Raw genomic sequence first — 115343 nt, forward strand, 5'->3', positions numbered from 1 at the left:
GCCGTACAGCTGGCCAAGCAGCTGGGGGCGCACGTGGCCGCCACCGCGAGCACGGCCAAGGTCGAACTGGTCGAGGAGCTCGGCGCGGACGTCGTCGTCGACTACCGGCGGCAGGACTTCGAGACCGTCCTGGACGACTACGACGTCGTCCTCGACACGCTCGGCGGCAAGACGCTCGAGAAGTCCCTGCGGGTACTCAAGCCAGGCGGGAAGGCCGTCAGCGTCGCAGGCCCTCCCGACGCGGCCTTCGCCCGCGAGCTGGGCCTGAACCCGGTACTCCGCCTCGTGATGAGCGCGCTGAGCTTCCGCACCCGCCGTCGCGCCGGGCGACGTCACGTGACGTACTCGTTCCTCTTCATGAAGGCGAGCGGCGACCAGCTGCGCGAACTCACCCCACTCTTCGAGGCCGGAACGATCCGCCCCGTCCTCGACCGCGTCTTCCCGTTCGATCAGACCCGGGAGGCCCTGGAGTACGTCGAGAAGGGCCGCGCGAAGGCCGGCAAGGTGGTCATCACGATGATGTGAGGCCCGACCCCGGCCAGGGGCCACGGGGTCGAGGAAGCATCCCGTCGCCCCGCCCCCGTCACTTCCCCGTCGGCTTCGCCCGTACGTGCATCCGCTCCCCCTGCGGCCCGAACAGGCTGAGGAACTCCACCGGTTCCGGCCCGGCCGCCCCCCACCAGTGCGGGGTGTGCGTGTCGAACTCGGCCACCTCGCCCGCCGTCAGCACCAGGTCGTGGTCCCCCAGCAGGAGCCGCAGCCGCCCCGAGAGCACGTACAGCCACTCGTACCCCTCGTGCACCCGCTGCTCGGCCGGGCCCTCCTTGCCCGTCGCACCGGGCATGACCTGCTTGTACGCGTTCACCCCGCTGAGGTGCCGGGTCAGCGGCACGAACGTCATGCCGTGCCGCTTGAAGGGCCGGAAGGTGACCCGAGGGTCACCGGTCTCCGGAGCCCCGACCAGCTCGTCCAGCTGCACCCCGTACGCCTTGGCCAGCGGGAGCAGCAGCTCAAGCGTCGGCTTGCGGCCACCCGACTCCAGCCGGGACAGCGTGCTGAGCGAGATCCCCGTCGTCTCGCTCAGCTGCGCCAGCGTCGTCCCACGCTCGGTCCGCAGCGCGCGCAGCCGCGGTCCGACGCCGGTCAGGACGGACGACAGCTCGTCGTCCCGCATCGCACTGCCATCCGCGCCTGTCTCGTGTGCTGCCATGGTTCCATTTGCCGACCCGGCAAGGGGGGTTGTCAACCGGAGGCGCCCGCAGGCCCGACGGCCGGTCCGATCATGGCCATGGACAACCGGGTGAACTCGCTGGTCAGCCAGCATGGCGGCACCTGCCGCGGGCGGCGGCCGTGATGCGCGAGGAGCTCGTCGACGGACCGGGTCAGCACCTTCACCACCACCGCGAGGTTGCTGTCGACCGCGTGACCGCGCCGCCTGGCGCGCTCGGCCTCCTGCGTCAGGAACTCCGTCCACACCGACCGCCACATCGTGAGGTGGTCCTCCATCTCCCTGCTCACCCCGAGCACCTCGACGAAAGCCACCCTCGCCTCCCGCGGGTCCCGCGTGACGGCCTGCACGTACGCGTCGAAGAGCCTGCGGACCCGTTCCTCGGTGGGGCAGGTCTCCATGCCCTCGGCGGACAACTCCGCCTCGGAGGCCCGCATGCCGCGCGTCGCCACCTCGTCGTACAGGTCGACGAGCAGGGCCTCACGGGATTCGAACTCGCGGTGGAAGTCCCGGACTTCCACATGCGCGGCCGCACACAGGTCCTCGACCGACGTACGGGCATAGCCGTACACGGCGAACAGGGTCCGCCCGGCCGACAAGAGTTGCGCACGGACCCACGCAGGGTCACGCGCCGCCCGCACTCCGCTCCACAGCTCCAACACGGCATCCGTCATCGGTCCTCCTCGGTCCGTCCAGGCCCCCGGCCTACTTTCCTCGCTCCACCGCACGGACGGCACTACCGCCACACGGCGAACAGCCGTACGCCTCAACCCGCCCCGGGGTCCGAGGCCTGGAGAGCGGCGACCCGTTCCCGCCAGGGCAACGGCTCCGGCGCCGCGTAGCCGTCGTCCAGGGGCGGCGGGTCCCACTTGACCCTGTGCGCCTCCCAGGCGGCCTCCTGCCTGCACGCCCGGCACACGGTCTCGTCGCCCACGGGCCGGAATACGTGCTCGGCCACCGCCCCCTTCCCCTCGCACGGGATGGGCGGCACGGCCGCCGGGGCCGGGTCGGCAGGCACCTCGACCGGCAGATGCGCCGGCATCTGCTGCACGAGGCGGTACCGCAGGAACCCGACGGCTGACCGCACTCCTTCGACGGGCAACTCGCTGACGAGCGCGAACCGCAGCTCGGCGGCCTTCACGCCGCGCCGCAGCCACTCGGCGGCCGTCTCGGCGAGGCCACGTGCGTCACGGGCACCGAGGCGCAGGCGGGGGTGAGTCCGGCGGAGCGAGAGCAGAACGCCCTCGGCCTCCACGACGTGGGGGTCGGCCGCTGCCGGCTCCGCGGACCCGCCCGCCTGAACGGCTTCTTCCTGGACGACCTGTTCGGTCGGTGGGTGGGGTGAGTTCTTCTCCGGTTCTTCATCCACCGGTAGTTGACCACCGACGGACCGAGCACCCGGATGACCGACCGTCGGAGAGTGATCACTCGGTCCCACCTGCGGTGTTCCCGCTCGGTCCCCCCGGATCCTCCGGGCCTCGTCGTCCGAGAGCGGAACAGTGGACAACAGCTGATCGGTCACCCAGAGTCCGCCGTCGCCCTGGTGTCGCCACTCGTGGACGAACCCGTGCTCCTTGAGCTGCCCCTTCGCCTTCTGGTAGGCGCGCCCTTTGATGCCCAGCCTTCCGGCGTGCTCGCTGAGGGGCCTTCCGGCCCACTTCTCGGGCAGTCCCTGGACGTAGGTGATCAGGATCTTCGCGTCACTGGCGAGGCTCGGATGCCGCACGACGGCGTGCGCGGCCTTCACGTAGCCGTAGGACGGCGAGATAGCATGACAAAGCATTCTCGGTGGACCTCTCTTGTCCATCGTGGGGTGAAGGCCCTCGGTCAGGTGTTGGTAGCACCCCCGGGGGCCGCCCCGTGCGCTGAAGCGCACGGAGCGTAACGACGCGATCACCGTACAGCACGTTTCTCCTGCTCGACCACCTCCGGCAGCAGCTCGAACAGCAGTCCCGCGTGCACGAACGGGACTTGAGGCGTGGGCAGGGAACGCGGAAGACTCCCGCCGGCCTGCACGGGCCGTTGGTCCTGCCGGAGAACCGGGAGCGACTCATGACGGAGATCGGGTGGGATCCGGCTCGCCCGGTGCCTGCCGTCCAGCCCCTAAGGGCTGTTCCTCCGGGTGTCATGGGGGCCCGTCCCGATAGCCCGTAGGCCGCTCGTCCGCGACGGTGGTCCCATGACCGAGACGACACGTACAACTCGCCTGTTCGCCCTGCTCGTTCCGCTGTGCCTGCTTCTCTACGGCGTCCTCCGCCTCATCGACGGCAGGGACGGCAGCCACGGGCCCGGGCTTGCCTGGAACATCGGCCACACCTTCTTCTTCGTGGCCTTCCTCCTGCTCGGCGGGCTCGTCGTGGAGCTGCGCACCCTGGTCCCCGTCGGCACGGCGCGACGAGCGGCGGCCGCCGGTTCGGCCATGATCGCCGGGGTGTTCGGCGCCGGATGCTTCCTGTGGGTGATCCTCGGGGACCTGTTCCCCTCCTTCGACGACTCCGCTCCGCTGCCCGAACCACTGGAGCTCGTGGGCCCCCTGGCCTTCGAACTCGGCATCCTGGCCCTGCTGGTCATGTTGGCCGTCTCGCGGCCCCGGCGGCTTCCCGTGTGGAGTCCCGTGCTCGTCTTCGTCACCTTCCTCCTCATCGCCGTGAACCTCGACCTGCTCCCGCTCGCCGCCCTCACCCTCATGGCGGGTCTCGTGCCCCTGGCCCGTACCCGGGCACGCACCTCCTGAACTGCCTCAGCGCCGCACCAGCGCCAGCAGGCTCAGACCGAACATCAGCACGCCCAGGGGGAGATGGACCGAGGGAACATGCGCGATGCCCAGCACGACCTGGACCGAGGCGAGGGCCAGGAAGCCGGACGCGTGCCAGATGGGCCGGGGCGAGCCGCCGCCCGGCTTCCAGGCCAGGACCGCCGCGAGCACGTACAGCATCGACGCCCCGTACATGACGCGGGCTCCGGCGCTGTGCAGCGTCTCCCCGTAGGACGAGGTCAGCAGCAGTCCGGCGGAGACCGCCTGGAGGAAGATGGTCAGGGTCTGCAGGGCGATCGTGATCCGCAGGAACGAGAAGCGGCGCTGCCGCGCCGTCGTCGCCCAGGGTGTCCGGGTTGCCTGAGTTGCCATGCCGCGGTCCCCTTTTCCGCCCGGGAGGCAGTAGATCGATAGGGTCTTACCAGCCCGACGACGCGGGCCCGCGAAAGGTAAGGCGAGGGGGCGTTCGGGGCATGGGGACAGCGGGGACCAGCACCGACGGCATAGCCGGTGAGCGGCGCCAACTCCTCAACGTCGCCTATCGGCTGCTGGGTTCGCTGGCCGAGGCGGAGGACGCCGTGCAGGAGGCCTACGTACGCTGGTACGGGCTGCCGCGAAGCCGACGTGACGAGATCGTGGCGCCCGGCGCCTGGCTGTCGACGGTGACCGGCCGGATCTGCCTGGACGTGCTCGGCTCGGCGCGGGCCCGGCGCGAGCGGTATGTCGGCGCGTGGCTCCCCGAGCCACTGCCCGACCGTTGCGAGTGGGGTACCGGCCGGGGCATCGACCACTCCGATCCCGCCGACCAGATGGTCCTCGACGAATCGGTGACCATGGCCTTCCTCGTCGTACTGGAGTCGATGACGCCCGCCGAGCGGGTGGCGTTCGTCCTGCACGACGTCTTCCGGTACCCCTTCGCCGAGATCGCCGATGTCCTCGGCAGGACCTCCGCCGCCTGCAAGCAGCTCGCGGCCTCCGCCCGGCGGCGCGTGCGCGACACGCAGGCGCCGGTGACGGCTGCCGGGCAGGCCGAGGCGGTGCGGCACGTCAAGGAGGCGTGGGAGAGCAAGAACATCGCGGCCCTCGTCGACATCCTCGACCCGGCCGCCGTGATGACCGCCGACGGCGGCGGTCTGGTCGGCACCGCGCTGCGCCCGGTCGAGGGCGGTGCGCTCATCGCCCAGTACATGGTCGCCATCGCCGACAAGGCACCCGGACTCGAACTCCTGGAGCGGTCGGTCAACGGGATGCCGGGCCTGGTGGCTCTGCGGGCCGGCGCCGTCATGACCGTGGCCTCGTTCGAGGTCGTCGACGGCCGTGTCACCCGGATCTGGGTGGTCCGCAATCCGGAGAAGCTGCGGCCGTGGGCGGGAGACGGTGACGGGCCGGCGGTGCGGCCGGCGTGACGGTGCCGACCGGACTCAGATGTAGGTGAGGGGGCAGCCCCGTCGCACGGAGTGCTGGGCGGCGCGCAGAAACAGCGCGACGTAGAAGGCCGCACCCAGGTCTTCGCTCCAGGGCCCGGGGCGGGCAGCGGCGAGTTCCTGCGCCGGTCCGTCCCTGAACCACGCGGTCAGATCGAGGTTCTCGCGCGGGGACGGAGTCTCGCCCGGCAACTCGATGGCTCGCGCCAGCCGTTCCGCTGTCGCCTCTACCTGCGGAGCACCGGCGACCATGGTCGACGACTCCGTATAGGCCGAGCCGACCGGCAACCGGATCACCTCGTCGAGCGAGAACGGCACCAGCACCGTCCATCCGCAGAAAGTCTCCACGTCCTCTTCTGACAGATGCCTCCGGCACAGCGCCTCGAACCCGTCCATCGGGTAGGTCAGCTTCTCCTCGAAAGCCTGCCCTGACCCGTGTACGACAGCCGTCGCCTCGGACCCGGAGTCATAGGGCGGCAGCCCTCGTTGCCGCAGTTCGTGGTTGAGCGGCGTGGCGAGCTCTGCCCACCCGTCCTCCTCGCCGAACCACTCGTCGGCCGCCACACTGACCAGGTATACGCCCATGGCCCGCAACGTACAGCGCACCACTGACACCTCGGCCGGGGGCGGAGTGCGCGGGGCGAGGCGCCGGACCGGCAGGGCCGTGATCGCAACGGCGTTCGCGTGCCTCGAGCCGGCCCACGAAGGACTTCCCGAGCCGGCCACCAAGTCCAGTGCCGTACAGGGGCGTTCGCCGCCCTCCGCTCACGGATGCAGGGTGGGCCGGTAGGTGAGCTCCTGGATGTGGCCGTCGAGCGTCCGGTGCTCGATCAGTTCGAGGTCGAAGTCGGCAGCGCCCTTGAAGATCGGGCTCTCCCCCGTCCGGCCGGTGATCACGGGGAACAAGGTCACCTGGACCCGGTCCACCAGGCCGGCGGCCATCAACGCCCGGTTCATCGACAGGCTGCCGTGGGAACGCAACGGGACATCGGACTCCTTCTTGAGCCGGGCGACGACATCGACGGCGTCGCCGGTTGCGATGTTCGCGTCCGGCCAGTCCAGGGGGCCTTCGAGCGTGCTCGACACCACCGTCGCCGGCAGGTTCCTCATCCGTGTCACCCAGGGGTCACGTACGTCGGAATTCTCGCTGCTCGCGGCCAGCATCTGCGCGAACAGCCGATACGTGTTCGCCCCGAGAATCATCCGCTGCTCGTCCCGGTACAGGTCGAGGCGGTGGTCGAGCAGCTCGGGACCCTGCTTGCCCCAGTAGCCGGTCCAGTCCCCGCCCGCGCCGCCGAATCCGTCGAGGCTGGAGAAGACGTCGAATGTGTAGGTGGCGGTCATGATGCTCTCCTCGTTCTCGGTTCGCTTGCGTACCCGACATGCAGACCGGGAGCCGCGCCAGAACTCATCGCTCGCGAGTCCGCCCCACGAAGTCCGTCGCGTACTCGGACCGCGGTCCGGGCGGGCTGTCGACGGCGGCGGGGCACCGGCGCCGAGCCCGTGTCCCGACCGGGGCCCTGGCTCGGCCCTCGCGTGCTCCGGCATCCCGGCCCCGGGGGTTCTCGCTTCGAAGGACTGGCAGACCACCGGTAACTCTGATTGCTTCCGCGTTCTCACCGAGCCCTCCATCGACCGTTCGGGTGGAAGGCGCAAGAGGCCTCCGGAGTCGCATCACCGGCACTCCGGCCCGCCGCCGTTCGCCCTGCACGTGCCGAGGGGGACACCGGGGACCGCGGTCGCCCCGAGTCCGCGATCCGTGCCCCCGCTCACAGACGGGTGGCGGCTCCGCACTCGGCTTCGCCGGCCTCCGCCATGCGGGTGTCCATCGACGTGCTGCGGTCGTACGGGTCGACGCCGGGGCCGCGCGTACCGTCGGAAGCGGCACGGTCGGCGGCGAACTCGGGGACGAAGTAGCCGGTGTGGTTGTCGCAACCGCCGTTCGTGGTGTCCGACCGGTAGGACACCATGGAGAACGTCCCGGGCTCAGTGATGATCTTCGACGGATCGTCCCAGCCCATCACGATCTCGCGGCGCACGATCGTGCGCGTGACCTCCTCGCTGCCGGCGGCAGCGCGTACGACCGGGTACACGTACGTGACATCGGCCGTCACCTCGACCGCGCCACGCTTTCCCTCGCCGTACGTGATCCGGCCCCGGGTCTTCACGACATCCCCGACGACTCGCACCTTCGACGGCGCGAAGCGGCTGAACAGCCGCAAGGGATCGTGCTCCGCACTCGGGGCACGGAACGCGGCACTCACGTACTCCTGCATGTCCTTCTGCCGCGGGTTGATCAACGCGATCGCCTCCTTCGGCCGCTCCCCGCGCAGCACTTCGGGGTCGAGGCCGGACGCGGCGAGGAAGTCACGCGACCGTTCGAGCGCCCGGGCGACCTCCGCCTTGCTCATCCAGCCCGTGGCACGCGCCCGGGGAAGGGGGAGCGAGGCCACTCCGTCGCCCCACGCGGCCGCGGGGGAACCTCTGAACGGGTCATCGAGAGTGGGGCGTTCCGCCGCTGCCTCCGTCGCCGGTGGCCGGGTCGGACGCGCCGACTCGGCGGCGAGGGGTGCGGGGTCACCGCCTCCTCCGAACCAGCCTGTGACCCGTCCGGGGTCCAGAGCCACGACGAGCAGGGCGACCAGCACGAAGAACGCGACGAAGTACCAGGCCTTGCCCTTCGACCGCACGGGCGGGGCGTGCGTGCGCCACCCCTCCCTCGGAGGGGGCTCCTCGGCCATCCGGCGCGCCACCATCCGGGCCCGCGCCGACGGTTCCTCGGGCGCTCCCGGGGCCCCGGCCTCGGCATCCCGGAGGAAGCGCTCCCACTCCTCGTCCGGTATGGACGTCCCGTCCCTGCCCACGTCGCACTCCCCCCGCTGCGCGCCCGGCCCTCCCCGGAACAGGCCGAATAGCCCAGGCATCATCACACAGGCGGGGGGCGTCGGACGGTCGGCTGTCAGCTCAGCCCAGCGCGACCCGGGCGGTGATCGGCAGATGGTCGCTGCCCGTCGCGGGCAGGGTGCGAATGCGGCCGACCGTCGCCGAGCGGGCCAGGACCTGGTCGATCCGGGCCAGCGGGAAGGACGCGGGGAAGCTGAAAGCGAATCCGCGCTCCGACGCGTTCAGCTGCGAGGTCAGCGGCGACAGACCGCGGTCGTCGACCGTGCCGTTGAGGTCGCCCAGCACGATCACCTTGCCGACCGTCTCCGCGGCGACGGCCCTGCCCAGCAGGTGGGCGCTCTCGTCCCGCCGGGCCGAGGCGAACCCGCTCGCGCCGACGCGGATCGAGGGCAGATGGGCGACGTAGGCGGCGACTTCGCCCTGCGGGGTGTGGACCACGGTACGCAGACCGCGGCTCCAGTCCTCGTCGATCTCCCTGGGTTTGATGTCCACCGCTCGTGTGTCGGAGAGCGGGTGCTTCGACCAGATCCCGACCGTGCCGCGGACCTCGTGGAACCGGAAGTCCGGGGCAAGGGCCTTCTCGTACGCCGGCAGGGCGGCCGGGACCAGCTCCTCCAGCGCGATCAGGTCCGGCCGGGCCGAGGCCAGGGTGCGCGCCGTGCCCGCCGGGTCCTGGTTCACGTCGCTCACGTTGTGCTGCACCACGACCAGGTCGCGCTCTCCGGGCTGCGGGGCGGCGAGAAACAACCCGCCGAAGGCGTGCGCCCACGCCGCGAGCGGCAGGAGGAGGGAGAGCAGTGCCGTGACCGAGCGACGCAGCAGGGCGCCGGCGAGCAGGGGGACGACCGCGAGACCGAGCCACGGCAGGAACGCCTCCAGCAGGCTTCCCACGTGGCCCGGCCGGTTGGGCAGCAGCCGGGGGAACGCGAGCAGGAGCGCCGTGAGCAGGGAGAGCGCGGCGATCACCCGGCCGCGCGACCACCGCCCCGGCCGCTCCCATGACCACCAGGTGACGTCAGCCTTCACCGACGAGGCCGTACCGCTGTCCGCCCGTTCCGCCATGATGTCCCGTGATTCCCGTCTGCTTGGCCTTGTTGTCCATGACGGGCTGCGGGGTCCTGCAGTTCCAGGGCGCCCACGGGCCGGGGCGGCCAGGAACGCGGTCGGGGCACCTTCGGCGGGCTCCGTCCGGACGTGATGCGCAGCACTTGATGCCGAGCACTTGAGGCAAGGCACTTGATGCAAGGCGGAACGGGCGGCACGTCAACCCGGCTGGACTGCGCGCCCGAGCGGCACGCAGAACCGGCGGCGGCCGATGGAGGGAGTACCGCGTCCGCGCGGGTGACTCTTCGGCCTCGCCCCTCCGTACAGCCCGACCATCACACTTACGGTCCCCGGCATGAATCGCACCCATCTCGTCGCCGCCTCGACCGTCTGCGTCCTCTGCCTGGCCACCGCGGCCCCTGCCGCTGCCGACTACTCGGGAAATCCGCTGGCCGGGGACCTCGGTTTCGGTGTGCTCGTCCAGGACGACGCCACCCTGGGCAGCACCGAGACCGAGGGCTCGGTGGCCATCGGCGGAGACCTGATCTACGGCCCCGGTTACAACGTCGCGCTGCACACTCCCGGCACGTTCACCGCACCCGGTGACGACCGGCCGACGGCACTGCTCGTGGGCGGCAGGGCCGACCACGCGAACAGCTCTCCGCAGGGCGTGCTGAAGGTCCTCAGCGACGGCTACGTCAAGATCGGCGACGGGAGGGGGTCGTCCGTCCTGGACAAGGACGTCAACAACGCCGACGTCAACACCCAGGTCGTCGCGGCCGGAGCCACGCACGACTCCACTCCGCGGATCGAGACGACCGTCCGCCAGCCGGTCGAGTCCGTCACCGACCCCACGGGGCTGCCCGACCTCGACGCCCTCTTCGCGACCTACCGGGACCGCTCCGACGCGATCGACACCTGCGACACGAACGTCATCCTGCGCGATGCCGCCGGAAATCCGCTTCCCGACCAGACCGGGTTCCCGGCCGGGACCAGCGCCCATGTCACCCTCACCGCCGGGGAGACGAACGTGCTCCGGCTGACCGGGGAGCAGCTGAACAACCTCTCCGAGATCACGTTCGACACACCCCCGACGGCGACGACGCCGTTCGTGGTCGACGTCGACACGACCGGCACGGACGGCAGGTACGTCTGGCACCTGCCGAACCTCGCGGGGGCCTCCGGCGAACAGGCCCCGTACATGCTGTGGAACTTCCCCGACGCCACCGACATCACCATGGCGGACGGCGACTCGCTGGAGGGCACCGTGTTCGCACCCCGGGCCCACCTCACGGACATGGCCGCGTCCAACATCGAAGGCACGATCGTGGTGAAGGAACTGACGGCCGGACCGCTGACGAACGACGGTGCCTCATCCGTGGACGCGGGCGAGATCCACCAGTTCCCGTTCGCCGCCGAGCTCGACTGCACCGGGGGCGGGTCCCCCGCGCCGACCCCCACCCCCACGGACCCCACACCGACGCCCATCGAGCCGACCCCCACCCCCACCGAGCCCACACCGGCGCCCACCGGGCCTACCCCCGAGCCCATCCCGACCCCGGATCACACGGATGACCGCCCCACCCCGCCGCCGGGCCAGGGCGGACACGACCACCACGGGCCGGGTGGCGGGCTGGCCGACACCGGCGCGTCCACCACCCTCTTCGCGGCGAGCGGAGGCCTCCTCCTCGTCGCCGCCGGGCTCTTCCTCCTGGGACGCCGTCGACCGCAGCACTGACTCCCGGCACCCGGCAGCCCGGGCGGGGCCGGGTCATTCCCCGGCATGTCGAGATGCGGACAGTGCGTGCAACACCCCGGACCGGAGCTGCCGCCACCGAAGCCCCGCCCGGCCGACCGGGCGGGGCTCGCGACCGGGGGGTGCCGGAACAGCGGTAACTCCCGCACCACCGTGGCCGGTCAGGCCTTTCGCCGGACCGGACCGGGCCGGATCAGGGGCCGGGGCAGCGCCCCGGGAAGCGCTCCCCGCACTCGCCGCAGTACTTGGGTGCGGACTCCTGCGACATACGGCCGCACTCGGGGCAGACCCGGTCCAGCGCACAGGGCGCCTCGCCCCCTTCGTACGACACCGCGGCAGTCGGCGCGCTCTTGATCGCGAGGCCCGGCCGGCGGCGGTGCACCGTGACGTAGGCCAGGCCGTCCGGGCCCGCCGCCAGGGACCGGCGCGAGGTGCGCGGGAGCCACATGACCGTGGTCGGGGTCAGGTCGAGCGGCTCGCCGCTGTCGCCCGGAGTGAGGCGGCCGTTGCCTTCGAGGACCACCAGGAGGACGTCCAGTACGTCCTCCTGGTGCTCCCCCACCTCGGCGCCCGGCGGCAGGCGGACCAGGTTGGCGTCCAACTCCCTGCCCTGCCTGTCCAGCTGCCAGAGAGCTCCGCGGTCGTCGGGAGCTGCGGCGGCGAGCAGGTCGCCGAGTACGGCCAGTACCTCGGGAGTGGAGTTCACGGTTGCCAGGCTACGCCGCAGGGCGGTACCTCCTGCGGCGCCCGCGCCCCGGCCTCCCGATGCCGCGCTCGGCGCGCCGCCGACCACCGCATGGGAGCCGGCCAGGGCGTGGCCGGACGCGCGACCGACGGTGTCCGAGGACGCGGGCCACCCTGGCGGAGCGGCGACGGGCCCGGCGGTACGGGCGGCGCCGGACGGGGTGGGCTGCGGCACGGGGCATCAGGCCGGCCCGGCGGTACGGGCGGCGCCGGACGGGGTGGGCTGCGGCACGGGGCATCAGGCCGGCCCGGCGGTACGGGCGGCGCCGGACGGGGTGGGCTGCGGCACGGGGCATCAGGCCGGCCCGGCGGCCCGCCGCCAGATCGTGCTCCGCAGATCGGAGCCCCGCACCAGCTGGATCCGCCGAGGTTCGATGCGGATCACGTGGTAGTCGGGGTCCTCGGGACCACCCCGCCAGTAGTGGACCGGGTCGTACCCCACCCCGGGCGGCCCGCCTTCGCGGTAGAGATCCCAGGCGTGGCGCTTGGTGTCCTCGTCGTGGGCCCAGGTGGAGAGGGCGTCGACATGGACGGTGTTCTGGCGGGGGTTCCAGTAGGAGTACGTGGTGTGGGGGCTGTGGGCCAGGTGGGCCGTCTTGACGGGGGTCCGGTACGCCGCCAGCCAGCCGACGGGCAGGCCGTCGACCACCTCCCAGACGGGGAGCAGGATCCGGGCACGGGGACGGTTCTCCAGGTCGACGGTGACCATGGTGGCGTATCTGATGTCGCGGACGTACTGGAAGAAGGTGTCCTGGAGGTCGGTGAAGGCGGCGACCCGGGTGGCGGGCACGGTGGGTGCTCCTCTCGGGGGAAGGGTCAGCGGGAGACGGGGAGTTCGACGGGCGTACGGTCACCGGCGGCCGGCTCGCCCGAGGCGGTCACCGTGCCGCCGGTCCGGACACGCACCCCGAAGGCACTGACGAGGACGGCGAGCAGGGCCGCTGCGAGCGGCACCCACAGGGCAGCCCGGTAGCCGTCGAGGAGCGCGGCCGGTGCGCTCGACGCGGTCGCCGCGACGTTGACGGCCGTGGTCGCCGAGAGGCCCAGTGCCGCACCGAACTGGAACGACGTGTAGAGGAGCCCGCCGGCCAGGCCCTGTTCCTCCTCCTTGACCCCCTCGGTCGCGACGATCGTGAGCGGGCCGTAGGCGAGTGCGAAGGCGATGCCGAGGAGCAGCAGGCTGGGGAGCATCGCCAGGTAGGTCCAGTCGGCCCCGACCGGCAGGAAGAGGGCGTACGCCAGGGACGCGATGAGCAGACCGCCGAGGATCAGGCGTCCGTTGCCGAAGCGGGCCACCAGTCTGGGGACGAGAAGCGGCGACAGGACCGCGTCGACGCCGATGACGATCATCGCGAAGCTGGTCTGCAGAGTGGACCAGCCGCGCAGTTCCTGGAGGTAGAGGACGACCAGGAACTGGAAACCGAAGAAGCCCGCGGCGAAGAGGAGTCCGACGAGGTTGGCGCGGACCAGGGCGCCGCTGCGGAGGATGCCGAGGCGCACCAGTGGGTTGGCCGAGCGGCGTTCGATGACGAGGAAGGCCAGCAGTGATGCGAGGCCCGCACCCAGGGTGAGCGCGGTCGCGGCGAGGCCGGTGTGGGAGGCGCGCTCCACTCCCAGGACGATCAGCACGATCCCGGCGGTGATGGTGAAGCCGCCCGCCAGATCGACGCTCCGGCCGCTGCGGCCGGGGCTCGGCGACTTGGGTACGAAGGCGAGCGCGGCGAGCAGGATCAGAGCGGAGAGCGCCACCGGGGCGAAGAAGACCCAGCGCCAGCCGACCGCGGCGAGGAGACCGCCGACCACCAGGCCGATCGAGAACCCGCCGGCCGCGGTACCCGAGTAGATGAGCAGCGCTCTGTTGCGCTGCGGCCCCTCTTCGAAGCTCGTGGTGATGATGGACAGACCCGCCGGGGTCATGAAGGCGGCCGCGACGCCGGTGACGAACCGGGCCGCGATCAACATCCAGCCCTCGGTGGCGAATCCGCCCAGTCCGGAGAAGAGCAGGAAGGCCGAGAGCCAGAAGACGAACATCTGGCGGCGCCCGAAGAGGTCGGCGGCGCGTCCACCGACCAGCATGAAACCGCCGTACCCGAGGACGTACGCGCTCATCACCCACTGCAGCGAGCCGGTGGACAGGCCGAGGTCGGCACGGATGGACGGCAGGGCCACATTGAGCATGGCCACGTCGATGCCCTCCAGGAAGATCGCGCCGCACAGCACGAACAGGACACCCCACTCCCGAGCGCTCATCGCTCCTGCCGGTTTCCGTGGACTCGTACGCTCTGCGTTCATGGCGATTCCTTGAGTGGAGAAGGGATGAGGGCTGCCTTCCGGCTGCTCCTCCACCTTCGGCCCAGGCGATCCGGTGGAACAACGGCGATGATCGCAACGTTGGTTCAACCACGCTTACCGATCCGCTCTGCGTGGGGGACCTGGATGGAACGCGACGAACTGGAATGCTTTCTCCTGCTGGCCGAGGAGTTGCACTTCGGTCGCACCGCCGAGAAGATGCGGCTGTCCCGGGCCCGCGTGAGCCAACTGGTGCAGCGGCTCGAACGCCGGGTCGGCGCCCCGTTGTTCATCCGCACCAGCCGTCGGGTCGCTCTCACCTCACTGGGCCGGCAACTGAGCGCGGACCTCGCACCGCACCACCGGGCCATCGAGGACGCCCTCAGCCGGGCCGCCGCCACCGCGCGCGGGATCGACTCGGTGCTGCACGTCGGATTCGCCAACCCGCTGACCGGCGAGATCGTCATGAAGGCGACGGAGGCGTTGCGGATCAGCCATCCCGGCCTCTCCGTGGAGATCTGCGAGGTGCCGCTCACCGATCCCTACGGGATGCTGCGCAGCGGGGACTTCGACGTCCAGCTTCAGGAGTTCCCGGTGAGCGAGGGCGATCTGCGCGGCGGGCCCGCGTTGCTCGCCGAAGAGCGGGTCCTCGTGATCGGCTCGGCACACCCGCTCGCCGGGCGCGATTCCGTGTCCCTGGAGGACCTGGCGGACGTTTCCCTGCTCACCCCGGCGGGCGACCTTCCGGACTACTGGCTGGAGTACCACGTCCCCGCCCGCACACCGGCCGGCCGGCCGATCGCCCGTGGCCCCGGTGTGACCAACATGCAGGAGGCCCTGACGCTGGTCGCCGGCGGCAGGGGCGCGCTGCTCGCACCCGCGCACACGGCGACGTACTACGCGCGCCCCGGTGTCGCGTACATCCCCTGCACGGACGCGGAACCGGCCGGCTACGGCCTGGTCTGGCGGACCGGGCAGCGCACCGGCCCGGTCGAGGCGTTCGCCAGGACCGCCCGCGAGGTGGCACGGGAGATGGTGCGGGGGGATCCGCGCACCGCGCTGCCGTCCTGATCACCCGTCCTGATCACTCCGCCCCGGGGCGGAGTGATGAGGACGACGTTGATCGGCACGCCCGGCCGCTTCCTGGCTCCCGCGCCGCGGCGGACGGGGTGAACCGCTCCGCGCGACCGGAAGCCACCCTTGCTTCGAGCGGACTCGAAGGCGTTGGCTTGTCCTCATGAAGTACACGCAGCTCGGACGCACAGGACTCAAGGTCAGCCGCCTCGTCCTGGGGACGATGAACTTCGGCCCCCAGACCAACGAGAGCGACAGCCACGCGCTCATGGACGCCGCCCTCGACGCGGGCGTCAACTTCTTCGACACGGCGAACGTCTACGGGTGGGGCGAGAACAAGGGCCGCACCGAGGAGATCCTCGGCACCTGGTTCGCGCAGGGCGGCGACCGCCGCGACAAGGTCGTGCTCGCCACCAAGGTCTACGGCAACATGGGCGCCGACGGTGAGGCGTGGCCCAACCACGACAAGCTGTCCGCCCTCAACATCCGCCGGGCCGTCGACGCCAGCCTGAAGCGGCTGCAGACGGACCACATCGACCTGTACCAGTTCCACCACGTCGACCGGTCCACCCCGATCGACGAGATCTGGCAGGCCATCGACGTACTGATCCAGCAGGGCAAGATCCTCTACGCCGGCTCGTCGAACTTCTCCGGCTACAAGATCGCCCAGGCCAACGAGAGGGCCCGGCAGCGGGGCAGCTACGGGCTGGTCAGCGAGCAGTGCATCTACAACCTGATGGAGCGCGGGGCCGAGATGGAGGTCATCCCGGCCTCCCAGGAGTACGGCCTCGGGGTCATCCCCTGGTCCCCGCTGCACGGCGGGCTGCTCGGTGGCGCGATCCGCAAGGAGCGCGAGGGCGGCGGCGCCCGGTCCGTCTCGGGCCGATCCGCCGAGGCACTGGCCGACCCGAAGGTGCGGGCGCAGGTGCAGTCGTACGAGGACCTGCTGGACAAGCACGGGCTGGCGCCCGGCGAGGTGGGTCTGGCGTGGCTGCTGACCCGGCCCGGCGTGACCGGCCCGATCTCCGGCCCGCGCACCCGGGAACAGCTCGACTCCGCACTGCGCGCGGTGGAGCTGGAGCTCTCGGACGAGGTGCTGGGTGCGCTGGAGGAGATCTTCCCCGGCCCGGGCCCGTCACCGGAGAACTTCGCCTGGTAGAGCGGTCCGGCCTCAAGGCCGTCCTCGGTGCGGGCTCAGCTCCCGAGGGCGGCCGCCGCCGCTACGACGACGAACATCAGCACGAGCACGGCCGCCATAATGCGGTTTCTGGTCTTCGGGTCCACCCGACGAGCGTAACCGCCCGGCTCACGTCCGAGCGGCCAGGGCCCCCGGCTGAGCCGGCCCGGGGAAGAGGGAGCGGCGTCCGGTGCGTGCGGTCGGCATGCCTGACGAACGCCCTCGTGGCGGAGCTCTCGGGCATGTGGCCGGTGCGGCGGGCGTGCGTGCCGGGCGTCGTGACGCCCCGGGCCGGCTCAGCCCAGGCCCCAGGCCCTCACCACCTCGTACCGCGGCTGCTCCCCCGGCACTCCGTCCACCGGCAGATGGCTGCGTACGAGGCTGAGCTCACCGGCCTCCCAGTGCAGGCCCTCGAACCCGCCCAGGGCCGTGGTGAACGGGGTCAGGTCCGCCGGGACGCGGCTTCGGGCGAGCGTGAGGTGCGGGGTGTAGCGGCGGTGCTCCTCCATCGGCACCCCGGCCCGGCGGGCGGCGGCGTGGGAGCGCTCGGCCAGCAGCCGCAGCGGGTCCAGCGCGCCGGCGGCCCCCGCCCACAGGGCCCGCCCGTCGAAGCGGCCGGCCCCGTGGATCCGCAGGGCGAGCGCCTCGGTGCGGTGCGCGGCCCGCTCCAGCCGGCTGTACAGGTCCGGCAGCAGCTCCTCGTCGACGTCCCCGAGGAAGGCCAGCGTGTAGTGCCAGCCCTCGGGTGCGGTCCAGCGCAGGGTGTCGGCACCGGGCAGCGCGTGCAGGGGGGCCACCGCACGGTGCAGCTCCTCGACGGCGGGGGCCGGTGGCAGGACGGCGGCGAAGAGTCTCATGCGGCGAGTCTGGCAGCCCCGGACGCCGTCCGGCTCACCCCTGGTCGGCGGCCTCCCCCGCCGGCCGCGGCCCCCGCCTCACGCGTACGGCCCCGCCCGAATCCCGGGCGGGGCCGTATCGCGTCCTTGGCAGCGGCTCTCAGGCCGCCGTCGCCAGTTGCTCGCGCGGGACGAACCGCACGTGCGGGCGGCCCGGCCGCAGGTCGACCCGCAGGCGCAGACCGCCGACGCGGGCCAGCATGAAGCCGACCCCGAGCGCGGCCACCAGGGAGAACGCCCCGCCGACCGCCATGCCGGTCCGGACGCCGTACGCGTCGCTGATCCAGCCGACGATCGGGGCGCCCACCGGCGTACCCCCGGCGAAGACCATCATGTACAGGCTCATCACCCGGCCGCGCATGGCCGGGTCGGAGGCCATCTGGACGCTGGTGTTCGCGCTGATGTTGGTCGTCAGGCCGATCATGCCGATCGGGACGAGCAGGATCGCGAAGATCCAGACGGACGGCGCCATGGAGGCGATGATCTCCAGCACGCCGAACGCCGTACCGGCGGCCACCAGCATCCTCAGCCGCGAGGAGCGGCGGCGGGCGGCGAGAAGCGCTCCGACGAGGGAGCCGGCCGCCATGAGGATGTTGAAGAACGAGTACATCCCCGCGCCGCCGTGGAAGACCTCGTCCGCGAAGGCCGTCAGCCAGATCGGGAAGTTGAAACCGAAGGTGCCGACGAAGCCGACGAGGACGATCGGCCAGATCAGCTCGGGACGCCCGGAGACGTAGCGCAGCCCCTCACGGAGCTGCCCCTTGGCGCGCGGTATGACGACGGCCTTGTGCAGTTCGCTCGCACGCATCATCAGCAGGCCGACGAGCGGCGCGAGGAACGACAGGCCGTTGAACATGAAGGCCCAGCCGCTGCCGACCGAGGTGATCAGCACGCCCGCGACGGCGGGACCGACGAGCCGGGCGGACTGGAAGTTCGCCGAGTTCAGACTGACCGCGTTCCGCAGCTGGGCGGGGCCGACCATCTCGGAGACGAACGCCTGTCGTGCCGGGTTGTCCACGACGGTGACCATGCCGAGCAGGAAGGCGATCAGGTAGACGTGCCACACCTGGACCACGCCGGAGAGCGTGAGGACGGCGAGCGCGATACCGCACAGGCCGAGGGCCGCCTGGCTGATGAGCAGGAGCTTGCGCTTCGGGAGGCGGTCGGCGATGACGCCGCCGTACAGGCCGAAGAGCAGCATGGGGAGGAACTGGAGTGCCGTGGTGATGCCGACGGCGGCGGCGGACCCGGTGAGGCTCAGGACGAGCCAGTCCTGCGTGATGCGGGACATCCAGGTACCGGTGTTGGAGATCACGGCGCCCGTGGCGAACAGGCGGTAGTTGCGGATCTTCAGCGACGAGAAGGTCCCGCCGGGCTTGCTCTCGTGGGTGGAAGTCGGTGCGGGGGCGGAGTCTGCTCCGGATCCCGAACTCAAAAGGGTTCGCCTCCTCGGGCGTGGACATTGCGTTGACTGACGGGGATGCGGCGGTGGGGCGGTGCGCCGGTTTCTGTCCGGCGCGGCCCGCTCCGCTACAGGTGGGCGAGCTTCTCCAGCACGGGCGCCGCGTTGCGCAGCGTCTCCCACTCGTCCTCGTCCAGGCCTTCGGCGAGGGTGGTCAGCCAGGCGTTCCGCTTGGAGCGGCTCTCGGCGAGCATGGCTTCGGCCTGCTCTGTCTGGCTGACCATCTTCTGACGACGGTCATCGGGGTGCGGTTCCAGCCTGACCAGTCCCTTGGCTTCCAGCAGCGCGACGATGCGGGTCATCGACGGCGGCTGCACATGCTCCTTGCGGGCCAGCTCACCGGGGGTGGCCGAACCGCAACGCGCGAGTGTGCCGAGCACCGACATCTCGGTGGGGCTCAGCGACTCGTCGACGCGCTGGTGCTTGAGGCGCCGGCCGAGCAGCATGACGGCGGAACGAAGGGAGCTCACGGCGGCGGCACTGTCGCTGTCGTGGATCAGGTCAGGCATGTTTGTTAGCGTAACTCATTACCTATTCTAAAGACCACTCGGTGGTACACGCGCGAGGCCCAGATCACCAATCGATCACCCAAACGAGTGAGTCGATTCCGGAAAGTCACGCGCGTCGGGCCTGGGGGACGTAACCCTGCTTGCCATGGGATCGACAGTGCTCAGCCTGCGGATAGACGGTGAGCTGCTCGACCGGCTCAAGCAGCACGCCGCCAAACGCGGAATGAGCGTCCAGGACTATGTGGTCCGGACGCTCATTCGCGACGACTTCGACGAGCGCTTCCAGGCGGCCGTCGACGAGACGGAGAAGTTCTACGGGGCGGAGGGGGTCGCGGCCGAGGAGGTCACCTGACGGAGACCCCCCGGGCGTGAGCCCACCCCCGCACCCCCGCCCCTGCCGGGATCACGTGAGGCCGAGCGCCGGCATCGCGTAGTAGAAGACGAAGACCGCCGAGACCACGTACATGGCCACCGGCACCTCGCGACCACGGCCGGCGGCCAGCCGCAGCACGCAGAACGTGATGAAGCCGATCCCGATGCCGTTGGTGATCGAGTACGTGAACGGCATCATCACCATGGCGAGGAAGGCCGGGATCGCGAGCGTGTAGTCGCTCCAGTCGATGTCCCGTACCGAGCCGGCGATGATCAGGAAGCCGACCGCCAGCAGCGCCGGTGTGGCCGCCTGCGAGGGGACCATGGTCGCCAGCGGTGTGAGGAACAGCGCCGCCGTGAACAGCAGACCCGTGACGATGCTCGCGAAGCCGGTGCGGGCCCCCTCGCCGACGCCCGCCGTGGACTCCACGAAGCAGGTGCCCGCCGAGGCGGAGCTCGCACCGCCCGCGGCGACCGCGATGCCGTCGACGAACAGCACCTTGTTGATGCCCGGGAAGTTGCCGTCCTTGTCGGTCAGCCTGGCCTCGTCGCCGACGCCGAGGATGGTGCCCATCGCGTCGAAGAAGCAGGACAGCAGCACGGTGAAGACGAACAGGATGCCGGTGAGGACACCGACCTTGTCGAAACCGCCGAACAGGCTGACGTCACCGATGAGCCCGAAGTCGGGCGAGGCGACCGGGTTGCCCGGCCACTGGGGCACGGTCAGGCCCCAGGCCTCGCCCGGCAGGTCGGCGGCCGCGTCGATGATCAGCGCGACACCCGTCATCGTCACGATGGAGATCAGGATCGCGCCCGGCACCTTGCGGACGATCAGCGCGAGGGTGAGCAGCGCGCCGAGGATGAAGACGAGGACCGGCCAGCCGTTGAGGTGACCGTCGTTGCCCAGCTGGAGCGGCACGGTGGTGTGCGCGAGGTCCGGGATGCGGGAGACGAAGCCCGAGTCGACCAGACCGATCAGCAGGATGAAGAGGCCGATGCCGATCGCGATGCCCTTGCGGAGCGAGGTCGGTACGGCGTTCATCACGCGTTCCCGCAGCCCGGTCGCGACCAGCAGCATGACCACGATGCCCGCGAGGACGACCATGCCCATCGCGTCGGGCCAGCTCATCCGGGGGGCGAGCTGGAGGGCGACGACGGTGTTGACGCCGAGACCGGCGGCCAGCGCGATCGGCACGTTGCCGATGACGCCCATGAGCAGGGTGGAGAACGCCGCGGTCAGCACCGTCGCGGTGACCAGCTGGCCACTGTCGAGCTGGTGGCCGTACATGTCCTTCGCGCTGCCCAGGATGATCGGGTTCAGCACGATGATGTACGCCATTGCGAAGAACGTGGCGAAGCCACCGCGGATCTCACGCGCGACCGACGACCCCCGCTCGGAGATCTTGAAGAAACCGTCCAGGCCGCCGGTGGGCGACGGGGGCGGTGTGGAGTCGACCGGAGCGGTGGCCGAGGGGGACATGTATGACCTCAGTCGTGCGTAGTGGGGAGGTTAAATATGGTCAGCTTTGGACTTTCATACGAATATATTGAGACAGTCGTAAGCAGATTCAGTATGAATACATAAGGCGAAGATCGCTATCTCCGCGCGTAGACCCTTGCGCCGACTGGCTCGAACGCCTTTATGTGCGGGCCGCATACACTGGCCGCATGGCGAAGTGGACACCGAAGCACGAGGCACCCGAGCCCCTGGAGGGGCCGGTCGTCGCGACCATCACCGGCGGCACGATCCTCTGGTTCGTCCTCTTCCTGGTCCAGCTGCCCTTCTACGGCTGGTTCGACGACCACGGACACCTGTGGTGGGTGTGGACCTGCCTCGCCGGCGCCGGGCTCGGACTGATCGGCATCTGGTACGTACGGGGACGCGACGCGGCACTCAAGCGGGCCGCCGCCGCCCCGCAGCCCGATTCCGGGGACACTCCCGGCGCCACGGCCTGAGGACACCGGCCACGACCTGAGGGCACCGCCCACGGGCGCCCCGGGCGCCGCCGCCCGGGCGCCGCCGTCCGAGCGCGGGCGTCCGATGCCGGACCCGTACGACCGCGGGACCATTCCCCTCCTCCCCCGGTCTGATCTTCAGACCCCCGGTGGGTGAACCGGACGTTCCGCCCGTACCGTCGGAACCATGACTCAGCGGGCACTCGACCCCTCCGGGGAACAGCCGACCGGTTCCTCCGGACCCGGCGGCGCCGGCCGGCCGGCGAAGATCGACGCCGGTTCCGAACTCGACCCCGTCCACCCGGTGGACCTGCCCGCCTCGGCCGCCGCCGGGCGCGGGCTGACCGCGGCCGAGGTCGCCGAGCGCATCGCCCGCGGCGAGGTCAACGACGTACCGGTGCGCTCCTCCCGGTCCGTGACCGAGATCGTCCGCGCCAACGTCTTGACCCGGTTCAACCTGATCATCGGCGTGCTCTGGGTGATCATGCTGTTCGTCGCGCCGATCCAGGACAGCCTCTTCGGCTTCGTGATCATCGCCAACACCGGCATCGGCATCGTGCAGGAGTGGCGGGCCAAGAAGACCCTGGACAGCCTCGCGGTCATCGGAGAGGCGAAACCCACGGTGCGACGGGACGGAGTGGCGGCCGAGGTCTCCGTCTCCGAGATCGTCCTCGGCGACCTCGTCGAACTCGGCCCCGGCGACAAGGTCATCGTGGACGGCACGGTCACCGAGGCCGACAGCCTGGAGATCGACGAGTCCCTGCTCACCGGCGAGGCCGACCCGGTGCTGAAACGAGCCGACGACCCCGTCATGTCCGGCAGCTTCGTGGTCGCCGGCGGAGGGGCCTTCGCCGCCACCAAGGTCGGCCGCGAGGCCTACGCCGCGCAGCTCGCCGAGGAGGCGTCCCGCTTCACGCTGGTCCAGTCGGAGCTGCGCAGCGGCATCTCCACCATCCTCAAGTACGTCACCTGGATGATGATCCCGACCGCGATCGGGCTGATCATCAGCCAGCTCGTCGTCAAGGACAACAACTTCAAGGACTCGGTCGCCCGGACCGTCGGCGGCATCGTCCCGATGATCCCGGAGGGCCTGGTCCTGCTCACGTCGGTCGCCTTCGCGATCGGGGTCGTACGGCTGGGGCGCAAGCAGTGCCTGGTGCAGGAGCTCCCCGCCATCGAGGGGCTGGCCCGGGTCGACGTCGTCTGCCTGGACAAGACCGGCACCCTCACCGAGGGCGGCATGGACGTCACCGAGGTCCGCGCGCTGAACGGGACGGACGAGCCGTACCTGCACCGCGTCCTCGGAGCCTTCGGCAACTCCGACCCGCACCCCAACGCCAGCCTCCAGGCCATCATCGACACCTACCCGGCCCCTGACGGACAGGGCTGGCGCGTGACGCAGGCGCTGCCGTTCTCCTCGGCCCGCAAGTACAGCGGTGCCGCGTTCGACGAGGGATCGGAGCGCGAGTCGGCCTGGTTGCTCGGTGCCCCCGACGTGCTGCTGCCCGAAGCCGACCCGGCCCTCGCCGAGATCGAGCAGCTCAACGAGCAGGGCCTGCGGGTGCTGCTGCTGGCCCGGGCGAGGGGTGAGCTGGACCGCCCGGACCTCGCCGACGGAGCCGTACCGAGCGCCCTGATCGTCCTGGAGCAGCGGCTGCGGCCCGACGCCGGGGAGACACTCGCCTACTTCGCCGACCAGCGGGTCGCCACGAAGGTGATCTCCGGGGACAACGCCGTCTCGGTCGGCGCCGTCGCGGCGAAGCTCGGGCTGCCGGGCGCCGAGCACACCCTGGACGCGCGCAGGCTGCCGACCGACCCGGACGCGATGGCCACCGCCATGGAGGAGAACGCGGTCTTCGGCCGCGTCACCCCGCAGCAGAAGCGGAACATGGTCGCGGCGCTCCAGTCCCGCGGCCACACCGTCGCGATGACGGGCGACGGCGTCAACGACGTCCTCGCCCTCAAGGACGCCGACATCGGTGTCTCGATGGGCTCGGGCTCGGAGGCGACCCGGGCGGTCGCCCAGATCGTGCTGCTGAACAACAGCTTCGCGACGCTGCCGTCCGTCGTCGCCGAGGGCCGCCGGGTCATCGGCAACATCACCCGGGTCGCCACCCTGTTCCTGACGAAGACCGTGTACTCGGTGCTGCTGGCCGTCCTGGTGGTCTGCTTCCAGGTCGAGTACCCGTTCCTGCCCCGCCATCTGACCCTGCTGTCGACGCTGACGATCGGCGTCCCGGCGTTCTTCCTGGCCCTGGCGCCCAACAAGGAGCGGGCACATCCGCACTTCGTGCGCCGCGTCATGAGGTACGCGATCCCATCGGGCACCATCGCGGCCGCCGCCACGTTCGCGACCTACCTGATCGCCCGGAGCCACTACTCCGGTACGGGGGCGCTGGACGCCGAGACGAGCGCGGCGACGCTCACGCTGTTCCTGGTCTCGATGTGGGTCCTGGCGATCATCGCTCGCCCCTACACCTGGTGGCGGATCTGCCTGGTGGCGGCGATGGGCCTGGCGTTCCTGATCGTGCTCGCGGTGCCGTGGCTCCAGGACTTCTTCGCCCTGAAGCTCGTGGGGGCACCGATGCCGTGGATGGCGGTCGGCATCGCCGTGGTGGCCTCGGCCGCCCTGGAGTACGCCTGGCGCCTGGTGGGCCGCCGCTTCCCGGTGTAGGGGGAGCGCCGGCCCACCGCGCGAGGGTTACTGCACGTCGACGAAGTCACCCGTGGAGTTGACGGCCGGAGTGGAGGCCGTGCCGGCGAAGCTGTAGCGCCAGTAGCCGTCGACCGAGGCCGTGACCGTGGACTTCAGGGTGCCGATGCTGCTCGTCTTGGCGGTCTTCACCGTGGTCCAGGCCGTGCCGCCCTTCTTGAGGAACTGCAGCTTGACCGGCTGGTTGGTGTAGCCGTGGTACTTGAAGTCGTCCCAGTTGGCCCGCGCCAGCTTGCCGGTGACCGTGATGGTCTTGCCCTTCTTCACCGGCTCGGGGGCGGCGTTGACGGTCTGCGAGGCCGCCCGCTGGAACTTGAAGGACGCGGCCTTCTCCTTCCAGACGTAGTCGCCGTCCTTGGCGTCCACCCAGGCGTCGACGTACCAGGTGCCGGCGATGTCGTTGGAGTACGGCAGGTCGACCTTGGGGTCGACGGCGAACGACGCGGTGCAGGTGCTCCCGGAGCAGTGGGCCGTGCTCGTGAACATGCCGAACGCCGGTCCGTACAGGGTTATGTCGGCGCCCTCGATACCGGAGTCGTCCTTGGCGGTCACCGAGACGGTGAACTTCTTGACCAGGCTCGTTCCGACCACCACGTTCTTGCCACCGTTGACCGTGACCTTGGTGATGGCCGTGTCGCCGCCGTGACCGTCGGCCTGGGCGGCCGGCACGGCGAGGGCGGTGAGGGCGAGGGCGCCGATAGCGACGGCCGCAGAGCTGCGCATGCGCATGTGTGTTTCCCCGTGGGAAAGGGCCCTCCGGTCCGCGAGCGCACCGGTTGGGGCCGATCTGTCGATGGAGTCCGTTGACTCAACAGACCAGACACCTGATCAGCACGAAGGGTTGTACGAGATTCGAAGATTCGGTGAAGATCCCCGATGCGGGGCGGCCGGCCCGGACAGAAGCCGCTGACCACCCCGCACCGAAGGTGTCCTGTTTACTGCACGTCGACGAAGTCACCCGTGGAGTTGGTGGCCGGGGTGGAGGCCGTACCGGCGAAGCTGTAGCGCCAGTAACCGTCGACCGAGGCCGTCACCGTGGCCTTCAGGGTGCCGAGGCTGCTCGTCGTGGCGGTCTTCACCGTCGACCAGGCCGTGCCGCCCTTCTTGAGGAACTGCAGCTTGACCGGCTGTGCGGTGTAGCCGTGGTACTGGTAGTCCTCCCAGTTGGCCCGCGACAGCTTGCCGGTGACCGTGATGGTCTTGCCCTTCTTCACCGGCTCCGGGGCGGCGTTGACCGTCACCTTCGAGGCGCGCTGGAGGCTGGAGGACCCCACGTTCCCCTGCAGGGCAAAGCCGATCTTGGTCAGGTCGGGGTCGGCCGGGTCCTCGCCGTTGTAGTCGACGGCGAAACCGCCCGCCGCCCACTTCGTCGCGTCGCTGTTGCCGAGCAGGTCGATCTGGGGCCAGACGGAGATTTGGCCCTTGCAGGTGGCGACCGTGGCGGACACGGCCTTGCACACGGGCGGCTCGTCGCCGTACAGCTCGTTCGTCGGGGTGTCGAACGACCCGCGGTAGAGCGAGACGTCGACCGCGAAGTCCGGGGCGAAGATGTCCACGTCGGCGGCGTGCGTCACGGTGAACGTGGTCGTCACGGTCTTCGTCAGCGTGGTGCCCACCACGATCGGCTTGCCGCCGTTGACGACGACCTTGGAGAAGGTGAGGTCGAGCTCGCCCGGTTCCGAAGCGGGCGAGACCGAGCGGGCGCCGAACTTCGCCGCGGAGTCCGTCGCGGGGGCGGACTGCGCCGCGCGCGCGACGTCGGCGATGCTCCCGGTCGAGCCCTGCGCGCCGTCGGCCTGGGCGGCCGTCGGGAGAGCGAGGGCGGAAAGGGCCAGGGCACCGCTGACAGCGGCGACGGTGGCACGAATGCGCATATGCGTTCCCCAAGTGGAGATGGAGTCCGCAGGCGGTTGCCCGCTCGCGGACCACACGTATCTGTGGAGCCTGATGGCTCCGCAGACAAGACCACCGCTACATGGGAACGGTTGTACGGGCTTTGGAAAAGATTGGTGAATTCTCCCCGCGATCCGCCCGCCGCCGTCCCGGCTCTCAGTCGAACCAGCGGTCCCGGGCCAACTCCTCGGTGCGGGACGGGTCCTCCAGCAGGGCCGCGACCTCGAAACGGCGGGGCCACTGACCCGCCGCCCAGGCCAGACCCGCGGCGACGCCCTCCAGGGTCGAAGCGTGAACGACGCCGTCCGGGGCGCGGCGCCAGTCCAGTTCGACGCCCCCCGCACGGAGTTCGCCGTGCTCGACGTACGAGTCCGGGGTACCGGGGCCGAGCAGGATCCGGACCGGCTCCGGGACCTGGTGCTCCTCGCCCTCGGACGTCACCTCCGCCTCGACGCTCTCGCCGAGCCGCCGCACCTGGAACAGCTCGGCCAGCTCCGCCGCGCTCGCCGGGGCGACGGGCAGGAGTGCGACCCCCTCGGTCAGCGGCAGCAGATCGGGGGCGTCCGCGATCACCGCGTCCGCCGCGTCGACCACCCGCACCTCGCCGTCGACCACGGCCCGCAGCTCGTCCGGCAGGGTGACCTGCTCCGGGTCGAGGTCGGCCAGCGCGGTGTACAGGGAGTGCAGCTGTACGGGACCGACCGGGCGGTCCTCGTCCGCGAGCCGGCCGAGGAGTTCGGCCGCACCGCCGGGCTCGTCCAGCAGGGCGGCGACCGAGGTACGCACACCGAGGGCGCGCAGCACCTGCGCGTCGTCGAAGCCGGACGCGTCGGCGGCGTCGTACAGCCCCGCCAGCCGGGGATCGCCGCCATGGGCGCGCAGACCGGCCGGGCGGCGGCCGTCCAGCACGGGGTGGTCGCGCAGCCACCAGGCGGTGTACGGGCGTACGGACTGCGTCGTGCCGTCCGGGAGGAGCACGCGCACCGGCTGGGTCAGCGCGTCCCGCAGCGGCGGCTTGGCCAGGAGGGCGAGCGCCTGGGGCCAGGCGTCGTCGTCGACGAGGTCCAGGTCGCGGACGGCGACGATCTCGGTGGCGACCGGCGGTACGGGGGTGTCCGGGAGCTGGTCCAGGATGTCCTCGCACCACACGTCGACGGCGTCGAGCAGCCCGGCGTCGTCGGGTTCGGCGAAGTCGCTGTCGCGGGGCTCCAGTTCGTCCGGGTCCAGCACCACGTCGGTGGCCCGGACGAGGGCGAACGTGGCGAGCACCCCGCAGGCGGTGAGTGGCTGTTCGCCCCAGCGGGCGGCCAGGTCCGCGTCGCAGTGCGCGAGTTCACCCTCACGCATGACGGCGGCGAACGGACTGCCGGGCAGCACCAGTTCGCCGGCCGGTGCGAGCTCGCCGTCCTCGTCGGGCAGGGCGAGCGCTCCCAGCCAGGGCTCCTCGCCGGGCATCAGGTCGGCGTCCCGGACCAGGGTGAGGACGGTCTCCACGAGCTCGTCGCCGTCCAGCGCGTCCTCGTCCCAGATCTCGCCCGCCTCCAGCGAACCGGCGACGGCGGCCCGCACCTGCGGGGTCGTCAGCACGGCTCGCGGGGTGGCGGGCAGGGCGCCCAGCTTCTCCAGGAGCGGATGCGCGGCATCCGGATGTGCGACCTTCAGCCCGAGCCGGCCGAGCCGGTCCAGCACCGGGCCGGTCAGCGCGTCGGGCAGCGGGAGCAGGATCTGCCGGGGGCCGATCGTCGTACGCGGCACGGCCGGGGCGTCGGGATCCGGCCCCTGGGACGCCGTCCCGGCCAGCGGCACCGGAAGCCCGGACAGCCGGTCCGGATCGACACCGGCCAGGCTGTCGTAGAGCCGCCGCCACCAGCCGGGGTCGCGCTCCAGGCCCGCGAGCCGGTCGATCGCCTCCGTCAGCGGTACGCGGGCGACGCCCAGCGTCCGCAGTTCGCTGCGGCGCTCAAGACCGGCGGGCAGCAGGCACGGCAACACCTCGGCCAACACCGCGACCGTCTCGGCGCCGACCCCCTCCAGTACCTCGGCCTCGATGGGCCGCAGCGCGGTGGTGGCCTTGCGGGCGCTCTCCGTCCCCGCGTCCCAGTCGTCCCACCGGTCGGGCTCGGCGGCGGGATCGCGCGGCGCGGCCGGCTCCAGGAACGCGACCCGCGGCAGCCGCTCCAGCACGGCGCCCCGCAACGCGCCGTCCAGCTCGCCCTTGCCCAGCGGTCCGGGCACGAGCCCGATGGTGGCGACGGTCACCGGCTGCCAGTCGGCGAGCAGTTCCGTGTACGCGTCGGCCGCGCGCTGCACCAGGAAGTCGGTGAGGGGTCCGGGCGCGGGGTGCCGGCGGGTGGTGTCCAGGGGCAGCGAGGCGATGAGCAGCGCGGGAATGCCGAGCGGTTCGTCGGTGGGCGTCGGGGCGTGCACGACGGGTGAGGTACGGGGGTGGACGGGGGCGCCCTCCGCGTCCACAGGGACGGCCCAGGTCACCGACCAGTGCGGGCGCAGCCGTTCCTCCAGCGGGCGGTCGGCGAGCAGGGCGGGCTCGACGGGGCCGTGGCGGTAGACGGTGCGCCAGCGGTTCGTGCCGTGCGCGGAGTCCTCGATGTGCGTGTACGGGCCGTGCTGCGAACGGCGCAACGTCCTTACGGAGTCCGGGGTTTCGATGACGATCTCGTCGAGGCCGGCCAGCGTGAGGAGCAGGGCGTCGTCCACGGCGTCGAGCAGCCGGCCGACCAGGTCCTCCGCGACGCCGTCGCGCAGCGGCAGGACGACGACCGTGTCGTACCCGTCGGGGGCGGAGCCCTCGGCGGGCAGCGGGAGCCGCAGCAGCGGTACGTGGCCGTCGCGGCGGCGCAGCTCGTCCCCGAGGCCGGGGCTGCCGACAGCCGCCTCCCGGGCGAGGTCGCGGGCCTCGGCGAGGGACCAGCGCACGCCGCCGTGCCGCCCGACCACGGCCGGTTCGTCGCTCACCGCGAGTACGGCGGCGAACCCGACGCCGAACCTGCCGACGGCCCCCTCGTGGCCCTCTCGCTTCGCGGAGGCCCGCAGGGTGGACAGCGACTCCACGCCGGTGGCGTCCAGGGGTGCGCCGGTGTTCGCGGCGGCGAGGACGGCGGGGGCGACCTCGGTCGCCGGGTGCAGGGTCAGCCGGAGCCGGCCGGGCACGTGGGCGCGGGCTGCGGCGTCGGCGGCGTTCTGGGCCAGCTCGACGACGAGGCGGTCGCGGTAGCCCCCGAGGGCGAGGTCCTCCTCGGCGTTGGCATCCTCACGGAAGCGGGCCGGGCCGGCGCCCCAGGCGTCGAGCACTCCGCGCCGCAGCCGCGCGGTTCCGAATGGGTCGGCCCCCTCGGTCGCCATGATGCTCACGCTGTGACTCCCTCGTCCGTTGTCCGTGCTCCAGTTGCGCGTTCTCCGCGCTGCCCAGTGTGCGCCCCATCCGGGGCGCGGGGTTCCGTCCTCAATCGCCGGACGGGCTTGAGTGCGGGTGCGGGTCGCTCCGCGGGGTGCGCCACGTCGGGTGGGTGGGGGTGGTGCCCCTCCGGGCAGACTCCTCAAAAATGGCGTGTGCACCCGACGACGCGGAGGACCCGGGTCGTACGCCATTTCTTGCGGGGACTGCCCTGCACGGCCCCACCCTGCATCACTCGCGAGTGCACACCAGCCGTACGACTGCCGCAGACGCACGACGGCCGGTCCAGGACCGTGCGTCTGCACACACGCCATACGACTGCCGCAGACGCACGGCGGCCGGGTCCGGGGCCGTGCAGGGGAGTCCCCGCAGGACGACGAACATCGACCCGGGTCCGCTGCGTACCCGCCGAACGTTCGTCGTCTGAGGAGACGCCCCGGAGGGGCCACGGACCCCCACCACCAGGCCAAAGCGCCCCTACGGGGCACCCGCACCCCACCAAGCCCGTCCGGCGATTGAGGACGGAACCCCCCACCCCGGGACCCCGGAACCCCACGCGCCCGCCCGGCCGAGGGCCCCGCGGCCCAAGCGTCAGGAGTGGCCGAGGTCCTCCGACTGCCCGTCCGTCTCCACCGGTACGGAGCCGGAATCCCGCGCCGGACGCAGCGGGTACTCGTCCACCTGCATCGTGTCCAGTGCGTGCGGCGCCGGCTTCGGCGGCTTCGGCATCACCGCGGCCTCCGAATGGCCACCGCATCCGTACGACAGGGACACCACGTGCCCGTCCGCCGGGCCGAACTCGTTCGCGCACACCCCGAAGGCCTGCTTCAGCGAACCCGCGAGCGGCACCAGGAAGGCACACGACACACACGTCGCCGGGGCCGCCTGCGCCATCGGCGTCTTCGCGCCGAATCCCTCGTCCCAGCGGTCGGCCGCCGCGTGCAGCCCGTACCGGGACAGCACCCGCGCACGCCGCATGCCCAGCTCGTCCGCGACCGCCGCGATCGACCCACGGCGCGGCGGCTCCGGGCGCGTCGTCAGTTCCGCGTCCTCCGACTCGACGAGATCGGCCAGCTCGCCCGAGACGGCGGAGTTCGGCGGCAGCTCGTCCTCGCCGCTGTAGCCCGGCTCCAGGCGCAGGTCGTCCGCCTCGGTGGGCAGCAGATCGCCCGGCCCCATGTCACCCGGCCGCAGCCGCTCGCTCCACGGCACCCACTCCGGCGCGAGGAGCGCGTCGGTGCCCGGCAGCAGGACCGTCTCGTCGAGGGTGACGTTCTTCGCGCGGGAGGCCCTGGCGACCGTCACCGCCCAGCGCCAGCCCCGGTAGGCCGGGTCCGTGCACTCGAAGTAGTGCGTGACGACCCGGTCCCCCTCGGGGACCACGGCCACATGCTCACCCACAACCCCTGGCGCGGCCGCTTCCTCGGCCGCCGCGCGGGCGAGGTCTACGGCCTCGGCGCACAGGCGGTCGGGAACGGGGGTACGGGCCGTACGGCTTCGCGTCGTCGCAGCACTCACAGGTCTCGCTTCTCTCCTACGCCAGTCTCACGAGCGCGCCAGCACATCCATCGATTTCGGCCATACGGTTGCGGGCGGAGCGGACCTGGGGGCCGCGTCGACGTCCACACCCGTTGTGCCTGCCTCGGGCGCACCTTCTTCGATCCATTCTGCGGGATCGCCGAGAGGCGCGCGGCCAAGAACAACCGCCGGTGGCGCGCTAGGCACGCTACCCTCTCCGCCGCTCCCCGCCCACCTGCCCGTCCCAAACGACGTCGTATCCGACGTCGTGTTCCGTGGGAAGAGCGCACTCCGGCCACCCCGATCCGCCCCACCGCACCCCCTGCGACCTGGCCGATCACTGACCCGACGGGGCGGTACGCACCGCGCCCCGCCCCGATCTCGGTTCGTGATGCCGGGGACTGGGGCACTATGACCAAGTGGCTTCTGCCAGGTCCCACGACGAAGTCGGCCCGCTCCGGAGGACGGGCCGGTCGATCGGTCATGCCCTCCACTCCCCGTTCACCGGAACCGCACGAGGCATTCGGAAGGCGACACACGCCCACGGGGCCGGTGAGTCGGGCCTCGGCAAGCTGATCGAACTGCACGCGGTGAACGGCGCGGGCGATGTGATGATCACCGTCGCACTCGCGTCGACCGTGTTCTTCTCCGTACCGACGGACCAGGCCCGCGGCCGGGTCGCGCTGTACCTCGCCGTCACCATGGCGCCGTTCATCCTCCTCGCCCCGGTCATCGGACCGCTTCTGGACCACCTTCCGCACGGGCGCCGCGCGGCGATGGCCGGCTCCATGCTGGCCCGGGCCGTGCTGGCGCTCACCATGTCGGGGGCGGTCGCCACCGGCGGGCTGGAGCTGTATCCGGCCGCTCTGGGCGTGCTCGTGTGCTCTAAGGCGTACGGAGTGGTGCGCAGCGCCGTCGTACCCCGGCTGCTGCCACCCCGTTTCTCGCTCGTGAAGGCCAATTCGCGGGTCACTCTCGCCGGCCTCCTGGCGACCGGCGCCGCCGCTCCCATCGGGGCGGGGCTCCAGACCATCGGGCCGCCGTGGCCGCTCTACGGCGCGTGCGCGATCTTCGTCGGCGGCGCCGTCCTCGCCTTCACGCTGCCGCCCAAGGTGGACTCGGCGAAGGGCGAGCGTAAGGCGCATCTGGTGCCGCCGCACGGCGAGGGGGCCGCCCGGCCCGAACCGCTGCGGAAGACCGCCCCGCCCAAGGACGGGAAGAAGCCGGCGAAGGCGAAGGAGAAGAACGGCGAGAAGCGGCCCGGGTTGCGCTCCGTCGGCCCGTCCGTCCTGCACGGCCTCCAGGCCAACGCCTCGCACCGGGCCCTCTCCGGCTTCCTGATCTTCTTCCTGGCGTTCCTGCTGCGCGAGCACCCACTGGCCGGGCAGAGCGCCGCGATCTCGCTCGGCATCGTCGGCGTGGCGGCCGGTGTCGGCAACGCGCTGGGGACCGCGGTCGGCTCCTGGCTCAGGGCCCGCGGCCCCGAGATCATCATCGCCTCGGTACTGGGCCTGGCCCTGGGTGTCGCGGTGCTGGCCGCCGCCTTCTTCAGCACGGTCATGGTCGCCGCGCTCGCGGCCACGGCGGGCTTCACCCAGGCGCTGTCGAAGCTGTCGCTGGACGCGATGATCCAGCGGGACGTACCGGAGGAGGTGCGGACGTCCGCCTTCGCCCGCTCGGAGACGCTGCTCCAGATGGCCTGGGTGGCCGGAGGGGCGATCGGGATCGCCCTCCCCCTCAACGGAGTACTGGGCATGTCCGTCGCCGCGGGTCTTCTCGCGCTGGGCGCCGCCGCGTCCGTACGGGGCCTGCTGGGCGCCGCGCGGCGCGGCTCGCCGCACCCCCGCGTGGCGTGAGCCGGAGCGACCGATAGCCTTCGGCCCATGACCGTTGCGTTCTTCTCCGGTAAGGGCCGTCGAATCGGCGTCGCTCTTGGTGCCGTGTCCGCGGGACTCCTTGTCCTCTCCGCCTGCGACAAGCCGACTCCGCTCGCCACCGTGACGGTCGGCGACAACTCGGTGAGTACCGAGGCGTCCTGCTACAACGACGGCAAGGCCCTCAAGGAATCCGAGATCCAGGGCTGCCTCAACAAGAAGGCGGAGAAGACCGTCAAGGTCGCGATGGACGACAAGGTCCGCTTCGGCGTCGACCCCGAAGTCGCGGACAACGGCTGGACCCTCTTCATCAACGGCCAGCAGGCCGAGCAGGAGCCGTACAAGAAGACCTACCGGTCCATCCCGGGCAGCGCCTTCTTCTCCAGCCAGACCGGCGAGACCACGAAGCAGACCCAGATCAGCATCGTGGAGACCAAGGGCAAGCAGCTGACCGGCATCTGGCACTTCGAGCTCAAGAAGACCGACTGATCCCCTCCTGACCTCGGAGGACTCCCCCCGTGCGTGTGCTTGTCGTGACCGCTGTCCCGGTGGAACGGGACGCGGTCACGCGTGCGTCCGGGGCCGATGGCGAGGTCTCCGTGCGCCGGGTGCCGGGCGCGGAGATCCACCGCGCGGGCCCCTACGACGTCCTCGCGGGCGGCGTGGGACCGGCCGCCGCGGCCGCCTCCACCGCGTTCGCCCTCGCCTCGGACCGCTACGACCTGGTGATCTCGGCCGGCATCGGCGGCGGGTTCGCCGGAACCGCGCCGGTCGGCTCCCTCGTCGTGGCCGGCCGCCTCGGCGCGGCCGACCTGGGCGCCGAGACCCCCGCCGGCTTCGTGCCCGTCACCGAACTGGGCTTCGGCCGGATCTGGCACGTCCCGCCCCGCTCGCTGGTGAAGGCCGCGGCCGCCGCGACCCGTGCCGTGACCGGCGACGTCCTCACCGTCTCCACCGTGACCGGCAGCGCCGAACGCGCCGCCGCCCTCCTCGCCGCACACCCCGGTGCCGTGGCCGAGGCCATGGAGGGCTTCGGGGTGGCGGAGGCGGCCACCCTGACCGGCCTCCCCGTCCTGGAGATCAGGGCCGTCTCGAACGCCGTCGGTCCGCGCGACCGCGACGCCTGGCGCATCGGCGACGCGCTGGCCGCGCTCACCGGGGCGTTCGGGAAGCTCACCCCCGTACTGGAAGGCTGGATCCACCATGACCGACATGACTCCTGACCCGCTGTCGACTCCCGACCCGCTGCGGATCGCCTTCTCGCCGTGCCCGAACGACACGTTCGTCTTCGACGCCTGGGCGCACGGACGGGTCCCCGACGCGCCCGCCCTCGACGTCACCTTCGCCGACATCGACATCACCAACGGCATGGCCGAGCGCGGTGAACTGGACGTGCTCAAGGTGTCGTACGCGGTGCTGCCCTGGGTCCTTCAGGAGTACGCGCTGCTGCCGTGCGGCGGCGCGCTGGGCCGGGGCTGCGGGCCGCTCGTCCTCACGAAGGAGCCGGGCACGGATCTGACGGGCAAGACCGTCGCCGTCCCGAGCGAGCGCTCCACCGCGTACCTGCTGTTCCGCCTCTGGGCGGCAGAGGTCGTGCCCGGCGGGGTCGGCGAGATCGCCGTCATGCCGTTCGACGAGATCATGCCGGCGGTGCGGGACGGCAAGGTCGATGCCGGTCTCGTCATCCACGAGGCGCGCTTCACGTACCAGAACTACGGCCTGCACAACCTCGCCGACATGGGCCGCCACTGGGAGGAGACGACCGGGCTGCCGATCCCGCTCGGGGCGATCATCGCCAAGCGCTCCCTGGGCGCGGACACGCTGAAGCTGCTCGCCGATTCGGTGCGCACGTCGGTCCGGATGGCGTGGGACGACCCGGAGACCTCACGCCCCTACGTCCTGGAGCACGCGCAGGAGATGGACCCGTCCGTCGCCGACCAGCACATCGGTCTGTACGTGAACGAGTTCACCGCCGACCTGGGCGAGGACGGCTACGCGGCGATCCGCGGCCTGCTGACGCGCGCCGCGGCCGAGGGACTGGTTCCGCCCCTCGGCCCGGACGCGCTGTCGTTCGCCTGAGCTCGTTGCCCGGAGGCCCTACACGTCGAGCTGGTCCGCGACCGCGCGCAGCAGGCCGGCGATCTTCGCGCCGGACGCCTTGTCGGGGTAGCGGCCGCGCTCCAGCATCGGCGTGATGTTCTCCAGAACGGTCGTCAGATCCTGCACGATCGACGCCAGCTCGTCCGGCTTGCGGCGCTGGGCGGCCGCGACGGACGGGGTGGGGTCGAGGATCACCACGGAAAGTGCCTGGTCACCGCGTTGTCCGGCGACGACGCCGAACTCGACGCGCTGGCCGGGCTTGAGTGCGTCGACTCCGTCGGGGAGCACGGACGAGTGCACGAAGACGTCACTGCCGTCGTCGCGGGAGAGGAAGCCGAAGCCCTTCTCACTGTTGAACCACTTGACCTTGCCAGTCGGCAAAGCACGCACCCCATCTCAACCCGTATGCCGGAACCAAGCCCTCAGCAGGTCAGGCCGTCCAGTGGTCGTGCTTCCCCTGCTGGCAGAAGCCTCCACAGGGGAAGTACCCCTCGTCAAGCCTGGTCATCCGGACTCTGTCCGGAAACGGCACCTGCCCCGGCCCGCGGGCGCCCGGGGGCGGTTCGCCGCCATCGGGAACTACCCTGACGGGGTGAGCACTCCTTCTTCCGGCGCAGGCGACCGACTGGTCCGCATCGGCGCGATCGTCTTCTTCGTCGGCGCCCTCTCGACCCTCGCCACGATGGCCCCCCTCTTTCTGGGCACCCATCCGCTGCCGTCCATCGCCTGGTCCCTCTGCATGCTGATGGGCGTCGGCTTCCTGATCGCCGCGGCAGGCGTGGTCCGCTCCGTGCGGGCAGGGTCGCCGAAGCCGTAGCGCGCCGCACCCGGGGCCGCACCCGGGACGGTCCGCGCGACGGTCAGCCGAGCCGGAAGGTGTCGGCGAGGGTGTTCATCTCCGCCTCCAGCAGCGTCTGCGGCTGGTGGCCCATGCCGGTGTACAGCCCTTCGACTTCCAGGCTCACCACGCCGTGGATGCGGGTCCACGCCATGACGGCCCCGGCCAGGGCGCGGCCCACTTCGTCCGTGCCGCGCGACGTGCCGAGGTACTGCGCAACCCACTCGGCCACCGTCTGGTCCTGGCCTGCCCAGGTATCCATCTGCTGGACGACGGACAGCACTGCGGGGTCGGGCTGCGCTTCCGCGAAGAGCGGCAGGAACGGCCCGAGCGCCGCGCGTGCCTGTGCGAGCGTCTCGGGCGGGGCGCTGTAGCCGGGCAGCGGGGTTCCGGCGATCAGCAGGTAGCGGTGGGGCTGCGCCACGGCCCACGCCCGATGGGCGCCGGCCAGGGACAGCAGCCGATGACGCGGGGTGAACTTCGCGGACCCCTGCGCGGCCTGCCCGATGGCCGCGGCGAGATCCTGGTACGCGTCGCCGATCAGGGAGCCGAGCAGGTCGTCCCGGTTGGCGAAGTAGCGGTACAGGGCGGGGCCGGAGAGCTCGAGCTCCTTGGCAATGCGGGTGAGGGCGACCGCCGCGATGCCCCCCTGCGCCAGCTGCCGCAGAGCGATCTCCTTGATCTCCGCGCGGGTCTGCTCCCGGTACCTGGCCCTCGGTCCACCGGTCGTCATCGCCGTTCCTCCATGCGTGCCGCGCATACCATCTCACCTGTGCGAGTCATCGTAACTTCCGTTCCTCTGCCTCACCGCCTCGGCCTGAGGCCAACACAGGGCGGGCATCGCTGACTACGACGCACGGCAGCCAACACCTCCACCAGAGATGCTCACCCGTAACCACAGCTACCACCTCTCGTAGAAGTAAGGGCTTGCCGGGAAACAAGTCGTGGCTTCCAGCTGTGGGGCTCGTTGGTCTGGTATGGGGAGACCGGAGGGGATCGAGGCCGTTCTGGCGGCGAAGTTCCAGGTGTTGTTGCCGCATCTGGACGAGCGTCAGCGTCGGCTGGCCATAGGGGCGGAAGCACTGTCGCTGGGGCATGGCGGCATCAGGATCGTCGCCGCTGCAGCCGGGGTCCGGGAGGCCACGGTCTCGCGTGGGGCGGCTGAACTGGACTCCGGTCAGGCCCCGTTGGGGCGGGTGCGCCATCCCGGCGGAGGGCGGAAGAAGGCGGCCGAGCTGGACTCTGGGCTGCGGCCGGCACTGCTGGCGCTGGTCGAGCCCGACGAGCGGGGCGACCCGATGTCGCCGCTGCGTTGGACGACGAAGTCGACCCGGAAACTGGCGGCAGAGCTCACCCGCCAGGGGCACCGGGTCTCCGCCGACACCGTCGCCGGCCTGCTGCGGGAGGAAGGCTTCAGCCTGCAGGCCAACGCCAAGACCATTGAAGGTGCCCAGCACCCCGACAGAGATGCCCAGTTCCGCTACCTCAACGAGCAGGCACGAGATCACAGGGACGCCGGTGACCCGGTGATCAGCGTGGACAGCAAGAAGAAGGAGCTGATCGGCGACTACAAGAACGCCGGGCACGAATGGCAGCCCGCAGGACAGCCCGTGAGGGTCAAGACGCACGACTTCCCCGGCCAGGCCGAGAAGGCAATTCCATACGGAATCTACGACATGACGGCGAACACCGGCTGGGTCAGCATCGGCACCGATCACGACACTGCGGCATTCGCCGTCGCCTCGATCCGCCGCTGGTGGCAGGCGGTCGGCCGGCACGACTACCCCGGCGCCCGCCGACTGCTGATCACCGCAGACGGTGGCGGCTCCAACGGCTACCGCACCCGGGGCTGGAAGACCCAGCTCGCCGATCTCGCCGCCGAGACCGGCCTTGAGATCACGGTGTGCCACCTGCCGCCCGGCACCTCGAAGTGGAACAAGATCGAGCACCGGCTGTTCTCCCACATCACCATGAACTGGCGAGGCAGGCCCCTGACCAGCCACGAAGTCATGCTCCAGACCATCGCCGCGACCACCAGCCGCACCGGCCTCACCGTCCAGGCCGAACTCGACAGCGGTGAGTACCCCACCGGCATCCGCGTCAGCGACGACGAGATCGCCGCCCTGCCCATCACCCGCCACCGCTTCCACGGCGACTGGAACTACACCCTCCACCCCCAGCGCCCGACGGACACGGCGACCACCACCAGCACACAGGACGAGGCCCTGGCGGACGGACCGGCCCGCCTCACGCAGCGTTCGCTACAGGACCCGGAACTGACCGGGATGACCCGCCGGCAGCTCAACGAACTCATCGACGTGCTGACTCCAGCGATGGAGATTCAACGCGAGCAAGTGCTCCGCACCCGCAGAGGCCACCAACGCCTGGTGGCCCCTGGCACAGGAGCCAAACCCAAGCTCACCCCAGCCGACCGAGTCCTGGCCACCGTGCTCCACCTGCGAAAACTCGCGACCATGGACCTCCTGGGCCAGCTCTTCAACACCACCGCCATGACCATCAGCCGCGCGGCGAAAGAAGTCCGCCCGCTCCTGGAAGCCCACGGAGTTCACATCCCTGCCTCGACCGCCCGCTTCCGCACGCCGACTGACATCGCGAGATTCCTCGACCTCGACAAAAACAAGATCAAACCGACGTGTTGATTCCCGGCAAGCCCTAAGCAGCTGTAACGACTCCCGACGGCATCCGGACTCCGCGGGGAACCGGCCGGCCGGCACGATGCGGGCGTGCTACGCCGTGTACGTCTCCAGCCACGCCGGGAACTCCGTGAGGGACGCCAGGACGACATCCGCCCCCGCCGCGCGCAGCTCCGCCTCGTCGCACGGGCCCGTCGACACACCCACCGAGAAGGCGTTCGCCGCCTGCGCGCCACGTACGTCGCCCGTGTGGTCGCCGACGTACACCGACGCCCCGTGCTCGCGCAGCGCCTCCGCCTTCGCCTCGGCCCAGAGGCCGCCGACGATCACGTCGGGTTCGATGCCCAGGTGGGTCAGGTGGAGTTTCGCGTTCGGTTCGTACTTGGCGGTGACGACCATCGTCCGGCCGCCCAGGGCACGTATCGCGGCAACCGACTCCCTCGCTCCGGGCAGGGCGAGCGAGGGACCGATCGCGTACGTGGGATAGATCTCGCGGTAGCGGTCGGCGACCGCGGCCACATCGGCGGCCGGGAACCAGTGCGCGATCTCCTGCTCCAGCGGCGGCCCCAGTCGGCTCACCACCAGATCGGTGTCGATGAACGCCCCCGTCTCGGCGGCGAGCTCCAGGAAGGCGGCCTTGATGCCGGGCCGGGAGTCGATGAGCGTCATGTCGAGGTCGAAGCCGACCGTCAGTGTGTGCGTAGCCATGGCGCCCATTGTGCCGAGCCCGCCACCGGCCCCGGTACTCCGCCGAACAGCGCCCCACGGACGGCCCTTAGACTTAGCCAAGCCTTACTTTGCTTCGCTTTGTCTCGCTTGTCGATGGGGTCCGATGCCAGCCGCCGCACCACGCCGCTCCAGACGCGCTCTCGCGACGGCGGCGGCCGTTGTGGCGCTGCTGATAGCCGTACTGCTCAGCCTCGCCGTCGGGGCGCGCTCCATACCCCCGACCGAGGTGATCGACGCCCTCCTGCACGGCGGGCACTCCGACGCCGCCGAGGTCATCCGGAACATGCGGGTGCCCCGCACCCTGATCGGCCTGATGGTCGGCGCCTCACTCGCCCTCGCCGGCACGGTGCTCCAGGGCATCACGCGCAACCCCATCGCCGACCCCGGCATCCTCGGCATCAGCCAGGGCGCTTCCGTCGGGGTGGTGCTCGCCATCGCGTACGCGGGGATCCACACGCTCACCGGATACGTCTGGTTCGCCTTCGTGGGGGCGGCTGTCGCGTCCGTCGCCGTGTACGCCGTCGCCTCCAGCGGGCGCGGCGGCGCCACCCCGGTGAAGCTCGCGCTCGGTGGCGCCGCGATCAACGCGCTGCTGGTGTCCGTGATGACGGCCGTACTGACCACGAAGGCATCCGCGCTGGACGAGTTCCGGTTCTGGCAGGTCGGCTCGATCGCCGGCCGCGAGGCCGACGTGGCCCAGCAGATCTGGCCGTTCCTGCTGCTGGGCACGATCCTCGTGCTCTGCGTCGCCCGGGGCCTCGACGCGCTCGCGCTCGGCGAGGACATGGCGAAGGGCCTCGGACAGAAGATCGCGACCGTACGGATCGTCGGCGGCATCGGTGCCACCGTCCTCACCGGGGCCGGCGTCGCCGCCGCCGGGCCGATCGCGTTCATCGGTCTCGCCGTGCCGCACATCGCCCGCGCCGTCGTCGGCACCGACCACCGCTGGGTGCTCCCGATGGCCGCCCTGATCGGACCCGTGATGCTGCTCGTCTCCGATGTCGTCGGCCGGATCCTCTTCCCGCCGAGCGAGGTGCCCGCCGGGGTCATGACGGCCCTGATCGGGGTGCCGTTCCTGGTCACTCTGGTGCGCCGGAAGGCGGTGCCCGCATGAGCGCGCCGACGGCCGCCGTGCGGCCCGCCGGGTACAGCCTCGTGACGACAGGGGCGCGCGGACGCTTCCTGCTGCACCGCCGGGCCGCGCTCGTAGCCGCGTCACTCGTCGTGCTGCTCGCCGTCGTCTGCGTCGCGTACCTCTGCGTCGGCGAGAGCTTCGTCGCCCCGTCCGAGGTCCTGAACGTGATCATGGGGCGGCCCTCCGCCGACGAACTCGTCGTGGGCACACTGCGGCTGCCGCGCATGGTCGTCGGGCTGCTCGTCGGCCTCGCCTTCGGGATCGCCGGCGCGCTGATCCAGACCGTGGCCCGCAACCCCCTCGCGAGCCCCGACATCATCGGCATCAGCCAGGGCGCGAGCGCGCTCACGGTCGGCGCGATGACGTTCGGCATCACCTCGTACACCGTGCTGCCGTACCTGTCGGTGATCGGCGGGGTCGCGGCCGCGGCACTCGTCCACGCCTTCGCGTGGCGCGGCGGGCTGCACGCCACCCGCTTCGTCCTCATCGGCATCGGCTTCGCGATCGCCCTGCGCTCGCTCACCACCCTGTTCCTGACCAAGGGCGACTACCTCGTCGCCCAGCAGGCCCAGATCTGGATGACCGGTTCGCTCAACGGCCGCGGCTACGACGAGGCCGCACCCATCGGCTGGACCCTCCTGATCCTGCTGCCCGCCGTCCTGTGGGCCGCCCGCGCCCAGCGGACGGTGTCCATGGACGACGACACGGCCACCGCGCTCGGGGTCAGGCTCGGGCGGGTGCGGCTGGGGCTCGTCGCACTCGGCGTGATCCTGGCTTCCGTGGCCACGGGCACGGCAGGTCCGGTCGACTTCGTCGCGCTGCTCGCCCCGCAGATCGCCCGCCGCATGACCCGGACCGCACAGATCCCCCTGCTCTGTTCGGCACTGCTCGGCGCGGTGATCGTCGTCTTCGCGGACCTGCTGGCGCGCAAGCTCTTCTCCCCCACCGAACTACCGGTGGGCGTCCTGACGGCGGCGGTCGGCGCCCCGTATCTGATCTGGCTGATCATCCGCGGTCACGGTGGCCGCTCGGGAGGAAACGCATGACCACGACCCGGCAGCAGGACACCGCGACCAGCCGGCTGACGGTGCGCGAGCTGACCCTCGCGTACGAGGACCGCACCGTCGTCCACGAGCTGGACCTCGCCGTCCCCGACGGGAAGGTCACCGTCATCGTCGGGCCGAACGCCTGCGGCAAGTCGACGACCCTGCGCGCCCTCGGCCGGCTCCTCAAGCCGCGCGGCGGGGCGGTGCTCCTGGACGGCACCGAGCTGTCGAAGATCCCCACGAAGAAGATCGCCCAGTCGATCGGGCTGCTCCCGCAGACCCCGGTGGCCCCCGAGGCGATCACCGTCACCGACCTCGTCGCCCGCGGCCGCCAGCCCCACCAGCACTGGTGGCAGCAGTGGTCCCAGGAGGACGAACGGGCAGTGACCGAGGCGATGGAGCGCACCGACATCACCGCGCTCGGCTCCCGTTCGGTGGACGAGCTCTCCGGCGGACAGCGCCAGCGCGTCTGGATCGCGATGGCCCTCGCCCAGGACACCGATCTGCTGCTGCTCGACGAGCCGACGACGTACCTCGACATCGCCCACCAGGTGGAGGTCCTCGACCTGGTCCGCCGGCTCGCCGCCCCCGCCGCCGACGGCACCCGCGGCCGGACCGTGGTGACGGTGCTGCACGACCTCAACCAGGCCGCGCGGTACGCCGACCACCTGGTCGCCATGAAGGCGGGCCGGATCGTCGCCGAGGGCCACCCGGAGGACGTCGTCACCGCCGAGCTCGTACGCGAGGTCTTCGGCCTCGAAGCCGTGATCGTCCCCGACCCGGTGACGGGCTCACCGCTCGTCGTACCGGGCGCGCCGTGGAGGCCGTAGCCGGGGGACCCGGCGGGTCCCTGCGGGGTGCGGGTTCCCTGCGGGGTGCGGGTTCCCTGCGGGGTGCGCCGTTGTCCGGGTGCGGGGTTCCGTCCTCAATCGCCGGACGGGCTTGAGTGGTGCGGGTCGCTCCGCGGGGTGCGCCGTTGTCCGGGTGCGGGGGTCCGTCCTCAATCGCCGGACGGGCTTGAGTGGTGCGGGTTGCTCCGCGGGGTGCGCCACGTCGGGTGGGTGGGGGTGGTGCCCCTCCGGGCAGACTCCTCAAAAATGGCGTGTGCACCCGGTCACGCGGGGGACCCGGGTCGTACGCCATTTTCTGCGGGGACTGCCCTGCACGGCCCCACCCTGCATCACTCGCGTGTGCACACCGGCCGTACGACTGTCGCAGACGCACGGCGGCCGGGTCCGGGGCCGTGCAGGGGAGTCCCCGCAGGACGACGAACATCGACCCGGGTCCGCTGCGTACCCGCCGAACGTTCGTCGTCTGCGGAGACGCCCCGGAGGGGCCACGGACCCCCACCACCAGGCCAAAGCGCCCCTGCGGGGTACCCGCACCCCACCAAGCCCGTCCGGCGATTGAGGACGGAACCCCCCACCCCGGGACCCCGGAACCCCACGCGCCCGCCCGGCCGAGGGCCCCGCCCCGCAGGGGCACCCGCACGGACCCCTCAGCGCCCGCCCGGCCGAGGGCCCCGCGCGCGCCATGCCAGGTAGAGCGCCGAGGCCAGGGCAGCGCCCCGCACCACCCACGGCCAGGTGTCGCCGATCGCGGGGCTCATCTGCCCCTCCGCGATGGGCGCGCCCCACCGGCCGTCCATCCGGCCCCACAACCAGACCAGGGCACCCGCCGCGACGACCCCCGGCAGCCACATCGCCACCCACTTCGCCTCCGTACGCGACAACTTGCGGGAGTTGTACGCGAGCAGCCAGCCACCTGCGAGGGGCAGCAGGGCCTGCGGGGGGTCCATCACCGCTCCGGCCACCAGCAGTGCCGCGGGAAGCAGCAGTCCGGGGTGCGCGAATCCGCGGCGAGCGACGTCCTCACGGTCGCGTGCGCGGCGCAGCCGCGGCAGCCTTCGTCGCCGGCGCGGAGTCTCGGCCTCCTCCTCGTGCTCCTCGTCCTGCTCGGCTTCCTCGTCGTCCTCGTACGCGTCGTCATCCCCCGCCGGGGGCCTCAGGACCGCCGGGATCTCCACCCCGCCCCGGAAGCCCGGTACGTCGGTCCCTGCGCCGAACTCACCGGAGTCGCCGAACCGGCCCGGCGCGACACTCCACCAGTCCGTGTCGTCCCCGGACGGGCCGAGTTCGTCCGAACCCGCCCGGTGCGGCGGGGACGGTGCCGGCCGTGGCGGGGTCCGCGAGGCCTCCCGCGCTTCCGACGCGCCCTTGCGTGAACTGTCTTTCCGGAGCCTCGCCCGGCGCGGGCGCGGGATGCCCGCATCCTGCGTGCCGACCCGCTCGGGCTCCTGCGGCAACGGGGGCGTCCCGTCGGCCGACAGGGCCGCCGCAGCGACGAGTTCGTCCGGGGTCCCGAGCTTGCCGATGATGCGGCGCACCGCCCCGGGAGTGTCCGCGGCCTGCGCCACGCGCTGCCGGTCGATCTCGCCCCGCAGCGCCGACACGAGCCTCATCCGGGTGCCCGAGGACAGCTGTTGCTGCTGCGCCAGGTCTCCGACCCGGCTCAGGTAGTCGTAGACCAGCTGGTCGCTCTCGATCCCCACGCGATGGTTCCCCTCTACGGCCCTGCACCGACGGTAGCGCCCTCGGGCCTGTCCGGAGCGACTACCGTGGGACGGATGGGGATGACCACACCACCGCGGACGCTCGCCGAGGCTCTGCGCGCCCGGGACGACGAGTCACTGGCCGGGCTGCTGCGTGCCCGGCCCGATCTCCTCACCCCCGTGCCCGGCGACATCACCCAGCTCGCGACACGCGCCGGCACCCGTGCCTCCGTCGTCCGCGCCCTGGAACACCTCGACCGCTTCGCCCTGCAGACCGCCGAGGCGCTGGCGGTCGCACCCGACCCCGCCCCGTACGACATCCTGCTCGGCCTGCTCACCGGCGACGGGCGGGACGACGGGGAGCACCGCGACGACGCGGGCGCCGCGATCGTGTCCGCGCTGCCCGATGCCCTCGCCACCCTGCGCGAACAGGCTCTCGTCTGGGGCGAGAACGACCGGCTGCGCCTGGTGCGCACTGCCCGAGAACTGCTGTCGCCGTCCCCGCAGCACCCCTCCCCCACCGGTCTGGGGCCGACCGTCGCCGAGGCCACCGCCGGCATGTCGCCGGGCCGGCTCCAGGAGATCCTGACGGCGGCGGGGCTGCCCGCCACCCATGACCCGGTCTCCGCGGTGGGCGCGCTGTCCGCGCTGTTCACCGACCGCACCCGGATGGGCGAACTCCTCGACACCGCACCGGTGGAGGCGCTGTCGGTGCTGGACCGGCTGGTCTGGGGCCCGCCGTACGGCGAGGTGACCCCGAACCCCACCCCGCCCGTGAAATGGCTGCGCGACCGCGGGCTGCTGCTGCCCGTGTCGACCCGCACCGTCGTCCTGCCGCGTGAGGCCGCGCTGCACCTGCGCGCCGGTCGCGCCCACCGCGTGCCCGAACCGCAGCCGCCCGCCGTCGTCGCCGTGGCCGAACGTGATCCACAGGCTGTGGACAGCGCCGCCGCCGGTCAGGCGTTCCTCGCGGTCTCGACCGTCGAGGAGTTGCTCAAGAGCTGGAACGGCGGCGGCCCCGCCATACTGCGGGCCGGCGGTCTCAGCGTCCGCGAGCTGAAGAAGACCGCCGCGGTGCTGGACGTGCCGGAACCCGTCGCGGCGTTCTGGATCGAACTCGCCTACGCGGCCGGACTGCTGGCCTCCGACGGCGAGGCGGACGAACGCTACGCGCCGACTCCCGCGTACGACGACTGGACGGAACTGTCCGCCCAGGACCGCTGGGTGGAGCTCGCCTCGGCCTGGCTCGCCGCCACCCGCACCTCCGGCCTGGTCGGCGGCCAGGACGCGAAGGGCCGCGCCCTGTCCACGCTCGGCCCCGAACTGGACCGCTCCGCCGCACCCGAGGTCCGCCACCGGGTCCTGGCCCTGCTCGCCGCGCTGCCGCCCGGCACCGCCCCGGACCCGGAGTCCCTGCTCTCCCGGCTCCGCTGGGAGCGCCCCCTGCGGGGCGCCTCCACCTCGGCCGGGGACACCACCGACCTGCGGTCCCGGATCGCCCTGTGGACGCTGAACGAGTCGGAGCTCCTCGGCATCACCGGCCGTGGCGCCCTCGCCTCGCAGACCCGCGCCCTGCTCTCCGTCGGGCCCGTCGAGGCCGCCGCCCGGCTCGCCCCGCTCATCCCGGAGCCGCTCGACCACGTCCTGCTGCAGGCCGACCTGACAGCCGTGGCCCCCGGCCCGCTGGAACGCCCCCTCGCGGACATGCTCGCCGCCCTCGCGGACATCGAATCCAAGGGCGGCGCGACGGTCTACCGCTTCACCCCCGGCTCGGTGCGCCGCGCCCTGGACGCCGGGCAGTCCGCCGCCGACCTGCACGCCTTCCTCGCCGCGCACAGCCGTACACCGGTGCCGCAGCCCCTCAGCTACCTCATCGACGACGTGGCCCGCCGCCACGGTCATCTGCGGATCGGGGCCGCCTCCTCGTACGTCCGCTGCGACGACGAGGCCGTCCTCAACGAGATCCTCGCCGACAAGCGCTCGGCCACGCTGCGGCTGCGCCGGCTCGCCCCGACGGCCCTCGCCGCCCACGTCGACCCGGCGTCCCTCCTCGACGGCCTCCGCGAGATGGGATACGCGCCTGCCGCGGAGTCCGCCGACGGCGACGTCCTGATCACCCGCGCGGGTGCCGTCCGTACGCCGCCCCGCACGGCCCCCGTCCCCGTACCCGAGGGCCCTCCGGTCCCCGACCCCACGCTCCTCGGTGCGGCGGTCCGGGCGATCCGGGCCGGGGACACGGCGGCGACGGTCGTCCACAAGGACACCGGCCCCGCGTCCTCCGCGGCAGGCACCCTGCCCCGTACGACCTCCGCCGAGACCCTGGTCACCGTCCAGGCCGCGGCGATGACGGGCTCCGCAATCTGGATCGGCTACGTCAACGCGGAGGGCGCGGCCAGCCAGCGGGTGATCGCCCCGGTCCGCGTCGAGGGCGGCTACGTGACGGCCTACGACCACACGGCGGACGAGGTCCGCACGTATCCGTTGCACCGGATCACGGGCGTGGCGGAACTCGCGGACGACCAGACCTGACGCTGCGCCGCCGCCGTGCTCCGGGGTTCCGTCCTCAATCGCCGGACGGGCGGGTGCGCCTGCGGGGCGGGGCCCTCGGCCGGGCGGGCGCGCGGGGTCCCGGGGTGCGGGGTTCCGTCCTCAATCGCCGGACGGGCTTGGTGGGGTGCGGGTGCCCCGTAGGGGCGCTTCGGCCCGGTGGTGGGGGTCCGTGGCCCCTCCGGGGCGTCTCCTCGAACGACGAACGTTCCGCGGGTACGCAGCGGACCCGGGTCGATGTTCGTCGTCCTGCGGGGACTCCCCTGCACGGCCCCGGACCCGGCCGCCCTGCGTCTGCGACAGTCGTACGGCCGGTGTGCACACGCGAGTGATGCAGGGTGGGGCCGTGCAGGGCAGTCCCCGCAAAAAATGGCGTACGACCCGGGTCCTCCGCGTCGTCGGGTGCACACGCCATTTTTGAGGAGTCTGCCCGGAGGGGCACCACCCCCACCCACCCGACGTGGCGCACCCCGCGGAGCAACCCGCACCACTCAAGCCCGTCCGGCGATTGAGGACGGAACCCCGCACCCCGGACGGGGCGCACCCCGCAGGGAACCCGCACCCCGGACAACGGCGCACCCCGCAGGGAACCCGCACCCAGGAAAGGGCCGCACAGAACCACCCCACCCCCACATGCGGCACACTGGACGTTTGGCCGGTACACGGCCACCCCGCCGTAGAAAGGGCCGAAGCGCGTGACCGGACCCCTCATCGTCCAGAGCGACAAGACGCTGCTCCTCGAAGTCGATCACGAGCAGGCCGATGCCTGCCGCCGGGTGATCGCCCCCTTCGCGGAGCTGGAACGTGCGCCCGAGCACATCCACACCTACCGGCTGACCCCGCTCGGGTTGTGGAACGCCCGCGCCGCAGGGCACGACGCCGAGCAGGTCGTCGACGCGCTCGTGAAGTACTCGCGCTACCCCGTGCCGCACGCGCTGCTCGTCGACATCGCCGAGACGATGGACCGGTACGGCCGCCTCACGCTCTCCAAGCACCCGGTCCACGGGCTGGTGCTGACCTCCACGGACCGGCCGGTCCTGGAGGAGATCCTCCGGTCGAAGAAGGTCCAGCCGCTGGTGGGGGCCAGGATCGACCCGGACACCGTGGCCGTGCACCCGTCCGAGCGCGGGCAGGTCAAGCAGACGCTGCTGAAGCTGGGCTGGCCCGCCGAGGACCTCGCGGGGTACGTGGACGGCGAGGCGCACCCGATCGAGCTGGACGAGAGCGGCTGGGCGCTGCGGCCCTACCAGCAGCAGGCCGTCGAGGGGTTCTGGCACGGCGGGTCCGGGGTCGTCGTGCTGCCCTGTGGCGCGGGCAAGACGCTGGTCGGGGCGGGCGCGATGGCGCAGGCCAAGGCGACCACACTGATCCTCGTCACGAACACCGTCTCGGCCCGGCAGTGGAAGCACGAGCTGGTGAAGCGGACCTCGCTGACCGAGGACGAGATCGGCGAGTACAGCGGTACGCGCAAGGAGATCCGGCCGGTCACCATCGCCACCTACCAGGTGCTGACGACCCGCCGCAAGGGCGTCTACGCGCACCTGGAGCTGTTCGACTCCCGCGACTGGGGGCTGGTGATCTACGACGAGGTGCATCTGCTGCCCGCACCGGTCTTCAAGTTCACCGCCGATCTCCAGGCGCGCCGCCGGCTCGGCCTCACCGCGACGCTGGTGCGGGAGGACGGGCGTGAGTCGGACGTCTTCTCGCTGATCGGGCCCAAGCGGTTCGACGCCCCGTGGAAGGAGATCGAGGCGCAGGGCTACATCGCGCCCGCCGACTGCGTGGAGGTACGGGTCAATCTGACGGACTCCGAGCGGCTCGCGTACGCGACCGCCGAGGCCGAGGAGAAGTACCGGTTCTGCGCGACGACGGCGACGAAGCGGAAGGTCACAGAGGCCCTGGTGCGCAAGCACAAGGGTGAGCAGACGCTGGTCATCGGGCAGTACATCGACCAGCTCGACGAGCTGGGTGAGCACCTGGACGCCCCGGTGATCAAGGGCGAGACGAGCAATGCGCAGCGCGAGAAGCTCTTCGACGCCTTCCGGCAGGGCGAGCTGAGCGTGCTGGTCGTCTCGAAGGTGGCGAACTTCTCCATCGACCTGCCGGAGGCGACCGTCGCCATTCAGGTGTCGGGCACGTTCGGCTCGCGTCAGGAGGAGGCCCAGCGGCTGGGCCGGGTGCTGCGGCCGAAGGCCGACGGGCACGAGGCGCGGTTCTACTCGGTGGTCGCGCGCGACACGATCGACCAGGATTTCGCGGCGCACCGCCAGCGCTTCCTGGCGGAGCAGGGCTACGCGTACCGGATCGTGGACGCGGACGAGCTGCTTTCGGACAGCTGAGGGGCCGTGGAGGGGGCGGCGCGCCGTGCTCAGCGCGTGCGGCGGACGCCCGCCTCCTCCGCGTACTCGCCGAGGACGACGACGCCGAACGCGGCGCGTACGTAGACCTTGACGGCGCGCAGCGCGTCTCCGGCGCGGTGGCTGTGGGCGTGGCCGGTGGCCGCGGTCGCGCCGTGCGCGGGGCCGGTCTTTCGCGGGTTCAGGGTGACGGTGCTCATGTCTTCCATGGTGCTCCGCCCGGGCCCGTCGCGGCGTCGGCCCGCAGGCGGAAGCTCGGGGGCGTGCGTCTACCCCTGTGGTCGCATGCCGTCCCCTACGGGATGGACCCGCGCGATATTCGTTCGCGCCCGGCGGGGGCGGTCGCTACAATCGCCGGTCTGCCCGCCTCCCGCACCGTGGTACCGGCCGTCCGTCAGGACCTGCGCCGGCAGCCGGGGGAGCGCCGCCGACCGGACGGAAACCGGCCGACAGCCGTACGCACGTCCGCGTGCGCACCAGTGATCGATCCCCGAGCGGACCGCATCGCTCCCGAGCAGTGGCCGGGAGCGATGCGGTCCGCCGTCCTGCGTTGAATGCCGGAGGCAACACCGTGCCCGCGCACGAACACGAAAGCGACACCACCACCGACCCCCTCGCCCATGAACGCGCCCATCTCGCCGCGTCGCGTGCCGCGCTGCGCGCCATGCGCGAGGACGCCCAAGCCCTCAACATCCGTGATGTCACGGCGAACTGGGTGAACGCCGCGGTACTGCAGGCCCAGATCGCGGACCGCATCAAGTCCCTTGCCGACCTCGCCCACACCCCGTTGTTCTTCGGGCGGCTGGACTACCTGCACGTGGTGGGGGCGGCCCAGGCCGAGGGCGCGGAGGGCGAGCAGTTCTACATCGGGCGCCGCCACGTCCACGACTCCGACGGTGATCCGATGGTCATCGACTGGCGTGCTCCGGTCTCCCAGCCGTTCTACCGGGCGTCCCGGAAGGACCCGCTGGACGTAGGTCAGCGACGCCGCTTCGGCTACACGGGCGGTGAGCTGACGGCGTACGAGGACGAGCACCTCACCGACCCGACCGAGACCGCGCAGACCAGCAAGCTCCTCCAGGCGGAGATCGAGCGGCCGCGTGTCGGTCCGATGCGTGACATCGTCGCGACGATCCAGCCCGAGCAGGACGAGATCGTCCGCAGCGAGCTCGGCGGCTCGGTCTGTGTGCAGGGCGGACCCGGCACCGGTAAGACGGCCGTGGGCCTGCACCGGGTCGCGTATCTGCTGTACGCGCACCGCGAGCGGCTCGCCCGTACCGGCACTCTCGTCATCGGGCCGAACCGGTCGTTCCTGCACTACATCGAGCAGGTGCTGCCGGCCCTCGGTGAGCTGGAGGTGAAGCAGGCGACGGTCGACGACCTGGTGACGGCGCACGTCGAGGTCCGGGGCACGGACGAGGCGCGGGCCGCCGTCGTGAAGGGCGACGCCCGGATGGCGGAGGTGCTGCGGCGGGCGATCCGTTCGCACGTGACGATGCCCGCCGAGCCGGTCATGGTGGTGCGCGGCTCACGTCGTTGGCGGGTCCCGGCGTACGAGATCGAGGAGATGGTCAAGGAGTTGCTGGCCCGCGACATGCGGTACGGGGCGGCGCACGAGGCCCTTCCGCAGCGCATCGCGCACGCCGTGCTGGTGCGGATGGAGGAGGCGGGCGAGGCACCCGACGACCGGGTGCAGAACGCGGTGGCGCGTACCCCGGCGGTGAAGGCCGCGGTGAAGGCGATCTGGCCGGCGGTCGAGCCGTCGAAGCTGGTCCTGCGACTGCTGTCGGACCCCGAGTTCCTGGCGGCGCACGCGGACGGGCTGCTCAGTGAGGACGAGCAGAAGACGATCCTGTGGACCAAGCCCGTCCGGAGCGTGAAGTCCGCGAAGTGGTCGGCGGCGGACGCGGTGCTGATCGACGAGGCGTCCGACCTGGTGGCGCGTACCCACTCGCTCGGTCATGTGGTGATCGATGAGGCCCAGGACCTGTCGCCCATGCAGTACCGGGCGGTGGGCCGACGCTGTTCGACGGGTTCGGCGACCGTGCTCGGTGACCTGGCCCAGGGCACGACGCCGTGGTCCACGCAGAGCTGGGAGCAGGCGCTGCACCACCTGGGGAAGGCGGACGCCGTGGTGGAGGAGCTGACGGCCGGTTTCCGTGTGCCGCGCGAAGTGATCGCGTACGCGTCCAGGCTGCTGCCCGTGATCTCGCCCGGCCTCGCGGCGGTGGAGTCGGTGCGTGAGTCGCCGGGTTCGCTGTCGGTACGGGAGGTGACGGGCGCGGACGCACTGGACGCGGCGGTGGTCGCGGCCTGCGCGGAGTCGCTGGAGCAGGAGGGTTCGACCGGTCTGATCGCCGCCGACGCCCGCATCCCGGCGCTGGCCGAGGCGCTGACCGCGGCGGGCCACAGCTATCTCTCCCCCGGCCAGGAGACGACCGCCGAGTCCCGGCTGACCCTGGTCCCGGCGTCGCTGGCGAAGGGCCTGGAGTACGACTACGTGGTGCTGGACGAACCGGCCGCGGTGGTCGACGGGGAGCCCGACGAGCGCACGGGGCTGCGCCGGCTGTACGTCGCCCTGACCCGCGCCGTGTCGGGGCTGATCGTCCTTCACGCGGCGCCGCTGCCGGAGGAGCTGGGCTGACACGCCGCGGGGGGTGGGGGCGACGGCACGCCCCCACCCCCCGCGCCTGGTCAACCGGCCGTGCAGGCCCTCCCGTTCAGCTTGACCGTGCCCGGATCCGCCGCCGCGCCCGAGACGCTGCTGTTGAACCCGAAGTCGACCGCCGCGCCCGGCGCGAGGGTGCGGTTCCAGGACAGCGGTACGGCGGTGACCGTACGCCCGTACTGGGCGAGTTCGGCGCTCCAGGTGTGGCTGAGCTTCTGGTCACCGGGCAGCAGCCAGGTCAGGGACCAGGGGGTGAGCGCCTGGGTTCCGGTGTTCTTCACCGTGACCGTGGTGGTCGATCCGGTGCTCCACGGGTGCGAGGAGTACGTGACGCGGCAGGCGCGGGCCGGGCCCGCCCCGTCACCGGCGTCGTCCAGGTAGGAGGCGACGAAGGCCAGCGGCGCGTTCCAGTTGATGGCGACCTCGTTGGTGGCGTACGAGCCGTTGTCGTCGAGGTAACACATCGCCGCCGCGCAGCCGTTGAGCTTCTCAGCGGCCGCCGGGTCGCCGGAGGTGGGAGCGGTGAGGTTCGGGCCGCCCGCGAGGGAGCCGGCGGGCGGGTGGGGCAGGTCGGGGTCGCTCTGGTGCGCCCACACCCGGTGGTGCTGGTTCTCGGAGCTGCGCTCGCCGTACCCGGTGACGTACGACTGGTTCAGCGGGTTGCGCCCGAACAGGTAGTCCGCGCCACGCAGCACGGCGTCCCGGTACCCGGCCTTCCCGGTGAGGTCGGCGGCGGTGGCCAGCACGATCATGTTGTTGAGTACCTGGCTGTTGGAGCCCCAGGCGTAGTTCTGGCCGGCCGGGGCGTACGGCACGCCGTACAGCTGGTCCTCGGTCTGGGCGGCGTAGCGGTCGGCGGCCGCGGTCACCACGGAGCGGACCTGTGCCAGCTGGTCGGCGGTCAGGTCGTTGGGCACCGTGGCCAGGGTCAGCACGCCGAGCCCTGCGGTACCGCCCCACCAGATCCCACCGTCCGCGGGGAAGACCGCGTCGACGTCGCCGTGCAGCGGGGAGTCGAGGAGCGCCTGGCGGTAGGGGGCGGCGCCGGTGGTGGTGAAGAGTTCGGCGGCGGCCCAGTAGAACTCGTCGGAGACGTCGTTGTCGCTGTACGTTCCGCCGCCCGTGCCGTCGTTGGGGTCGGCGAGCACGTCCGGGTGGGCCTTCGCCGCGGTCCACGCCGTCTCGGCGGCCGTACGGCACCGGTCGGCGAAGTCCGCGTCGTACGGGGCGAAGAGGCGGGCGCACTGGGCTGCCGCGGCAGCCAGGTTGAGCGTCGCGGCGGTCGACGGCGGGTGCAACTCGCGCTGCTGGGGGTCGAGGTCGGGCATCATCGGCAGGCCGGTCCACTGGGCGTCGTGAATCTTGTGGTGGACCATTCCGGCGAGCGGCTGCCCGGCCGGGACCTGCATGCGCATCATGAAGTCGAGCTCCCAGCGCGCCTCGTCGAGGATGTCCGGCACGTCGTTGCCGTGCTCGGGCACCCGCAGCTCACCGTCGCCGAGTTCGGCGGACTCCGCCCCGTCGGCCGTCAGGGTCCGCTCGTAGGTGTCCATCAGTTCGGCGACCGCGATGCCGCCGTTGACGACGTACTTGCCCTGATCGCCGGCGTCGTACCAGCCGCCCCGCACATCGAGCCGGTAGTCGCAGACGCCCGGCTGGCACGGCACGTCCGTGTCGCCCTTGTTGGGGGCCACGCCGAGGTGGCCCGCCGGACGCGCGTACTGCTCGCCGACGAGGTCCCCGTCGATCTCGATGCCGCTGCGGTTCTGGTAGAAGTACGCGAGCGAGTCGCTGCGCAGGGTGTCGTACAGGTCTGCCCTGATCGAGAAGGGCTCGCTGACCTGGCCGTCCGCCTCGACGGTGTAGCCGTCACCGGTGGTCGTGACGTCGCTGAAGTCGAAGGTGTGGACGTTCTGACGCGAGGTGGGGTCGATGCCGCCCGGCGCGGTGGTGCCGCTGGCGGCGGTCGTCCCGTCGGCCGCCCGGAGGGTCCAGGGCAGCGGTTCGGTCGTGTCGGTGACCAGGGTGCCGTTCTTGGGGCCCTTGGGGAGATAGCCGACCTGGTTGACGCGGACGCGCGAGCCGGTGTCGGGCACGTACACGGGCGGCTCGGCGCCGCCGCGCAGGGACACGTCGTCGAGGCAGAAGGTGGCCGCCTTGTCGCTGCCGCCTATCTGGAAGGCGAGTTGAGCGGCGTCGCGGTCGGCGGTCGCGGTGAAGACGTGCGTGACGGGGGCCGCCTCCGTGCCGATCACGTCGGTCGCGGACAGGTCCGTCGTCCACGGGTCGGTCGCCATCTGCACGTTGGTGTGGATGGAGAGCGCAGAGGTGGACGTGGCCGTGTAGGTGAGGCTGTACGTCTCCCCCGCGACGAGGGGGATGTCGTTCTGGCCGACGATCACGTCCCACGGGTTGGCCGTTCCGGCCGGTACGTCGGTGCAGAGCCGCCCGTCCGTGACGGCGGCGGCGGTGTTGGCGGTCCACCACCAGGGAGCCGTACCGGCGGTGAAGTCACCGTTGGTGATCTGCTCCGGAGCCGGATCGGCGTCCTCGGCGGCGGCACCCGGTGCGGTGAGGACACCGCCGAACAGTGCGGCGAGGGCTAATGTCCCGAGCACACGACGCCCGCGCCGGGCGCGGGTGCGACCGGTGGGGGACGGGGGCGGAGAGGCGTTCACCGGGGGGCCTTTCGGTAGCAGTGAATGACGGTCCGAGGCTTGGCGGTTGAGCGGTGGGAACGCTCCCATGAGCGATGAAGAGGGCCGGGGAGGCACCGTGGGAGCGTTCCCACACCGCCGTGTGGCCATTGTGGAGCCGGTGGTGTTTGTTGCGCCAGGGTCATGACAGCACGAGCCTGACGCGACAACCCGCTCCCGTGCGACGCCCCGGCAGCCTGTCCGCCTCGGACCGGGGGAAGACCGGCTAGGCGTCGCGCCTCCGCAACACCAGGGCGCCGGACAGCATCGCGGTCGCGGCCCAAGCGGCGAGCACGCCCAGGCCCTCCCACGGGCCGACGGGCATCCCGGGCAGATTCACGGTGGTCTGGATCGCAAGTCCGGCGGACATCGGCGCGATCTGCTGGAGGTGCCGCTGCCATTCCGGGTCGTTGACCACCTGGGTGACGACCGGGAACAGATAGAGCAGACCGAGCACGAGCCCGATGGCGGTCGCCGCTTCCCTTACGGCCGTCGCCACGCCGAGGCCGATCAAGGCGATCAGGACGAGGTAGAGAACCGAACCCACTGCCGCGCGCAGGGTCGGTCCGTCGGTCAGGGACAGCGGGACATAACCGTGCGCCTCGGTGAATCCGTTGCCGGGCAGGAGGTGGCGGCCCACGAGGAGGGAGGCCAGGACGGCAGCCGTCCCGGAGGCCAGGACGGCCGCGGTGAGGACCATCGCCTTGGCAGTGAGAACGGTGAGCCGGTTCGGCACCGCCGTAAGCGTGGTGCGGATCATCCCGGTGCCGTACTCGCCGCTGACGGCCAGCACCGCGAACACGGCGATGACCGCCTGCCCGACGGTGACGCCGGTCAGGGCAAGCTTGACGGCGTCCTGGCCGCACCCCACGTCCGGGCACTTCACCGCCCTGGCGGTGCCACTGCCGACGGCCACGGTCAGAGTGACGGCGAGGAGGAGCAGCCGGCCCGTTCCTCCTGCGGTGCGCAGCTTCGTCCACTCCGCCCGCAGGACATGGCCGAATCCCCCGCACGCTGTTGGGCCGTCCGCCGTGTTCGCGAGTCGTGCCTTGGCCGGGCGGTTCACACGTCCCTCCTGCGCAGCCGCACCGCGGCCAGACCGAGGGCGAGCACGGCATAGCCGCACAGCACGGCGAATCCGGCCCAGGGAACCAGCGGGTAGTACCCGGTCGACGGCTCGTACACGCTGACCACCTGCGCGTAGTGCGGCAGGGTCTGCTGGATGGCGAAGCCCGCCGCCGGTGTCACCCGCAGCAACCACTCCGAAGCACCCGGCGGCAGCACGCCGGAGGTGGCGAGCAGGTAGGGCAGCACGATCGACACGATGACCACGGCAACCGCCGTGGCGCTGCGCCGCAGCAGGGTTCCGACGCCGAGGGCCAGCACGGCGGCGGCCGCACACAGCAGTCCGGTGCCCACCACGACGCGCAGTTCGGTCGCCGAAGAGACGGGAAAGACATGGAAACCCCTGCCGAGCGCGGCGTGTTCCCCCAGGGGCACGGTCACCGCGGCGGCGATCAGGCCGACGGTGAAGGCGAGACCCCCGGCCACCACGGCTTTGGCGCCGAGTACCCGCCCCCGTGGCGGGATCGCCGCCACGGTCGTGCGCAGAAGGCCATGGCGGTACTCGCCGGTGACGAACAGCGTGGCCACGGCGATCACCACGACGAGCCCGGCGAAGGTGCCGACGAGGAAGTTCTCGACGGAGAAGCCGGCGCCCATGACCGGCCCGCCGACGACCGGAGCGATGTCGCCGGCCCCCGTCACGCTGAACGTGTCGGTGGTCCGGGTGAAACCGCCTTCGGTGGTGCCGGTGTAGCTGCCGGATGTGCCCGCGTCGCCGCCCACCTGCGTGCCGCTCCACGCGCCCGGGGCCCAGTCGCCTTCGAGGCCGGGGACACCGAAGACTCCGGTGGCCACGGCGGGGCTGAAGCCCGGGCCCGCCGCGGTGTCCAGCTTCGCCTCCGGCGACGCCGCGAAGAACCCCGCCTGCACGGTACGAGGGAGGCCGGGCAGCTTCACGCTGTCGACTTCGGTCCACCGGGAGCCGTCCGTGGAGGTGTAACCGGTGAGGCTGTCGCCGGAGCGGACCAGGCGTAGCCGGCCTGAGGAGTTACTCCCGGAAGGGCCGGCCGTGTCGTGGGTGTAGTCGTACTGCATGCGCACGCCGTGGCCGCCGGTGGCCAGGACCGCCGCGTACGAGGATCCCGGCGTGAGGCTCTCCTTCATAATGATCCCGGCCTTGGCCCACGGCTGGGCGCCATCGGCGGGCTCGTCGCCGCTGCCGGTGGCGGCCGCTCCGGTCAGGGATCGCAGGGCGATGGTGATGCTGCCGTCGCCGGTCAGCTTCCTGTGCACGAGGTAGAAGTTGTCGTTGACGGCCTCGCCGCCGGGCCCCTTCGGGTAGGAGGCGGTGCCCGCTCCCGTGGGGCCGGGCGCCGCAGTGCCGAGCAGGCCGACCACGATCGTCGCCAGAAGTGCCGCCGCCATGGCGACCACCCAGCCCCGTACCGTACGGAACTTCGTCCACTCGGCGTGCAGCGCCGTGAGGCGTCCGCTTCGCTCGGTGCGTCGCATGGCCGGGGGGCGTGGAGTGTGGGTGGTCGTCATCGCGTGGCCTCCGCCGCCGGGATGCCCCGGTACTCCACCGCGTCGCGGGTGAGGTCCATGTACGCCTCTTCGAGCGTCGCCCGGTGAGCGGACACCTGCGCGAACGGCACCCCGTTCCGGGTGAGCAGGGCCACGATCTCCACGTCGGGCAGGCCCGTGACGTCCAGCGTGTCGGGCCCGGTGGCGGCCAGGGTGGCGCCCGCGCTGCGCAGCACCTGGGAGGCGTGCGCGGATGCGGAGGTACGGAGGACGACCCGGCCGCCGGATGCCTCGGCAAGCAGCTCGGACACGCTGGTGTCCGCGACGACCCGGCCGCGTCCGATCACCACGAGGTGGTCCGCGGTGTCTTCGAGTTCGCTCATGAGGTGACTGGAGACGAGGACCGCGCGGCCCTGCCGGGCAAGCAGGGCCAGGAAGCCTCGCATCCACACGATGCCGTCCGGGTCCAGTCCGTTGAACGGCTCGTCCAGCATCACCGCCGGCGGGTCCCCGAGCAGTGCCGCCGCGATCCCCAGGCGTTGGCGCATGCCCAGCGAGAAACCGCCCGCCTTGCGACGGGCCGCCGAGCCCAGGCCCGCCTGTTCGATGACCTCGTCCACCCGCCCCGAGGGCAGCCCCTGGGAATGAGCCAGCCACAGCAGGTGGTTGCGGGCCGTGCGGCTGGGATGCAGAGCGGAGGCGTCGAGCAGCGCCCCCAGGTGCCGCAGGGGGCGACGCAGGCTGCGATACGGCACCCCTCCGATCAGCGCCTCCCCCTCCTCGGCTGCGTCCAGGCCGAGGATCACGCGCATGGTGGTGGACTTTCCCGCGCCGTTCGGACCCACGAAGGCGGTCACCCTCCCCGGGTGCACACAAAACGTCATCCCGTCGAGGGCCGTCCGCGGCCCGAAGCGTTTGCGTAGTCCGACGACCTCGATCGTCGCCTCGGAGGCCCAGCTGTCGTGGTTGCCGCCGTCGGGGGCGTTCTCATGGTTCATGGGCCCCCACCCTGGGAGGGCAACGGTTACAGGGTCCGAACGGGCGCTGTCATCTCCCTGTTAGGCGCGGCCGCTTAACCTGGCGGCGGGAGCCCGGCCGGAAGACCCGCCCCTGCACGGGGCACGAGGAGGGAGCAGGCGGATGAAGTGGAGTCCGCCCCGACGGCTCACGGGCCCGACGACATGGCCCGGACTGCGCCGTGGCACCGCTCGGGTCCGCTTCACCGCCTTGTACGTCGCCCTTTTCCTGCTGTCCGGAACGGCTCTGCTCGCCATCACCGCCGCGGTGGCGTCCGGCGGATCGAGCGACAGCCGGGTCGCGCCCGGCAACGGCGCCGACCGGCCCGCCACGGCGGCACAGGCCATGGGCCGCATCGACGAGCTGGAACAGCGGCTGGTCCAGGCGCACGACGCCCAAACCGCGCAGATCCTGACCGGCTCCGCACTCGCGCTCGGCGTCATGGCGGTGGTCTCGGTCGGCCTCGGCTGGTTCGTCGCCGGCCGGGTACTGCGCCCCCTGCGCGTGATGACGGCGGCGACCCGCCGGATCACCGCCGACAGCCTGCACGAACGTCTGGCGATCGCCGGCCCCGGCGACGAGGTGAAGGACCTCGCCGACACCATCGACGGCCTCCTCGGCCGCCTGGAAGCGTCCTTCGACGCCCAACGGCTGTTCGTCGCCAATGCCTCCCACGAACTGCGCACCCCGCTCACCACGATGCGGGCCTCCGTGGACGTGGCCCTCGCCAAACCCGGCCCGGTGCCCGGGATCACCGCCACCCTGGCCGCCCGGATCCGCGCGGAACTCGACCAGGTGGACCGGCTGTTGGAGGGTTTCCTGGTCCTCGCACGCACCCAGCACGGTGAGTTCGACGACTCACGCCTGCTCCTCCTCGGCCGGACGGCACGGACCGCCCTGGCCGCACGGGCCGAGGACATCGCGACCAGGGGCCTGACGGTCCGCGCGGACCGGATCGACGAATCGGCGCGGGTGTGGGGCAGTCATACGCTGCTGCGCCGCGTGGCGGACAACGTGATCGACAACGCGATCATCCACAACGACTCCGGGGGCTGGATCGAGGTCACGGTTCTGGCCGAAGAAGGCAAGGGGAACGACCACGGTGCGGTGTCCCTCGTCGTCGAGTCCGGTGGACCGGTCCTCGACCAGCGGCGGGTGGCGGACCTCGCGCGCCCCTTCCGCCGCCTGGGCGCCGACCGGACCGGAACCGGCCGGGGCAGCGGCCTCGGCCTCTCCATCGTCGCGGCCATCGCCGAGGCGCACCACGGCACCCTGGACCTGCGCGCCCGCCCCGAAGGCGGCCTGCGCGTCGCCGTCGTCCTCCCCCACCCGGGCGACGGAGCGCCGAAGGTCCCCGGCACCGAAACGGACGTGACACGTTGAGAGTCCTGGTGGTCGAGGACGCCCGCCCGCTCGCCGAGGTCGTGGCCGAGGGACTGCGCGACCAGGGCATGGCCGTGGACGTGACCCACGACGGGCTCGACGCCGCGGCCAAGCTGGACGTCAACGCGTACGACGTCGTCGTGCTCGACCGCGACCTGCCGGGCATCCACGGCGACACCCTCTGCCAGATGATCACCGAGCGCGACGGTCGCGCGATGGTTCTGATGCTGACCGCCGCCGGCGCACCCGGCGACCGCGTGAGCGGCCTGACCCTGGGCGCCGACGACTACCTCGCCAAGCCCTTCCACTTCCCCGAACTCGTCCTGCGCATCCGTGCGCTGGCCCGCCGCCGCCCCGCCGCGCGGCCCCGCACCCTGCGCGTGGCGGGCATCGAACTCGACCCGATGCGCCGGACCGCCGGCCGTGACGGTCGCCCGCTCGAACTCTCCGTCAAGGAGTTCGCGCTGCTCGAAGCCCTCCTGAACGCGAGCCCCGGCTTCCTCAGCACGGAGGACCTGCTCGAACAGGTCTGGGACGAACACGCCGACCCGTTCACCAACACGGTCACGGTGACCATCAGCCGCCTGCGCCGCAAACTCGGCGACCCCCCGGTCATCGCCACCACACCCGGCGTGGGGTATCGGATCACCGCCCGGCCCGACTGAGCGGCCCGCGCCGAGCCCTGGACACCGCCGACGGCTCTCCCGCTCCCGTTGCGGCCGAAGCTCCGGGCCGCGACGGGCGGGGGCGGGACGCCGTGTTCGGCAACCCGCCCCCGCCCGTAAAACGCGTGCTGGACAGCCCTCAGGCGTCCAGCACGTCGCGCCACTCCCGCACCGCGGCCACATCCACCGGCCCCGCCCAGCCGCCCGGCCGGGCGGCCCCGCCGATGTGAACGGCGTCGATGCCCGCGCCCAGCAGTTCCGGCAGGTGCTCCAGCCGCAGGCCGCCGCCGACGAGGATCTGCGGCTCGTACCCCGGCTCCCCCTTGCGCGCCGCCTCGACGATCAGCGTGGGGATGCCCTCGTCCACCCCCGCGGGCGAACCCGCGGTGAGGTACGTGTCCAGGCCCGGCAGATCGGCGAGGGCCTTGCGCAGCGCGTCCCGGTCGGAGGCACGGTCGATCGCGCGGTGGAACGTCCAGTTGCAGCCGTCGAGCTCGGCGACGATGCGCTCGACCGCGACGAGGTCGGGACGGCCCTCCGCGTCCAGGAAGCCGAGCACGAACTCGTCCGCACCCTCCGCCCGCAGTTCGCGCGCCTTGCGTACGAGCACGCCGACATCACCGGCCGCGAAGCCGTCCGCCACCCTGAGCATGACCCGTAGCGGAATGTCCACGGCGGCCCGGATCGCCGCGAACGTCGCGCAGGACGGAGTGAGGCCGTCCGCCGCCATGTCGGTGACCAGCTCCAGCCGGTCCGCACCACCCGCCTGGGCAGCGACCGCGTCCTCCGCGTCGAGAGCGATCACCTCCAGGACTGCACGGTTGCTCATGGGAACCCAATCCTCCAGAGACGTCTATAGGTCTAGTCCAATGCCAGCCTACGGGGCGGTAGGCCCGGGGCGCAGCCTCACAGCGAACGCGAAGATACGCGAGGCCGAAGGTGCGCCAGGGGACCAATGGGGCGCGGTCGGCACTTCCGCAACGGATCACCCTTGCGCCCACATAGGGGCGGGGGGTATACCTGAATCAGGCACACATACCCCCCAGGGGTATAACATGATCCACGAGGAGGGCCCCGTGTCCGCGCAGACCACAGCCACGACCGGCACCACTGCCCCCAGTGGCCCCACCCCGACCGGCGCCGCCGCAGAGGTCGAGCTGGCCATCGGCGGCATGACCTGCGCCTCGTGCGCGGCCCGGATCGAGAAGAAGCTCAACCGGATGGACGGGGTCGAGGCCACCGTCAACTACGCCACCGAAAAGGCCAAGGTCAGCTACCGGGGCGAGGACGTCTCCGTACAGGACCTGATCGCCACGGTCGAGAAGACGGGCTACACCGCGCACGAGCCCGCTCCCCCCGTACGTACCGGCGACACTCCCACCGGGACGGACGAGGCGGACGAGCTCCGCCCGCTGCGACAGCGGCTGCTCACCGCCGTCCTGCTCGCTGTGCCGGTGATCGCGATGTCGATGATCCCCGCCCTCCAGTTCGACAACTGGCAGTGGCTCTCCCTCACCCTCACCGCCCCCGTCGTCACGTACGCCGCCTGGCCCTTCCACCGCGCCGCGTGGACCAACGCCCGGCACGGTGCGGCCACGATGGACACGCTGATCTCGGTCGGCACGTCGGCGGCGTTCCTGTGGTCGGTGTGGGCGCTGTTCTTCGGCACCGCCGGGATGGCCGGCATGACGCACCCCTTCGAGCTGACCATCGGGCGCACCGACGGCGCGGGGAACATCTACCTCGAAGCGGCCGCCGGAGTCACCGCGTTCATCCTCGCCGGGCGCTATTTCGAGGCCCGCTCCAAGCGGAAGGCGGGCGCCGCGCTGAAGGCACTGCTGGAGCTCGGCGCGAAGGAGGTCACCCTCCTGCGCGACGGCCGGGAGGTCACCGTGGGCACGGCCGATCTCCAGGTCGGGGACCGCTTCCTCGTCCGCCCGGGCGAGAAGATCGCCACGGACGGCATCGTGGTGGAGGGCAGTTCGGCGGTGGACGCGTCGATGCTCACCGGCGAGTCCGTCCCCGTCGAGGTCACGGCCGGCGACCCGGTGACCGGCGCGACGCTCAACGCGGGCGGCCGGCTCGTCGTCGAGGCGATCCGGGTCGGGGCCGACACCCAGCTGGCCCGGATGGCGAAGCTGGTCGAGGACGCCCAGAACGGCAAGGCGGCGGCGCAGCGGCTCGCCGACCGGATCTCCGCGGTGTTCGTCCCTGTCGTGATCGCGCTCGCGCTCGGCACGCTCGGCTTCTGGCTGGGCAGCGGGGAGGGCCTGACGGCCGCGTTCACGGCCGCCGTCGCCGTGCTGATCATCGCCTGCCCCTGCGCCCTCGGACTCGCCACCCCGACCGCCCTCATGGTCGGCACCGGACGCGGCGCCCAGCTCGGCATCCTGATCAAGGGCCCCGAAGTCCTGGAGACCACCCGCCACATCGACACGATCGTCCTCGACAAGACCGGCACCGTCACCACCGGCCGCATGACCCTCCAGACCGTCCACACCACGAACAACGCCACCGAAACCGACGTCCTGCGCCTGGCCGGAGCCCTGGAACACGCCTCCGAACACCCCATCGCCCAAGCCGTCGCCACCGGCGCCACCAACCACACCCGAGCACCCCTCCCCACCCCCGAGAACTTCACCAACCTCCCCGGCCTCGGCGTCCAGGGCACCGTCGAGGGCCACGCGGTCCTCGTCGGCCGCGAGGCGCTGCTGGCCGAGTGGGAGATCCACCTGCCCGAGGAACTGGGCCGTCGCAAGGCCGAAGCGGAGGCTGCGGGCCGTACCGCGGTCACGGTCGCCTGGGACGGCGAGGCACGAGCGGTCCTGGAAGTGGCCGACGCGGTGAAGGACACCAGCGCGGAGGCGATCGAGCGGCTGCGCGCGCTCGGCCTGACGCCGATCCTGCTGACCGGCGACAACCGGGCGGTGGCGGAGTCGGTTGCTGCCGAGGTCGGCATCGAGGAGGTCTACGCGGAGGTCATGCCGCAGGACAAGGTCGACGTCGTCAAGCGCCTGCAGAGCGAAGGCCGTTCGGTCGCGATGGTCGGCGACGGGGTCAACGACGCGGCCGCCCTCGCCCAGGCCGACCTGGGACTCGCCATGGGCACGGGCACGGACGCGGCGATCGAAGCCGGCGACCTGACCCTGGTACGCGGGGACCTGCGGGCCGCCGCGGATGCCATCCGGCTGTCACGGAAGACGCTCGGCACCATCCGTACGAACCTGTTCTGGGCCTTCGCCTACAACGTGGGCGCGTTGCCGCTGGCCGCGATGGGTCTGCTGAACCCGATGATCGCGGGTGCCGCGATGGCGTTCTCGTCGGTGTTCGTGGTCGGCAACTCGCTGCGGCTGCGGGGGTTCCGCGCGGGGGCGTAGGGCCCCGCAGCCTTCCCGCCCGCCGGGCGGCCTACCCGTCCGTCCCGCAGCCTTCCCGTCCGTCCCGCAGCCTTCCCGTCCGCCGGGCGGCCGGGCTCAGCTTCCGACAGGGAGCCGGGCCTCAGGCCGCCCGCTGCCGCGTCCGCGTGCGATGCGCTCCTCCAGCCGCGCACGGCGCTCCGGCCACTCGTCCGCCGTGATCGAGAAGATCGCCGAGTCCCGCAGACGCCCGTCCTCGCCCGGCGCCCACGACCGGGACCAGTTCCGCAGCACGCCTTCGAAGCTCGCGCCCGCCGCTTCGATCGCGGCACGGGAACGGCTGTTGCGGGCATCCGTCTTCAGATCCACGCGGGCCACCCCCCACACCTCGAACGCGTGCCGGAACAGCAGGTACTTGGCCTCGGCGTTGATCCCCGAGCCCTGGGCCGAGGCGGCGAGCCATGTGAAGCCGACCTCGATCGCGCTGAGCGTGTCCTCGTCCAGCCAGTGCCGGGGCTCCCAGTACGCCGTGACCCCGACCGCCCGTCCCGAGGCCCGGTCGATCTGCGCGTACGGGAACAGCTTCCCGGTGGCGGCGCGGGCGAGCTGGGCGTCGACGTACTCGCCGGCCTCGTGGGCTCGGGGCACCCAGGTGAAGCGGTATGAGCTCCGCTCCTCCTCGGCGGCCCGGCGCAGGTCCCCCGCGTGCCGCTGCTCCAGCGGCTCCAGGCGCACCCGTGAGCCCTCCAGGACCGGTCCTTCCAGCGCGAAAGCCATTACTTCCCCATCCAGTTCGCAGCACAGCGGGTTCACATGCGGACGCAGGCCCGCGCGCAGCCTTCCAGACGCTCCGCACGCATGTCGCGCGAATATGTCGGCCTCCACCCTGGGAGAACCGGGTCGCCCATCCGGAGCGTCGTACCCTGCGCCGGATCTTCTCGAATGCAGAGCGCGACATCGCACTGTCGTTCGTACGGCTGAACCATTCATTCTGACCAATGATTACGAAGAGGGTTTATGCAGCACACCACCTCAGCCCCTGGTGCCACCCGGCGTTCGCGCCTTCGCCGCCGGTCCGCGGCGGCCCTGGTCGGCGCGGCCGCGCTGGCCGGACTGGCGGCCGTCACCACGTCCCCCGCCACCGCCGCCGAAGCGCCGACCGGCATCAACTGGGACCACACGTGGAACGGAGCGGGCGTCAGGGTCTACGTGGAGGAGCACGGCGACATCATCTCCGTCTGCGACACGGCGGCGAACGGCCACGCGGCCTTCGTGACAGTCGTCGACTCGGACCTCAACATCGACCACTACGAGGCCAAGGTCTCGACCGGCAAGGGCACCTGCGTCACGCACCAGGCCAGCCAGGGCGGCAGGTACAACCTGCACGAGTACAGCAACATAGGGCTCACCTTCGAGGGTGAGGGCGGCCTCGGGTCCTACGCGGTGAACTTCGTCAACGACCACTGAGCCACGCCCGCCGTCCCACCGGCGGAACCGGTACCGGGCGCCCGGCGGAGCCCAGTACCGGTCGGCCACACCGACAACGGGGCTGCCTGGCAGCCCCGTTGTCAGTGGCCGTGTCTACGATCCCCGCATGACCGACTGGATGCACGAATCGATTCCCGGCCACGAGGTGAACCTCGTGTTCTCCCGGGGGCTTTCCGTCGACGCACTCACCACCGGCCTCCGCGAACTGCTTCGGGAACCGCTGGCCGAGGGCGAAGCGGGCGGGTGGGCCTGGGCGGCTCACGAGATGCTCAACGCCGAGATCGATGACTACGAGGAGGCCGACTACAGCCGCGTCTGCCCGGAAGGCACCGAGCTGGTGGTGCTCGTGACCGAGCCCTGCAGCGCCAAGGCGCACGGGCCCCACTTCCACTACCTCCGTGACGGGCGCACGATCCTCTTCTTCAGCTTCGAGGACATCGGGCAGCGGGTGGGCGAGAACCCCGACCACATGTCGGCCGAGCTCCTCGCCGCGCACCTCATCGGCCCCGGGGCGGAGTGCCTGCTGTGGGAGACGGACGACGGCCACGACTGCTTCGACCACCACTACGACGACGAGAACCGCCTGGTGAAGGCGATCGCGGACTGCTTCGGCCTGCCCTCGCCCCCGCTCGTCCTGGAGGTGACCGGACAGTGAAGGCGATCGTCGCCCCGGACACGTACGTCATCTACGCCAGTGGCCTGGACCTGCCCACCCTCACCGCCGTGTGCGCCGACGCGACGTATCCCGCCCGCACGACGGGTGCGTCGGACGGCTGGGCCTGGGCCACGTACGACGCGACCGCCGTGCGCGGCCGGGCGATCACGGACCTCGCACGTGACCTGACCGGATTCCGCTACGACGAACGGTTCGGGCCCGGCCGCGTGAAGACGGTCTTCCTCGCCACCACACCCGCGTGCCCGTGCCCGCACGGGCAGAACTACATGGTTCCGCACTGCGACGACCACCCGTTCAACTTCGTCCACAGCCGGGGCGGGTTCGAGCGGGAGTACTTCAACGTCGGGCGGCGCCGCGAGACGCGACGCAGCGGTGACCTGCTGGTACGGGAGTTGCTGGACGCCGGGATCGTAGGCCGGGTGACCCCCGCGTACGACGCCGATCCCGGCTTCAACGCCGACGGCGCCGTGACGATGCGGATCATCGCCGACCACTTCGGGCTGCCCCCCACCTCGTGACGGCCGCGCCCTCCCGGGCCGGCTCCGGGGCTCACCTGCCCACGAGCACGAACCGCACCACCGTCCCCGCGCCTGCCTGCGCCACCGCCGCCCGGCTCGGCGCTTCGCCGAGGAGTGCCGGCCCACAGCGCCCGGGCGGACCGCGCGGCCGGTGACGGTCGTCTCCCGGACGGCCGCGGCCCCTGCTGGCATCATGGACACCGTCATGCTCACACGCTGCCCGCCCCGGTGGGCCAGTTGGGGGAATCGTGGATGCTCTGACGATCGTCGGCGAGATCGGTCCGTACGTCTCCGCCGCAGTGGGTGCGTACGGCACCGCCGTCCTGACGCGGGCCACCGACGTGGGCGCGGACGCCACGGTGGGCCTGGGGCGGCGCATCCTGCAGCGCATCCGGGGCAGCCAGGAGGACCCCACCGAACTGGACCGCGCGGTGGCGGAGGCGGCCGAGGCCCCCGACGACGCGGACTTCCAGGCGATGCTGCGCGTCCAGATCAAGCGGGCGCTACTCGCCGACCCGGAACTGACGGCGGGAGTGGCACAGTTACTCACTGAGTCGTCGGTTTCCTTCACGGCGTCCGGGGACGGGGCGGTCGCCGTCCAGCACAACTCCGGGGTCATCAGCACCGGAAACAACGCCCAGATCCAGCGATGAACGCCACGCCCCCCGCAGCGAGCGATTCCGGGAGCTGGGAAGCCTCCGGCGAGAGTTCCGTCGCCGTGAACGCCAATGCGGGGATCATCAGCACAGGTCCTGGCGCCACCATCTACACCGCCCCTGCGGTCCAACTCCCCCCGGCGCAGGGCGTTACGGGACCCCGCGGCCAGAGCAATCACAATCTGCCCCGCCCGCCCAGCGCGCTGTTCGTCGGGCGCGACGACGACGTCACCCGGCTCGGCACAGCCCTCGCGGCGGAGAGCGAGCCGGTCACACGGATCCTGGTGGGACTCGGCGGAGTGGGCAAGACGAGCCTCACGCTGCAGTACGCCCACCGCTACCGGGCCGCGTACACGACGGTGTGGTGGATCACCGCCGACAACCCGGACGCCATCACGGCCGGACTCGCGGCCCTCACCAGCCGTCTGCTGCCCCACCTCGCGACCCCGGCCACCACCAACGCACTGGCCGAATGGGCGATCACCTGGTTCCAGACGCATCCGGGCTGGCTCGTGGTCTTCGACAACGCGGACGACCCGAGTCATCTCGCCCCGGTCATCAGTCAGCTCGACACCGGCCGGCATCTGATCACGAGCCGCCGCACGGCCGGCTGGCACCATCTGGCCGCACCGCTCCGCCTCGACGTGCTCAGCCCGAACGACGCCGCCGAGCTGTTGATGCGCACCGCCGGCCGCCACAACGTGAGCGAAAGACTGGTCGTGGCTGAACTGGCAGCCGAACTCGGCCATCTGCCGCTCGCGTTGGAGCAGGCCGGTGCGTACGTACACAACCACGCGATCAGTTTCGCGGCCTATCTGGAGCGCGTGCGACGCTATCCGGCTCGTATGTTCGCCACGGCCTACGCGGGCAGCACCGACCGGCGCACGGTGGCCCGCGTGTGGCGCGTGACGCTCAGCACGATTGCCGACCGGGACCCCCTCGCCGTGGAGATCCTGCGCACCTTGGCCTGGTTCGCGCCGGACCGGCTGCCACAGGAGCTCATCACCCGCATCGACGACGACATCCTGGCGGTGGACGACGCTCTGGCGCTCCTCGCCGGGTACAGCATGATCACCCTGGCGCGCCCCAACCTGCGCGTACACCGCCTGGTCCAGGCGGTGGCCCGCACGGCGGACCCCGCCGACCCACTGCGTACAGAGGAGGCGATCCTGGTGGCACGGGACCGAGCGGCACGCATTCTGCTGGACAGCCTGCCGGGCGGCGGCGGGTCCGAGGGGGAGTCAGGCGGTGCGTCCATCGCCGTTCCTCAGTGGGAGGAGTGGCGCACCCTTCGACCGCACATCGAGGCCTTCATGGATTTGGTACCGCGGGAGGAGGACTCGGCCGACATCGCGGTCGTGCTCCACGAGACATCCCGCTTCCTTCTGGACCAGGGCCACGTCACCCAGGCCGCGCGCTACAGCGAACGCGCCCTGTCCGCCCGCGAACGGGTCCTCGGAAGCGAAAGCCCTGACACGCTCTCCACCCGCAACCAGCTGGGGAACATCTACCGGGCCGCGGGGGATCTCGGCCGGGCTATCCCCTTGTACGAGCGGACCGTGGCAGACCGCGAACGGGTGCTCGGCGCCGACCACCCGGACACGCTGTCCACCCGCAACTACCTCGCCAACGCCTACCGCGACTCGGGCCGCGTGGACCGGTCGATCCCGCTGTACGAACGCACTCTGGCCGACCGCGAGCGGGTCCTCGGCCCGGACCACCCGGAGACCCTGATCTCCCGCAACAACCTCGCGAGCGGGTACCGCGATGCCGGGGACCTCCCGCGCTCGATCTCCTTCTTCGAAAGCACTCGGGACCGCGCCGAACAGGCGCTGGGCCAGGACCACCCGCGAACACTTCTCTTCCGGAACAACCTGGCCACCGCGTACGAGGCCGCCGGCGATCTGGACCGTGCCCTGCCCCTGTACGAGCGCACCCTCGGCGACCGGGAGAACCTCCTCGGCGCGACCCACCCCGACACCCTCACCACGCGCAACAACCTGGCGGGCGCGCTGCAGGACAGCGGCGGGCTGCACCGCGCCATCGAGTTGTACGAGCGCACCCTGACCGACTCGGAGCGCGTCCTCGGCCTGGAACACCCCCGCACGCTCCTGGTACGCAGCAATCTGGCCGACGCGCTGTGGCAGTCCGGCGACCGTGAGGGGGCCAGGTCCCTGTGGGAGTCGGTGCTCGCCGACTCCGAGCGCCTGCTCGGCGACGACCATCCGGACACACTGCTGGTGCGCAGCAATCTGGCCGGTGCGCTGTTCGGTACGGGTGACGCGGAGCGGGCCACCGAGCTGTGGCAGTCCGTCGTCGCCGACTCCGAACGTGTGCTGGGCACCGACCACCCGGACGCCCTGCTCGCCCGCGGCAATCTGGCCCGCGTGGGGCACTCGGTCGAACTTTCGGAGCGGGCGCTCGCCGATTGCGTACGCGTGCTCGGCGACAGCCACCCCCGCACGCTCACTGCCCGCCGCGACCTGGCGCTCGCCCATGCCGCCGCGGGCGACCCGATGTGCGCCATCGCCCTGTGCGAGGCCGCTTACCACGCCTCAGTACAGGTGCTGGGTGCGGACCACGTGCGCTCGCGCGCCATAAGGTCCAGCCTGGCGGGCCTGCTCCGCGGCCTGATCGTGCGGGTGCCCCCGTTCGACGGCGGCGCGTCCAGGAAGGTCCTCCTCAACGGCGGCTGAGGTACCGCACCTGCGTGGGACGACGGCGTGGGGCCGGCTTCCCGACTCCCGCCACCGGCCGTCCCGGCCGCGAACCGCTCCCGGGCGCGCCCCTGGCGACGTTGTCACCGGCCTGCGGCTCCGCACGTCAGTCGAACAAGCAGAGCTCGCCCTCCCCGACGCCCTCCAGTTCGTACCGCGTCCCCACCAGCGGGCGGCCCGCGCAGAGCCTGATCAGGGTCGCGCCGTCGCCCCGGTACCGTCCGGGGGCCCGGCCCTCCTGTTCCGTGCCGATGACCACCTCCCGCCCACTGTCCGTGAGCTCCGCGACGAGCAGCGGGACCTTCCGGCGCAGGGCGCGCGGGACGAGGAGGCCGAGCGCGTGCGGGAATCCCGGGCCCTCGTACGCCCCGGGCAGTCCCCATGCCGCGCGTACGTCGCCCGCGTGCACCCACTCCCCCAGCGCCACCGCGTCCAGCACCCCGCCCGCGGCGGCGATCGCCGGACCGGCGTCGGTCATGCCCCGCTCCAGCTCGTCCACCACCTCGGTGTGCGTCCAGCCGGCCCGTTCGGCGATGTCCCGGTCGTTGCACGCGGGGCTGAACACGTCCGGCTCGAACCGGCTCTCCACCACCCGGCTCAGTACGGACCCGCAGTGCGCCACCACGTCCCGCACCGTCCATCCGGGACATGCGGTACGCAGTTCGAAGTCGCTGTCCGCGGCGGACCGCAGCAGCGGGAGAAGGGCATCCCGCTCGGTGCGCAGGAGGAGACCGGGCAGCTCGGGATCACGTTCGTCAGCCATGGCCACAGCCAACCATCCCGGCTGTCAGGGGACTTGGACTTCGGTGCCCAGGGTGAACAAGGACACAGCCCCGGGACAGCCCTTAGTCTCGGTCCATGGACGACTTGGACCGGGCTCCCCGCAGCGACGAGGCCGAAGCGCTCCGCGGCCGCTGGCACGACTGCCTCGTCGCGGCCCGCGGCGGCGAGGGCCCCGATCCGCTGCCGTACGCGGACAACCTCCTGGCACGGTGGGCCGAGCCCCAGCGGCGGTATCACACCACCGCCCACCTGGCGGCGGTCCTCGACCACGTGGACACACTCGCCGGTCATGCCAGGGACGCGGACGCGGTACGGCTGGCCGCCTGGTTCCACGACGCGGTCTACCGGCCCGACCGCTCCGAGAACGAGGAGCGCAGCGCCGTCCTCGCCGAGCGCGCCCTGCCCGAGGCGGGGGTGCCCGACGCGATCACCGCCGAGGTCGCGCGCCTGGTCCGGCTCACCGTCTCGCACGACCCGGCCGACGGCGACACCAACGGTGAGACCCTGTGCGACGCCGACCTGGCGATCCTCGCCGCGCCGCCCAAGGAGTACGCGGAGTATGCGGCGCGGGTGCGCGAGGAGTACGGCTTCGTCCCCGACGAGGCGTTCCGGGAGGGCCGGGCGGCGGTGCTGCGACAGCTTCTGGAGCTGCCGCGGCTGTTCCGTACGCCGCACGGGGCGGCCGAGTGGGAAGCGCGGGCCCGGCACAACCTGGCCACGGAGCTGGAGCTGCTCACCCACTGAGCGCGCGCCGCGTCGGGGGCCCGGCCGACCGGGGGCGGGGAATGCCACGGACGTTTCCGCTGTTGGCACCTGTCATGCCCGACTCTGCCGCCAGCCGCTCCCGTATGCCCTTGGCCGTGTACATCCTGGGCCTCTCGGTCTTCGCCCTCGGCACCAGCGAGTTCATGCTCTCCGGACTGCTGCCACCCATCGCCGATGACATGAACGTGTCGATCCCGCGCGCCGGGCTCCTCATATCCGCGTTCGCGATCGGCATGGTGGTCGGCGCCCCGCTGCTCGCCGTGGCCACGCTCCGGCTGCCCCGCCGCACCACGCTCATCGCGCTGATCTCGGTCTTCGGCCTCGGCCAGGTCGCGGGTGCGCTCGCGCCGACGTACGAGGTGCTCTTCGCGTCCCGCGTGATCAGCGCCTTCGCGTGCGCCGGGTTCTGGGCCGTCGGAGCGGCCGTCGCCATCGCGATGGTGCCGGTGAACTCCCGGGCCCGGGCGATGGCCGTGATGATCGGCGGGCTGTCCATCGCGAACGTGCTGGGGGTGCCACTGGGGGCCTTCCTGGGCGAGAACCTTGGCTGGCGATCGGCGTTCTGGGCGGTCGGGGCGGCCTCGGCCGTGGCGCTGGCCGGAGTGACGACGATGATCCCCCGCATCCCGCTTCCGGACCGGAAGCCGCAGCTGAAGCGGGAGCTCGGGATCTACCGCGACCGGCAGGTGTGGCTCTCCATCGTGCTCACCGCGCTCGCGGCGGGCGGGGTGTTCTGCGCGTTCAGTTATCTGGCGCCGCTCCTGACGGACGTCGCCGGTCTGGACTCCGGCTGGGTGCCGACCGTGCTCTCCCTGTTCGGGATCGGCGCGCTGGTCGGCACGATGATCGGTGGCCGGGTCGCGGACGCGCACCTCTTCGGGGTACTGCTGAGCGGCATCGCGGCGTCGACGGTGTTCCTGGCGGCGCTGGCGATGTTCGCGTCGAACCAGGCCGCCGTGATCGTGCTCTCGTTCCTGCTGGGCCTGTCGGCGTTCTACACGGCTCCCGCCCTGAACGCCCGCATGTTCAACGTCGCGGGCGCGGCCCCGACCCTGGCGGGTGCGACGACCACCGCCGCGTTCAACCTGGGCAACACCGGCGGGCCCTGGCTGGGCGGCACGGTGATCGACCTCGACTTCGGTTTCGAGGCCACCGCGTGGGCCGGGGCGGCCATGACCGTGCTGGCCCTGGTCACGGTGATCCTCTCAGTGCGCCTGCAGCGCGGCCGCAACGCGCCGTCCCGGCTGGTGGCGGGCGCCCCGGCCGCGGCGGTGCGGGAAGCGGCGCCGGACGCGGCGGTGTGCGCGCCCTCGTCGGCCGGCTGAGCGTGTTCAGCCCGGAGCGGGGCGGCCCTTGGGGCGGCGCAGGCCCGCTTCGGTGATGCGGCGGACCAGTTCCTTGGAGCCGATCTGCCGGGCTCCGGCCCGTACCGCGTCCTCGTACCGCGCTTCCGGTACGTCGTAGTGGTCGCGCTCGAAGGCGCGGGGCGGACAGCCGATGGACGCGGCGAAGGCGTGCAGTTCGTCGAAGGACACGTCGCTCACCAGGTGTGACCAGAGGCGACCGTGGCCCGGCCAGTCCGGCGGGTCGATGTAGACCGTCATGGCCGCAGTATCCCGGCGAGCGAGCCGACCGGGGCCACGGAGACCGTCGCCTTCGTGCAGACCCAGTGCGGATCCGGGCCGAGCTCCGGCTCGACGTCCAGGGCGTGCGGGTCGCCCGCGTCGCAGACCGGGCACAGCGGCCAGCGGCCGAACCGCTCCAGCAGCGCGTCCTGTACGTCCTGGGCGACGAGGCCGACGACGAACCCCACTCCTTCCGGCCACTGCTCGACCCACCAGCGCCGGTGCGTCACCGCGTCCTCGACCAGCGAGACGATCTCAGCCTCCGCGACGTCTCCGGCGGCGAGGTCGGCCATGACCAGTGCGCGGGCGGTGTGCAGTGCCTGCTCCAGGGGGTTCAGCTCCATGCAGCCATTGTCCACCTGCGCGCCCGTGTTCCTGAGCGCCCTCGTGCTGCCACAGGTCAGGACCAAAGGGGGGTTGACGGACACCCGGGTTGAAAATATCTTTCAAAGGTGACCAATGACCTGAAGGAAAGTTTCAGCGCTGATTCGCCGCCCGCCCCGGCAGCCCTCGCGGCGAAGGTGCGGACGCTCGCACCGTCCATGACCCGCTCCATGCAGCGGGTCGCGGAGGCCGTCGCCGGCGATCCGGCCGGCTGCGCCGCCCTGACGGTCACCGGTCTCGCCGAGCTCACCGGCACCAGCGAGGCGACCGTGGTCCGCACCGCCCGCCTCCTCGGCTACCCCGGCTACCGGGACCTGCGCCTCGCGCTGGCCGGTCTCGCCGCCCACCAGCAGTCCGGCCGGGCGCCGGCCGTCACCGCGGACATAGCGGTCGACGACCCGATCGCCGACGTGGTCGCCAAGCTGGCCTACGACGAGCAGCAGACCCTCGCCGACACGGCCGCCGGGCTCGACACCGTGCAGCTCGGTGCCGCGGTGGCCGCGGCCGCCACCGCCCGCCGGATCGACATCTACGGAGTGGGCGCCTCCTCCCTCGTCGGCCAGGACCTCGCCCAGAAGCTGGCCCGTATCGGCCTGATCGCCCACGCCAACATGGACCCGCACCTCGCGGTGACCAACGCCGTGCAGCTGCGCTCCGGCGACGTGGCCATCGCGATCACCCACTCCGGTTCGACGGGCGACGTCATCGAGCCGCTGCGTGTCGCCTTCGACCGGGGCGCGACGACGATCGCGATCACCGGCCGTCCCGACGGCCCGGTCACGCAGTACGCCGACCACGTACTGACCACGTCCACGGCCCGGGAGAGCGAGCTGCGACCCGCCGCCATGTCGAGCCGCACGAGCCAGCTGCTGGTCGTCGACTGCCTGTTCATAGGGGTCGCGCAGCGTACGTACGAGACGGCGGCCCCGGCCCTCGCCGCCTCCTACGAGGCGCTGGCACACCGCCACAACCCCCGCACCCGCTGATCAACGGGACAGCCCCGCACCCGCACCCGCACCCGCAGAACCGTACGAGTTCAAGAAAGCAGAGCCGCTCTCCATGACCTCCCTCACCGACGCCGACGCCGCCACCCCCGACGGGTACGGGGAGCTGCGCGCCCAGCTCGCCACCCTCACCACCGAGGCGTTCCGCCCCGAGCTCGCCGAGATCGATCAGCTGGCCACCCCGGAGATCGCCCGCATCATGAACGGCGAGGACCAGACGGTCCCCACCGCCGTCGCCGCGCGACTGCCCGAGATCTCCGCGGCGATCGACGCCACCGCGGCGCGCATGGCCCGCGGCGGCCGGCTGATCTACGCGGGCGCGGGCACCGCGGGCCGTCTGGGCGTCCTGGACGCCAGCGAGTGCCCGCCCACCTTCAACACCGACCCGGCCGATGTGATCGGTCTGATCGCCGGCGGCCCGTCCGCGATGGTCACCGCCGTCGAGGGCGCCGAGGACAGCAAGGAGCTGGCCGCCGCCGACCTGGACGCGCTGGGTCTGACCGGCGACGACACGGTGGTCGGTATCTCCGCGTCCGGCCGTACGCCGTATGCGATCGGGGCCGTCGAGCACGCCCGCGCCAGGGGCGCTCTGACCATCGGGCTGTCCTGCAACGCGGACTCCGCTCTGGGCGCCGCCGCCGAGCACCCGCTGGAGGTCGTCGTCGGCCCTGAGCTGCTCACCGGCTCCACCCGGCTGAAGGCGGGCACGGCACAGAAGCTCGTCCTCAACATGCTCTCGACGATCACGATGATCCGGCTCGGCAAGACGTACGGAAACCTCATGGTCGACGTGCGCGCCTCCAACGAGAAGCTGCGCGCCCGTTCCCGGCGGATCGTCTCGCTGGCCACCGGCGCCTCCGACCCGGAGATCGAGGCCGCGCTGGCCGCCACCGACGGCGAAGTGAAGAACGCCATCCTGACCATCCTCGGCCAGGTCGACGGTCCCACCGCCGCCACGCTGCTCTCCGCGTCGGACGGTCACCTCCGCGCCGCGCTCGCTGCGGCCCCCCGCACCACCTGACCCCACCGCACCACCTCCGCTCCCCCGCACAGCAAGGCACCACGCACCATGGCTACAGAAGACAAGAACCGCGCCACTGCCGCCGCGATCCTTCCGCTCGTCGGTGGCGCCGCGAACGTCAGCTCCGTTGTCCACTGCATGACCCGGCTCCGGCTCGGTCTGCACGATCGCTCGCTCGTCCAGGACGAAGCGCTGAAGGCCGTGCCCGCCGTCATGGGCGTGGTCGAGGACGACACGTACCAGATCGTTCTCGGTCCCGGTACGGTCGCCCGCGTCACCCCCGAGTTCGAGAAGCTGGTCGAGGAGGGCAAGGCCACGGCCCCCGCTCCCGCTCCGGCCTCCGCCCCGCTCACCGCGGAGGAACTGGCCGCCCAGGGCGCCGAGATGAAGGCGGCCAGGAAGGCGAAGAACGCGACGCCGTTCAAGCTGTTCCTGCGCAGGATCGCCAACATCTTCGTACCGCTGATCCCGGCCCTGATCGGCTGCGGCATCATCGCCGGCCTCAACGGCCTGCTGGTCAACCTCGGCTGGCTGACGTCGGTGACCCCGGCCCTGGCGGCGATGGCGTCCGGCTTCATGGCGCTGATCGCGGTCTTCGTCGGCTACAACACGGCGAAGGAGTTCGGCGGCACGCCGATCCTCGGCGGTGCGGTCGCGGCCATCATCGTCTTCCCGGGCGTCGCGAACATCGAGGCGTTCGGCCAGAAGCTCTCCCCCGGCCAGGGCGGTGTCCTCGGCGCCCTGGGTGCGGCGGTGCTCGCGGTGTACGTGGAGAAGTGGTGCCGGCGCTGGGTCCCTGAGGCACTGGACGTCCTGGTCACCCCGACCCTGACGGTCCTGGTCTCCGGCCTGGTCACGATCTTCGGCCTGATGTACGTGGCGGGTGAGGTCTCCACCGCGATCGGTACGTTCGCCGACTGGCTGCTCTCCAACGGCGGCGCGGGCGCGGGTCTCGTGCTCGGCGGCTTCTTCCTCCCGCTGGTCATGCTGGGCCTGCACCAGGCGCTGATCCCGATCCACACCACGCTGATCGAGCAGCAGGGCTACACGGTCCTGCTCCCGATCCTCGCCATGGCCGGGGCCGGCCAGGTCGGCGCGGCCATCGCGGTCTTCTTCCGCCTCCCGCGCAACGAGTCGATCCGCAGGACCATCAAGTCCGCTCTGCCCGCGGGCTTCCTGGGCGTCGGCGAGCCGCTGATCTACGGTGTCTCGCTCCAGCTGGGCCGCCCGTTCATCACCGCGTGCGTGGGCGGTGCGTTCGGCGGCGCGTTCGTCGGCTTCTTCAACCAGCTCGGCGACGCGGTGGGCTCCACCGCGATCGGCCCGTCCGGCTGGGCGCTGTTCCCGCTGCTGGACGGCAACCACGGCCTGGGCGCGACGATCGCGATCTACGCGGGCGGCCTGGTCGTCGGCTACCTGGCGGGCTTCGTCGCCACGTACTTCTTCGGCTTCAGCAAGGAGCTGCTGGCGGAGTTCAACGTGTCCCAGGAACCGGCCGCCTCCACGGTCGCGGCCACGGGGCCGGAGGCCCCGGTGACCGGCACCACCGGCCCGGACGCTCCCGCGAAGGAACCCGCAGGGGTCTGACGGACCACGGACCACGACAACGGCGGCGCCCCGAGGGGTGCCGCCGTTCTCGCTGTCGCGCACGCGGCGCGAGTACGACCGGCGTCGCGGGCCGCCTTCCACGGGTGAGGAGGGAGTGCTCAGCGGCGGGACCGTGCCTGGCTCCTCACCATGCCCAGCAGCGCCTCGTGCGTCTCCCGGTCGGCCGCTGCGACCAGTCCACCGGCCCCGGTGTACGGCGGCCGGCCGTGCAGGTCCGTGACGACACAGCCGGCGGCCTCGCAGAGCGCGATGCCGGCGGCGAAGTGCACGCTGTCGCGCAGGTCCCCGTCGGTGACGTACGCGGCCCTGCGACCGGCGGCGACCCAGGCCACGGCCAGTGTGGTGGAGACGACGCGTGGCCGGAACCGCTCGGCGAACTCCGGGGCGGCGAGGAGGTCCACCGCCCGGAAGGCCGGGGCGCCGGGGAACGGGGCGTCGAGATTGACGTCGACCAGCCGGGAGCCGGGCGAGGGGGACAGCTCCTCGTCCACGCCGTCTTCGCGGACACGGGCCTGTGCACCGTCGGTCCAGAACACCTCGCCGCTGAACGGGTCCGCCGACGCGGCCGCGGTGACGGTCGGCCCCACCCGCAGGGCCACGTTCACCGCGACCAGCATGTTCCGAACGGCGTAGTTGAGCGTGCCGCACAGGGGGTCGACCAGCCATCTGCGCTCCGCACCGGCTGCGCCGGTGTGGCCGCTCTCCTCGGCTGTCACGGCGTCCTCGGGCCGAGCCGTTCGCAGTACGTCGAGGATGGCCTTCTCCGCCGCGAGGTCCGCGGACGTCGCGAAGTCACCGGCGGACTTCTCGAATCTGGCCAGCGAGGCGCCGTACATGTCTCGGACCACCGCCGCTCCGGCCTGAGCGGCTCCGAGGGCCAGTTGCGCATCGCTTTCCGTGTCCATGCTCACCATGCGCGCAGGCTATCGGCGCCCTGCCCCTGCCCTCACCGCGGCAGTTGTCCCTCGCGGTCGGCCTCCGCCACCGTGGCGGTCTCAGACGGAGTCGGCACCGGCCGAGTGCGTCCGATTCCAGTCGTGCAGAATGCCGTCCCAGTCGTGCCGGGGCAGGGACTCGGTGGAGTCCGCGGCCCAGCCGTTGACGTCGTGCCCGTACACAGCCTGGTTCCAGGTGACGTGCTGTCCGAAGGGGCCCGCCCCGTCGAATGACGACGGCCATGCCTCGGCCGAGGGCGCGTTCAGGAAGCGGGCGTTGGGGGGCGTGGCCTGCGGGCCGGGGACCTGTCCGCGTTCCGAGCGCCGATGACGGCCCCCGTCGCGTCGCACCGGGGTGAGACGGCCATCAGCAAACAGGCGCTGTGCCCGGGAGACCAGTTGGGGAAGCTCGACGCCGAGCCGAGTCGCGAGGGTCGCGGCGTCGATCCCGCCGTTCCAGCCCTCAGCAAGCAGGGCGTCCAGGGCGGGCGACCACTCCGGGCCCCCTGCGGGCGCCGTCGGCTTGAGCGAGGCCCCTTCAGCCCGGGGCGACGGTACGGGGGCGGGTGGGTGAACCGGACGCTCGACCGCCGCTCTCGCGGCCTCCGCGGCAGGGGTGAAGCAGGAATCGCCCTCCCCGGACCGAACGTGCTGCTCCCCAGCGGGATCGGGGGTCCCGACCGGCTGTGGGGTGAGCAGCGCTTCCGCGAGCGACCGCGCGACGTCCTTGCCCACGGTGCGGCGGGCCAGGCGCACTTCGCGCTCGCCCAGCCCCAGCAGTTCGGCGACGGCCCCGTCACTGCCCACCGTGACAGCAAACGCGGCGAGCATCCGCACGCGCTCGGCCTGGCACCCGTCAAACACCGACTGCGCCTCCCGCACGCTGTCGTCCGCGCCGCAAAAGGCATCGGCCAACACCGCGTGCCGCTCCCACAGTTCCCTTGAATCCACGACTGGTCCAACGTCAACGCGGCGAGTTGGAATCGCTGTTCCGATCCAAGATCACCCAATTGGTCCACTTTCCCGCGTGCGCCCCTGAAGACGGAGCATGCGCAGGATCTCCTCCGTCTCCTCGTGGAAGTGCCGATAGGAGGTCAGGCGGCGCCAGTCGGCGTCCAGAATCCCCGGGAGCGTGGCTTCGCGCGCGGCCCAGAGGCTCAGCAACTCCGCGTACAACGGCGTCGCCTCCTCTCCGCCGCCGTCCGGTCCCGGAGACGTGTGCGGCGACAGCGCCTCGGGCCGGGATCGCGCGACGCGCGGGCCCGGCAGTCCCCCAGCCCTCCCATGAGCACGGCCTTGCGGAATCGAAGGGGCGAAACCACTACCTACCGTCGTGGGGCTGTCAGATGCACTCATGGCGGTAAAAACGATTCTTTTTCCCTGCCGTCACTCCCGCATCGCCCTCCCGGCGCGCGAAGACGCTGCCGCGAGGGCCCGCCGGCGGCTCCGGAGATGGGGGCGTTGCGCTGCTCGGGTGACGGCCCGAGCCTGCCGGGCCTGCCGGGCCCCCTCGATCTCGATGTTCGGGATGCGGGTGCGTACGTGGCCTGTGGGGTGCGCGGGATGTACGTGCCCTGTCGGCCCTCCCCAGCCCGGCCCCTGGCCGCGCCCTCACCGCGGCAGTTGCCCCTGGCGGTTGATCTCCGTGACCCGCGCTCTCAGCGCGAGCCCCGGCGGAGCCGGCCGGACGGCCTCGGGCGGACAGTCCCACTCCGCTCCTCCGCCGGGAGGCCGTAGCTGCACATAGGGACCGGCCCGCCCCATCACCCGGCCCACCCTGCCGTCCCGTACGTCGACGGCGTACGCCCCCCTTTCCGGCACGGAGGCCTCCGGGTGGCAGCCGCCCTCACTCGCCATGTCCGGCCGTCTCCCCGCACCGCGAGCTGTCCCGCTCCTTCGTCTTCATGATCCATTCATTCCACGCTGAGTAACCGGCATGCGCACCGAGCGTGTCCAATCTTCGGGAGGCAGGGGGTCAGGGCGGCAGGGCGCGTTCGGCACGGCGGACGGCCCCGGCGCCCGAGCCCCGGCCGCCTCCGCTCGCCGCAGCGGTCGCGTCAGCCGCCGACGTACGCCGCCAGGTGCTCGCCGGTGAGGGTGGCGCGGGACTCGACGAGGTCCGCGGGGGTCCCCTCGAAGACCACCTTGCCGCCGTCATGTCCGGCACCCGGCCCGAGGTCGATGATCCAGTCGGCGTGCGCCATCACGGCCTGGTGGTGCTCGACGACGATGACGGACTTCCCGGAGTCGACGAGCCGGTCGAGCAGGCCGAGCAACTGCTCGACATCGGCGAGGTGCAGCCCGGTGGTCGGCTCGTCCAGGACGTAGACACCGCCCTTGTCGCCCATGTGGGTGGCCAGCTTGAGGCGTTGCCGTTCGCCGCCGGACAGCGTGGTGAGCGGCTGGCCGAGGCTGAGGTAGCCGAGGCCGACGTCGGCGAGCCGGTCCAGGATGCGGTGCGCGGCCGGCAGGTGCGCCTCGCCCCCGCCGAAGAACTCCTCGGCCTCGGCCACCGACATCGCCAGCACCTCGCTGATGTCACGGCCGCCGAGCTTGTACTCCAGCACCGCCGGCTGGAACCGCTTGCCCTCGCAGTCCTCGCAGGGGGTGGCGACGCCGGCCATCATCGCGAGGTCCATGTAGATGACACCGGCACCGTTGCACGCGGGGCAGGCTCCCTCGGAGTTGGCGCTGAACAGCGCCGGCTTCACGCCGTTCTCCTTGGCGAACGCCTTGCGGATCGGGTCGAGCAGTCCGGTGTAGGTCGCCGGGTTGCTGCGCCGCGAACCGCGGATGGGGCTCTGGTCGACCGACACCACGCCCTCTCCCGCCGGGATCGAGCCGTGTACGAGCGAGCTCTTTCCGGAGCCGGCGACGCCGGTGACGGCGACGAGCACACCGAGCGGAATGTCGACGTCGACCTTGCGCAGGTTGTTCGCCGTAGCGCCCCGGATCTCCATCGCGCCGGTGGCCTTGCGCACGGACTCCTTGACGGTGGCCCGGTCGTCGAAGTGGCGGCCGGTGATCGTGTCGCCGGCCCGCAGCCCCTCCACGGTGCCTTCGAAGCAGATGGTGCCCCCGCCCGAACCGGCGCCCGGACCGAGGTCGACGACGTGGTCGGCGATCACGATCGTCTCCGGCTTGTGCTCGACGACGAGCACCGTGTTGCCCTTGTCCCGCAGGCGCAGCAGCAGGCTGTTCATCCGCTCGATGTCGTGCGGGTGCAGGCCGATCGTGGGCTCGTCGAAGACATACGTGACGTCGGTGAGCGCGGAGCCGAGGTGGCGGATCATCTTGACGCGCTGCGCCTCACCGCCCGACAGCGTGCCTGCGGGCCGGTCGAGGGAGAGGTAGCCGAGGCCGATCTCCACGAACGAGTCGAGAGTCTGGCGCAGCGCGGTGAGCAGGGGCGCGGCCGAGGGCTCGTCGAGACCGGCGACCCAGGTGGCCAGGTCCCGGATCTCCATCGCGCACGCGTCGGCGATGCTGATCCGCTGGATCTTCGAGGAGCGGGCGCCCTCGCTGAGGCGGGTGCCGTCGCACTCGGGGCAGGTGGTGAAGGTGACCGCACGCTCCACGAATGCCCGGATGTGCGGCTGCATCGCCTCCTTGTCCTTGGACAGGAACGACTTCTGGATCTTGGGGATCAGCCCCTCGTACGTGAGGTTGACGCCGTTGACCTTGACCTTGACCGGCTCCCCGTAGAGGAAGTCCTGCAGTTCCTTCTTGGTGTACTTGCGGATCGGCTTGTCCGGGTCGACGAACCCGGACTGGGCGTAGACCTGCACGGTCCACTGGCTGTCCGACTTCCAGCCGGGGATGGTGAACGCGCCCTCGGAGAGCGACTTGCTGTCGTCGTAGAGCTGGGTGAGGTCGATGTCGGAGACCGAGCCCCGTCCCTCGCAGCGCGTACACATCCCGCCGGTCTTGTTGAACGTCGCCTTCACGGTCTTCTTGTCGCCGCGCTCGACGGTGATCGCGCCGCTCGCCCGGACCGAGGCGGTGTTGAAGGAGTACGCGCTGGGCGGTCCGATGTGCGGCTTGCCGAGCCGGCTGAACAGGATGCGGAGCATCGCGTTGGCGTCGGTGGCCGTCCCGACCGTGGAGCGGGGGTCGGAGCCCATCCGCTGCTGGTCGACGCTGATCGCGGTGGTCAGCCCTTCGAGTACGTCGACCTCGGGCCGCGCCAGTGTGGGCATGAAGCCCTGCACGAAGGAGCTGTACGTCTCGTTGATCAGCCGCTGCGACTCCGCTGCGATCGTGCCGAACACCAGGGAGCTCTTGCCTGAGCCGGATACACCGGTGAACACGGTCAGCCGGCGCTTGGGGATGTCGACGCTGACGTCCTTGAGGTTGTTCACGCGTGCCCCGTGCACGCGGATCAGATCGTGGCTGTCGCCCACGTGCTGCGCGGGCGACCGCGCGTCGTCTGCCCTCTTGGCCATGGCCATCGTCTCTCCCTCTGTGGGCGGGACCGCCCCCGCGGCCCCGTCGGTGTCGCCCGGCCCGGTCCGGCCGGCTTCCTGCGGGTGACTGCTGTGTCCGGTGGGCGGCTCAGCGCCGTTCCTGGACGCGGATCAGGTTGCCGGCGGGGTCGCGAAGGGCGAAGTCCCGCACGCCGTAGGGCTGATCGGTCGGCTCCTGCACGATCTCGGCGGTGCCGGACTGCACCTTCTCGAAGGTGCCGTCGAGGTCGTCCGTGGCCAGCAGCAGGCGGGCGAAGGTGCCCTTGGCCATCATCCCGACGACCGTGGCACGTTCCTCGTCGGTGACGGAAGGATCGGCGTACGGCGGCTCCAGGACGATGGACGTGTCGGGCCGGCCGGCGGGACCGACGGTGATCCAGCGCATCGAGCCCTGTCCGACGTCGTTGCGGACCTCGAAGCCGAGGACGTCCCGGTAGAAGGCCACCGAGGCGTCCGGGTCGTCGTGCGGAAGGAAGGTGGAGTGAATGTTGATGTCCATGTCCTTCACGCTAATCGGGCTTCCTGACCGGCGCTTCTCGATTCCTGACCGGTCGCGTCACCTGCTTCTCCAGGCACGACGGCACGCCCGCCGAAGCCTGCTCGGCCTGCTCCGCCTCGCGCCGGTAGACACTGGGCGGCACCCCGACCAGCTCGGTGAAGCGGCTGCTGAAGGTGCCCAGCGACGAGCAGCCGACCTCGAAGCAGATCTCGGTGACGCTGAGGTCGCCCCGGCGCAGCAGGGCCATAGCCCGCTCGATGCGCCGGGTCATGAGGTAGCCGTACGGGGGCTCGCCGTAGGCCCGCCGGAACTCCCGGCTGAGATGCCCGGCCGACATGTGCACGCCGCGGGCGAGCGCCTCGACGTCCAGCGGCTGCGCGTACTCCCGGTCGATGCGGTCACGGACGCGGCGGAGCCGCGCAAGATCGCTCAGGTGTTGTGCAGGGTCGGTTCTGCTGGTCACCTGTGAAAGCGTGCCACGCCGGGCCGCGGAATGCCCGGCGTTGCCGGAAGGTCGCGTCGGTCCGACGTGTTTCCGCCGAGGCCCGGGGCCCCCGGGCCTCAGCAGGTCACGCGTCGAAGGGCTCCCGGCCGTCGCCGCGCGGCGTCACCACGCCCCCGGCGCGGGCGGCGGGACGACCGGCGGGCGGTCGTCGCAGGTGATCGTGTTGGGCAGCAGCCAGGGAGCGAGCCAGTCGCCGTCGTTGCCGCCCCGGTCCGTGAGGGAGAACTCCGAACCGGCTGCGGGGAAGTTGAACGAGCCGCAGTTGTTGACGCCGACCGCGCCCACGTTGCGCGCGTCCACGTTGTCGAAGCTCGCCCCGCCCGCCGCGCGGGCGCTCAGCACCGAGGTACCCGTGCCGTCGACCCTGATGTTCTTGAAGTGGACGCCCTCGATGTCGTACTGGTCCTTCACGGCCCAGTCGGAGACGAGCATGATCGCGTTGTAGGTGCTGTCGAGGTAGTGGTCGCCGGTGACCCGGATGTCGGCGGCGTCGATGCTCCTGTCCAGGGCGAAGATCCAGAGCGCGCCCAGCCCGATCTTCCAGTTCAGCTCGTACGTGCCGGCCCGCACCGTCGTGTTGTCCGTGAGGTTCAGCTTCCCGGCGAACGGCTCGGCGCCGAAGCGGGCACCGATGTGCAGGGCGCTGCCCTCGCGGACCGGGTCGGCGACGAGGTTGTCCGAGACGGTGGTGTCGGTGCCGCCGTAGATCGCGATGCCGTTGGCGAGGACCGGCGTCTGGACGGTGTTGTGATCGAAGGTGTTGCGGGCGTTCGCGGTCTTCTCGGACCACATCGCCAGACCGTCGTCCCCGGAGTTGCGTACGAAGGTGTTCGTCACCCGTGAATCGGTCACGCCGGTGTGGAAGTTGATCGCGTCGGCGATCTGGTCGACGATGGTGTTGCCGCTGATGCGCAGGCTCCTCATCGGGCCGTCGAACCACATGCCGACCTTGGTGTGGCTGATGTGCAGGCCCTCGATGGTCGAGTCGCTCATCGCGCCGCCGATACCGTTGACCTGGTCGGTGTCGACGCGTTCGCGTACGTCGCCCTCGATGGCGAAGCCGGACAGGTGGACGTTGCGGCTGCCGCCGTCGGCCGCTTCCCTGCCGTAGAAACCGACCCCGGTATGGGTCGATCCGTCGGCGGCCGGAGTGTCGAGCGCGACCTCCCGGCCCTTGATCTTCGTGTACCAGTTACCGGCGCCGGTGACCGTGACGTCGTCGACGACGATGTGCCCGTCGACGCGGTACGTACCCGGCGGGATGTAGACGTTCACGTGCGTGCGCCGGGCGAAGGCTATGGCCTTGTCGATCGCGCCCGCCGCATCACGCCGGCCGGTTGGATCGGCCCCGAAAGCAAGGACATTGGCGGCGAGCGGCTCGACGTGCGGCCGGCCGACGAGCTCCGAGTCCAGCAGGTCGACGACCGTCCACGCGGCCCGGCTGCCGGGCGGGACGGTCAGCCGTACGGTGTCGCCCGCGCGGTACGTCCGGCCGAGGAGGAGGCGCTGCTCGTCGTAGAAGTGGCTGGGCCGGAACGGCTTCTCGATGACCGGGGCGGGGGTCGTGGCGGCGGGCACGCAGGAGCACTCGGTGATCCACCAGTCGGGGTGGAGCAGCCCCCCGCCGGGATCGTTGGAGAACGGGTACTGGTTGTACAGCCAGGAGTACTGCGAGGTCAGCGTCATCGTGGAACGCTTCTTGCCGTTCACCGCGACATCGAGGGGGGCGGTGATCCCGCCGCCGCCCGGCGCGTCCGGGATGCTGTAGCGCACGGTGATCGCGTTGGCCGCCGAGGGCAGCGTGAACTCGACGTGCTCGCCCGGGGTGAGCTCGACCGCCTTCCGGCCGGACGCCTCGGCAGGGAGCGTGTACGCGGTGCGGTCCGGGCCGATCACCGTGCCGTCGGTGACCGCGTTCTCCGCCTCCTGCTCGGCGAAGGCCACCTTCGCGCCCCGGCCCGCGACGAGGGCCGGGGCGAGGGCGGCCCGGGTGACGACGGGCGCGGGGGCGGCGGCGGGGCGGGCGCCCGCGGGCGCAGCGGCCAGCACCCCGAGGCCGACGGCGGCCGCGGTCATAGAGGCAACCGTGGTCGCGTACAGCCCTGTTCGGCTTCGCGGTCTTCGCGTCCGCTCTCCGACACCGGTGATCTTCCGTGACATCGCAGGCCCGTTTCTCTGAGGAGGGGTGAACGACCGGGACGTCCGGGTGGGGCGGCCGCCGGGAAGGTGAGGCGACAGTAGGACCCGCACGTCCCGCCCCACAAGACTCCTGCTGGGAGATTTTCGCGGGCTTGCTTATTAACTGCACGGTTCTATCCTCTTTTTGCGCTCACTGAGCCGCCTCATTACGGAAGCCGCCCTCGCGCCCGGCGGCCGCGCGAGCTCGGACAGCGGTCGCAGGCGACACGCGACACGTGACACGCAAGGGGTGTGCAACTGTCAGGCAGACCGAGCGGCGGGTGCCGGGGAGGGGCCTTGCGGGCCTTGCGGGCCTCATGAATCGGGGCCGGCTCGAACCGGCCGAGGGATCCCCGGCAGGCGCCGGCGACCCCGTCCGGGCGACCGTCCGCCACGAGACCGGGCAGCCGCGCGCCGCGCACATGGCGGCCCGCCTCGACGCCGGGAGGGATCCCGGGACTGACGGTCCAGGGTGGGGTGTTGGCAGGCGGCGGCACGAAATATCTGACCATTTAGGCCGATCGAGGGCGGTAGGCCCGTTTCGTCAAGAAGCCGGTCCGGCAGCATGGATGATCTTGGTCGAGGTGCCTCCGCCCGTGGGTACGTTTCGGTCCCGGGCGTCCTTTGCCGATCCTGGAGGATCCATGCGACACCCCGTTTCCCGTCTGCGCACGCGAGCCCTGGCCGTCGGGCTCGCACTGGCCGCCGCCACGCTCGCACCCACCGGCTCCGCCGGTGCGGCCAGTTCGTACGAGTGGGCCGCGTTGGGCGACTCGTACACCGCCGGCGTCTTCGTCGGTGACCCGCTGCCCGCCCTGGGCGATGCTTCGCGGGACGGCTGCGACCGCACCTCCGGCGCCTACCCCGGCCTCGTCGAGCAGGAGCTCGCCGAGTTCCCGCCGGGCAAGCCCGTCAACCTGACGAACGTCAGCTGCGGCAACGCCACCATCGACGACATCGCCAAGACCAGGCAGACGCCGATCAGCCCGGTCCAGCCCCCGGCCGACGGCTGGTCCGCCGTGGACACGCAGATCAAGCGGGCCAACGTCGGCGATCAAACCGACGTCATCACCATCGGCGTCGGCGGCAACAGCCTGCCCTTCGGCGGCATGCTCCTCACCTGCCTCGAACAGGGCACCACCGGACAGTCCTGCCGCGACCACTACACCGATCCCCCCGAGGGCGTGGAGAGCATCGCGGACAAGCTCGCCCGGGTCCAGGACGAGTACATCGAGATGCTGGCCCACGTGCACCAGGCCGCACCCAACGCCAAGGTGATCACCGTCGGCTACCCGGCCGTCCTGCCGGACAACGCCGCCGACTGCAACCGCCTGGCCCTCACCGAGCTCGGCCCGATCACCCACAGCGACATCAACTGGCTCCGCGACGACGTCCTCAAGCAGCTGAACAACACCATCAAGCAGGTCACGGACTTCTTCGGTGACCGCTACGTCGACGTCTACGCATCCAGCGTCGGCCACGACGCCTGCCAGCCCGCAGCCGCCAAGTGGGTCGAGGGAGTCTGCGGCGACGCCGCTGACTACTGGCCCGCCAGTGTCCCCGGCACGCTCCTGAACTGCACCCCCCTCAACAAGCGCGCCACCCTGGTCCACCCCAACGCCGCAGGCCACGCCAACACCGCGAACCACGTCGAGCGCGCCATCCGCATCGCCCTCCTCGACAGCTGACCAGCTTTCGGCACCCGGTCCGGCCCGCACCGCCTCGGGGGCAGGCGCAGGTGCGGTAGGCGGCAGGAGGTCGGGGCGGAAGGAGTGGAAGCACGCGTACGGCCCGCCGGGCGGATGCCCGGCGGGCCGTACGTGTCGGGTCGTACGTGCAGGGCCGTACGTGCAGGGCCCTGCGTATCGGGGTGGGCCGGTCGGGGTGTGCCGGTCGTCAGTTCCGGGCCGCGCGGCGGCGGATCAGCAGGACCGTGCCCGCCCCGGCGGCAAGGGTCGCGGCAGCTGCGCCCGCCAGGGGGAGCGTCGACCCGGAGCCGGTGTTCGCCAGGCCGCCACCGGTGGTGGAGGCGCCCGAGGTGCCTGCGGAGCCGGTCGTCGCGGAGCCGGTACCGCCCGTGGAAGTGGAGCCGCCGGTGGCCGCGCCGCCGGCGCCGCTCGTGGAGTCGGAGCCACCCGCTGAACCGGAACCACCGGCGGACGACGTCGAGCCGTCACCGCCCGTCGTACTGCCGCCTGCCGAACTGCCGCCCGTGGAGACGGAACCGCCCGTCGAGTCACTCCCGGTGTCCAGCAGAAGCGTGGCGCTGTCGTTCTTCTTGTTCTTGTCGTAGGGGCGCGCCTCCCCCTGGAGCGACACGGAGACCTTGGCTCCGGCCACCGCCTTGTCGATGCGCAGCGTGAAGGCCCACGCGTCGGTGAAGCCCGCCTTCACATAGGACGAGCTGTAGGGGTAGCAGCTGTAGCTCCCGGGCTCGACCTCCTTGCAGCGGTTGTCCTTCTTCGTCACCGTCGTTCCGGCAGGCACCTTGACCAGAGCCGTGACCAGCGGCGCGACATCGTCCTCGTAGTGGTACACCCAGCCCGGTCCGGCATTGGTGAACTTCGCCTCCAGCGAGACCGCCTTCCCGACCCGGCCGGTCTGCTGCGCCGACACCTGGAAGTCGGCCGTGTTCACCACGTTCACCTCCAGATCGGAAGAGTCCCACTGGTCCTCACCGGACCGGGACGGGTGATCGCCGTCGCCCACCGGAGTGGTCGAGGGCAGCTCGGCCAGCTTCACCGCAGGTCCGGTTCCGGGGAAACTGTGGATGGGCCCTCCTTCGGAGGGGTCCATGCTCCGCCTGCTGTCGTAGGTGCTGACCATCACGGAAGTGCTGTCGTTCAGTGCGTAGTCGAGGACCTTCAACGACAGGGTCTTCTCCGGGGCGTAGATGCCACCGGCCTTCACCGTCTGGTTGAACTCGCAGATCACGAGGTTGGCGTCGGATTCGATGTCGCGCCCCACGCGATCGCAGTTGGAGGGCAGCTCCGGGATGGCCAGCCCGGCACCGACGCCATAGCTCAGGTAGATCTTGTCGAGAGCCTTGGCGCCCTTGTTCGCAAAGGTACCGGGCAGCTCGATGCTGCTGCCGATCTTCACGCCGTCGAGAGGCGTCACCTGTCCCAGCAACAGGTCTCCCGTCGCGGTGCCGCCTTCCGCGGAAGCCGGAGCCGCGGCCATGACGATCAGGGCGACGGCGCCGACCGCGGCGGCGGTCCTGCGCAGCGGGCGGAAGCGGTCGGCAACAGTTTCGGACATGGGCGATCCCTTGCAGTGGAGCGATGGATGCGTACGGAGGAACTGCGGGAGAACAACAGTTCCGGTACACGAGACACCCCACGGCGTCGCACGGTTGTACGGCGCCGACGGCGGAGGCGGTCCGCCCCCGGTCGCGACACGCGGCTCCGCACACCTCAGGACGGCGCTCAACCCCCGGGGCTCAAGCTCCGAGATCCGAGCGCTCTTTCAGCGGAATGGGTGGCGGCATTGATTCCCACCCACCCTCCCTACCTGCCGGGTTGACTTTTCGCGACCGACTTGCGACAGAGGGTAGCGACGCTCTAGCGTCAGCCGGGACACGACGGCCCCCGCCGGTGCACAAACACCGAGCAGGGGCCTGACCAGGACGATCGAACGGACGATCTCATGGCTGCCCGCCAGTTTAGTGCTGCCCCCGTTTCCCCGCCCGGCCCCGCGCCCACGCTCGGCCATCCGATGGCGAATCCCGGATACGGCAAGCGTTCGGCACCGGACCAACGCCCCCGCACCGGACACGACTTCGCCCATCTCCTCGCCCGTGACGCCGCCGTCGCCGCGTACATCGACGGGCTGTGCGACGGCGCCGACATCTCCGTGAAGACCCTCGCCAAAGTGCTCCCGTACGGGCAGTGCGCGCTGCGGACCTCGCTGAACCGGCTCCAGGAGGCGGGACATCTCCGCCGGGGCAGTGAGTGCGTGGCGACCGAGGAGGCGCTGCTCTGGGTGACGCGTACGTTCTTCTCCCGTACCGCACGCGACGACGAGTGGTGGGCGGCGTACACCCGGGGCGACGTACCGCAGACGCCCCAACGCCCCACTCGCTCACGGTCGTTCATCCTGCTGGCCGCGCTCGGAGGGACCGCCCCCGCGTTGACGTTGTCCGAACGGAACTGCGTGACGCTGGAACCCCGGGTCAGTGAGTGGTTCGAGCGTGGCGCCACCGAGGCCGAGGTCATGTGCGCGCTGACCCAGGGGCTGCCGGTGAAGGTCTACAACCCGGTCGCCTTCGTCGGCCGGAGACTGCTCGACAAACTGCCGCCCGCCCGCGTCGCCCCCGCCCGTGAGGTCGTCCTGCGCACCCTGGAATGCAGCGAGTGCCGGGCACCCGGCAGCCCGGAGGCTCTGCGCGGCGGCGTCTGCGGGAGGTGCCGCGGCAACCCCGGCGACACCCCCAGGGGCCCGGCGGGGGCCGTGCCCGTGCAGGGCGTGCGGGCCCGGATGAGCGCGGTGCGGGCGGGGCTGGTGCCCCGGTCGGAACGCACCCCCCGGTGACATGCGCTGCCGGCATCGGGTCCGGGGTGGCCTGGGGCATCTCCTCGCTGCCCACGCATCCGGGTACTCGGGCGAACGTGAGGCCGGCGGCACCTGGTCGGGCCGGGACGTACCGTCTCAGGCCCTGTCATCCTGGACCCATGGGAGCCATCGAGCCTGACTGCGGGCTGTTGTCGGCGGTCAGGGACGCAGAATCCGCTTCGTGGTCGGTGAGGGCCGCAGCCGGCCGACGACTTGCCGCCTCGACGGAACTCGCGGGCTTCGCCCACGTCCTTGGTCATCTCCTCCTCGACGACCAGGACACAGGAGTGATCCAGGAAACTGCCGAGGCGCTGCTGGCCCGACGGGATGCCGGCGGACTGCGCACGGTGCTGGCCGCACTCGCTCGCGCGGCGTCGACCGACGCCCTGGACGAGCTCGGCGCGGCCGTGGACTGCAATCCCCTGTGGATGACCGCGGAAGGCACGGCCCGTCTCCTCATACAGCTCCAGGAGCTGGCCGCCGATGACGACGCAGGAGTCCGGAGCGAAGCCCTGCGAATCCTGGCTCCGATTCCGGAGGCACCGGACGAGTGATCGTTCTTCCGCCGGCGCCCGAAGCAAGGGCCGTCTGCCGGCACCCGAAGCAAGGACCGTCCGCCGGACCGACAGCAGGCGGTGGACAACGGCCGCCGTGCGGGACGGGCGGCCGGACCCGGCTCGTCAGACGGACGCCAGGCAGGGGCCGGATCGGGCAGGACGCGAGCCGAGTGCGGGCGCCCGGCGCTCAGCTGTAGTAGGCGATCTTGTCGTCGAGCACCTCCATGGCCCGGCGAAGCGAGGTCACGCGCTGCTCCAGGGCAGCCCGGCGTTCGCGGAGGAAAGCGACCCGCTCCTGCGGGGTGTGGTCGGCGCGCAGAATGGCGACGAAATCCCGCAGGTCCGCGATGCCGAGGCCGGCCTCGCGGAAGCACGTGACCAGGCCGATCCAGAACAGGTCGCCCTCGGTGTACTCCCTGCGCCCGCCGGCGGAGCGCCGGATCGGGCCGATGAGCCCTTCACGCTCGTAGTAGCGCAGCGTGTCGATGGACACACCGGCGCGGTCGGCGGCCGCAGCCGGGGCAAGGGTGGTCACTGAGCTCCTCCGGTCACTGCGGTCACTGCGGTCACTGCGGTCACTGCCTCTACCGCGCTTCGGCGAAGCGCGCCACGTGCTCGTCGGTGAGCTGGACACGGCGTGCGGCGAGTGCCTGCTCGATCTGCTCCACCCGGCTCACACCGACGATGGGATCGATTCCCTGCCGCATCAGCCATGCCAGGACGACCTGGTTCCTGGTGGCCGAGAGCTCGCCGGCGATGTCGTCCAGGACCGCCAGCACCCGCGCGGTCCCCGGGTGATCATAGGTTTGCGGAAGCGGCTTGTCCGCTCGCTCGTAGGAACCCCAGATCAGGGAGCTGTACGACCACACGGCAAGCCCCTCCGCGCGTGCGAGGTCGAGATCCTCGGCGGCGAGCATCCGGTGACCGGCCTCCGCGAGGGGGGTGAGCGGGCGTGGCTGGATGAGTGAGTGGCGCAGTTGCAGGGCCGTCCACGGTTCCACGCCCTGTTCCCGGGCAAGTGACCGGGCGCGCTCGACGCGCCAGGCGGCATGGTTCGCCGCCCCGATCCGCAGGGCCACACCCTTCGCGACCAGCTCGCCGAAGGCGCCGACCGACTCCTCCAGGGGCACGGTGCGGTCCTCGGCGTGGGCCCAGAGGAGATCCAGGTGATCGACTCCCAGGCGTTCCAGGCTCTCCTCCACGCCGGCGTGGACGGCACGCGCGGAGAGTCCTTCGGCGCTTGCCGGCCAGGAGTGCGGGACGAGCGGGTTCTGCCGGACCTTCGTCGCGATCCGCACCGACTCACGGGCACCCGGACGGGCCCGCAGCCACGCGCCGATGAGGCGCTCGCTGGCGCCGCCGACGCCGCTGGGGTCGGCCCAGAAGGAGTAGCAGTTCGCGGTGTCGAGCCAGACACCGCCGTTGGCGACGAAGGAATCAAGGATCGCGAAGGCCCGGTCGGGGTCGACGCGCGTGCCGAATTCCATCGTCCCGAGGACGATCTGCGGGGCAGTGGTGTTCATGCCGCCAATTCTCGGATCTGAAGCGCGCTCCAGGTCAAGAGCCTTTGTGACGGGCCCGGTTCCGGGCTTGGCCGGCCCCCCGGCCAAGCCCCCCTGTCAGCTGCCCCTCCGGCGGTTGTCCCCCTGGCAGCTACCCCTCTGCCGGCTGTCCCTCCTCGCACACCGGAAGCGTCAGTGCGGAGTCCGCGTGAAGGGTGAGGCGCACCGGCACGAACTCCCGTGCCTCCACTCTCGGTTCACCTGTCCCCGGGTTCTGCGCATAGCGCGGGTGCGCACCGGCGCTGATCTGCCATCGGATGCGGTGACCTGCGGCGAAGCGGTACGCGGTGACGCTCATCGGGACAGTGACGTGGGCCGGTTCCTCCGCTGACGTACGCAACTGGGCCAGCCCGTCACAGACGTTGGTGGAGTGGCCCGCCGTGTCCACGTCGCACAACCGGGCGAAGACGTCCGCGAACCCGGTGTCCGTGGACGCGCCGACCCTCGCGGAGACCGCGCCCAGCACCGTGACGGGTTCGGTCAGGACCGGGCCGGTGAAGGTGACGACGTCATCGCGGGATTCCAGCGTGCGGTTGTCCCGGGAGCCGGCCGTGAGCGAGAGCAGCGGACCACCGAGGGAAGGGGTGGGGTCGGCCGGGTCGTAGCGGATGGACGTCAGGGGGGCGTTGTCCGTGGGCGGCTGCTGGGTGAGGTGGCCGTCGGCGGTCGGGTACCACGTGGTGGTGGCCGGGGTGAGCGGCCACGCGTCGAGGTCCTGCCAGGCCGCGTCCGCGCCGCCCGTGTGCAGGCGTACGGGGGTCGGGCGCAGCTCCGAGGGGTCGTCGCACAGGTGGGCGCGGAGCCAGGCCAGGCTCTCGGCGAAGACGTCGGGCCACCCCTGCTGCAGGGCGGAGGTGTGGGTCCATGGGCCGACGAGCAGAGCGGATTCACCGCCCGCCGCTCGCAACCGGGCGTACTGCGCGAAGGTCTGGTCGACGAGGGCGTCGTGCCAGCCGGTGACGAGGGCGGTGGGGATGCCGGGCCGCTCGGCCGCCTCACCCACCGATGCCCCATGCCAGTACGGGTCGTCCGCGTCCGGGTGCGTCATCACGTCGTCGAGCCAGGGCACTTCCTGCCCGAGCGCGTCCGTGTACGCCCCCCGGAGCGGGCGGGCGGCGACGATGTCCTTCAGGTGGCGCTTGAGGCGCAGGGTCGCCTTGATGAACGGCAGCATGCCGCGGTGCTGGTACGTCATACCGGCGCCGACGGCGAGCGCGTTCTCCAGGTGGAGCGCGCCGTCCGTGTGGAAGAGGGCGTACGGGTCGTGCAGGCCGACCTGGACCACCATGGCCTTCAGTTCGGGGGGCGGGTCCAGGGCGAGCGCCCACTGGACGTAACCGAGGTAGCTGGGGCCGACCGTGCCCAGGGCCCCGTTGAACCAGGGCTGTTCGCGCAGCCAGTTCACCGTGGCGAGGCCGTCGGCGGCCTCGTTGCGCCAGAGGTCGAAGGTGCCGCCCGAGCCGCCGGTGCCGCGGCAGCTCTGCAGGATCACGTGGAAGCCCTGCTCGGCGAAGAGCATCCCGTACTGGGGGGACCAGGGCACGCCCCGCCCGTAGGGCGAGCGGACGAGGAGGGTGGGGAAGGCGCCCGTGTCACGAGGGAAGTAGTGGTCCGTGATCAGCGGGCTGCCGTCGGCGGCGGGGACCGTCAGGCCCGGCTCCCAGGCGATCCGGTGGCGCCTCGCCGGGAGATCGCGCCAGGTGGCTCGCATCATGCGGGCGGAGAGCGGCGGCTTCCCGGTCGACGGCGTCCAGGCAGGCACGGGCAGGGCGTCGCGCGTGGGTGATGTCATCGTTCGCCTCCATCGCTCATTCTCGTACTGTGTACGAGAATAGACGATGCTTGGATGACTTCGACAGGAGTCGCAGAGGTGAGGAAGGGAACAGCAGGATCGTGACCCGTGCCGAAGGGGCCGGTAGCACCGGCGTCGACCCCCGCGAACTCTGGCTGGCCCCGGACCGGCCCCGCCGGGGGCGCAGACCCGCCTTCAGCCGCGAGGCGATCACGGTGGCCGCCGTCGCCCTGGCCGACACCGAGGGAATCGACGCGGTCACCATGCGGCGGGTCGCCGCCGACGTGGGCGCCGGCGTCATGTCGCTCTACAGCTACGCCCCCGACAAGGAGACCCTGCTGGACCTGATGATCGACCACGTCAACGGCGAACTGCCGGCCTCCGCCCCCCTCAGCGGCGACTGGCGGTCCGACCTCAAGACCATCGGGCACCTTCAGCGCGCCCACATGCTCCGGCACCCCTGGCTGGCCGCCGCCGTGCCCGTCCGCCGCCCCCTCGGCCCCCGCACCCTCGCGTTCCTCGAACACGCCCTGGCCGCCCTGCGCCCCAGCGGCCTCGACGGCGGCGCCCGGCTGGAGGTCTTCGCCCAGCTCACCGCGTTCGTGGCCGGGCACGTGGCACACGAGGTGACCCAGGCCGAGGCTGCCCTGTCGCCGGAAAGGGCCGCCGCGGAGGCCCTCTACCTCGCCGCCGTCGCGGCGGACGGCCACCACCCGGAGCTGGCCGACGCCCTCGCCTCGGCCGGACGGCCGGTCACCCCCGACGCCACGTTCGCGCGCTTCCTGAACCGCCTGGTCGACGGCCTCGACGCGGGGTGACCGGGCGGCCGGACTCATACCGGGGTAGCAGGCCCCGGCCTGCCGACTCGGCACCCGGGTATCACGCGCCCGAGCGGCTCCGGCGGGCATCGTGGGGCATCCGCCGCACACGATGCCCGGCACGGCATCACGAACCGTGCCACCCGAACGGGGAGTTCCAGGTGACCACAGTCCCGCGTACGCGTACCCGCCCCCACACCCACAACCGTCGGCAGGTGCTCATCACCGGGCTCGCGGCCGCCGCTCTGCTGGGGGCGTCGACCGTGCCGTCCACCGCGGCCGGCAACCGGACGCGCTCCGGGGCCGGGGCCAGGTCCGGCGATGCACGCGGCGCTCTACCGACCGCGCAACTGCCGCGCCCCACCGGCCCCTTCGACGTCGGCTCCGCCTCCTTCCACCTCGTCGACCGCACCCGGACCGATCCATGGGCGCCGGAGCTCTCCCCTGACCGCGAGCTCATGATCAGCGTCCGTTACCCGGCCGCGCCCGGCCGGTCCACGCCCCGTGTGCCACAGATGTCCGCCGCCGCGTCCGCGCACTTCGGGGGCCCGGAGGGGGCCGCCGCCCTGAACCTGGGGATGGCACCGGGGACGGTCGACTGGGGCGCCACGCTCAGCCACGCCCGACGGGACGCGCCCGTGCATCCCCGGGCCGGCCGGCTGCCCGTCGTCCTGTACTCCCCCGGGCTCGGGGACCCCCGCACCTGGAACACCGCGCTGGTGGACGACCTGGCGAGCCACGGCTGTGCCGTCGTCACCGTCGACCACACCTACGAGGCCACCGAGGTGGAGTTCCCGGGCGGCCGCCTCGCCACCATGCGGATCTTCGACGGGGCCCCGCCCTCCGACCCGGACGCGGTCAGCGCCCTGCTGCGGAAGGTGGTGGCGGTACGGGTCGCCGACACCCGGTTCGTCCTCGACCGGCTGCCGGAACTGAACCGGACGCGCTTCGGGGACGTACTCGATCTGCGACGGGTGGGGATGTTCGGCCACTCCGCGGGGGGCTTCACCGCGGCCCAGGCCATGCACGACGACCGACGGATCCGGGCGGGCGTCAACATGGACGGGGAGATGGACTACGTCGGCGGGCAGCTGCCGGACGGCAGCCGGCTGAGCACGGTGGCGCTGGAGGGGCTCGACCGGCCGCTGCTGCTGATGGGTACGGAGAGCGAGGGGTCGGGCGACTACCGGCAGCAGCCGTCCTGGGCCGCGTTCTGGCAGAACACCCCCGGCTGGAAGGCGGACGTCACCCTGACCGGCTCGCGCCACGCCTCGTACACGGACGCACAGCTACTGCTGCCGCAACTGGCCCGGCAGGGCGCGGAACCAGGCGGCGGGCTGACGGCCGCGGTCGGGACGGTAGCGCCGGATCGGGCGGCGGCCGCGACCCGGACATACGTCGCGTCGTTCTTCGGGCGGTGGCTGCGCGGCCACGACGACCACCTGCTGGACGGCCCCTCGGCCCGCTTCCCGGAGATGGTCTTCACCCCATAGCCCGGGGGCCCACACACACGACACCGGCCCCCGGGGACGAATCCCCGGGGGCCGGTGTCGTACAGCTGTGCAGGAACTACCGATCCCTCAGGATCAGAAGTCCATGTCACCGCCCGGCATGCCGCCCGGAGCGCCGCCGGCAGCGGCCTTCTCCGGCTTGTCGGCGATGACGGCCTCGGTGGTGAGGAAGAGCGCGGCGATGGACGCGGCGTTCTGCAGGGCGGAGCGCGTGACCTTCGCCGGGTCGAGAATGCCCTCGGCGATCATGTCGACGTACTCGCCGGTCGCGGCGTTGAGGCCGTGACCGATCGGCAGGTTGCGCACCTTCTCGACGACGACGCCGCCCTCAAGACCACCGTTGACGGCGATCTGCTTGAGCGGAGCCTCCAGCGCCAGCTTGACGGCGTTGGCGCCGGTCGCCTCGTCACCCGAGAGCTCGAGCTTCTCGAAGACGGCCGAGGCCTGGAGCAGAGCCACGCCACCACCGGCGACGATGCCCTCCTCGACGGCGGCCTTGGCGTTGCGCACCGCGTCCTCGATGCGGTGCTTGCGCTCCTTGAGCTCGACCTCGGTCGCGGCACCGGCCTTGATGACGGCCACGCCGCCGGCCAGCTTCGCGAGGCGCTCCTGGAGCTTCTCGCGGTCGTAGTCCGAGTCGGAGTTCTCGATCTCGGCACGGATCTGGTTGACGCGACCCTGAACCTGGTCGCTGTCACCGGCGCCGTCGACGATCGTCGTCTCGTCCTTGGTGATGACGACCTTGCGGGCGCGGCCGAGCAGGTCGAGACCGGCGTTCTCCAGCTTGAGGCCGACCTCCTCGGAGATGACGGTGCCACCGGTGAGGATGGCGATGTCGCCGAGCATGGCCTTGCGGCGGTCACCGAAGCCCGGGGCCTTGACGGCGACGGACTTGAAGGTGCCACGGATCTTGTTGACGACCAGGGTCGACAGGGCCTCGCCCTCGACGTCCTCGGCGATGATCAGCAGCGGCTTGCCGGACTGCATGACCTTCTCGAGCAGCGGAAGGAGGTCCTTCACGTTGCTGATCTTCGAGTTCACGATCAGGATGTACGGGTCGTCCAGGGACGACTCCATGCGCTCCATGTCCGTGGCGAAGTACGCCGAGATGTAGCCCTTGTCGAAGCGCATACCCTCGGTGAGCTCGAGCTCCAGACCGAAGGTCTGGGACTCCTCGACGGTGATGACGCCTTCCTTGCCGACCTTGTCCATGGCCTCGGCGATGAGCTCGCCGATCTGGGTGTCGGCAGCGGAGATGGAGGCCGTCGAAGCGATCTGCTCCTTGGTCTCCACGTCCTTGGCCTGCTCCAGGAGGGCGGCGGAGACGGCCTCGACGGCCTTCTCGATGCCCCGCTTGAGAGCCATCGGGTTCGCACCCGCGGCCACGTTGCGCAGGCCCTCGCGGACGAGCGCCTGGGCCAGAACGGTGGCGGTGGTCGTACCGTCGCCGGCGACGTCGTCCGTCTTCTTGGCGACCTCCTTGACCAGCTCCGCACCGATCTTCTCGTACGGGTCCTCCAGCTCGATCTCCTTGGCGATGGAAACACCATCGTTGGTGATCGTGGGGGCGCCCCACTTCTTCTCAAGGACGACGTTGCGGCCCTTGGGGCCGAGGGTGACCTTGACGGCGTCGGCGAGCTGGTTCATGCCGCGCTCAAGACCGCGCCGGGCCTCCTCGTCGAAGGCGATGATCTTGGCCATATGAAGTGGTCCTCCCGGACAGGGGTGGATTTCTCCGGACCGAGAGGCGCCCGCGACGGACGGCCTGCGTGTCTGCCGGTTCCTTGCCCCGACAGACCTGCGGGCCTCACCGGCCCGGTCCAAGTTTCTGTCACTCTCACCCAGAGAGTGCTAAGCCAATAATTAGCACTCGACCCCGTCGAGTGCAAGCGCCGAAGACTCCTTGCGGGGTGGCGGCGGGGCCACGGGTGGGCGAGAGCGTCACCCGGAGTGCGGACGGTCGCGGGGGCGCTCACGGAACCACCCCGGGGCACGCGGGCGGCGCGGCACCCCGCCCCCACGCCCCGGGACGCGCGAAGGGCCCGTACCTCTGGGGTACGGGCCCTCCGTGCGTGAGTAGTGTTGTTGGCCGACCGCGCCGGGCTCAGCCGACGGCGAGCTTGACCATGTCCGCCTGTGGCCCCTTCTGGCCCTGCGAGATCTCGAATTCAACTCGCTGACCCTCTTCGAGGGTGCGGTACCCGTCCATCTGGATCGCACTGTAGTGGACGAAAACATCCGCACCACCGTCGACCGCGATGAAGCCGTACCCCTTCTCCGCGTTGAACCATTTGACGGTGCCCTGAGCCATGCCTAACTCCCCTATTACTGGCCCTTGCACAGGACCGCACTTCGCGGGCCCGGGTCAGAACTCACCCTCCGACAGGAGAGGGTGTGTGCGCCGGAACGCGTCGACCGCGGCCGAATGTATCTGCCCAACTGCCCTCTGCAACAGGTCAATCGGACGAGAAATCTGAGCAGAACCGATCGCCCGAATATGGGGGATTCATGAGATTCCAGGGCAAGTCGGGCCAGGCAAAGGCGACTTATGGCGCAAGGAGCTCGCACACTTTGGCTGCATCTTGTCGTGGCCGGGCGCATTCTCATATGCGGGCGGCACGGGCAGCGGAGGGGACTTCCCACACTGTACCGCGCTCAACCATGCAGAATTGCCCCCTCCGCTTCTCTTGCGGAGGGGGCAACCGTGGTCACTCCGTGAAGTCGGCCCGGCGCCTCTCGGGCCCGGGCCGCGGGCTCAGCAGCCGCCGGCGACGGCCGGGATGATCGAGATGCCGGCGCCGTCCGGGGTGACCGCGTCCAGGCCGCCCTCGAAGCGCACGTCGTCGTCGTTGACGTACACGTTCACGAAGCGGCGCAGCTTGCCCTGGTCGTCCAGGACGCGGGCGGCGATGCCCGGGTGGTCCTTCTCCAGGGACTCGATGACCTGGGAGAGGGTCGCGCCCTCCGCCGGGACCTCGGCCTGGCCGCCCGTGTAGGTGCGGAGGATGGTGGGGATACGGACCTTGACGCTCATGGTGTGCCTTCCTGAAGTCTCGGGTGGTCGAAGGGCGGTGCCCGGCCCGGCAGGGGCCGCCCGCCCGCTTTCTCAGCTGGTGGCGAGGCCCGCGGCGCGGAAGGCGTCCAGGCTCGGGCGGATCGTGGCGCTCGCCTGCGAGGTCGCGGCCACCGCGTCGAGCGTCTTGAGGCCGTCACCGGTGTTCAGGATGACGGTGGTGAGCGCCGGGTCGAGCAGACCGGCGTCGATCAGCTTCTTCGTCACGCCCACGGTCACCCCGCCCGCCGTCTCGGCGAAGATGCCCTCGGTGCGGGCCAGCAGCTTGATCGCGTCGACGACCTGCTCGTCGTTGACGTCCTCGACGGCACCACCGGTGCGGCGGGCGATGTCCAGGACGTACGGGCCGTCGGCCGGGTTGCCGATCGCCAGGGACTTGGCGATGGTGTTCGGTTTCTGCGGCCGCACGACGTCGTGTCCGGCCTTGAAGGCGACGGAGACCGGGGAGCAGCCCTCGGCCTGGGCGCCGAAGATCTTGTACGGCTTGTCCTCGACCAGGCCCAGCTTGATCAGCTCCTGGAGACCCTTGTCGATCTTCGTGAGCTGCGAGCCGGACGCGATCGGGATGACGAGCTGATCGGGCAGCTGCCAGCCGAGCTGCTCGCAGATCTCGTACGCGAGGGTCTTGGAGCCCTCGCCGTAGTACGGGCGCAGGTTGACGTTGACGAAGCCCCAGCCCTCGCCCAGCGGGTCGCCGATGAGCTCGGAGCAGAAGCGGTTGACGTCGTCGTAGTTGCCCTCGATGCCGACCAGTTCACCGCCGTACACCGCGGCCATGACGACCTTGCCCTGCTCCAGGTCGTGCGGGATGAACACGCACGAGCGCAGACCGGCGCGGGCGGCGGCGGCGCCCACGGCGCCGGCGAGGTTGCCGGTGGAGGAGCAGGACAGGGTGGTGAACCCGAAGGCGCGGGCGGCCTCGACGGCGATCGCGACGACGCGGTCCTTGAAGGAGTGCGTCGGGTTGCCGGAGTCGTCCTTGACGTACAGACCGCCGGTGACGCCCAGCTCGCGGGCGAGGTTGTCGGCCTTGACCAGCTTGGTGAAGCCGGGGTTGATGTTGGGCTTGTCCGCGACATCGGAGGGGACCGGCAGCAGCGGCGCGTAGCGCCAGATGTTGTTGGGTCCGGCCTCGATGCGCTTCTTCAGCTCGTCCGGGGAGCCGCTCGGCAGGTCGTACGCCACTTCGAGCGGCCCGAAACAGGACGCGCAGGCGAAAAGGGGGCCGAGTGCGAATCGCTCTCCGCATTCGCGGCAGGAAAGCGCCGCGGCGGGACCGAGATCCACGGAAACTTCGGTGTGTGCTGCAACAGTCTCAACAGCCATGATGGCGAGGCCCTTTCTCCTCATCTTCCTCGCGACGCATTTCGTCACGAGACGGAATTGGCACCTTCCCCACCTGACCTCGCGGTCGGCGGGAGGGTTGCCGGGACTTCAACGGGCCGTTCCCTCTGTCCCTCTGGATGAGCGCTGTGGCACTGGACCATGGATCCAGGCGTTTATCGGCGGACGGACCCCGGCATGCGACGGCCATCTGCGTTGTTCAAGACTGTAACCGAAGCATCGGACTGTTGAGATAGTCGTCCGAACCGCGAGATGGATCACATACAGGGAGTATCGACCGTGCTGGAAGAGGTCGAACGCTGGCTGACCGGGCGTTCCTGGTCAGCCGCCGACCGTCCGCTGGACCGTCTGCTGGATGCCAGGAACGACACGCACGGGCCGAGCGTGAGTGTCGTGCTGCCCGCGCTGAACGAGGCGGAGACGGTCGGGGACATCGTCACGACGATCCGGCGCGAGCTCATGGAGAAGGTCCGGCTGGTCGACGAGCTCGTGGTGATCGACTCCGGCTCGACGGACGCCACCACGGAGGTCGCCCGCCGGGCGGGCGCCCGGGTGGTCCACCGGGACGCCATCCTGCCCCGCATACCGGCGGTCCCCGGCAAGGGCGAGGTGCTGTGGCGGTCACTCCTGGTGACCGGCGGCGACATCGTCTGCTTCATCGACGCGGACCTGAAGGACTTCTCGGCGGACTTCGTCTCCGGCATCGTCGGCCCGCTGCTGACCGATCCCTCGGTGCAGTTCGTCAAGGCGATGTACGACCGGCCGTTCGGTGACACCACCGGTCAGGGCGGCCGGGTCACCGAAATGGTGGCACGCCCGCTGCTCAATCTGCACTGGCCCCAGCTGGCCGGCTTCGTGCAGCCCCTGGGCGGCGAGTACGCCGTGCGCCGCTCGCTGCTGGAGCGGCTGCCCTTCCCGGTCGGTTACGGAGTGGAACTGGGCCTGCTCGTCGACTCCCTGCACACGGTCGGCCTGGACGCGCTCGCGCAGGTCGACGTCGGCGTCAGGAAGCACCGCCACCAGGACGGCCAGGCGCTCGGCCGGATGGCCGCCGCCATCTACCGGACCGCCCAACTCCGCCTCTCCCGGGGCCATCTGGTCCGCCCCGCGCTGACCCAGTTCGAGCGCGGCGAGCACGGCTTCGTCCCGCACACGTACCCGGTGGACACCGAGGAACGGCCGCCGATGCTGGAGATCGAGGAGTACGTTTCACGGCGCGCGGCGTGACTTCGCACGTTTGGGCGGTTCGCGATCGGGCTAGATTCCGCAACATGGTCTCCGAGCACGCCCCTCAGCCCGCTGCCCAGGTACTCGTCGCGTCCAACCGCGGCCCGGTCTCGTACGCGCTGCACGAGGACGGCACCCTCGATGCGAAACGGGGCGGGGGCGGACTCGTCTCCGGCCTGAGCGCCGTGGACGACAAGATGTGGGTGTGCGCCGCCCTCGGGGACGGCGACCGGGAGGCGGTGCGGCGCGGGGTCGGCGAGCCGGGCGTCCGGATGCTCGACATCGACGCGGACGTGCACGCCGACGCGTACAACGGCATCGCCAACTCGGTGCTCTGGTTCGTCCACCACCTGCTCTACCAGACCCCCGTCGAGCCCGTCTTCGACGCGGAGTTCCGCCGGCAGTGGGCCTCCTTCGAGACGTACAACCGGGCCTTCGCCGCTGCGCTGGCCGAGGAGGCGGGCGAGGGCGCGGCGGTCCTCGTGCAGGACTACCACCTGGCCCTGGTGCCCGGCATGCTCCGTGAGCTCCGCCCCGACCTGCGGATCGGCCACTTCTCGCACACCCCGTGGGCGCCCGTCGACTACTTCCGGCTGCTGCCCGACGACATCGCCGAACAGCTGCTGCACGGCATTCTGGGCGCCGATCGGGCGGCGTTCCTGACCCGCCGCTGGGCGGACGCCTTCATCGGCTGCTGCGCGGAGATCCTCGGCGGTACCGGCCGTACCCGGATCGGGGTGCACGGCCTCGGCGCCGACGCGGACTTCCTGCGCCGCCGAGCGGGCGAAGCGGACGTGGACGAGCGCATGGCGGCACTGCGGGAGCAGGTGGGACCCGGCCGGAAGACGATCGTCCGGGTGGACCGTACGGAACTGTCCAAGAACATCGTCCGCGGGATGCTGGCCTACCGGGCCCTGCTCGACGAGCGGCCCGAGTGGCGGGGACGCGTCGTCCACATCGCGTTCGCCTACCCCTCGCGGCAGGACCTCGCGGTCTACCGCGACTACACCGCCGAGGTGCAGCGCGTCGCCGACGAGATCAACGCGGAGTACGGGACGGCGGACTGGACGCCGGTGGTCCTGCACGTCAAGGACGACTTCGCCCGCTCGCTGGCGGCGTACCGGATGGCGGACGTCGCACTCGTCAACCCGATCCGGGACGGGATGAACCTGGTCGCCAAGGAGGTCCCGGTGGTCTCCGATCACGGCTGCGCGCTGGTGCTGTCGCGCGAGGCGGGGGCGTACGAGGAGCTGGGCACCGACGCGATCACGGTGAACCCGTACGACGTGTCCGCCACCGCCGCGGCCCTCCACGAGGCGCTGACGATGGCGGACGACGAGCGGACGGCCCGCACGAAGCGGCTGGCCGCGGCGGCCACCGCGCTGCCGCCGCAGCAGTGGTTCCTGGACCAGCTAGAGGCGCTGCGCCAGGGCTGACAGGAAGTCGACGACGGCCCCCGGTCCCGGCACCGACAGGTCGGCGCGTTCGGCCAGTTCGGGCACTTCCGTGCCGCTGCAGATCAGCAGTCCGGGAGTGCCGTCGGGGCCCTCGGTGCGGAGTTTGTCCACGGCGGTGTACGCGGCGAGGTCGCCCAGGTCGTCGCCCGCGTAGAGCACCGAGCCGGCGCCGGTCTCGTGCACGTACCGCGTGAGTGCCACGCCCTTGTCCATGCCCGAGGGGCGCAACTCCAGGACCAGCCGGCCCGGTTCGACGATCAGCCCATGGCGGGCGGCGAGCTCGCCGAGGGGACCCCGCAGGGCCTCGAAGGCGGCCTGCGGGTCGGCGGCGCGGCGGGTGTGGACGGCGAGCGCCTGCCCCTTCTCCTCTATCCAGGTGCCGTGCCAGGAGTCGAACCTGTCGAGCACGCCGGGGAGTTCGGCCCGCACGGCGGCGACGCCGGGGTGCGGGGCGGGGGCGCGGACGGTCCCGGAGACGGCGTCCCAGCGTTCGGCGCCGTAGTGGCCGAGGACGACGAGCCGGTCCAGCCCCGCGACGCCCGCGAAGCCGCCGTAGCGGACCGCGACACCGGCCGGCCGGCCGGTGATCACGGCGATCGACGCGACCTTGGGGGCGAGTGCGGCCAGCGCCTCGACGACGCCCGGGTGGGCGCGGGCCTGTTCGGGGTCCGGAACGATGTCGGCGAGCGTGCCGTCGAAATCGAGTGCGATGACGGCGCGGTCGGGCCGGGCGAGGAGCGCGGCGAGGCCCTCCTGGCCGGCGGGCGTGGTCGGGACCGGCAGGGGCGGAGTGTGCGGGTTGCTGCCCATGGGCCGAGCCTATAGGCGGCGGGTCCCGCGCGGGGCGCGTGCCGCGGGGCCGCTCGGCCGACCGGGCGGGCGGCCACGTGTGGCCGGGGCGTCCAGCGGAACGAAGGCCCGGCGGGTTCGCCCCCCCCGGTGTCACCGGCGTCCGCGCCTCGCCTCGCGGACGCGGCGCAGACGGTTGACCGTCACGGGGTCGGCCTCCAGCGCCCGCCGGTCGTCGAGGAGGGCGTTCAGCAGCTGGTAGTAGCGGGTGGGCGAGATGCCGAGCTGTTCCCTGATCGCCCGCTCCTTCGCCCCGGGGCCCGCCCACGACTGCCGCTCGACCGCCAGAACCGCACGGTCCCGGTCGGAGAGCTGGGCAGGAGGGGCGGGCTCGTCGCCGGGGCCGTTCGGGGGGAGGGCGGTCATATCAGCCAATATATTGGGCGGGCCGAGGGCCGCTACTCCGCGCTCTCCGCCGCCATGGACTCCTGCGCGATGTGCTGGAGCACGCTCTCCGGGTTCGCGCCCGGCTCGACCGCCGTGCCGATGTTCTCCTTGATCGACTCACTGGCCTGGGCCCAGGACGTCTTGCCGAACGGGTAGAACTCCGCCTCCGGCAGTGCGGCCAGGAACTTGTGCAGCGGCTTGAACTTCGGATCGTCCTCCATCGCCGCGGACGCGCTCTCGGTGACGGGCAGCAGGTCGTACGTATCGGCGAACTCGATCACGTTCTTGTCGCTGAACATGAAGTCGAAGAACTTGCCCACCTCGGCCCGGTGGCCGCCCTGCTTGAACCCCATGATCCAGTCGGCGACGCCCATCGACGTCTTGGTGGGCCCCTCGGTGCCGGGCAGTTGCACCATGCCGACGTGCACGCCCTGCTTCTGGGCCTCCTCCATCAGGGTCGGGTGGCCGTTGAGCATGCCCACGTCGCCCTTGGTGAACGCCTTGAAGGCGTCGGCCCGGTTGAGCTTGCCGGGGGCGACGGGGCCGACGAGACCCTTGTCGACGAGGTTCGTCTTCAGCCAGTCGAAGGTCTTGACGTTCTCGATCGAGTCGATGGCGTACGAGCCGACGTCGTCGGTGTAGCCACCGCCGCCGCTGAGCAGCCACATCATGGTCTCGGCCTGGGACTCCTCCTGGCCGAGCGGCAGCGCGAACGGGTACGTCACCCCGCGCTGCTTGAGCGCCGCGGCGTCGGCGGCTATGTCGTCCCAGGTCCGGGGGGACTTGAGGCCGGCCTGGGAGAACAGGTCCTTGTTGTAGAAGAGCAGCCGGGTGCTGGCCACGAACGGCAGCCCGTACTGGACGCGGCTGTAGCGGCCGGCCTCCGCGAGCTTCGGCAGGAAGTTGGCCTGGGTGGGGATGCTGAGCATCTGGTCGGCGGAGTAGAGCTTGCCGGCCTTGGCGTAGTCCGCGTACGCACCGATCTGCGCGATGTCGGGGGCCTTTCCGTCCTTCACCATCTCGGCGACCTTGCGGTCGACGTCCGTCCACGGATAGACGGTCACGTCGACCTTGATCCCGGGATGGGACGCCTCGAAGCTCCGGGCCACCCCGTCCCAGTACGTGTCGGACTTGTTGGCGTCACCGGTGCCGTAGTCGGCCGCGACCAGTTTCAGCGTGACATCGCCCGAGCCGCCGGAGCCGCCGCAGCCCGACAGCGTGGCCGTCATCCCCAGTGCGGCGAGAGCCGCCGTCAGTCCCAAATAACGCCGCTGCACAGCCAGTCCGTTCTCGTTGATTGCGTCATCCGCGGCACCCACGTCGGCGTGGGGCCCTCCGGATGAGCTGCGATTTTCTCCCCACACGCACGGGGAGGTCTACACCACACGGGTATCGCTTCCGCAACACAGCAGCATTGCACGGGGCGCGGAGCGACTGCTAAGGAGGTCTCGGCCGGGCCGGACCCGGCGCGTCCACCTGCGAGCCGCCCCAGCCACCGCCAGCCGCGAGGAGCCGTCCAGCATGTCCCGTACCGCATCAGAAATCGCCACCCAGCCCAGCTGCTGGCGCCGTGCCGCCGAAGCGGGCGCCGCCTTCGAGGGGCTGCCGCGACCGGGCGAACGGGTCGCCGTGACGGGGTGCGGCACCTCCTGGTTCATGGCCATCGCCTACGCGGCGCTGCGGGAGGCGGCAGGGCAGGGAGAGACGGACGCGTACGCCTCGTCGGAGTTCCCAGCCGGACGGGCCTACGACCGGGTCGTGGCGATCACCCGTTCCGGTACGACGAGCGAGGTGCTGGCACTCCTGGGCGAGCTGCGCGGCAGGACGGCCACCGTCGCGCTGACGGCCGACCCGAAGACGCCGGTCATGGAGGCCGCCGACACGGTGGCCGTACTGGACTGGGCGGACGAGGAGTCGGTCGTCCAGACCCGGTTCGCCACCACGGCGCTGGCGTTCCTGCGGGCGGGCCTGGAGGCGGCGGGCCCGCTCCCGGCGGGGGTGAAGACGGTCGCCGAGGCCGCCGTGGACGCGGAGCTGGCGGTGACCGAGCCGCTGGACGAGTCGGTGGTGGCGGCCGAGCAGTGGACGTTCCTGGGGCGCGGCTGGTCCTACGGTCTGGCGCAGGAGGCCGGGCTGAAGATGCGCGAGGCGGCGGGCGCCTGGACCGAGTCGTACCCCGCGATGGAGTACCGGCACGGCCCGATCGCGATCACCGGTCCGAACCGGGTGGCGTGGGTCTTCGGCCCGCTGCCCGAGGGGCTCGCCGGTGAGGTCGCGGCGGTCGGCGGGACGCTCGTCGCCCGCCGGTCCGCGGACCCGATGGCGGACCTGATCCGGGTGCAGCGCCTCGCGGTGGTCCTCGCGGAATCGAAGGGCTACGACCCGGACCATCCGCGCAATCTCTCGCGCAGCGTGATCCTGCCGGGGTAGCCGGGGCGGGGGCATGGCGTCCCCTGTGGGGAGGTTGCCGCCAGGTTGTGACCCCGATTTTGTATGGATGCGCAACAAACAGCGAGAGTGGACTAGACCTTTTGGGGTCCGTAGGGCGAAACTGTTTCCCGTGAAACACGTCATCGCCCTCGATGTGGGCGGCACCGGAATGAAGGCCGCACTGGTCGGGGCCGATGGCGCCCTGCTCTACGAGGCGCGGCGCGCGACCGGCAGAGAGCGCGGCCCCGACTCCGTCGTGGAGTCGGTCCTCGCCTTCGCGGCGGATCTGCGCGCGTACGGCGAGGAGCACTTCGGCGAGAGTGCCGTCGCGGCCGGCGTCGCGGTGCCCGGCATCGTCGACGCCGAGAACGGGATCGCCGTCTACGCGGCGAACCTGGGCTGGCGGGACGTACCCATGCGCCGGCTGCTCGGCGAACGCCTCGGCGGCGTGCCCGTGGCGCTCGGCCACGACGTCAGGACCGGCGGCCTCGCCGAGGGCCGGATCGGTGCGGGCAGGGGAGCCGACCGCTTCCTGTTCGTGCCGCTGGGCACCGGAATCGCCGGAGCCATCGGCATCGCCGGCTCCATCGAGGCTGGCGCGCACGGCTACGCGGGCGAGATCGGCCACGTCGTGGTCCGGCCCGACGGCCCGGACTGCCCCTGCGGCCAGCGCGGCTGTCTGGAGACGCTGGCGTCCGCGGCCGCCGTCAGCCGGGCCTGGGCCGCCGCGTCCGGCGACCCGCAGGCCGACGCCGCCGACTGCGCCAAGGCCGTCGAATCGGGCGACCCGGAGGCCGTCGCGGTGTGGCGCGACGCCGTCGACGCCCTCGCCGCCGGACTCGTCACCGCGATCACGCTGCTCGACCCCCGCACGCTCATCATCGGTGGCGGTCTCGCCGAGGCCGGGGAAACCTTGTTCACACCACTCCGTGCGGCCGTCGAGGAACGCGTCACGTTCCAGAAGCTGCCCCACATCGTCCCGGCGGCCCTCGGGGACACCGCCGGATGCCTGGGCGCAGGGCTGCTCGCCTGGGATCTACTCTCCACGGAGGTATCCGCCTGATGGCCGGACGCGCAGACAGCACCGTTCTCACAGGTGCCCGGGTGGTACTCCCCACCGGGACCGTCGAGAACGGCCGGGTGATCGTCGAGGGCGCCCGCATCGCCGGCAGCCCGGCGGAGGGCGCCCGGACCGTCGACCTGTCCGGCCACTGGATCGTTCCCGGCTTCGTGGACATGCACAACCACGGCGGCGGCGGCGCCTCCTTCACCTCGGGCACCGTGGACGAGGTCCTCACCGGAGTCCGCACCCACCGCGAGCACGGCACCACCACCCTGGTCGCCTCGACCGTCACCGGCGAGATGGACTTCCTGGCCGAACGGGCCGGCATCCTCTCCGAACTCGTCGAACAGGGGGACCTGGCCGGCATCCACTTCGAGGGCCCCTTCATCTCCCCCTGCCGCAAGGGCGCCCACAGCGAGGGCCTGCTGCGCCACCCGGACCCGGCCGAGGTCCGCAAGCTGATGGACGCCGCGCGCGGCACCGCGAAGATGTTCACGCTCGCCACCGAACTGCCCGGCGGCATCGACTCCGTACGGCTGCTCGCCGAGCACGGCGTCATCGCCGCGATCGGGCACACGGACGCCACGTACGAGCAGACCGTCGAGGCGATCGACGCCGGCGCCACCGTCGCCACGCACCTCTTCAACGCGATGCCGGGCCTCGGCCACCGCGCGCCCGGCCCCATCGCCGCCCTCCTGGAGGACGAGCGGATCACCGTCGAGCTCATCAACGACGGCACCCACCTGCACCCGGCCGCCCTGGAGCTCGCCTACCACCACGCGGGCGCCCACCGCGTCGCGCTGATCACCGACGCCATGGACGCGGCCGGTTTCGGCGACGGCCAGTACCAGCTCGGCCCGCTCGCCGTCGAGGTCAAGGACGGCGTCGCCCGGCTCGTCGAGGGCGGTTCCATCGCGGGCTCCACCCTCACCCTGGACACCGCTTTCCACCGGGCCGTCACCATCGACCGGATCCCGGTCGGCGACGTGGTGCAGTCCATCTCCGCCAACCCGGCCCGGCTTCTCGGCGTGTACGACCGCGTCGGCTCGCTGGAGCCCGGCAAGGACGCCGACCTCGTCGTCCTGGACGAGGACTTCCGGCTCAGGGGCGTCATGCGCCGGGGCGAGTGGATCGTTCAGCCGCAGACCGGCTGATATCCGCCCGCTCGGCCCACGGGCCGCACACGTAACGAAGAGACGGCGGTTGGTCCCGACGTCTGGGCCGACCGCCGTCTCTTTGACATGATCGCGTAGCAAACCAGCAGGGAAAGCGCGTTCTGGCAAGGGCGTGTCCTGAAAGCAGCACCGTCCGCCCGAAGGACGGGCCCCGCCACACCCCGGGCGTGCGCGCGGACGCCGCGGGCCGGCGGGACTTTCACGACACACCCTTGGATCCGCGCTCCACACGTATCGAGGGAGCGGCCGAAGTGATCCTCACGGTCACACTGAACACGGCACTCGACCTGACGTACGGCGTACCGGCACTCGTCCCGCACGCCAGCCACCGCGTCACCGACCTCTCCGAGCGCCCCGGCGGCAAGGGCGTCAACGTCGCCCGTGTCCTCGCCGCCCTCGGTCACGACAGCGTCGTCACCGGCTTCGCCGGAGGGGCCACCGGAGCCGTACTGCGCGAGCTGCTCGCGGCACTCCCCACCCACCCCGCGCGCGTCATCGACGCACTCGTGCCCGTGGCCGGCGACACCCGCCGCACCCTGGCCGTCGTCGACCGGACCACCGGGGACACCACCCAGTTCAACGAACCCGGACCCCACGTCACCGCCGACGAGTGGACCGCGTTCCTCGGCTCGTACGGAGAGCTGCTCACCACCGCCGACGCGGTCGCCCTCTGCGGCAGCCTGCCGCCCGGCATCCACGTCGGCGGGTACGCCGAACTGGTCCGCCTCGCCCGCAACGCCGGCGTCCCCGTCCTCCTGGACTCCAGCGGGGAACCACTGCGGCGCGGCATCGCCGCCCGCCCCGACCTGATCAAGCCCAACGCCGACGAGCTCGCCCAGCTCACCGGCTCCCGCGAGCCCCTGCGCGGCGCCCGCGACGCCCGCCGCCGCGGCGCCCACGGGGTCATCGCCTCACTGGGCCCCGACGGCATGCTGGCGGTCACCCCCGACGGCAACTGGCAGGCGTCCCCGCCCGCACCCGTCAAGGGCAACCCGACCGGGGCCGGCGACTCCGCGGTGGCCGGACTGCTGTCCGGACTCGCGGAGGGCCTGAGCTGGCCGGACCGGCTGCGACGGGCGGTGGCACTGTCGACGGCGACCGTGCTCTCCCCCACGGCCGGTGACTTCGACCGCGCGGCGTACGAGGAGCTGCTGCCGCGCGTCGGTATCGAGGAACACGCAGACGCGGCCTGAACACCGCGTCCCCACCGGGCCCGCCCGCCGGACCCGAGGAAAACACAGAGGTCAGCATGCCGCTCGTCAGCACCGGTGAACTCGTCTCCGCCGCCCAGGCCGAGGGACGCGGGATCGCCGCCTTCAACGTCATCACGCTGGAGCACGCCGAGGCCATCGCCGCCGGGGCCGAACGCGCCGGCGCGCCCGCCATCCTCCAGATCTCCGAGAACGCCGTGAAGTTCCACGGCGGCCGGCTCGCCCCCATCGCCGCCGCGGCAGCGGCCGTCGCCCGCACCTCCGGCGCCGCGCTCGCCCTGCACCTCGACCACGTCGAGTCCGTGGAACTGCTGCACCAGGCCGCCGACGCGGGCTTCGGTTCGGTGATGTTCGACGCGTCCAAGCTGGGTTACGAGGAGAACGTCCGGGCCACCGCCGAAGCGGTCGCCTGGGGCCGCGAGCGGGGCATCTGGATCGAGGCCGAGCTCGGCAAGGTCGGCGGCAAGGAGGGCGAGGCGCCGCTCGACGCCCACGCCCCCGGCGTCCGCACCGACCCGGCCGAGGCAGCCGCGTACGTCGCCGCCACCGGTGTCGACGCGCTGGCCGTCGCCGTCGGCTCCTCGCACGCCATGACCGAGCGCACCGCCGCCCTGGACCACGAGCTGATCGGCCGGCTCCGTGACGCCGTCCCCGTGCCGCTGGTGCTGCACGGCTCCAGCGGCGTGCCGGACGAGGAGATCCGCCGGGCCGTCGCGTCCTCCGGCATGGTCAAGATCAACGTGGGTACGGCGCTGAACACGGCGTTCACCGGGGCCGTCCGCGCCCACCTGGCCGAACACACCACGGGCGTCGACCCGCGCAAGTACATCGCCCCGGGCCGCGAGGCGATGGCCGCGACGGTGGCGGGCTTCCTGGCCCTGATGGGCCGGTAGACAAACCGGCCCCCTCGCCGCGGGGCGAGGGGGCCGGAACGCGCGTGCGGGTGGGCCGGGTCAGCGCGTCTGGTGACCGGCCTTCAGCGACAGCTGGTCCAGGTTGGCATCACACTGGTCGCCCTCGTTGCAGGAGATCATCAGGGTGTTCGGACCCTTGGTGAGGTTGACGTAGGCGTACGTGGTCGTCCACCCCTTCTCCAGATCGCCCTCGGGGGCCTGGGCGAAGTTCGTCATGTTGATGGAGCGCGGGGCCTCGGAGTTCACCGTGAGCGACGTCTTGGCGTCCTTGCCCGGCACGCCGTACGTGACGAACAACGTGTACTCGCCGGCCTCCGGCACCTCGACGGACCAGGTCGCGGACCTGCCGACCGCGTTGAGGTTGATGTACTGCCCGTTGTTGCTCTTGGCGCCCTTGACGGTGTTGTCGAGCCCCGCGTCGCCGCCGAGCTTCAGCGACGCCGCATCCTGCTTCGGGAGCTCGACGGGGGCCTCGGACGTCGTGGACTGCTCCGGCGTCGGGGACTGCTCGACCTCGCCGCCGGGACCGGCCGAGGACGTGGCCTCGTCCTTCTTCTTGTCCTTGTTGTCGTCGTCCGTCATCAGCGCGGCGCCGATGCCGATGAGCACGACCGCGACCACCGCGACCGCCCCGATCAGCAGACCCTTGGTGTTCGGACCGCCTCTGCCGGAGCCGCCGTTTCCGCTGCCGCGGCCGCCCTGGTGCGGCACCTGCGCGGTCGTGGCACCACCGGGGTACGTCTCCGGGGCCGCGTACTGCGCGTTCGGCTGGCCGTACTGGCCGTTCGGCTGGCCGTAGGGCGCCTGGGCCTGGCCGTACGCCTGCTGCGGCGGCACCTGCCCGTACTGGCGCTCACCGACGGTCCGCACCTGGTTGTACGAGGTCCGGGGCACGCCCGGCTGCGCGGCGGGACCCGGGTAGCCGTAGCCGCCCTGTCCCGGTGGCTGCGCGCCGGCTGCCCGTCCGTCCTCGTAGAGGTAGCCGAACGGATCGTCGTCCTCGGGTGGTGTGCTCGCGCCGTTGTTCCCGGCCATCCCTGGGTCACTCCTCACCATGTCGCCAGCCGTCGCCGAATATCGCCAGCCGTCGCCGACCGGCCGAGCCTACCCCGAACGGACGACACCAAGAATTGCCGGAGGTGGGGGCCCTCCGAGCCACGCACCCCGGGAACCACACCCCGGCGAACATCATCCGGCTCGGCGGTGAACCTTCGAACGGGACCGCTTCTCGACGTACATCCGCTGGTCGGCGGAGCGCAGCACCTCTTCGGCGGTCATGCCGCAGGCGGCCCAGCCGATGCCGAAACTCGCCCCCACCCGCACCGCCCGGCCGTCGACCCGAATGGGCGGAATGATGGCGTTACGCAGGCGTACGGCCAGGTCCGCGGCGTCTGCGGCCCCGAGCCCGTCCGCGAGAACGACGAATTCGTCACCCCCGAGCCGGGCGACGGTGTCCCCGTCACGGACACACGTGGTGAGCCGCCGGGCGACCTCGATGAGAACCGCGTCACCCGTGTGATGGCCGAAACGGTCGTTGATCGACTTGAAACCGTCCAGGTCGCAGAAGAGGACCGCGAGCCCCTTCGACCCGTCGTCGTTCACCGTGTCCGGTGCGACGGAATGCACATGGTGGTCGTACGGGCCGACGCCCCGCCCCGCGCCGAACCCGTCGGCGGGAGAGCCGTGCACCCGGGCCTCGTCGACATCGCCGTACGCCGCGTCCAGCGCCTCCACGTCGGTGGACATCACCGCGTGGGGGCGCTCGCACAGCCGTGCGCTGAGCCGGGCCCGCAGCTCCGCGCTGTTGGGCAGACCGGTCAGGGCGTCGTGCGAGGCGCGGTGCGCGAGGTTCAGCTCGTGGCGCTTGCGCTCCTCTATGTCCTCGACGTGCGTGAGGAGGAAGCGCGGCCCGTCCGCGGTGTCCGCCACGACGGAGTTGCGCAGCGAGACCCACAGGTAGGTGCCGTCCCGGCGGCCCAGCCGCAGCTCGGCCCGGCCCCCCTCGGCCGAGGTCCGGAGCAGGGTGCCGATGTCCTCGGGGTGGACCAGGTCGGCGAAGGAGTAGCGGCGCAGCACCGAGGCGGGGCGGCCCAGGAGCCGGCACAGCGCGTCGTTGGTGCGCAGCAGCCTGCCGTGCTGGTCGCCGCCCATCTCCGCGATGGCCATGCCGCTGGGCGCGTATTCGAAGGCCTGGCGGAAGGACTCCTCGCTGGCCCGCAGCGCCTGCTGTTCGCGCTCCAGGCGGACCAGGGCACGCTGCATGTTTGCCCGGAGCCTGGCGTTACTGATCGCAATGGCCGACTGGGAGGCGTACATCTGGAGCGCCTCACGGCCCCAGGCACCGGGGCGGCGGCCGTTGCGGGGACGGTCGACGGATATCACGCCGAGAAGGTCCTGACCGCTGCCGGAGGCGTACATCGGGGCGTAGAGCCGGTCCTGCGGGTGCCATTCGTCCTCGAAGCGGGGCTCGGGGCCCTCGGTGTGCCACTGCGGGACGTCATCGTCGAGGAGGACCCAGCCGTCGGTGTGCGGTATGAAACGCAGCTCGTCCCATGCCTCGCCCATGGCCAGGCGGCGCTCCCAGGAGGTACGCGAGCCGACGCGACCGGTGATCAGGGCCTCGGCGGCGTTGTTGCCCGCGAAGGCGGCGACGACGAGATCACCGTCGGGACGGACGAGGTTGACGCAGGCAAGCTCGTATCCGAGACCGGCGACGATTCCGTCGGCGACGGTCTGCAGAGTGTCGGCCAGGCTCCGTGCCGTGTTGAGATCGGCCACGGCCTGGTGCAGCTGCCGCATCGTCGCAAGACGGACGTACGGCTCCGACTCGGCCTCCATCGCTCGCACTCCCCGAGACCTCGACAGCACTCCAGATTTCATATCGACGCACTAGACGTACTTACTGCAGTGTCACGGCCACTGAATCACAGTGAGCTGCGCACCCGGTACACAGGGTCAACAAATATTGCGCTCTGTGACTCAAGTCACAACAGATGGTGAAGGGTCGCGAGTGCCGCCGATGAGTGGTCCGTCCTTTTCTTGAACGCAAAAAGCAAACGCCGGGCGATGCCCGCCCGGGCCCGCCGGGTCCTAGGACCTGGCTGGTCCCCTGGCCCGATGCGAGGGGCCACCGTACGCGGCTAGCGTTCCGGATGTGTTGCAGACGAAGCCCCCCACCCCGCGTACCGAAACCGTCCCCCATGCTGAGGGGGTGAGCAACGACGAGTTCCGCGGCGCCCTCGCCCGGCTGGCAGCCGGAGTGGTCCTGATCACCGCACAGGAGCCCCCGCTCGACGAGCACGGGCGCGGCGAGGACGTGGGCATGACCGCGACCGCCTTCATGTCGGTGTCGCTCGACCCGCCGCTGGTCATGGTGAGTCTGCGCAACGACTCCCGGATGGACGACCTGCTGGCGGAACAGCCGCTGTGGGCCGTCTCCGTACTGTCGGAGAGCCAGCGGCACATCGCGGGCCGGTTCGCCATGAAGGGCCGGATCAGCGACCGGCTGCTCTTCGAGGACATCCCCTATGTACGGGGCGAGGTCACCGGCGCGCCCCTGGTCGGCGGCGCGCTCGCGACGCTGGAGTGCCGCACGGAGCAGCGGATCACGGCAGGTGACCACACGCTGGTGATCGGCCGGGTGCTCGGTGCGCAGCTGCCCAGCGAGGACGGCGGTCCGCTGACGTACTTCCGCGGGCGCTACCGGCAGCTGGGCTGACGGCACGGAGCCCGAGCCCGGGGGCGGCGGCGAGGGGTACGCGGCAGGGGGACGGAGCCCGAGGGGCGGCGGCACGCGGCGAGGGTGACGCGGTAGGCGACGGGGGCCCGACGGGAGCCGTCGCGGGTTACCAGTCCCGGCCGGAGCGGCCTCGTTTGGTGTCGCCGCGCTGCTTCTTCTCGCGCAGCCGGCGTTCGTTGATCCCGCGCGGGATCTTGCGCTTGACGCGCGGCTTGGGCGGCGGCGCCGTGGCCTCGGCCAGCAGGGCCGTGAGCCGCACGGCGGCCGTCTCGCGGTTGCGCCACTGCGAGCGGTGCTCCGAGGAACGGACCGAGACGACGCCGTTGACCAGCCGGCTCGCCAGCCGCTCCAGCGCGCGTTCCTTCCACACCTCCGGCAGCGACTCGGTCGCCGCGAGGTCGAAGCGCAGCTCCACCTGGGAGTCGCTGGTGTTGACGTGCTGCCCGCCGGGCCCGGAGGACCGCGAGAAACGCCACATGAGCTCGGCCTCCGGCAGGGAGACCGCACCGCGGATGACATAG

At 71.5% G+C, this 115343-nt stretch carries 101 protein-coding genes and 1 riboswitch (2 of these 102 only partly in view); of the genes, 47 read left to right on the forward strand and 54 right to left on the reverse strand.

Annotated elements, in window-relative coordinates:
- Positions 1 to 525, forward strand: partial view of an NADP-dependent oxidoreductase gene (locus tag OG538_RS15500; protein WP_406093994.1) — the 3' portion only. 480 nt of this gene lie to the left of the window's left edge; 525 of the gene's 1005 nt are visible here — the last part of the coding sequence; the start codon falls outside the window, past its left edge; the stop codon is at positions 523 to 525.
- A 58-nt stretch (positions 526 to 583) separates the two neighbouring features.
- Here the strand turns inward: OG538_RS15500 and OG538_RS15505 are convergent, their stop codons facing one another.
- From OG538_RS15505 to OG538_RS15515, 3 genes are all read right to left on the reverse strand, one after another.
- The gene (locus tag OG538_RS15505; RefSeq protein WP_406100163.1) at positions 584 to 1174 is read right to left on the reverse strand and encodes a helix-turn-helix domain-containing protein; all 591 of its coding nucleotides are present in this window, start codon (positions 1172 to 1174) and stop codon (positions 584 to 586) included.
- 68 nt (positions 1175 to 1242) lie between these two features.
- Positions 1243 to 1902, reverse strand: coding sequence for a TetR/AcrR family transcriptional regulator (locus OG538_RS15510; protein WP_406093996.1), 660 nt, complete (start codon positions 1900 to 1902; stop codon positions 1243 to 1245).
- A gap of 92 nt (positions 1903 to 1994) precedes the next feature.
- Positions 1995 to 3011 (reverse strand): hypothetical protein, encoded by a 1017-nt coding sequence (locus OG538_RS15515; protein WP_406093998.1) that lies wholly within the window; start codon positions 3009 to 3011, stop codon positions 1995 to 1997.
- A gap of 396 nt (positions 3012 to 3407) precedes the next feature.
- On the opposite strand from OG538_RS15515, the gene OG538_RS15520 reads away from it, so the two are divergent.
- The gene (locus OG538_RS15520; protein ID WP_406094000.1) at positions 3408 to 3962 is read left to right on the forward strand and encodes a hypothetical protein; all 555 of its coding nucleotides are present in this window, start codon (positions 3408 to 3410) and stop codon (positions 3960 to 3962) included.
- Between the two features lie 6 nt (positions 3963 to 3968).
- Here the strand turns inward: OG538_RS15520 and OG538_RS15525 are convergent, their stop codons facing one another.
- The gene (locus tag OG538_RS15525; protein WP_406094002.1) at positions 3969 to 4355 is read right to left on the reverse strand and encodes a hypothetical protein; all 387 of its coding nucleotides are present in this window, start codon (positions 4353 to 4355) and stop codon (positions 3969 to 3971) included.
- Positions 4356 to 4456: 101 nt separating this feature from the next.
- Between OG538_RS15525 and sigJ the strand changes: the two genes are divergently transcribed.
- Complete coding sequence (gene sigJ / locus OG538_RS15530) at positions 4457 to 5389, forward strand: RNA polymerase sigma factor SigJ (RefSeq protein ID WP_406094004.1); 933 nt, start codon at positions 4457 to 4459, stop codon at positions 5387 to 5389.
- A gap of 15 nt (positions 5390 to 5404) precedes the next feature.
- Here sigJ and OG538_RS15535 read toward each other — a convergent pair whose 3' ends face one another.
- From OG538_RS15535 to OG538_RS15550, 4 genes are all read right to left on the reverse strand, one after another.
- The gene (locus OG538_RS15535; protein ID WP_406094006.1) at positions 5405 to 5992 is read right to left on the reverse strand and encodes a hypothetical protein; all 588 of its coding nucleotides are present in this window, start codon (positions 5990 to 5992) and stop codon (positions 5405 to 5407) included.
- 180 nt (positions 5993 to 6172) lie between these two features.
- The gene (locus OG538_RS15540; protein WP_406094008.1) at positions 6173 to 6751 is read right to left on the reverse strand and encodes a dihydrofolate reductase family protein; all 579 of its coding nucleotides are present in this window, start codon (positions 6749 to 6751) and stop codon (positions 6173 to 6175) included.
- Between the two features lie 425 nt (positions 6752 to 7176).
- Positions 7177 to 8271, reverse strand: coding sequence for a hypothetical protein (locus OG538_RS15545; protein ID WP_406094010.1), 1095 nt, complete (start codon positions 8269 to 8271; stop codon positions 7177 to 7179).
- Between the two features lie 100 nt (positions 8272 to 8371).
- Positions 8372 to 9373, reverse strand: coding sequence for an endonuclease/exonuclease/phosphatase family protein (locus OG538_RS15550; RefSeq protein WP_406094012.1), 1002 nt, complete (start codon positions 9371 to 9373; stop codon positions 8372 to 8374).
- A gap of 337 nt (positions 9374 to 9710) precedes the next feature.
- Between OG538_RS15550 and OG538_RS15555 the strand changes: the two genes are divergently transcribed.
- Positions 9711 to 11093: a collagen-binding domain-containing protein gene (locus OG538_RS15555; RefSeq protein ID WP_406094014.1), complete on the forward strand. Its 1383-nt coding sequence runs from the start codon at positions 9711 to 9713 to the stop codon at positions 11091 to 11093.
- 211 nt (positions 11094 to 11304) lie between these two features.
- Here OG538_RS15555 and OG538_RS15560 read toward each other — a convergent pair whose 3' ends face one another.
- The 3 genes from OG538_RS15560 to OG538_RS15570 form a co-directional block, all read right to left on the reverse strand.
- Entirely contained in the window at positions 11305 to 11817 is a 513-nt protein-coding gene (locus OG538_RS15560) for a hypothetical protein (RefSeq protein WP_406094016.1), read from the reverse strand.
- Between the two features lie 333 nt (positions 11818 to 12150).
- Complete coding sequence (locus tag OG538_RS15565; RefSeq protein WP_406094018.1) at positions 12151 to 12645, reverse strand: pyridoxamine 5'-phosphate oxidase family protein; 495 nt, start codon at positions 12643 to 12645, stop codon at positions 12151 to 12153.
- Between the two features lie 26 nt (positions 12646 to 12671).
- Positions 12672 to 14105 (reverse strand): MFS transporter, encoded by a 1434-nt coding sequence (locus OG538_RS15570; protein WP_406094020.1) that lies wholly within the window; start codon positions 14103 to 14105, stop codon positions 12672 to 12674.
- Between the two features lie 186 nt (positions 14106 to 14291).
- Here OG538_RS15570 and OG538_RS15575 point away from each other — a divergent pair, with 186 nt between their 5' ends.
- Positions 14292 to 15215: a LysR family transcriptional regulator gene (locus OG538_RS15575; protein ID WP_406094022.1), complete on the forward strand. Its 924-nt coding sequence runs from the start codon at positions 14292 to 14294 to the stop codon at positions 15213 to 15215.
- Between the two features lie 166 nt (positions 15216 to 15381).
- Positions 15382 to 16377 carry an aldo/keto reductase gene (locus OG538_RS15580; RefSeq protein WP_406094024.1) on the forward strand — a complete coding sequence of 332 codons (996 nt, stop codon included), beginning with the start codon at positions 15382 to 15384 and terminating at the stop codon, positions 16375 to 16377.
- Between the two features lie 314 nt (positions 16378 to 16691).
- Here the strand turns inward: OG538_RS15580 and thpR are convergent, their stop codons facing one another.
- The 3 genes from thpR to OG538_RS15595 form a co-directional block, all read right to left on the reverse strand.
- Positions 16692 to 17252, reverse strand: a complete 561-nt coding sequence (gene thpR / locus OG538_RS15585) for an RNA 2',3'-cyclic phosphodiesterase (protein ID WP_406094026.1) — start codon at positions 17250 to 17252, stop codon at positions 16692 to 16694.
- A gap of 139 nt (positions 17253 to 17391) precedes the next feature.
- Positions 17392 to 18726, reverse strand: a complete 1335-nt coding sequence (locus tag OG538_RS15590) for an MFS transporter (RefSeq protein WP_406094028.1) — start codon at positions 18724 to 18726, stop codon at positions 17392 to 17394.
- Positions 18727 to 18821: 95 nt separating this feature from the next.
- Positions 18822 to 19262 carry a MarR family winged helix-turn-helix transcriptional regulator gene (locus OG538_RS15595; RefSeq protein ID WP_219573152.1) on the reverse strand — a complete coding sequence of 147 codons (441 nt, stop codon included), beginning with the start codon at positions 19260 to 19262 and terminating at the stop codon, positions 18822 to 18824.
- Positions 19263 to 19407: 145 nt separating this feature from the next.
- Between OG538_RS15595 and OG538_RS15600 the strand changes: the two genes are divergently transcribed.
- The gene (locus OG538_RS15600; RefSeq protein ID WP_326737854.1) at positions 19408 to 19614 is read left to right on the forward strand and encodes a ribbon-helix-helix protein, CopG family; all 207 of its coding nucleotides are present in this window, start codon (positions 19408 to 19410) and stop codon (positions 19612 to 19614) included.
- A gap of 51 nt (positions 19615 to 19665) precedes the next feature.
- Here OG538_RS15600 and OG538_RS15605 read toward each other — a convergent pair whose 3' ends face one another.
- Complete coding sequence (locus OG538_RS15605) at positions 19666 to 21114, reverse strand: NCS2 family permease (protein ID WP_406094031.1); 1449 nt, start codon at positions 21112 to 21114, stop codon at positions 19666 to 19668.
- Positions 21115 to 21302: 188 nt separating this feature from the next.
- Here OG538_RS15605 and OG538_RS15610 point away from each other — a divergent pair, with 188 nt between their 5' ends.
- On the forward strand, positions 21303 to 21590 hold the full coding sequence (locus tag OG538_RS15610; RefSeq protein WP_406094033.1) for a DUF2530 domain-containing protein: 288 nt from the start codon (positions 21303 to 21305) through the stop codon (positions 21588 to 21590).
- Between the two features lie 187 nt (positions 21591 to 21777).
- The gene (locus OG538_RS15615) at positions 21778 to 24264 is read left to right on the forward strand and encodes an HAD-IC family P-type ATPase (RefSeq protein ID WP_406094035.1); all 2487 of its coding nucleotides are present in this window, start codon (positions 21778 to 21780) and stop codon (positions 24262 to 24264) included.
- Positions 24265 to 24291: 27 nt separating this feature from the next.
- On the opposite strand, the gene OG538_RS15620 is transcribed toward OG538_RS15615, so the two are convergent.
- The 4 genes from OG538_RS15620 to OG538_RS15635 form a co-directional block, all read right to left on the reverse strand.
- Positions 24292 to 25032 carry a calcium-binding protein gene (locus OG538_RS15620; protein ID WP_406094037.1) on the reverse strand — a complete coding sequence of 247 codons (741 nt, stop codon included), beginning with the start codon at positions 25030 to 25032 and terminating at the stop codon, positions 24292 to 24294.
- A gap of 206 nt (positions 25033 to 25238) precedes the next feature.
- Complete coding sequence (locus tag OG538_RS15625; protein ID WP_406094039.1) at positions 25239 to 26177, reverse strand: hypothetical protein; 939 nt, start codon at positions 26175 to 26177, stop codon at positions 25239 to 25241.
- Positions 26178 to 26352: 175 nt separating this feature from the next.
- A complete protein-coding gene (locus OG538_RS15630; RefSeq protein WP_406100165.1) occupies positions 26353 to 29559 on the reverse strand; it encodes a sacsin N-terminal ATP-binding-like domain-containing protein in 3207 nt (1068 codons plus the stop codon).
- Between the two features lie 640 nt (positions 29560 to 30199).
- Entirely contained in the window at positions 30200 to 31126 is a 927-nt protein-coding gene (locus OG538_RS15635; protein WP_406094041.1) for a DUF3027 domain-containing protein, read from the reverse strand.
- Between the two features lie 419 nt (positions 31127 to 31545).
- Between OG538_RS15635 and OG538_RS15640 the strand changes: the two genes are divergently transcribed.
- From OG538_RS15640 to OG538_RS15655, 4 genes are read left to right on the forward strand one after another with little or no spacing between them, the layout of a single operon-like run.
- On the forward strand, positions 31546 to 32982 hold the full coding sequence (locus OG538_RS15640) for an MFS transporter (RefSeq protein WP_406094043.1): 1437 nt from the start codon (positions 31546 to 31548) through the stop codon (positions 32980 to 32982).
- A gap of 27 nt (positions 32983 to 33009) precedes the next feature.
- A complete protein-coding gene (locus OG538_RS15645; RefSeq protein WP_406094045.1) occupies positions 33010 to 33489 on the forward strand; it encodes a DUF2771 domain-containing protein in 480 nt (159 codons plus the stop codon).
- Between the two features lie 29 nt (positions 33490 to 33518).
- Positions 33519 to 34223 carry a futalosine hydrolase gene (locus OG538_RS15650; RefSeq protein ID WP_406094047.1) on the forward strand — a complete coding sequence of 235 codons (705 nt, stop codon included), beginning with the start codon at positions 33519 to 33521 and terminating at the stop codon, positions 34221 to 34223.
- On the forward strand, positions 34213 to 35079 hold the full coding sequence (locus OG538_RS15655; RefSeq protein WP_406094049.1) for a 1,4-dihydroxy-6-naphthoate synthase: 867 nt from the start codon (positions 34213 to 34215) through the stop codon (positions 35077 to 35079). Before OG538_RS15650 ends, OG538_RS15655 begins: the two co-directional genes overlap by 11 nt.
- Before the next feature lie 18 nt (positions 35080 to 35097).
- On the opposite strand, the gene OG538_RS15660 is transcribed toward OG538_RS15655, so the two are convergent.
- Complete coding sequence (locus OG538_RS15660; protein ID WP_406094051.1) at positions 35098 to 35481, reverse strand: cold-shock protein; 384 nt, start codon at positions 35479 to 35481, stop codon at positions 35098 to 35100.
- A gap of 211 nt (positions 35482 to 35692) precedes the next feature.
- Between OG538_RS15660 and OG538_RS15665 the strand changes: the two genes are divergently transcribed.
- Positions 35693 to 35917 (forward strand): hypothetical protein, encoded by a 225-nt coding sequence (locus OG538_RS15665; protein ID WP_406094053.1) that lies wholly within the window; start codon positions 35693 to 35695, stop codon positions 35915 to 35917.
- A 43-nt stretch (positions 35918 to 35960) separates the two neighbouring features.
- Here the strand turns inward: OG538_RS15665 and OG538_RS15670 are convergent, their stop codons facing one another.
- Positions 35961 to 36671 carry a TetR/AcrR family transcriptional regulator gene (locus tag OG538_RS15670; RefSeq protein ID WP_406094055.1) on the reverse strand — a complete coding sequence of 237 codons (711 nt, stop codon included), beginning with the start codon at positions 36669 to 36671 and terminating at the stop codon, positions 35961 to 35963.
- 244 nt (positions 36672 to 36915) lie between these two features.
- On the opposite strand from OG538_RS15670, the gene OG538_RS15675 reads away from it, so the two are divergent.
- Entirely contained in the window at positions 36916 to 38598 is a 1683-nt protein-coding gene (locus OG538_RS15675; protein WP_406091731.1) for an ISAzo13 family transposase, read from the forward strand.
- Positions 38599 to 38685: 87 nt separating this feature from the next.
- Here the strand turns inward: OG538_RS15675 and OG538_RS15680 are convergent, their stop codons facing one another.
- Positions 38686 to 39300, reverse strand: a complete 615-nt coding sequence (locus OG538_RS15680; RefSeq protein ID WP_406094057.1) for an HAD family hydrolase — start codon at positions 39298 to 39300, stop codon at positions 38686 to 38688.
- Positions 39301 to 39424: 124 nt separating this feature from the next.
- Here OG538_RS15680 and OG538_RS15685 point away from each other — a divergent pair, with 124 nt between their 5' ends.
- Genes OG538_RS15685 through OG538_RS15695 form a run of 3 tightly spaced genes read left to right on the forward strand, consistent with a single transcriptional unit; the run spans position 39425 to position 42332 of the window.
- Positions 39425 to 40435 (forward strand): FecCD family ABC transporter permease, encoded by a 1011-nt coding sequence (locus OG538_RS15685; RefSeq protein ID WP_406094059.1) that lies wholly within the window; start codon positions 39425 to 39427, stop codon positions 40433 to 40435.
- Positions 40432 to 41502, forward strand: a complete 1071-nt coding sequence (locus tag OG538_RS15690) for a FecCD family ABC transporter permease (RefSeq protein WP_406094061.1) — start codon at positions 40432 to 40434, stop codon at positions 41500 to 41502. Before OG538_RS15685 ends, OG538_RS15690 begins: the two co-directional genes overlap by 4 nt.
- On the forward strand, positions 41499 to 42332 hold the full coding sequence (locus tag OG538_RS15695) for an ABC transporter ATP-binding protein (RefSeq protein ID WP_406094063.1): 834 nt from the start codon (positions 41499 to 41501) through the stop codon (positions 42330 to 42332). The genes OG538_RS15690 and OG538_RS15695 overlap by 4 nt, the downstream gene beginning before the upstream one ends.
- A 668-nt stretch (positions 42333 to 43000) precedes the next feature.
- On the opposite strand, the gene OG538_RS15700 is transcribed toward OG538_RS15695, so the two are convergent.
- Complete coding sequence (locus OG538_RS15700) at positions 43001 to 44053, reverse strand: hypothetical protein (RefSeq protein ID WP_406094065.1); 1053 nt, start codon at positions 44051 to 44053, stop codon at positions 43001 to 43003.
- A 75-nt stretch (positions 44054 to 44128) separates the two neighbouring features.
- Between OG538_RS15700 and OG538_RS15705 the strand changes: the two genes are divergently transcribed.
- The gene (locus tag OG538_RS15705; RefSeq protein WP_406094067.1) at positions 44129 to 46582 is read left to right on the forward strand and encodes a helicase C-terminal domain-containing protein; all 2454 of its coding nucleotides are present in this window, start codon (positions 44129 to 44131) and stop codon (positions 46580 to 46582) included.
- A gap of 713 nt (positions 46583 to 47295) precedes the next feature.
- On the forward strand, positions 47296 to 48939 hold the full coding sequence (locus OG538_RS15710; RefSeq protein ID WP_406094069.1) for a DNA repair helicase XPB: 1644 nt from the start codon (positions 47296 to 47298) through the stop codon (positions 48937 to 48939).
- 29 nt (positions 48940 to 48968) lie between these two features.
- Here the strand turns inward: OG538_RS15710 and OG538_RS15715 are convergent, their stop codons facing one another.
- On the reverse strand, positions 48969 to 49157 hold the full coding sequence (locus OG538_RS15715) for a hypothetical protein (protein ID WP_406094071.1): 189 nt from the start codon (positions 49155 to 49157) through the stop codon (positions 48969 to 48971).
- 371 nt (positions 49158 to 49528) lie between these two features.
- On the opposite strand from OG538_RS15715, the gene OG538_RS15720 reads away from it, so the two are divergent.
- Entirely contained in the window at positions 49529 to 51601 is a 2073-nt protein-coding gene (locus OG538_RS15720; protein WP_406094073.1) for a HelD family protein, read from the forward strand.
- A gap of 50 nt (positions 51602 to 51651) precedes the next feature.
- Here the strand turns inward: OG538_RS15720 and OG538_RS15725 are convergent, their stop codons facing one another.
- From OG538_RS15725 to OG538_RS15740, 4 genes are all read right to left on the reverse strand, one after another.
- Entirely contained in the window at positions 51652 to 54303 is a 2652-nt protein-coding gene (locus OG538_RS15725; protein ID WP_406094075.1) for a glycoside hydrolase family 9 protein, read from the reverse strand.
- A gap of 244 nt (positions 54304 to 54547) precedes the next feature.
- The gene (locus OG538_RS15730; protein WP_406094077.1) at positions 54548 to 55387 is read right to left on the reverse strand and encodes an ABC transporter permease subunit; all 840 of its coding nucleotides are present in this window, start codon (positions 55385 to 55387) and stop codon (positions 54548 to 54550) included.
- Positions 55384 to 56931 (reverse strand): ABC transporter permease subunit, encoded by a 1548-nt coding sequence (locus OG538_RS15735; RefSeq protein WP_406094079.1) that lies wholly within the window; start codon positions 56929 to 56931, stop codon positions 55384 to 55386. Before OG538_RS15735 ends, OG538_RS15730 begins: the two co-directional genes overlap by 4 nt.
- Entirely contained in the window at positions 56928 to 57908 is a 981-nt protein-coding gene (locus tag OG538_RS15740; RefSeq protein ID WP_406094081.1) for an ABC transporter ATP-binding protein, read from the reverse strand. Before OG538_RS15740 ends, OG538_RS15735 begins: the two co-directional genes overlap by 4 nt.
- A 142-nt stretch (positions 57909 to 58050) precedes the next feature.
- Between OG538_RS15740 and OG538_RS15745 the strand changes: the two genes are divergently transcribed.
- A complete protein-coding gene (locus OG538_RS15745; RefSeq protein WP_406094083.1) occupies positions 58051 to 59310 on the forward strand; it encodes a sensor histidine kinase in 1260 nt (419 codons plus the stop codon).
- A complete protein-coding gene (locus OG538_RS15750) occupies positions 59307 to 59975 on the forward strand; it encodes a response regulator transcription factor (RefSeq protein WP_406094085.1) in 669 nt (222 codons plus the stop codon). The genes OG538_RS15745 and OG538_RS15750 overlap by 4 nt, the downstream gene beginning before the upstream one ends.
- A 139-nt stretch (positions 59976 to 60114) precedes the next feature.
- Here OG538_RS15750 and OG538_RS15755 read toward each other — a convergent pair whose 3' ends face one another.
- Positions 60115 to 60804 (reverse strand): copper homeostasis protein CutC, encoded by a 690-nt coding sequence (locus OG538_RS15755; protein WP_406094087.1) that lies wholly within the window; start codon positions 60802 to 60804, stop codon positions 60115 to 60117.
- Positions 60805 to 61051: 247 nt separating this feature from the next.
- Here OG538_RS15755 and OG538_RS15760 point away from each other — a divergent pair, with 247 nt between their 5' ends.
- Positions 61052 to 63352 carry a heavy metal translocating P-type ATPase gene (locus tag OG538_RS15760; RefSeq protein ID WP_406094089.1) on the forward strand — a complete coding sequence of 767 codons (2301 nt, stop codon included), beginning with the start codon at positions 61052 to 61054 and terminating at the stop codon, positions 63350 to 63352.
- 96 nt (positions 63353 to 63448) lie between these two features.
- Here OG538_RS15760 and OG538_RS15765 read toward each other — a convergent pair whose 3' ends face one another.
- Positions 63449 to 64108, reverse strand: coding sequence for a GNAT family N-acetyltransferase (locus OG538_RS15765; RefSeq protein WP_406094091.1), 660 nt, complete (start codon positions 64106 to 64108; stop codon positions 63449 to 63451).
- A gap of 240 nt (positions 64109 to 64348) precedes the next feature.
- On the opposite strand from OG538_RS15765, the gene OG538_RS15770 reads away from it, so the two are divergent.
- The 5 genes from OG538_RS15770 to fxsT all read left to right on the forward strand — a co-directional run bounded on the left by OG538_RS15770 (position 64349) and on the right by fxsT (position 69365).
- Positions 64349 to 64798 (forward strand): hypothetical protein, encoded by a 450-nt coding sequence (locus OG538_RS15770; protein WP_406094093.1) that lies wholly within the window; start codon positions 64349 to 64351, stop codon positions 64796 to 64798.
- Positions 64799 to 64925: 127 nt separating this feature from the next.
- Positions 64926 to 65474, forward strand: coding sequence for a hypothetical protein (locus OG538_RS15775; RefSeq protein ID WP_406094095.1), 549 nt, complete (start codon positions 64926 to 64928; stop codon positions 65472 to 65474).
- Entirely contained in the window at positions 65471 to 66013 is a 543-nt protein-coding gene (locus tag OG538_RS15780) for a hypothetical protein (protein WP_406094097.1), read from the forward strand. The genes OG538_RS15775 and OG538_RS15780 overlap by 4 nt, the downstream gene beginning before the upstream one ends.
- A gap of 248 nt (positions 66014 to 66261) precedes the next feature.
- Positions 66262 to 66666 carry a hypothetical protein gene (locus OG538_RS15785; protein ID WP_406094099.1) on the forward strand — a complete coding sequence of 135 codons (405 nt, stop codon included), beginning with the start codon at positions 66262 to 66264 and terminating at the stop codon, positions 66664 to 66666.
- A complete protein-coding gene (fxsT, locus tag OG538_RS15790; RefSeq protein WP_406094101.1) occupies positions 66663 to 69365 on the forward strand; it encodes an FxSxx-COOH system tetratricopeptide repeat protein in 2703 nt (900 codons plus the stop codon). Before OG538_RS15785 ends, fxsT begins: the two co-directional genes overlap by 4 nt.
- A gap of 127 nt (positions 69366 to 69492) precedes the next feature.
- On the opposite strand, the gene OG538_RS15795 is transcribed toward fxsT, so the two are convergent.
- Positions 69493 to 70149: a maleylpyruvate isomerase family mycothiol-dependent enzyme gene (locus OG538_RS15795; protein ID WP_406094103.1), complete on the reverse strand. Its 657-nt coding sequence runs from the start codon at positions 70147 to 70149 to the stop codon at positions 69493 to 69495.
- Positions 70150 to 70244: 95 nt separating this feature from the next.
- Between OG538_RS15795 and OG538_RS15800 the strand changes: the two genes are divergently transcribed.
- Together OG538_RS15800 and OG538_RS15805 are read left to right on the forward strand one after the other, a co-directional pair.
- Positions 70245 to 70913 carry a hypothetical protein gene (locus tag OG538_RS15800; RefSeq protein WP_406094105.1) on the forward strand — a complete coding sequence of 223 codons (669 nt, stop codon included), beginning with the start codon at positions 70245 to 70247 and terminating at the stop codon, positions 70911 to 70913.
- A 104-nt stretch (positions 70914 to 71017) separates the two neighbouring features.
- Positions 71018 to 72259, forward strand: a complete 1242-nt coding sequence (locus OG538_RS15805) for a Cmx/CmrA family chloramphenicol efflux MFS transporter (RefSeq protein ID WP_406094107.1) — start codon at positions 71018 to 71020, stop codon at positions 72257 to 72259.
- Between the two features lie 6 nt (positions 72260 to 72265).
- Here OG538_RS15805 and OG538_RS15810 read toward each other — a convergent pair whose 3' ends face one another.
- Positions 72266 to 72538 (reverse strand): DUF4031 domain-containing protein, encoded by a 273-nt coding sequence (locus OG538_RS15810; protein WP_406094109.1) that lies wholly within the window; start codon positions 72536 to 72538, stop codon positions 72266 to 72268.
- Positions 72535 to 72903: a hypothetical protein gene (locus OG538_RS15815; RefSeq protein WP_406094111.1), complete on the reverse strand. Its 369-nt coding sequence runs from the start codon at positions 72901 to 72903 to the stop codon at positions 72535 to 72537. Before OG538_RS15815 ends, OG538_RS15810 begins: the two co-directional genes overlap by 4 nt.
- Before the next feature lie 108 nt (positions 72904 to 73011).
- Between OG538_RS15815 and OG538_RS15820 the strand changes: the two genes are divergently transcribed.
- From OG538_RS15820 to OG538_RS15830, 3 genes are all read left to right on the forward strand, one after another.
- On the forward strand, positions 73012 to 73929 hold the full coding sequence (locus OG538_RS15820; protein ID WP_024493101.1) for a MurR/RpiR family transcriptional regulator: 918 nt from the start codon (positions 73012 to 73014) through the stop codon (positions 73927 to 73929).
- Between the two features lie 73 nt (positions 73930 to 74002).
- On the forward strand, positions 74003 to 74968 hold the full coding sequence (murQ, locus tag OG538_RS15825) for an N-acetylmuramic acid 6-phosphate etherase (RefSeq protein WP_406094113.1): 966 nt from the start codon (positions 74003 to 74005) through the stop codon (positions 74966 to 74968).
- 48 nt (positions 74969 to 75016) lie between these two features.
- Entirely contained in the window at positions 75017 to 76555 is a 1539-nt protein-coding gene (locus OG538_RS15830; protein WP_406094115.1) for a PTS transporter subunit EIIC, read from the forward strand.
- 119 nt (positions 76556 to 76674) lie between these two features.
- On the opposite strand, the gene OG538_RS15835 is transcribed toward OG538_RS15830, so the two are convergent.
- The 7 genes from OG538_RS15835 to OG538_RS15865 all read right to left on the reverse strand — a co-directional run bounded on the left by OG538_RS15835 (position 76675) and on the right by OG538_RS15865 (position 85057).
- Positions 76675 to 77490 carry an inositol monophosphatase family protein gene (locus tag OG538_RS15835; RefSeq protein WP_406094117.1) on the reverse strand — a complete coding sequence of 272 codons (816 nt, stop codon included), beginning with the start codon at positions 77488 to 77490 and terminating at the stop codon, positions 76675 to 76677.
- A gap of 81 nt (positions 77491 to 77571) precedes the next feature.
- Positions 77572 to 78462 carry a hypothetical protein gene (locus OG538_RS15840; RefSeq protein ID WP_406094119.1) on the reverse strand — a complete coding sequence of 297 codons (891 nt, stop codon included), beginning with the start codon at positions 78460 to 78462 and terminating at the stop codon, positions 77572 to 77574.
- Between the two features lie 660 nt (positions 78463 to 79122).
- Entirely contained in the window at positions 79123 to 79368 is a 246-nt protein-coding gene (locus tag OG538_RS15845) for a hypothetical protein (RefSeq protein ID WP_406094121.1), read from the reverse strand.
- Positions 79369 to 79568: 200 nt separating this feature from the next.
- Positions 79569 to 81962 carry an ATP-binding cassette domain-containing protein gene (locus OG538_RS15850; protein ID WP_406094123.1) on the reverse strand — a complete coding sequence of 798 codons (2394 nt, stop codon included), beginning with the start codon at positions 81960 to 81962 and terminating at the stop codon, positions 79569 to 79571.
- A 103-nt stretch (positions 81963 to 82065) separates the two neighbouring features.
- On the reverse strand, positions 82066 to 82476 hold the full coding sequence (locus OG538_RS15855) for a VOC family protein (RefSeq protein ID WP_406094125.1): 411 nt from the start codon (positions 82474 to 82476) through the stop codon (positions 82066 to 82068).
- Between the two features lie 10 nt (positions 82477 to 82486).
- A complete protein-coding gene (locus OG538_RS15860; RefSeq protein WP_406094127.1) occupies positions 82487 to 82939 on the reverse strand; it encodes a helix-turn-helix transcriptional regulator in 453 nt (150 codons plus the stop codon).
- A 144-nt stretch (positions 82940 to 83083) separates the two neighbouring features.
- The gene (locus OG538_RS15865; RefSeq protein ID WP_406094129.1) at positions 83084 to 85057 is read right to left on the reverse strand and encodes a glycosyl hydrolase family 28-related protein; all 1974 of its coding nucleotides are present in this window, start codon (positions 85055 to 85057) and stop codon (positions 83084 to 83086) included.
- A 746-nt stretch (positions 85058 to 85803) separates the two neighbouring features.
- Here OG538_RS15865 and OG538_RS15870 point away from each other — a divergent pair.
- Positions 85804 to 86847 carry an SGNH/GDSL hydrolase family protein gene (locus OG538_RS15870; protein WP_406094131.1) on the forward strand — a complete coding sequence of 348 codons (1044 nt, stop codon included), beginning with the start codon at positions 85804 to 85806 and terminating at the stop codon, positions 86845 to 86847.
- A 208-nt stretch (positions 86848 to 87055) separates the two neighbouring features.
- On the opposite strand, the gene OG538_RS15875 is transcribed toward OG538_RS15870, so the two are convergent.
- Complete coding sequence (locus tag OG538_RS15875) at positions 87056 to 88420, reverse strand: hypothetical protein (RefSeq protein ID WP_406094133.1); 1365 nt, start codon at positions 88418 to 88420, stop codon at positions 87056 to 87058.
- Between the two features lie 456 nt (positions 88421 to 88876).
- On the opposite strand from OG538_RS15875, the gene OG538_RS15880 reads away from it, so the two are divergent.
- The gene (locus OG538_RS15880; protein ID WP_406094135.1) at positions 88877 to 89692 is read left to right on the forward strand and encodes a hypothetical protein; all 816 of its coding nucleotides are present in this window, start codon (positions 88877 to 88879) and stop codon (positions 89690 to 89692) included.
- 140 nt (positions 89693 to 89832) lie between these two features.
- Positions 89833 to 90267 carry a hypothetical protein gene (locus OG538_RS15885; RefSeq protein WP_406094137.1) on the forward strand — a complete coding sequence of 145 codons (435 nt, stop codon included), beginning with the start codon at positions 89833 to 89835 and terminating at the stop codon, positions 90265 to 90267.
- Positions 90268 to 90457: 190 nt separating this feature from the next.
- Here the strand turns inward: OG538_RS15885 and OG538_RS15890 are convergent, their stop codons facing one another.
- The 3 genes from OG538_RS15890 to OG538_RS15900 all read right to left on the reverse strand — a co-directional run bounded on the left by OG538_RS15890 (position 90458) and on the right by OG538_RS15900 (position 93624).
- Positions 90458 to 90805 (reverse strand): MerR family transcriptional regulator, encoded by a 348-nt coding sequence (locus tag OG538_RS15890; RefSeq protein ID WP_406094139.1) that lies wholly within the window; start codon positions 90803 to 90805, stop codon positions 90458 to 90460.
- Positions 90806 to 90854: 49 nt separating this feature from the next.
- Positions 90855 to 91793, reverse strand: a complete 939-nt coding sequence (locus OG538_RS15895) for an aldo/keto reductase (RefSeq protein ID WP_406094141.1) — start codon at positions 91791 to 91793, stop codon at positions 90855 to 90857.
- Positions 91794 to 91923: 130 nt separating this feature from the next.
- Positions 91924 to 93624, reverse strand: a complete 1701-nt coding sequence (locus tag OG538_RS15900; RefSeq protein ID WP_406094143.1) for a CocE/NonD family hydrolase — start codon at positions 93622 to 93624, stop codon at positions 91924 to 91926.
- A gap of 101 nt (positions 93625 to 93725) precedes the next feature.
- Between OG538_RS15900 and OG538_RS15905 the strand changes: the two genes are divergently transcribed.
- Entirely contained in the window at positions 93726 to 94442 is a 717-nt protein-coding gene (locus OG538_RS15905; protein ID WP_406094145.1) for a TetR/AcrR family transcriptional regulator, read from the forward strand.
- A 161-nt stretch (positions 94443 to 94603) separates the two neighbouring features.
- Positions 94604 to 95935, forward strand: a complete 1332-nt coding sequence (locus OG538_RS15910) for an alpha/beta hydrolase family protein (protein ID WP_406094147.1) — start codon at positions 94604 to 94606, stop codon at positions 95933 to 95935.
- A 93-nt stretch (positions 95936 to 96028) separates the two neighbouring features.
- Here OG538_RS15910 and groL read toward each other — a convergent pair whose 3' ends face one another.
- The 4 genes from groL to thrC form a co-directional block, all read right to left on the reverse strand.
- Complete coding sequence (gene groL, locus OG538_RS15915; protein WP_123524516.1) at positions 96029 to 97654, reverse strand: chaperonin GroEL; 1626 nt, start codon at positions 97652 to 97654, stop codon at positions 96029 to 96031.
- Between the two features lie 403 nt (positions 97655 to 98057).
- On the reverse strand, positions 98058 to 98264 hold the full coding sequence (locus OG538_RS15920) for a cold-shock protein (protein WP_003967346.1): 207 nt from the start codon (positions 98262 to 98264) through the stop codon (positions 98058 to 98060).
- 444 nt (positions 98265 to 98708) lie between these two features.
- Positions 98709 to 98987, reverse strand: a complete 279-nt coding sequence (locus tag OG538_RS15925) for a MoaD/ThiS family protein (protein WP_148019364.1) — start codon at positions 98985 to 98987, stop codon at positions 98709 to 98711.
- Between the two features lie 72 nt (positions 98988 to 99059).
- Positions 99060 to 100352: a threonine synthase gene (gene thrC, locus OG538_RS15930; RefSeq protein WP_406094150.1), complete on the reverse strand. Its 1293-nt coding sequence runs from the start codon at positions 100350 to 100352 to the stop codon at positions 99060 to 99062.
- Positions 100353 to 100369: 17 nt separating this feature from the next.
- Positions 100370 to 100496: riboswitch (SAM riboswitch) on the reverse strand.
- Between the two features lie 153 nt (positions 100497 to 100649).
- On the opposite strand from thrC, the gene OG538_RS15935 reads away from it, so the two are divergent.
- Positions 100650 to 101597, forward strand: coding sequence for a glucosyl-3-phosphoglycerate synthase (locus tag OG538_RS15935; protein WP_406100167.1), 948 nt, complete (start codon positions 100650 to 100652; stop codon positions 101595 to 101597).
- Between the two features lie 44 nt (positions 101598 to 101641).
- A complete protein-coding gene (locus OG538_RS15940; protein ID WP_406094152.1) occupies positions 101642 to 103033 on the forward strand; it encodes a trehalose-6-phosphate synthase in 1392 nt (463 codons plus the stop codon).
- Here OG538_RS15940 and otsB read toward each other — a convergent pair.
- The 3 genes from otsB to OG538_RS15955 all read right to left on the reverse strand — a co-directional run bounded on the left by otsB (position 103010) and on the right by OG538_RS15955 (position 105519).
- A complete protein-coding gene (otsB, locus tag OG538_RS15945) occupies positions 103010 to 103864 on the reverse strand; it encodes a trehalose-phosphatase (RefSeq protein ID WP_406094154.1) in 855 nt (284 codons plus the stop codon). The genes OG538_RS15940 and otsB overlap by 24 nt on opposite strands.
- 132 nt (positions 103865 to 103996) lie before the next feature.
- Complete coding sequence (locus OG538_RS15950; protein WP_406094156.1) at positions 103997 to 104269, reverse strand: DUF3263 domain-containing protein; 273 nt, start codon at positions 104267 to 104269, stop codon at positions 103997 to 103999.
- A gap of 32 nt (positions 104270 to 104301) precedes the next feature.
- Entirely contained in the window at positions 104302 to 105519 is a 1218-nt protein-coding gene (locus OG538_RS15955) for an extracellular solute-binding protein (protein ID WP_406100168.1), read from the reverse strand.
- Positions 105520 to 105811: 292 nt separating this feature from the next.
- On the opposite strand from OG538_RS15955, the gene OG538_RS15960 reads away from it, so the two are divergent.
- From OG538_RS15960 to OG538_RS15980, 5 genes are all read left to right on the forward strand, one after another.
- The gene (locus tag OG538_RS15960; RefSeq protein ID WP_406094158.1) at positions 105812 to 106720 is read left to right on the forward strand and encodes an SIS domain-containing protein; all 909 of its coding nucleotides are present in this window, start codon (positions 105812 to 105814) and stop codon (positions 106718 to 106720) included.
- 169 nt (positions 106721 to 106889) lie between these two features.
- Positions 106890 to 107783: an ROK family protein gene (locus OG538_RS15965; RefSeq protein ID WP_406100169.1), complete on the forward strand. Its 894-nt coding sequence runs from the start codon at positions 106890 to 106892 to the stop codon at positions 107781 to 107783.
- On the forward strand, positions 107783 to 108937 hold the full coding sequence (gene nagA / locus OG538_RS15970) for an N-acetylglucosamine-6-phosphate deacetylase (protein WP_406094161.1): 1155 nt from the start codon (positions 107783 to 107785) through the stop codon (positions 108935 to 108937). Before OG538_RS15965 ends, nagA begins: the two co-directional genes overlap by 1 nt.
- A gap of 272 nt (positions 108938 to 109209) precedes the next feature.
- The gene (locus tag OG538_RS15975) at positions 109210 to 110151 is read left to right on the forward strand and encodes a 1-phosphofructokinase family hexose kinase (RefSeq protein ID WP_406094163.1); all 942 of its coding nucleotides are present in this window, start codon (positions 109210 to 109212) and stop codon (positions 110149 to 110151) included.
- Between the two features lie 56 nt (positions 110152 to 110207).
- On the forward strand, positions 110208 to 111062 hold the full coding sequence (locus tag OG538_RS15980; protein WP_406094165.1) for a ketose-bisphosphate aldolase: 855 nt from the start codon (positions 110208 to 110210) through the stop codon (positions 111060 to 111062).
- A 60-nt stretch (positions 111063 to 111122) separates the two neighbouring features.
- Here the strand turns inward: OG538_RS15980 and OG538_RS15985 are convergent, their stop codons facing one another.
- Together OG538_RS15985 and cdgB are read right to left on the reverse strand one after the other, a co-directional pair.
- Complete coding sequence (locus OG538_RS15985; protein WP_406094167.1) at positions 111123 to 112118, reverse strand: carbohydrate-binding protein; 996 nt, start codon at positions 112116 to 112118, stop codon at positions 111123 to 111125.
- 153 nt (positions 112119 to 112271) lie between these two features.
- Positions 112272 to 113921, reverse strand: coding sequence for a diguanylate cyclase CdgB (gene cdgB, locus OG538_RS15990; RefSeq protein WP_406094170.1), 1650 nt, complete (start codon positions 113919 to 113921; stop codon positions 112272 to 112274).
- A gap of 373 nt (positions 113922 to 114294) precedes the next feature.
- Here cdgB and OG538_RS15995 point away from each other — a divergent pair, with 373 nt between their 5' ends.
- A complete protein-coding gene (locus tag OG538_RS15995; RefSeq protein ID WP_406094172.1) occupies positions 114295 to 114801 on the forward strand; it encodes a flavin reductase family protein in 507 nt (168 codons plus the stop codon).
- Positions 114802 to 114928: 127 nt separating this feature from the next.
- Here the strand turns inward: OG538_RS15995 and arfB are convergent, their stop codons facing one another.
- Positions 114929 to 115343, reverse strand: the 3' portion of a protein-coding gene (gene arfB / locus OG538_RS16000; RefSeq protein WP_326737765.1) for an alternative ribosome rescue aminoacyl-tRNA hydrolase ArfB. It continues 11 nt past the right edge of the window; 415 of the gene's 426 nt are visible here — the last part of the coding sequence; its start codon lies beyond the right edge, outside the window; its stop codon occupies positions 114929 to 114931.

This window comes from Streptomyces sp. NBC_01013, from assembly GCF_045162765.1.
Taxonomy (GTDB): Bacteria; Actinomycetota; Actinomycetes; order Streptomycetales; family Streptomycetaceae; genus Streptomyces.

Coding starts and splice junctions, on each gene's coding strand:
- OG538_RS15705 (WP_406094067.1), top strand. CDS start 44,129: ATGGGGATGACCACACCACCGCGGACGCTCGCCGAGGCTCTGCGCGCC.
- OG538_RS15980 (WP_406094165.1), top strand. CDS start 110,208: ATGCCGCTCGTCAGCACCGGTGAACTCGTCTCCGCCGCCCAGGCCGAG.
- OG538_RS15715 (WP_406094071.1), bottom strand. CDS start 49,157: ATGAGCACCGTCACCCTGAACCCGCGAAAGACCGGCCCCGCGCACGGC.
- OG538_RS15800 (WP_406094105.1), top strand. CDS start 70,245: ATGGACGACTTGGACCGGGCTCCCCGCAGCGACGAGGCCGAAGCGCTC.
- cdgB (WP_406094170.1), bottom strand. CDS start 113,921: ATGGAGGCCGAGTCGGAGCCGTACGTCCGTCTTGCGACGATGCGGCAG.
- OG538_RS15850 (WP_406094123.1), bottom strand. CDS start 81,962: ATGGCCATGGCCAAGAGGGCAGACGACGCGCGGTCGCCCGCGCAGCAC.
- OG538_RS15690 (WP_406094061.1), top strand. CDS start 40,432: ATGAGCGCGCCGACGGCCGCCGTGCGGCCCGCCGGGTACAGCCTCGTG.
- OG538_RS15580 (WP_406094024.1), top strand. CDS start 15,382: ATGAAGTACACGCAGCTCGGACGCACAGGACTCAAGGTCAGCCGCCTC.
- murQ (WP_406094113.1), top strand. CDS start 74,003: ATGACCTCCCTCACCGACGCCGACGCCGCCACCCCCGACGGGTACGGG.
- OG538_RS15755 (WP_406094087.1), bottom strand. CDS start 60,804: ATGAGCAACCGTGCAGTCCTGGAGGTGATCGCTCTCGACGCGGAGGAC.
- OG538_RS15880 (WP_406094135.1), top strand. CDS start 88,877: ATGGCGAATCCCGGATACGGCAAGCGTTCGGCACCGGACCAACGCCCC.
- OG538_RS15950 (WP_406094156.1), bottom strand. CDS start 104,269: ATGACCGCCCTCCCCCCGAACGGCCCCGGCGACGAGCCCGCCCCTCCT.
- OG538_RS15575 (WP_406094022.1), top strand. CDS start 14,292: ATGGAACGCGACGAACTGGAATGCTTTCTCCTGCTGGCCGAGGAGTTG.
- OG538_RS15815 (WP_406094111.1), bottom strand. CDS start 72,903: ATGGAGCTGAACCCCCTGGAGCAGGCACTGCACACCGCCCGCGCACTG.
- OG538_RS15655 (WP_406094049.1), top strand. CDS start 34,213: ATGACTCCTGACCCGCTGTCGACTCCCGACCCGCTGCGGATCGCCTTC.
- OG538_RS15960 (WP_406094158.1), top strand. CDS start 105,812: ATGTCCCGTACCGCATCAGAAATCGCCACCCAGCCCAGCTGCTGGCGC.
- OG538_RS15555 (WP_406094014.1), top strand. CDS start 9,711: ATGAATCGCACCCATCTCGTCGCCGCCTCGACCGTCTGCGTCCTCTGC.
- OG538_RS15920 (WP_003967346.1), bottom strand. CDS start 98,264: ATGGCTCAGGGCACCGTCAAATGGTTCAACGCGGAGAAGGGGTACGGC.
- OG538_RS15505 (WP_406100163.1), bottom strand. CDS start 1,174: ATGCGGGACGACGAGCTGTCGTCCGTCCTGACCGGCGTCGGACCGCGG.
- OG538_RS15865 (WP_406094129.1), bottom strand. CDS start 85,057: ATGACCGCGGCCGCCGTCGGCCTCGGGGTGCTGGCCGCTGCGCCCGCG.
- OG538_RS15940 (WP_406094152.1), top strand. CDS start 101,642: ATGGTCTCCGAGCACGCCCCTCAGCCCGCTGCCCAGGTACTCGTCGCG.
- OG538_RS15745 (WP_406094083.1), top strand. CDS start 58,051: ATGAAGTGGAGTCCGCCCCGACGGCTCACGGGCCCGACGACATGGCCC.
- OG538_RS15775 (WP_406094095.1), top strand. CDS start 64,926: ATGACCGACTGGATGCACGAATCGATTCCCGGCCACGAGGTGAACCTC.
- fxsT (WP_406094101.1), top strand. CDS start 66,663: ATGAACGCCACGCCCCCCGCAGCGAGCGATTCCGGGAGCTGGGAAGCC.
- thrC (WP_406094150.1), bottom strand. CDS start 100,352: ATGGCTGTTGAGACTGTTGCAGCACACACCGAAGTTTCCGTGGATCTC.
- nagA (WP_406094161.1), top strand. CDS start 107,783: ATGGCCGGACGCGCAGACAGCACCGTTCTCACAGGTGCCCGGGTGGTA.
- OG538_RS15525 (WP_406094002.1), bottom strand. CDS start 4,355: ATGGCAACTCAGGCAACCCGGACACCCTGGGCGACGACGGCGCGGCAG.
- OG538_RS15835 (WP_406094117.1), bottom strand. CDS start 77,490: ATGGTGAGCATGGACACGGAAAGCGATGCGCAACTGGCCCTCGGAGCC.
- OG538_RS15870 (WP_406094131.1), top strand. CDS start 85,804: ATGCGACACCCCGTTTCCCGTCTGCGCACGCGAGCCCTGGCCGTCGGG.
- OG538_RS15680 (WP_406094057.1), bottom strand. CDS start 39,300: ATGGCTACGCACACACTGACGGTCGGCTTCGACCTCGACATGACGCTC.
- OG538_RS15740 (WP_406094081.1), bottom strand. CDS start 57,908: ATGAACCATGAGAACGCCCCCGACGGCGGCAACCACGACAGCTGGGCC.
- OG538_RS15895 (WP_406094141.1), bottom strand. CDS start 91,793: ATGAACACCACTGCCCCGCAGATCGTCCTCGGGACGATGGAATTCGGC.
- OG538_RS15805 (WP_406094107.1), top strand. CDS start 71,018: ATGCCCTTGGCCGTGTACATCCTGGGCCTCTCGGTCTTCGCCCTCGGC.
- OG538_RS15535 (WP_406094006.1), bottom strand. CDS start 5,992: ATGGGCGTATACCTGGTCAGTGTGGCGGCCGACGAGTGGTTCGGCGAG.
- OG538_RS15985 (WP_406094167.1), bottom strand. CDS start 112,118: ATGGCCGGGAACAACGGCGCGAGCACACCACCCGAGGACGACGATCCG.
- OG538_RS15810 (WP_406094109.1), bottom strand. CDS start 72,538: ATGACGGTCTACATCGACCCGCCGGACTGGCCGGGCCACGGTCGCCTC.
- OG538_RS15615 (WP_406094035.1), top strand. CDS start 21,778: ATGACTCAGCGGGCACTCGACCCCTCCGGGGAACAGCCGACCGGTTCC.
- sigJ (WP_406094004.1), top strand. CDS start 4,457: ATGGGGACAGCGGGGACCAGCACCGACGGCATAGCCGGTGAGCGGCGC.
- OG538_RS15515 (WP_406093998.1), bottom strand. CDS start 3,011: ATGCTTTGTCATGCTATCTCGCCGTCCTACGGCTACGTGAAGGCCGCG.
- OG538_RS15685 (WP_406094059.1), top strand. CDS start 39,425: ATGCCAGCCGCCGCACCACGCCGCTCCAGACGCGCTCTCGCGACGGCG.
- OG538_RS15695 (WP_406094063.1), top strand. CDS start 41,499: ATGACCACGACCCGGCAGCAGGACACCGCGACCAGCCGGCTGACGGTG.
- OG538_RS15645 (WP_406094045.1), top strand. CDS start 33,010: ATGACCGTTGCGTTCTTCTCCGGTAAGGGCCGTCGAATCGGCGTCGCT.
- OG538_RS15875 (WP_406094133.1), bottom strand. CDS start 88,420: ATGTCCGAAACTGTTGCCGACCGCTTCCGCCCGCTGCGCAGGACCGCC.
- groL (WP_123524516.1), bottom strand. CDS start 97,654: ATGGCCAAGATCATCGCCTTCGACGAGGAGGCCCGGCGCGGTCTTGAG.
- OG538_RS15625 (WP_406094039.1), bottom strand. CDS start 26,177: ATGCGCATTCGTGCCACCGTCGCCGCTGTCAGCGGTGCCCTGGCCCTT.
- OG538_RS15610 (WP_406094033.1), top strand. CDS start 21,303: ATGGCGAAGTGGACACCGAAGCACGAGGCACCCGAGCCCCTGGAGGGG.
- OG538_RS15845 (WP_406094121.1), bottom strand. CDS start 79,368: ATGGCGAGTGAGGGCGGCTGCCACCCGGAGGCCTCCGTGCCGGAAAGG.
- OG538_RS15770 (WP_406094093.1), top strand. CDS start 64,349: ATGCAGCACACCACCTCAGCCCCTGGTGCCACCCGGCGTTCGCGCCTT.
- OG538_RS15925 (WP_148019364.1), bottom strand. CDS start 98,987: ATGAGCGTCAAGGTCCGTATCCCCACCATCCTCCGCACCTACACGGGC.
- OG538_RS15855 (WP_406094125.1), bottom strand. CDS start 82,476: ATGGACATCAACATTCACTCCACCTTCCTTCCGCACGACGACCCGGAC.
- OG538_RS15735 (WP_406094079.1), bottom strand. CDS start 56,931: ATGACGACCACCCACACTCCACGCCCCCCGGCCATGCGACGCACCGAG.
- OG538_RS15570 (WP_406094020.1), bottom strand. CDS start 14,105: ATGAGCGCTCGGGAGTGGGGTGTCCTGTTCGTGCTGTGCGGCGCGATC.
- OG538_RS15540 (WP_406094008.1), bottom strand. CDS start 6,751: ATGACCGCCACCTACACATTCGACGTCTTCTCCAGCCTCGACGGATTC.
- thpR (WP_406094026.1), bottom strand. CDS start 17,252: ATGAGACTCTTCGCCGCCGTCCTGCCACCGGCCCCCGCCGTCGAGGAG.
- otsB (WP_406094154.1), bottom strand. CDS start 103,864: ATGGGCAGCAACCCGCACACTCCGCCCCTGCCGGTCCCGACCACGCCC.
- OG538_RS15510 (WP_406093996.1), bottom strand. CDS start 1,902: ATGACGGATGCCGTGTTGGAGCTGTGGAGCGGAGTGCGGGCGGCGCGT.
- OG538_RS15965 (WP_406100169.1), top strand. CDS start 106,890: ATGAAGGCCGCACTGGTCGGGGCCGATGGCGCCCTGCTCTACGAGGCG.
- OG538_RS15605 (WP_406094031.1), bottom strand. CDS start 21,114: ATGTCCCCCTCGGCCACCGCTCCGGTCGACTCCACACCGCCCCCGTCG.
- OG538_RS15900 (WP_406094143.1), bottom strand. CDS start 93,624: ATGACATCACCCACGCGCGACGCCCTGCCCGTGCCTGCCTGGACGCCG.
- OG538_RS15675 (WP_406091731.1), top strand. CDS start 36,916: ATGGGGAGACCGGAGGGGATCGAGGCCGTTCTGGCGGCGAAGTTCCAG.
- OG538_RS15830 (WP_406094115.1), top strand. CDS start 75,017: ATGGCTACAGAAGACAAGAACCGCGCCACTGCCGCCGCGATCCTTCCG.
- OG538_RS15550 (WP_406094012.1), bottom strand. CDS start 9,373: ATGGCGGAACGGGCGGACAGCGGTACGGCCTCGTCGGTGAAGGCTGAC.
- OG538_RS15955 (WP_406100168.1), bottom strand. CDS start 105,519: ATGACGGCCACGCTGTCGGGCTGCGGCGGCTCCGGCGGCTCGGGCGAT.
- OG538_RS15595 (WP_219573152.1), bottom strand. CDS start 19,262: ATGCCTGACCTGATCCACGACAGCGACAGTGCCGCCGCCGTGAGCTCC.
- OG538_RS15620 (WP_406094037.1), bottom strand. CDS start 25,032: ATGCGCATGCGCAGCTCTGCGGCCGTCGCTATCGGCGCCCTCGCCCTC.
- OG538_RS15885 (WP_406094137.1), top strand. CDS start 89,833: ATGGGAGCCATCGAGCCTGACTGCGGGCTGTTGTCGGCGGTCAGGGAC.
- OG538_RS15765 (WP_406094091.1), bottom strand. CDS start 64,108: ATGGCTTTCGCGCTGGAAGGACCGGTCCTGGAGGGCTCACGGGTGCGC.
- OG538_RS15670 (WP_406094055.1), bottom strand. CDS start 36,671: ATGACGACCGGTGGACCGAGGGCCAGGTACCGGGAGCAGACCCGCGCG.
- OG538_RS15520 (WP_406094000.1), top strand. CDS start 3,408: ATGACCGAGACGACACGTACAACTCGCCTGTTCGCCCTGCTCGTTCCG.
- OG538_RS15795 (WP_406094103.1), bottom strand. CDS start 70,149: ATGGCTGACGAACGTGATCCCGAGCTGCCCGGTCTCCTCCTGCGCACC.
- OG538_RS15600 (WP_326737854.1), top strand. CDS start 19,408: ATGGGATCGACAGTGCTCAGCCTGCGGATAGACGGTGAGCTGCTCGAC.